Genomic DNA, 115,343 nt, shown 5'->3' on the forward strand with positions numbered 1-115,343 from the left:
GGCAACCTTTAATGTGAAAGCAGCTACCGGCGTTGTATACCGTTGGTATACGACTCTCACAGGTGGTACTGCGATCTTTACAGGCGCTTCATTTACCACACCGTCATTAACGGCAACTACAGTATATTATGTTGAGGCTTCCAATACTTCCGGTTGCAGCAACACTACCCGTACAAGAGTAACAGCGAATGTAACCACTCAGCCGCCAGTACCGGTGATCACTCCGGCAGGCACCAGTATTTGCGCAGGTAACAGCACACAACTGGTGGCAACATCTGCTACCCCTGGTCTGATATTCCGCTGGTACACAACAGCAACAGGTGGTACAGCCGTATTTGAAGGTGCAACTTTCAATACACCGGTATTAAACAACACGACTACTTATTATGTGGAAACGGCTACAGGTGCCTGCACCAGCAGTAGCAGAGTCCAGGTAACAGTAACGGTGAATGCCATACCCGCGGCTCCTACAGTGACAACTGTACCTGTAAGCCGTGAGGTGGTTTCCGGACAGAGCGCTACATTAACGGCTTCGTCTGTTACCCCGGGAGTAACCTACAACTGGTATACAACAGCAACAGGGGGCAGCCCGGTATTCACCGGCGCGGTATTCCAGACACCGGTTTTAACCAGCAGTATTACCTACTATGCAGAAGCGGTTGCTCCGGCAGGTGGTTGTCCAGGCACACGTACAGCAGTTACTTTAACAGTAACGGTAGTACCAAATACGGATTGCGACTTTGCAAATGCACAAACCAGCAGTACGACCGCTATCTGTTTACTCTGCACAGTAGAAAATCCGACCAATACAATAGATGTAAACACGGATAACTTCTCTTCTCTTACTATACCGTTGAGCGCAGGCAACGGAAGTGTACAGCAAATGCTGATCTTCCCGCAGGTAGCTGCCGCTGGCGACAGTGTACGGATAGTAATGGAATTACCGGCACAGGTAATTGATGCAAGCCTGCTTGGTGCAGTGGAAGTATCCAGCTTTAACGGCGCAACTGCCAATAACGATGCGATGTTGCTGAATAGTGGCTCCTTAAGTGTAAAAATACTTTCCGGCAGTACTAAGTTCACTGTAGCATTCGCACCAGGTGCAGCATACGACCGTGTACAGGTTCGCCTGAGGGGCGGTGTCATCAGCGCATTGCTGAAACTGAATATTTATTATGCATCACGACAAGTGTCCGCGCCGGTAGTAGCAGTAAGGAATGTAAGTATATGCAGTGGTACATCCGCTGTATTGACTGCTACCGCCAGTTCAGTGGCTAAACTGGAATGGTATGATGCACCGGTAGGTGGTACCAGGGTAGCTGATGGAGCAACTTTCACCACCCCAATATTAACAGCAACGAAGACGTATTATGTACAGAGTGTTCGCAGCAGTAATAATTGCGTAAATGCAAACCGTGTACCTGTTACTGTTAGCGTAGTGCCTTCACTGGTAACTCCAACAGTTAACAATGCAACGATCTGTTCCGGCAATCAGGCTACTTTAACGGCCACGGTTACTGCGCTGAATGTACAGATCAGGTGGTATAGTGCACCAACAGGAGGTACACTGCTGTTTACCGGTCCTACTTATATTACAAATGTGTTGACCGCAGACACTGCATTCTATGTAGAAACCAGCAATGGCACCTGTTCGCTGGGTACCAGGGTAAAGGCAAATGTTACCGTGGGCGCAGGCGCTCCGACACCAACGCTGGAAGCAAATAATGTGAACATCTGTGAAGGTACTGCTGCTACATTCAGGGTAACTTCGAATACAACAGGTATCACTTATAAATGGTATGCAACACTTACTGGTGGAACCGCTCTGTTTACAGGTCCTGTATTCGTTACACCATTGCTTTCTGCCACTACTGTTTACTATGTGGAAGCGTTAAACACCACTTCACAATGTAATGCAGCAACAGCAAGGGTACAGGTAACAGCGAATGTGTCCCTGAACCCGGTCGCTCCGGTAGTGGTAAGTAACAGTGTACAGGTATGTATGGGACAGAATGCAGTACTTGCAGTACAGAGTCCGCAAACAGGATTAACCTACCAATGGTATACTGCGCTTACCGGTGGCACACTGGCGGCTTCAGGATCAACCTTCACTGTGCAGAATGTTACTACAGATGCTGACTACTACGTACAGGCTGTAAACAGCAATGGCTGCGCTAATGCTGGTGGTCGTGTGAAAGTAAGCGTGATTGCCGCTGCGTCACCAGGTACCCCGGCTGTAACTGCGGCTTCGGTAAACGCCTGCCAGGGTAACACTGCTGTACTTTCCGTACAGAACCCTGATGGTACACTCACTTATCGCTGGTATAGTGCTGCAACAGGCGGTACCTCATTAGGCAGTGGAAGCAGCTTTACAACACCGGTAATAAATACGGATACAGATTTCTATGTGGAGGCCAGCAATGGAAACTGCAGTAGTGCAGTAAGGGCAAGGGTAAGTGTGTTGGTAGCAACAGCTGCTCCTGTACCAACACTGGAATCAAACAATGTAAGTACCTGTACCGGCAGCAGCGCCGTATTGAGAGTAACATCCAGTACTGCGGGTATTACATATAACTGGTATACAACCGCGACCGGAGGAACAGCTGTATTTACAGGACCTGAATTCACAACGCCGTTATTAACTTCTACTACTATCTACTATGTAGAAGCTGTAAATACACTTTCACAATGTGGCAGCGCAAGTGCAAGGGCCAGTGCTACTGTAACTGTTGGACAATCACCTGATGCACCAACATTGACAGCAAACAGTGTAAGGGGATGTGCAGGTAAAGATGTAATGCTTGCGATACAAAATCCGCAAACAGGTATCACTTACCAGTGGTTTGATGCAGCAACAGGTGGAACACTCGTATTCACCGGCATTATATTCAATGTGCCAGCGGTTACTGCTAATGTGACTTATTATGTACAGGCAGCAAGAGGAACTACCTGCGTAAGTGCATCCCGCGCTACTGTCAGTATCCTGGTAGATGCGGCAGCACCAACGCCGGACGTTGTTTCTGCTAACCTGGTAACATGTGTAGGTGGTACTGCAACACTGGATGTATTAAATCCGGATGCAACCCTTACCTATCGCTGGTATGATGCGCCTGCAGGCGGTAACCTGTTATCAACAGGTGCAGAATATACAACGGGTCCGTTGAGCGTAAATACCACTTTTTATGTGGAAGCGTTGAACAGCACTGGTTGTAGCAGTCAGGCACGTAAAGGGGTAACTGTAACGATCGTGAATTCAATAGATGCGCCGCTGGCGCCTGGTGCAACTGTTTGTTCCGGCCGGTCCGCCGTGCTTTCCGTGACCAGTCCGCAGGCAGGTATTTCTTACAAATGGTATACGGCCGCAACGGGAGGAACACCTGTATTTACAGGTGCAAACTTTACAACTTCTACACTGACAGCAAATACAACCTACTATGTAGAAGCGGCTACCGGTGGCTGTGTCAGCCAGAGTCGCACGATTGTACCGGTAACGGTTAACAGCACACCAACTGCACCTGTTGTGGCCAATGCATCGGTAACCGCCTGTCTGAGTGGAACTGCCACACTGGAGGTACAAAATCCTGATGCAACACTGACTTACCGCTGGTACGATTCTCCAACCGAAGGTACGTTGGCAGGCACAGGAGCAATCTTCACAACAGGAGCTATCGGTACAAACCGGATGTATTATGTGGAAGCGCTGAATGCTACGGGCTGTTCCAGCATTATACGTACTGCAGTAAGTGTAACCATAGAATCACCATCTGATAATGTAACTGTAACTGGTAATGAAGCAGGTATATGTCCTGGGGAATCAGCTACGCTTACCGCTGCCTCTATTACTGAGGGTGCTGAGTTCCGCTGGTATACAGATGCTACAGGAGGCGCCGCTGTATTTACCGGCTCAACATTCGAAACACCATCGCTGAGTGCAAGCACTACTTATTATGTAGAAGTATCTGCAAAAGGTGGTTGTACCAGTACCAACAGAGTTGCCGTACCGGTAACCGTTCTCGAAGTGCTGGCAACACCGGTAGTAACAGTAGATTCTACCACTGTTAATGCTGTAACGTTCTCATGGGCTCCGATAACAGGCGCAACAGCCTATGAGGTAACGCTGGACGATGGTATCACTTATTCTGCACCAAGTTCAGGCAGCAACGGAACTTCTCATACGGTAGCAGGACTTTCTCCGGACCAGTCTGTGACTATCAGGGTAAGAGCGCTAGGCGGTAGTACATGTGAAACCAGTGCATTGTCTGTTGCGGTAACCGGCAAGGCAAAGAATCCGCAGGGTAACAAAATATTTGTACCGAACGTATTTACACCAAACGGAGACGGATTCAATGATGTACACTACATCTATGGCAATACTATCGCTAGTGTTGTGATCAGGTACTATAACCAGTTCGGTCAGCTGATCTATGAAACCAAGGATCAGCGTAAAGGATGGGATGGTACCGTGAGCGGACGTCCGCAACCGGTTGGTGTATATATCTATGTATTGCGTGCTACGCTCCAGGATGGTTCCGTTGTAAATATGAAGGGCACGATAACTATTGTCCGTTAATAAAAAACACTATAACAAGGGCCGGAATAGCCAGTTAAGCTATTCCGGCCATTAATAGAAAAACGATGAAGAATAATATTACACTCGTTATTGTATTGTTGTTGTTTGGTATGTTCCTGCCCGGTTTAACGAAAGCGCAGGTAGACCCGCATTTTTCACAATATTATGCTTACCCTATGTGGTTAAATCCGGCACTTACAGGTATTGTGGATGGTGACTACCGTGTTAGCGTCAACTATCGTAATCAGTGGGTGAACATTGGTAAACCATTTTCTACTACCGGTGTTTCTTTTGATGCAGCAGGTGCTAATAACATAGGCGTTGGTGTGAATGTTACCAATATGTCTGCCGGTGATGCCGGTTATAATTATCTGAATGCAATGGCCAGTTTCTCGTACAGAGGCGTACGTTTTGGCGAAACAGGTACCAGCCAGCTGGTATTTGGTATTCAGGCTGGTATGATCAACCGTAGAATAGATCCGGCTAAATGGACATTGGGAAGTCAGTATGATCCTGTAATGGGTTTTGATCCTTCCAAACCCAGTGGTGAAAATATTAATACAACCTCTTCAAATGTTTTTGATGCAGCTGCCGGAGCCATGTTCTTTGATGGTAACCCTAATCATCAACTGAACCCATTTGTTGGTTTTTCCGCAGGACATCTTACACGGCCAACAGATCCTTTCGTATCAGGCGACAATAAGCGCCTGCCTGTAAGATATATGGCACATGGAGGTTCCCGTATCAAACTCAATGACGTATTCAGTCTTACTCCGCATGGCTTATATCTGCGACAGGGGAATGCTGAAGAAATCGTAGTTGGTTTATATACTTCAGTATTTATAAATGAAGAATTTGATTTCCTGGCAGGGGGGAATTATCGCATTAATGATTCTGCAATTCCTTTTGCAGGGTTCCACTTCAAAAATTTCATACTGGGACTGAGTTATGATGTGAACACCTCTTCCTTGAGAAGACTTGTAAATGGGAGCAACAGTTTTGAATTGTCCTTATCCTTTATCAGCCGGAAAAGGAGGGTATTATCTGAGGAATACTTCATTTGCCCTCGGTTATAAACATAAAATAAATACGGATGAAAAAAATTGCACGCTACTGGCTGGTTATTGCATCACTATGGATTGTTAACCACGCAAAGGCGCAGTATGTATATGATTATAAACGTACTGGAGATATCTACTATGAAGCCAAAGATTATTATTCCGCATCCCAATACTATACTAAGGCGTTAGGAACTTTTAAGATCAAACCGGAGCAGATATTGCCTTACGCTGTAGAGATGAAAGGCAAAGAGACGGGGAAGATCAAAGACTACGAATCGGTAATTTACCGGTTAGGAGAATCTTATCGTCAGTATAATGATTTCGGGAATGCAGAGAAGTATTATGAACAGGCTGTGAGCTTTAATAATAATACGCTTTTCCCGCAGGCCCGTTTCTGGTACGGCGTATGTTTACGCGCCAACGGAAAGTATACCGAAGCGCTTGAACAGCTCAAACAATTTAAACAACAGTATACCCATACAGATGATATCAGTAACAGGGCAACGCTGGAAATTTCCTGCTGTGAATTTGCCATTGCTGAAACAAGTCGTGTTCCCGGGTTTACAATTGTTAAAATGGGAGGTGATCTGAATGGAGGCGGGGCAAACTATGCACCTGCTACAATAGGAAAGAATACGTTGCTGTATACGTCTTCGAGACCGGACAGTAGTATGATGCAAAATACAAAGAAGGCGAAGAAAGGGAATCCATATATCAACAACCTTTTCATTGCAACGGGTTCAGGTAATTCTTTCAGTAACAGCAAAGAATTTAACATCCCGGAAACAAAAGGAATGGATCAGGGAGCCGCAACTGTCAGCCCGGACGGGAATACTATTTATCTTACACGCTGGACTACACAGAACAATATTAAGCTGGCATCTGTTTATATAAGTACAAGAACAGGAGACAAATGGTCAGAACCGAAGTCATTGGGGCAAAATGTGAACGTAGAGGGTTATTCTTCTATGCAGCCTTTTGTGACCACTGACGGCAAATACCTGATGTTTGCGTCTAATCGCCCTGGTGGTATGGGAAAGAACGATCTTTGGTACTGTATGCTTGAGAACGGTGTTCCGGGTCCTGCACGAAACCTGGGTACTGTTATCAATACCCGGGATGAGGAACAGGCCCCGTTCTATGATGCGGAGAAAAAGGCATTGATCTTTAGCTCGGATGGACGTATAGGTCTTGGTGGGCTGGATTTCTACAGGAGCGAAGGCGATATTGGTAACTGGGGAGCACCCGGTAACTTGGGTATACCATTTAATTCTGCAAAGGATGACCTTTATTATACTGCGGTAGATAAGATGCATCCAATGGCAAAGGGGTATATCAGTTCCGATAGGGAGTCTGTGTGTTGCCTGGAATTATTTGGTGTTAAAAAAATAAATAAGACAATTAATGGGTTAATCCTGGATTGTGATAATAATCTCCCGCTTACCGGTGCTAAGGTAACTTTACTGGATACTATTCAGCAAAAAGTCTTGCAACAGATTACACTGGATGAAACAGGTCATTACAGCTTTGAAGTAGACGCAAAGAAGTATTATAAGATCATGGCTGAAAAGGAAAACTACTTCTCCAAAGCCATCTATGTTAATACAGATGATCTTGTCAGGATTGATTCATTGGTAAATCCTACTATCTGTCTTAAACATTTTGAAATAGGCAAACCGATTATTCTGAAGGACATTTATTATGATTTTGATAAGGCAACACTGCGTCCGCAATCGTTAATAGTGCTGGATACCGTAGTAGCTATCATGCGGGATAATCCGAATATTATTATTGAAATGAGCGCCCATACAGACAGTAAAGGGAAGGATGCATATAATATAAAACTGTCCCAGCGGAGAGCACAGTCATGCGTGGATTACCTGATCAGCAAAGGGATCTTTATTTCACGTATGATTGCTAAGGGATACGGTAAAACAAGGCCTATTGCACCTAATACGCTGCCTGATGGAAAAGATAATCCGGAAGGAAGGCAACTGAACAGAAGGACTGAATTTAAGGTGTTACGTGTAACACAGGTATCAAAATAGTAAACCAAAGATGGTAGTCCGGCTTCTTTCCGAAGCTGGAGCCATATCCTATAAACCGAGACACAAACCGAAGATAATGGCCGGATTTTATTCCGGCCATTATTGTGTTAATTACTTAGCAGATTTAAGGATGTTACCGATAGCGATAACACTATCCTTGGCAGCGCTGAAGCGAACTTTAGCGAAAGCACTGATAGCAAGTGCAGAGTCATATCTGAAGTTACGTACCTGTCCGTTTACGGTAACGGTCTTCAAATTCTTCCAGATATCTACAGATGCACTGGCACCGGTACCTGTGAGATTCCCTTTGAATATTGTATCAGTAAGCGGAGTCGCCGCAACACCATAGATAACATACACTTTGTGTGCAGTATCTTTTGTTGTTTTGCTTAATGTAAGACTCAGGTTAACGCTGCTGTCCAGGTTTTCAGACAGCTTCACGGTGCCTATCTGTGTGGAATCAGTAAGGCTGATAGCTTTGATCAGTTTGAATTCTTTGCTACGCAGTGTTGGAGAAGCAGGTGCATCATCATCTTTACAAGCTGCGAAAGTTACACCCAATAGAATAGCCACCGCTCCTAATTTAGAAGCATAATTTTTAATTGTAAGCATGATTTCCGTTTAAAAAAAATTAGATAACTCGATTAAAATTGGTTCCGTTTATTTAGTACAAAATGGTTACTTCAGCGCTGATGCAATAGTTAAACGGCTACTGTTTTAAAAAGTTACAGGTAAGGCGGGAAAAACATGTGAATTATTTTTACTATTCAACAAGGTGTTTACTGGTGGCTTATTGCAGCCGTTAAGTGTTCCTTACGATAACGGTTAATTATTATTACCTTTGCCCAGTTTTATTACAGCTAAACTCAATAAAAAAAATAAGCATGTCGCTCACTGTTGTAGGTTCTATGGCATTCGATGATATTGAAACGCCATTTGGTAAATCAGGAAGAATTATTGGAGGCTCTGCCACATACATTGCATGGGCCGCTTCTAACTTTATAAAACCTATCAACCAGGTATCTGTGATTGGGGGTGATTTCCCACAGGTAGAACTGGATGCCCTTAAAGCAAAAGGTGTTGCCCTGGAAGGGGTACAGATAAAGAAGGATGAAAAGTCTTTCTATTGGGCCGGAAAGTATCATATGGATATGAATACCCGCGATACATTGGTAACGGAGCTGAATGTACTGGGGGAATTCCAGCCATCTATACCGGACAGCTACCAGGGCAGTGAGTTCCTGATACTGGGTAATCTGACTCCTCAGGTACAACTGGATGTAATAAAACAAATGAAGACCAGGCCTAAGCTGATCGTAATAGATACCATGAACTTCTGGATGGAAGTGGCGCTGGACGATCTGAAAAAGGTACTTAAAGAGGTAGATGTACTAATGGTGAACGACGGAGAAGCCCGTCAGTTGAGTGGCGAGTATTCCCTGGTAAAGGCAGCGCGTAAGATTCTGACAATGGGACCGCGTTACCTGATTATCAAGAAGGGCGAACATGGCGCATTACTGTTCCATGGAAACCATGTGTTCTTTGCACCTGCCCTGCCACTGGATGAAGTGTTTGACCCGACCGGCGCAGGAGATACTTTTGCCGGAGGCTTTATCGGTCACCTGGCAAAAACAAAGGACATCTCTTTTGAGAATATGAAAACGGCCATTATCATAGGTTCTGCAATGGCCTCTTTTTGTGTGGAGAAATTTGGTACGGACCGTTTAAGAGAGATCTCCCAGGATGATATCAACGCCCGCCTGGAACAGTTTGTACAACTTGTAAACTTTGATATAGACCTGGTATAGTCAGGAATAAGATAAAAAAAACCGGCCTCTCTGGGCCGGTTTTTTTATTTATAAATGCTGTTCAGTAGTGCCGCTAATCTCAATCCTCCTTTTAATAACTGTTGATTAAGGTCTTTTATAAACCAGTAATTATAACGGTAACTGAGTTTCTCATTAGGCTGTGTAAGCGCATATACTTTATCTGCGAGCTGACTGGATTCGAACATCCAGTCTTTGATAGTACCGCTTTGTAACTGTCTGATCTCTGTTACGGAGGCTGTATCCAGGGCCTGTGTATATTCTGTATAACTCAACTGCTGGAATTCTATCAGGTGTTCATCCCATACCCTGTGTAAATTGGTGGGCCTGTCGAACCAGATAACATTGATCTTGTTTCCCCCCTGGTCTTCCGGATGCCCCACATGTAATGGCTGGTGCATATCTCCTATCAGGTGAATGAGGAAAGTGAGGGCAAACTGTTTGTCTGCTTTGGACACAGCCGGGTCTTTTAATTGTTTAATAAGTGACGCTGTTTCTACATAAAGGTTTTCCCCTGTTTCTTTTTGTATCAGCCCTTCGAACTGCGGGCGGGAAGAATGAGCGGGGAAGTCCATGTAATGCCAGGAAGAGGTATGGTCATATTTGTGGGTGGTATCCGACTTGATAAAATCGGGCCAGTTGGCCACCATTGCCATACTTTGTTTTCCCAGTAATGCGGTGACAGCTTTACGGGCCTGGGGGGTAAGGTGTCTGCTGGCAATTTCAGCCACTACACGGTGGCCGGTAACGCCCCAGGCGAAAGTGGTAAGCGGGAAGAACGGTAACAGTATGCCCAGTAAAAAAGGGCTGCATTTTTTAAGCATAAGCAGAGTCGGTTATGAGGGCATAAAGGTGAGGTAGATTTTCGAATTGTAAAAGAGGAATTGATAAATTGTACATTTGTTGACGAACCCTGCTGTGGAATCTATAAGCAGGTTTAGTAAATTTGATCTACCTGAAGAACTACACTACATCTTAATTAATTATGCCATTCAAGATACATGCTCCATATGCACCTGCCGGCGATCAGCCGCAGGCGATTGCCAAACTGACGGAAGGAATACAGGACGGTGCTGCTTTTCAGACGCTGCTGGGCGTAACCGGTTCCGGTAAAACATTCACCGTAGCCAATGTGATAGAAAATGTACAACGCCCTACACTTGTACTTACCCATAATAAGACACTGGTGGCCCAACTGTATGGTGAATTGCGCCAGTTTTTCCCGGATAACGCTGTGGAATACTTCGTTTCTTACTACGATTATTATCAGCCGGAGGCATATATGCCAGTGAGCGATACCTATATAGAAAAGGACCTTTCCATTAATGAGGAACTGGATAAGTTACGACTGAGAGCCACTACCAATCTTCTTTCCGGAAGAAGGGATATCATCGTAGTCGCCAGCGTATCCTGCATATATGGTATGGGGAACCCTACGGATTATGAAAACGGGATCATCCGCATTTTTAAAGGACAGACGATTAGTCGTAATACAGTATTGCATGGGCTGGTGAATTCGCTTTATTCCCGTACTACCGGAGACTTTAACAGAGGTAATTTCCGGGTAAAGGGAGATACGGTGGATATCAACCTGCCATATGTGGACTACGCTTACCGCATTACCTTCTTTGGGGACGAAATAGAGGAGATTGAGAGCTTTGACATAGAGACAGGCAAGCGTATAGGAACAATGGAAAATGCGGCTATATTTCCTGCAAATCTCTACCTGGCGCCCAAGGATATGATGCATCAGATCATCTACGAAATACAGGATGAATTATTGGCACAGGTGGAATACTTCCGTTCTGTCGGAAAACACCTGGAAGCGCAGCGGCTTTCAGAAAGAGTGACTTATGATATTGAAATGATCCGCGAGTTGGGATATTGCAGTGGTATTGAGAATTATTCCCGGTTCCTGGACAGGCGTAGCCCTGGTATGCGTCCGTTCTGCCTGCTGGATTATTTCCCGAAAGACTTCCTGCTGGTGATAGATGAAAGCCACGTAACAATTCCCCAGATAGGCGGTATGTATGGTGGTGACCGTTCCCGTAAGCTGACATTAGTTGACTTTGGCTTCCGTCTGCCCTCTGCCCTGGATAACCGTCCGCTGAACTTCTATGAATTTGAGAGCGTAATAAACCAGACGATTTTCGTGAGCGCTACTCCGGGTGATTACGAACTGCGGCAAACGGAAGGTGTAGTGGTAGAACAGGTGGTACGTCCTACCGGATTGCTGGAACCGCCGATTGAGATACGCCCCAGTGCAAATCAGGTGGATGATCTGCTGGATGAAATAGATAAACGTGTACTGAACGGGGGCCGTGTGCTGGTGACTACCCTCACCAAAAGAATGGCAGAGGAGATGGACAAGTACCTGAAACGTATTAACATTAAATCGCGCTACATCCACTCGGAGGTGGATACGCTGGAAAGAATAGAGATCCTGCGGGACCTGCGTCTTGGGAATATTAATGTACTGGTGGGCGTGAACCTGTTGCGTGAGGGACTGGATTTGCCGGAAGTAACCCTGGTGGCTATACTGGATGCCGACAAGGAAGGGTTTCTGAGAGATGAGCGTTCCCTGACCCAAACAGCGGGGCGTGCTGCCCGTAACGTGGAAGGGCTGGTAATCTTTTATGCAGATAAGATTACGGACAGTATGCAGCGTACCATAGATGAAACCAATCGCCGCCGGGAAAAGCAGAAGGCTTATAATATTGCTAACCATATTACGCCAAAGACGGTACTCAAAAGTAAGGAACAGATCATGGGGCAAACATCCGTGCTGCAAATCAAAGAGTTTGATGAGAACTCTCCGCTGGCTATACATGATGAGTTACAGCTGGTTGCGGAAGATGCAGTGGATTATGCCAAACAGGTAGCGTCTGCAAAAACAATCCCGCAGCTGGAGAAAACAATTGGTAAGGTGAAGAAGGATATGGAGAAGGCGGCACGGGACCTGGATTTTATGGAGGCGGCGAGGTTAAGGGACCAAATGTTCGCACTACAACGTGAATTAGACGGAATGAAGCGATAATGCCGCAGTTTAGATCGTTTTTTATGATCGGGATCATAAAAAACACATGTGGTTATATTTAATATATTTGCGGTTATTCAATTTTTAATTGCTATCCACACAATTATTTGTAATGTCTATCTAATTATGTTACATATAATTAGACCATCCGGCTGTTTATTGTAGTAGCACCAGTCAACTCAATGTTAGAAAATTGTTAACGAATGGATAGTCGGACTTCTATCTATCTGATTATTAATTTATTATATCGGATTAGCAACCCCTTTCCCATTATTTATATTAGCTAAAAACATAATTGATATTATCATTTATTATAATATAGTTGATGTTTGACCCATAATACTGATGATTTGTTCAATTAATTCTATTTTTCTCCCACTCTATTTGATGTTTTGATTATGATTCATACTTTTATTGAAGATTTTAAATTTAATAGAACTATGAAGAAAACATCATTTCAAGACTATTTGCCATTTATTTTCCTGGCTTTGGTTGCGATAATTGGAGTATTCGTTCCAAACGGTACTCTTTTTGCCGACCCTGAAGGAAAATATAATTCTGGTGATATTGCCTGGATCCTGGTGGCATCCTGTCTGGTATTCCTTATGACCCCTGGTTTGTCATTCTTTTACGGTGGTATGATCAACCGTAAGAATGTAATTAACACCATGATGCAGAGTTTTATTGCTACAGGTGTGATTAGTGTGTTATGGGTAGTAGTAGGATTTAGTCTTGCATTTGGTACATCTATTCATGGAATAATAGGTGATCCCTCTACTTACTTCTTCTTTAAAGGGGTAGCTTCCGGTACTCCCTGGGCTGGTGGTCCTACCATTCCTTTACTGTTGTTCGCTCTTTTCCAGATGAAATTTGCGATTATTACGCCTGCCCTGGTAGTGGGTGCTACAGCAGAAAGGATCCGCTTTACCTCTTACATCTTATTCATGGTATTATTCAGCCTGTTGGTATATGCACCAATTGCACACTGGACCTGGCATCCTGATGGGATCCTGGCGAAACTGGGTGTACTTGACTTTGCGGGAGGTACAGTAGTACATATTTCTGCGGGATGTGCTGCGTTAGCCGGTGTGCTGGTACTGAAACGTCGTAAAGACCATATTGATAAGAAAGAACTGCAACCAGCTAACATCCCATTCGTATTGCTGGGTACTGGTTTGCTGTGGTTCGGCTGGTTCGGTTTCAATGCCGGTTCTTCCCTGGGAGCAAATGCATTAGCTGCTTCTGCTTTCGCTACCACTAATACTGCTTCTGCTGCTGCGGGTCTTTCATGGGTTTTCTTTGATGTGCTCCGTGGTCGTAAGCCTTCTGCACTGGGCTTCTGTATCGGCGCTGTGGTTGGTCTGGTGGCTATCACTCCTGCTGCAGGTTTTGTTGGTATTCCTCAGAGTATTATGCTCGGCTTTATTGCTGCCATCGTTTCTAACCTGGTTGCGCATTATAAAACAAAGACAGCTATCGATGACACACTGGACGTATTCCCCTGCCATGGTGTAGGTGGTATGGTAGGTATGTTGCTGACAGGTGTATTCGCTACCAAAGCAGTAAACAGCCTGGGTAATGATGGTTTGTTATATGGCAATTTTGAACTGTTAAAACACCAGATACTTGGGTTACTGATCGTGGTAGGTTACAGTTTTACTGTTTCTTACGGCATCTTTAAACTGATAGATTTGATCCATCCGCTTCGTGTATCCGATGAAGATGAATCACTGGGTCTGGACGTTTCACAGCACAACGAAAATTATCATCCTGCCTTATTGACTGTGCACAATAATGGCTCGTTGAAGGAAGAACAAATGATAGACTAATATAACTGGTGTTTTATCAGGTTGATAATTATCAACCTGATAAAACATCTCAATACGATTTAATAATCAGTTTGATACCCAAAAGCAAAGAATAGCTAATAGTCAACAGGAGTAAAGTATTTATCAGTAGCGTTTTATCAACCGAACTAATTCTTTTTATCAACCAATTTCTTATTTCGTTTTAACATGAAATTTTCCTTCCTGGTAAATTATTAGCTATTTTTTTCCAATCCTTCCGGCGATACAAAGAGAACAGCTACCACGAAAAAACAATTGCACACCATTTTATCAACCTAATTCCCATTGCATGAAAACAGTTTTACTGACTGCATTAGCAGTTTGCCAGTTGTTTGTTGCCTATTCTCAATCAAAAGAAGACTCTTTACCAGCCCCCGCAGTAAAGATCTCTGGTTCCGCAGACGTATACTATAAGTACAATTTTAACGGCAACAGTACAGATAACAAGACAAGTTTTACTAATTCCCACAACAGTTTTGAACTGGGCATGATTTCGCTTAAAGCGGAGCATGACTTTAAGAAGGGAAGTATAGTAGCGGACCTTGGATTTGGAAGAAGGGCCGCGGAGTTTTCTTATAACGAAACGTCTGATAAGGTCAACACGATGGAGATGGCTATTAAACAATTATATCTCAGCTACCAGGTGCTGGACAAATTAAAGATCAGTATGGGAAGTTTTGGCACTCATATAGGATATGAGTTGCTGGATGCTTATCTGAACAGGAATTACAGCATGAGCTATATGTTCAGTAATGGGCCTTTTTTCAGTACTGGCGTAAAGGCAGACATCACGTTCAGCAGCGAATGGACTGCAATGATAGGACTGTTTAATCCTACGGATTTTAAGTCGGCCTCCTGGAGTAACCAGAAATATATAGGCGCCCAACTGGGATATGCATCTACAAAAGCGCCTGTTAAGTTGTACCTCAATTATCTGGAAGGAAGAGATACCGTTGGTATACAGAATCACCAGATAGACGTTGTTGCTACTTACCAGGTAAACACGCTGCTGGGCCTGGGGTACAATGGAACTGTAAGTATGTATAACAATACCCGGGATAAGGAAAACGTAGAATCGTCCAAAAAGTGGTGGGGATCTGCAGTGTATGTTAACCTTGATTTCACGCCTAAGTGCGGACTTTCTTTAAGAGGCGAATACTTTGAGGATAAGGATGGCCTGAAAACTTTTACAGGTACGGACGGGGGGCATGTACTGGCCGGCACGCTTTCTCTTAATTATAAAGCGGGGAACTTAACCATTATCCCCGAGTTCCGGCTGGATAAAGCCTCGGTAAATATTTTTAACAAGAGTAATGGAACGCCAGTTGGGACTTCCCCGAATGTATTACTTGCCGCTACGTATCATTTTTAGCGCCGGGACAATAATTTTTTTATTTTGTGGGCAAAAGGTATTGCATGCTACAGCCCCCCACGTTAAAGTTTTTAAAATCACTGAGCAAGAATAATAATAAGCCCTGGTTTGAAGAACATAAGCTGGATTACCAGGAAGCCAAGGCGGATTTTGAAAGTGTGGTACAACAGATATTGGATGGTTTGTTTAAGCAGGACGCTGCATTGATTGGCTTACAGGTAAAAGACTGTACTTTCCGTATTTACAAAGATGTTAGGTTCAGCAAGGACAAAACGCCCTATAAGACAAATATGGGAGCTGCTTTTGCGCCTGGTGGGCGTAAAACGCCCCGGCCTGGTTATTATTTTCACCTGGAACCAGGTGGTAATAGTTTCGCGGGCGGCGGTTTGTGGATGCCTGAAGCAGCTGTGCTGAAGAAGGTAAGGCAGGAGATTGATTATAACTTTGAGGAGTTCCAGCGGATTATATCCAATAAAGAGTTTATCCGATATTTTGGGAAGATAGAAGGGGAATCGCTTAAAACGGTCCCGCAGGGATATTTACCCGATAACCCGGCCATTGCTTATCTGAAGCTGAAGAGTTTTACGGTATGGCATCATCTTACAGATGATGTGGCTATACAGCCGGCATTGGTTAGGGAGATACTGAAGATATTTGCTGTGATGCAGCCTTTTATCAAGTTCCTTGATAGAGCGCTGGATGTAACCGAGTAGAAATGTTTTTCTTCGCGTGTAGGCTGTTCCGGGGCGGAACGGCCTATTCAGCGTGTGCGTTGCTTCTGATTGACAATCCTCTCATCTTAAAGGCTTATACTTCATCTGCCAGCGACTACCGGCAGATGAGTACAGCTCAATAATCTTTACGGGTTAGTTTTTGTGAATTAAAAATTCGAAAGGTCTTGCTTTGCGATTCTTCAAAAGGTTTTCTTTGTCCGTTTTAGTATGCGCAAAACGTTGATTGTACACATTGGCTACCTCTATAATAGGTATGATGCCGTCCAGTGTATCATGTTGATCTACAATGTTCATGATGCGGGATACTTGTGAAGAAAAATTTGTGCTCCACTCTTCAGTAAACTTGTGCATCAGTAACAGCTCACGATTGGCGTTGGTTTTCATAGGACTTAAGGGTGTTTACGGATTTGTAAATTTTAGTTCATTCAGCATCTTACATTCTTAAAATTCACTTTTTTGGAAGAAGTAAGTGGCATAGGATTATTAATAACAAAATTGGATTTTATCTGTCATAAAGCAATACTACTTCTGTGTAATTTTTAGTCGGGTAATACTAATTTCTCTTTAAATCGATACTAAAAGAGCAAGTACCGGTGTACTTGCTCCTAATATCTCAAATTAAATCGTGTATACGTTCGCGGAAAGCTTTTTTTTCCTGTTTCTCTCTCTCATTTTTACAACAAAAAAGGTCTAAATCCATTTTTGCTGATGCAGATATTCAGCAATCTGCACGGCGTTGGTGGCGGCACCTTTACGCAGGTTATCTGCAACTATCCACATATTCAATGTGTTAGGTTGAGTTTCGTCTCTACGTATACGTCCTACGAACACTTCATCCTTTTCATGTGCATCTTTTGGCATCGGATATTTCTGATTTGCAGGGTCATCTACCACTATCACACCAGGCGTGTTTGCAAGTATATTACGTATCTCCTTCAGTTCGAACTCTTTATCAAAAGCGACGTTTACAGATTCACTGTGACCTCCGATAACGGGGATACGTACAGTCGTTGCTGTAACACGAATAGTGTCATCTCCCATGATCTTTGTTGTTTCCTTCACCATCTTCATTTCTTCCTTCGTATAACCATTATCGAGGAAAACATCAATCTGTGGTATAACATTTAAATCGATAGGATAAGGATAAGCCATCTCTCCGTTTATACCTTTCCGTTCGTTCATTAACTGGTTTACCGCTTTTACGCCGGTACCGGTTACCGATTGATAAGTTGATACAACTACTCTGTTGATTTTATATTGCTGATGTAATGGATTCAGCACCAACACCATTTGAATAGTAGAGCAATTTGGATTTGCAATGATCTTATCTTCAGGGGTCAATGTTTTACCATTGATTTCAGGGACTACCAGTTTTTTGGTAGGGTCCATTCTCCAGGCAGAAGAATTATCAATTACTGTAATACCAGCAGCTGCAAATTTAGGAGCCCATTCCAGGGAGGTACTACCACCTGCAGAAAATAATGCAACATCTGGTTTCATGGAAATCGCCGTATCAGCATTTACCACCTTATAAGGCTTGCCCTTAAATGTTACTTCCTTACCAACAGACTTCTCAGAGGCTACGGGAATCAGCTCTGTAACCGGGAAATTCCTTTCCGTCAACACTTGTAACATTTTTGTGCCTACCAGTCCGGTGGCTCCTACTACGGCAACTTTCATTGTTTTACATTTTAAATTTTTGGAAATGCAAATTTAAGGTAACCAATGCGGTTTTCAATGCCATATACAGAATCATAGAAATTCACTAATTTCCGGCCTTAACCGACCAAAATTTTTAAAAAATGCGATTTCCCATTGTTTGTTGCTGCCTGTTGCTGCGGGTAGTTGGCACCTATGCTCAGCTACAGGAGCATTTTAGTTACCCGCACATAGACTCGGCCGTTTCCTGGAAAGGCACTGATACTGCCTGGCAGGTGAAGAATGGCATGCTGCAAAGCCATTTCCGGCAGGCCAGCAGCAGTTTCTATGTTGTCACGCCTTCTTTTGCCACTGCTCCCTATAGCTGGGAATGGTGGATGCGGCTGGACTTTAATACCTCTTCCCTTAATTATGCAGATGTTTATCTGATGGCAGATTCTGCCAACCTCTTATCAACTGCTGTTAAAGGGTATTTTGTGCGTATAGGGAATACCAAAGATGAGGTGTGCCTTTACCGAAAAAGTGTAAATGCGACACCAATAATGATGATTGATGGCAGGGATGGGATCACAGACCATTCATCCAGTGTTTTAAAAGTAAAGGTAATTTGTGATGAAGACTATAAATGGAGCTTATGGGTAGATGATAGCGGTACAGGTATTAATTATATGTTGGAAGGCAGTGTGAAAGATTCCTCTTTGAGAAACGCCCGGTATATGGGGTTTGCTGTGAAACAGTCTACGGCTTCTTTTTTTGAGAAGCATTTCTTTGATGATGTGGTAGCCGGTCGCTTAGTGAAAGATACTGTAGCTCCGGAGTTATTATCACTACAGGTGGTAGGCGACAGGGAGCTGGACCTGTGTTTTTCTGAACCATTAGACAGCAATAGTGTTTATATGGAGGGAGACTTTCTTATAAATGACGTTCAGGCCCCTGCTTCCCTTGTTTTTCAGCATAGCTGTATCAGATTGTTATGGGATAGTCCATTTCCGAATGGAGATAGTTGCCGGTTAACTGTCAGAGGGGTCCGGGATATGACTGGTAACCAGGTAGCACCCGTTAATACCTCCTTCCTTTATTATAAGGTTGGTACCGGTGATGTGGTGATCAATGAGATATTATATGATGGTACACCTGAATTTGTTGAGTTGTATAACCGGGGAGTAAATGCGGTGAACCTGAAAGAGCTGTACTTTTCTAAAGGGAAACCGGGAGATTCGGTCGCGTTGAGCAGTACCGGTTTATTATTATTACCAGGGGCCTATGCGGCTTTCACTTCAGACGAAGAGGCATTATGTATGCGGTATCATTGTAAACAACCGGAGAATATATATAAGATGGCCCTTCCGGCGCTGATCAATAAGGAAGGGACCATCATATTACTGGGACCGGGAGGGGCTATCCTTGATGAATTGCATTATTCTGATGATATGCAGTTTGCTCTTGCTGATAATACCAAAGGCGTTTCACTGGAGCGGCTGGATGCCGGAATGCCAACACAGGACCCTCATAACTGGCATTCCGCCGCCTCTACGGCTGGTTATGCCACACCGGGCAGTGTGAACTCCCAGCAATTGCAGACAGCGGCCTTACCGGGAGAGCTGACTATCACACCGGAAATATTTTCTCCGGATAATGATGGTAAAGATGATGTGGCAGTGATCAGTTATGCACTACCAGCACCTGGTTACGTAACCAATATTACTGTTTATGATGCCGGGGGAAGGCCGGTCCGCTACCTGCAGCATAATACTTTACTGGGGTTGAAGGGACAAATGATATGGGATGGATTGGGTGAGTCCAATAAGATACTGCCCAAAGGTATATACATAGTGTTTACTGAGATGTTTGATCTGAAAGGGCAGGTGAAGCGCTGGAAACTACCAATAGTACTGGCAAAAAGGAGCAACTAGTTGCTCGTGTCAAAGAGATCATTTGTCAGAGTCAATTAATGTAGGTAGATTAATTAAGCGAATCATTTTGAATTAATTATTCATTAAATGCACTTATTCGTCATTATAAGCTAATTAAGGCAAATCATCAATTTGTCGGATGAAAACGATTTTTTATATTTGCCTTCCTAAAAATTTGAACATGCAGTATAGAGAAATAGTTGCAGTAACCGGTTTGGGTGGTTTGTTTCAATTGATCGCCAGCAAACAGGATGGTGCTATCGTAAGATCTCTGGAAGACAAGAGCACCCGGTTTGTGAGTTCCCGCGTCCATAATTTTACCCCGTTGGAAAGTATTGAAGTATTTACCACAGGAGAGAACGTGAATCTGTCAGAGGTTTTTAAAGCCATGCAGGATCAGGAAGCGAAAACGGCCCCACTTGATGCGAAAGCCGATAATAATGCTGTCAAAGCTTACTTCAAAAACGTATTCCCTTCCTTTGATGAGGACAGGGTATATGTGAGCGATATGAAGAAGATGGTTAAATGGTATGTGATCCTTAAAGCGAACGATCTCCTGAGATTCGATGAAGTAGCTGAAGAAGGTCAGGAACCAGTTGCTGAAACTGTTGAGGCAGAAGCGCCGGCAGCAGAAAGTACGGCTAAGAAAACAGCCAAGCCTAAAAAAGCAGCAGCGAAAGAAGAAGACGCTCCTGAAGCCTCCGCTGAGAAAGCTCCGAAGAAAGCCAAAGCTAAAAAGGAAGAGACTCCTGCTGCTGAAGGTGAAGAAGAGCCTAAAAAGAAGGTTGTTAAGAAGAAGAAGACCGAAGAATAGTAGCAATATATTCATTGCCCGATGCCTGGTGCCTTACGCGAATGCGTTTTGCGCCAGGCATTTGCATTTGAACAAGTAGTGGTGGGTAGTGCACCAGTTTCGATTTTCCTCAAAATATATCCCAAATAATTGGAAATCAGTTTATTTTGAAATGGCATATCTGTTTTTTGCCATAATATAATGGCTTCCCTCTCCGTACTATTCAGGACTTATACAAATTAACAGTGTCATCGGAGAGAGTTCGGAGAGAGTCTAGGTCTTGAGCATACGTTGAACATACGTTGGACATAGGTTGAACATACTTTGATGATGCTTCAGAAACGACCAAAGTATGTTCTACCTATGTTCAACGTATGTTCAAGATATAGACTCTCCCAAAACACTTTCCGAACACTCGATGTCTTCCTGATGATACCAGCTTGTCTCCTGGAAGGGGTTAATAAATCAACCAGAAGCACTACCTGGCGGTGTTATTTTAACTAATATTCATAAAAATTGGTAACTTTCTGATAGGATAGTACTCTGAATAGTATAGAGATTCTAAGTTCCTACGTTCATCCTACGTTCTGAACGTAGGATGAACGTAGGAACTTAGAATCTCGGGTATATATCAGTAGTATCTCATCTGTAAGGATTGATTCATAATTTCTTATTTTAGTAAGATGAAGACATTAGACGCAAATATTGAGAAACAGCCCCGGACCCTGTTGCCGGAAAATTTTACAATTACCACCTGGGATGCCTTGCAGCCTTATTTCGAAGAGCTGCAGCAAAGACCACTAGGAAATGTATCTGAGCTGGAACAATGGTTAAAAGATGTCAGTGAGCTGGAAGCTGTAATAAGTGAGGATGCCTGCTGGCGTCAGATCCGCATGACCTGCGATACCACAGATAAGGTGCTGGAAGATGCCTTTACCTACTTCTGCATGGAAATTCAGCCTAAGCTGCAACCTTATGCTGATGCACTGAACAAAAAACTACTGGCCTGCGAATGGGTAAAGGACCTGGACCAGGAATTATATGCTACTTACCTGCGCAGTGTACGGAAACAAGTGAAACTGTTCCGGGAAGAGAATGTGCCACTGCTGGCAGAACTGAGTGTAATGTCTCAGCAATATGGCGCTATTGCCGGTAAGATGACCATCAACGTGAACGGACAGGAATATACCCTGCAACAGGCTGCCAGGTTCCTGGAGAACAGCGACCGTGCACTGAGAGAGGAAGTGTTTGGCAAAACGGCCGCCCGCCGGCTGGAAGACAAAGCTGCTTTCGATACATTGTATACTGCCCTGGTAGAAAAGAGAGACCAGGTAGCTAAGAATGCCGGTTTTGCCAATTACCGCGATTACAAGTTTGAAGAGCTGGGCCGCTTTGATTATACCAAAGAAGATTGTTTCCAGTTTCATGCTGCCATCAAAGAACATATTATACCACTGGTGAAAAACCTGCAGGAAAAGCAACGTGAGAAGCTGCACCTGGATATACTGAAACCCTGGGATACAGAAGCTGAACCGGCAGGTGTCAAACCTCTGGAACCTTTCCATACCGGAGAAGAACTGGTGAATAAAGCCATCGAGACCTTCGACGAACTGGGGCCTTTCTTTGGTAACTGCCTGCGTGTAATGCAGCGGATGGGACGCCTGGACCTGGACAGCCGTAAGGGCAAAGCTCCCGGTGGATATAACTGCCCGCTGGCAGAAACCGGTGTACCATTCATCTTCATGAACGCTGCCGGACAAATGAAAGACCTTACCACTATGGTGCACGAAGGTGGACATGCGGTACATTCTTTCCTGAGCCATCACCTGAAACTGAGTGCGTTCAAGGAATATCCTATGGAGATCGCTGAAGTGGCCAGCATGAGCATGGAGTTGTTTACGATGGACTACTGGGATATCTTCTTCAAGGATGGGGAAGAGTTACGCAGAGCTAAACTGCAACAGCTGGAACGCTCTATCTCCATATTCCCATGGATAGCTACTATCGATAAATTCCAGCATTGGGTATATGAACATCCACATCACACCGTAGAAGAACGTACTGCTAACTGGATTCAGATCCTGAATGATTTTTCTACTTCTGCAGTAGACTGGACTGGCTGGGAAGATTATCGTGCTATCAGCTGGCAGAGGCAACTGCATCTGTTTGAAGTGCCATTCTATTATATTGAATACGGGATTGCTCAATTAGGAGCTATTGCTATGTGGAAGCAGTATAAAGAAAACAAACAACAGGCGTTGGATAATTACGTAAAGGCGCTTAGCCTGGGTAGTACACGTACATTACCTGAGTTGTATAAAGCAGCGGGAATCAGGTTTGATTTCTCTCCTGATTATGTAAAAGAGCTGGCGAATTTTGTACAGCAGGAAATTGATAAGATCAGTTAAACATAATTTTCTCTAAATAGAAAAAGCTCCGTGAGGAGCTTTTTCTATTTACATTCTTTACATACCCCGCTTACTACCACATCAATATTGTGTGCGGCATACCCTTTGGGTAATTGTATCTCAGGCACAGTGGTCTCATCCAGACAGATGGTATTACCACATTCTTCACATTTGAAATGGATATGATGATCATGATGATCATGTTCGGAACAATCCGATTTGCAAAGTGCGTAACGTATAGAGGTATCCGTAGTAGGGATGCTATGAATGATTCCTTTATCAAGGAAAGTTTGTAAGGTGCGGTAAACTGTAACGCGATCAAAACTATGACCGGCCAGTTTTTCAAAACTACTGTGTTCCAGTGCGCCATTGCTGTCTATGAACAGCTCCAGTATCTTCACGCGTGTATCTGTTATGCTGAGATTACTGGCTCTGAGCATATCTGTAATACTTGCTTTAGTCTTGTTGCTCATGATGCATTTATTCTTTTACTATTCTTTCAGAAGGCGGGCTATGTCAGAGATCAGTTTATCTACATCAGGTTTTTTAGTCCCTTCATATAATCCTCTTACTCTTCCTTCCCCATCTACCAGCGCAAACCATTGGGTATGTACAAAGTCGTCCTCACCGGTGTAAGTACCATCATCTACCAGGTATCCCTGACGGGCAAGGTTATACAGTTCTTTTTTGGTGCCGGTAAGGAACCACCAGTTTTTCGGGTCGGCACCATGTAATTCTGCATAGGCCTTCAATACAGGGACACTGTCGTTTTCGGGATCTACGGTATGCGATAATATACGGAAGTCGGGTTCATTTTTGTAAACAGCGTATACTTTCTGCATGTTGGCATTCATCTTAGGACAAATACCGGTACAGGTCGTAAAAAAGTATTCGGCCACATATACCTTTCCCTTCACATCATTATTGGTAATCGTGCGGCCTTCCTGGTTCACAAAAGAGAAGCCCCCGATATAATGCCCGTTTGTTCCCAGCACGGGTAATTTCTCTTTCCCAAAGAAACTTCCCTGCTCTGACTTAATCACATAACCGGAATAGCCAAGAAAAACTATACCAAGCAGGGCAAAGAAAACTATATAAAAAACAATCTTTTTAGACATTCCACCAATCATTAATTCTATACAAAGGTAGTACACAATTAGCTAATTATGTTTATGCAGCAGTGTTGCGTAAATAACTATATTGACAACGGTCCCAATACCGTTTTTCCGGAGAATTACACACTATTATTTAGGCTAGCCTAAATAATAATTATCTATTAGTGAAATAATAAAAATAAGTTTGTAAAAAATATATTTAATGGATAGAACTTCTACTCTCTGGCGGATTCTTTTGCCGGGCTTATTTATACTCCTTATTTCCAGTGAGGCTTTTGGGCAGCAGGGGACCATCCGGGGGAAAGTGACGACTGGTGGTCTGGCGGTCGAATTTGCCAATATTGTCATTCCCAGGCAAAATACCGGGGCCACTTCAAATGCCTCCGGGCAGTTTATTATAAAGGATGTAACTGCCGGTACATATGAGTTGACCATTTCGATGATGGGATACCAGACGGAAAAAGTAAAAGCAACGGTAACTGCCGGGCAAACGGTGGTGCTGAATATCAGTTTGAAAGAGGACTTGTCCAGATTAAATGAAATTGTAGTGACGGGTGTTTCGCGGGCTACCGCCGTGAGAAAGAACCCTATTCCCATTGCGACTATTGGCAAAAGGGAGATGAACATGAATGTGAACAATAACATTATAGATGCTATTATCAAAGGGATTCCGGGGGTAAGCGCAGTTACCACAGGGCCTAATATTTCGAAACCCTTTATAAGGGGCCTGGGATATAACCGGGTATTGACGCTGTATGATGGGGTAAGACAGGAAGGGCAGCAATGGGGAGATGAACATGGCATTGAAGTAGACCAGTATGGAATTGGCCGGGCTGAAGTGGTGAAAGGGCCTGCCAGTCTTACCTATGGATCTGATGCACTGGCGGGGGTAATTAATATGATACCCGATATTCCTGTTGGAGAAGAGGGAAAGCTGAAAGGAAGTTTTCTGATGGATTATCATACCAATAATGGCATGGCGGCTTCTTCCCTGGGATTAGCCTACCGGAAGGGTGATTGGAAATATGCGTTCCGGGCTTCGGGAAAGATGGCGCATAATTACCGGAACAAGGTAGACGGGTTGGTGTACGGAACAGCTTTCCGGGAGTATAATCTTTCTGCGATGGCCAGGGTGGATAAGTCATGGGGATATTCTGTATGGGGCGTTACCGCGTACGATAACCAGCAGGAGATACCGGATGGCAGCCGTGATTCGCTGAGCCGGAAATTCACCCGGCAGATATATGAAGCGCCGGAGGATGATCTCAGGAATCGTCCTATTGTCCCCGATGATCTGCTGAACGCTTATAAAATCAATCCGCTGCATCAACATATACAGCATTACAGGGTGTATAACCGCAGTAAGTTTGGAGATGTATATACTACTATCGGTTTACAAAAGAGTATCCGTCAGGAGTTCAATCACCCTACTTTACCGGCACAACCCGGACTGGATGTAGTATTAAATACACTCAATTATGATGTGCGGTATAATTTTCCGGTGTGGGAGGGCATTGAAACTACAGTAGGCGTGAATGGTATGTACCAGGTGAATAGAAGTAAAAATGCGACTGATTTTCCCATTCCGGATTATAACCTGTTTGATATCGGTGGCTTTTTCTTTGCGAAGAAGTCTTTCGGGAAACTGGATGTTTCAGGTGGATTAAGATATGATAACCGGTATATTCATTGGAATGATTTTTATGTAGGACCGGATGCCGGTAATGGTTTTAACCGGAAGGTCACTTTGCCGGATACGGCAGGAGCCAGTTTACAGTTCCCGTCATTTACACATCATTATAGTGGAGTGTCAGGAAGTTTGGGTGTTACCTATAATATCAGTGAGCGTTTGTTGCTAAAGGCAAATGTTGCCAGGGGATACCGGGCGCCGAATATCACAGAGATAGGTTCCAACGGACTTGATCCGGGAGCGCATATCGTTTATTTGGGGAACAGGGGATTCAGACCTGAGTTCAGTTTACAGGAGGATATTGGTTTCCTGGCTTACCTGGAAGACCTGGATATCAGTGTGGAGATGTTCCATAACCAGATAGAAAATTATATATATCAGTCGCTGTTGTATGATGCCAATGGTCAGCCGGTGGTGATCGTACCTGGGAATGCAACGTATCAGTACCAGCAGTCGAAGGCGCAGTTATATGGAGGGGAAGTGAGTGTAAACCTGCATCCGCGTAGCATTAAATGGCTATCGCTGAATAGCAGTGCAGCCTATACGGAAGGATTGAATAAGAATGATGCATTGATCAAAACGCATGGGGATCAGGCGCGGTACCTGCCTTTTATTCCGCCGCTGCATGTGCGTTCAGAGTTAAGGGCGGTGATGAACAGGAGTTACGGCATCTTCTCAAAGATATATGGAAGAGCAGAGGTGGATGCGTATGCTGATCAGTCGCATTTTTATGGGGTAGACCATACGGAGACTTTTACACCGGGGTATACCTTAATTAATCTGGGGGCTGGTACTACACTGACTGGCAGAGAGGGGAAAACGGTTTGTGAGTTGTTCCTGCAACTGGATAATGTGTTCAACACTGCCTACCAGGCGAATATGAACCGGCTTAAATATTTTGAATATTATACGGCATCGCCGAACGGGCGTTCCGGTATATATAATATGGGAAGAAATTTTAGTGTGAAAGCGATAGTACCTTTCTGATATGCTGCGTCTTTTGGCGCAGCACTACATTTTGAATCCCAGCTTAATGCCTATCTGCAGACTTGGCAGTATGCTTACAAGTCGTCCGTTGTTAACCTGTACAGCTCCATTTTCAAGATTAAAATTCTGGTAGCGGTATATTTTGGTGCGGACACCAATACCGACAAATGGATCGAGGACCAATTTATCTTTCTGAATTTGTCTTCCCAGTAGTAACTGTAATCCGAAAACGTTTTTATCACCGGATTCTTTGTAGAGGGTATTATTGAGTGTTACTTCCTGGTTGGGATAGAATACTTTCTTATAGAAGAGGACGGGTTGAAAATAGGTGCCCATTACGCGGGACAGGCCATCTCTTGTAGAAAAGATATACCAGCGCATACCTGCACGGAAGCCGAGGCCGCGGGCATCAACAAATTGTTCTGTGCTGATATCCGGTTTTTTCTGACCGATGTCTACTTTTTTTGCCAGCACATAATCGGGATAATCTGTATAGATACCACTGATTCCTAATTCAAGGCTTATTTTTTCTGTGAGTTCCTGTTCAAGAGAGATGTCCAGTTCATTAATGAGGGTAGCCGGATTTACCTTCAGATAAGTAGCTCTGCCAATAGATTTAGTTGTCTGGGCAAATGTTGCCAGTCCGCTAAGAATAAAGAGGCATGTAACAAGCAGTGGCTTTTTCATACAATTGTGCGCAGTTTAACAGTAAGGATTTAGCTTGTAAAGAGGATTATTTAAAAGCTTATAACTCATAAGGAAAGCTAAAAATCTGTGCCATTTCAAGTCAATAATCGTTCCACAATTACCGGGTACCACTGGTGTTCCAGCACCAGTACTTTAGCTGCCAGGCTTTCAGGAGTATCGTCTGGAGTGATGGTACAGCGTTCCTGTAAGATAGGTGCGCCATCATCATATTTTTCATTCACATAATGGATGGTGATGCCACTTTCTTTTTCGCCTGCACGGATAACGGCTTCATGAACGAAGTGTCCATACATGCCTTTGCCTCCGTATTTGGGAAGAAGGGCGGGATGGATATTTACGATATGGCCGGGGAATGCCTGTACGAGGTTGGCGGGTATTTTCCAGAGGAAGCCAGCCAGCACGACCATATCAATATTCGCCTGTTGCAGTTGTTGTATATAATGGTCTGTATGAAAGAATAATTCTTTTTCTATGAGGATGGAGGGGATGTGTTCTTTGTCTGCTATCTGTAATACGCCTGCTCCTGGTTTATTACAAACGATCAGCGTGACCCGGGCGATACCTGAGTTCCTGAAATGGTCGATGATCTTTTGTGCGTTACTACCTGTGCCCGAGGCGAAGATGGCTATATTTTTCAAAGTCTCTTTTATTAACAGGCGCAAAATTAATTAATAAAGGGGAGATGTGGAGTGTATGATTAATGAAGGATTTTCATGGGAAGAATGGGAATATACGGTAAAATGATACCAGTAGACAACTTTAAGTGTAGGGGAAGGTTATAAGATACAGGATACTGACATAAAAAAGAATGAAAGAGACATTGTATATGTATTAATATATAAACACATTGCAAACCGAAGGCGCCGACATGACATTTATCATATTTTTTTTCATACAAAATATATTGAGGATTACGTGTTTCCCCGCGATATATATAGGTAAAAGGATTGAGGGAAGCAAGTAAGAAATTTTTATAATTGTTGATAAATTGTCAATATTGTGTCTTATTTTTGTGAGCACTTTTAAGAAACTTAAGGTCAAATCTAAACTAAATAGGCTGTGTATCGTCGTGTTTCCATTCTTATGCGTAAGCATTTTGTGAGTGTTCTTGTCCTATGCGTGGGTATGATTGCGTCCTTCTCTGCAAGGGCAGCAGGAGATCCTACTAAAGGCAAGGCATTATTTCAGCAGAATTGCGCATCCTGCCATAATGTTCATAAGCAACTTACTGGTCCCGCTTTGCAAGGCGTGGAAGAACGTTGGTCTGATAAGAAATTATTACACCAATGGATCCATAATTCTGCATCGGTACTGGCTTCTGGTGACGCGTATGCGAATACGTTGTTCAACCAGTTTAATAAGACCTCTATGACTCCGTTCCCTAATCTTACAGATGGGGATATTGATGATATCTTGTCTTGGATTGCTCAGGAAAGTAAAAATACTCCTACAGACGCTAAAACTACCGGTACTACTACCACTACAAGTGGTGGTGAGGAAGAAGGTGGCAACGGTCTGTTGTTTGGTATCATTACTTTGATACTTGCAGTTGTAGCGCTGATCCTGATGCAGATCAACAGTAATCTGAACAAGCTTGCTTCTGAAAAAGAAGGTGTGGCAACTCCGGAACCTGTTCCATTCTACAAGAACAAGGCTTACATCGCACTGGTAATAGTACTGTTGTTTATCGTTGGTGGTTACTTCACTATAAATGGAGCGATCGGCCTGGGCAGACAGAAAGACTATATGCCACAACAACCTATCTTCTATTCTCATAAAGTACATGCCGGTATCAACCAGATTAACTGTCTGTATTGCCACGCAGGTGCAGAGAAGAGTAAGCATGCGATGATTCCTTCTGAGAATATCTGTATGAACTGTCACAAGGTGATCAGTGATTATAGTGGTCCTCAGTTGTTCACAGCAGAAGGTAAGAAGGTAAATGGCAGTGCAGAGATCCAGAAATTATACGACCATGTTGGTTGGGATAAGACTGCTAAAGAATATACTAAACCAGGAACACCTATTGAGTGGACAAGGATCCACAACCTGCCTGATCACGTTTACTTCAATCACTCTCAGCACGTTGTAGCTGGTAAGCAGCAATGTCAGACCTGTCACGGAGCCATTACTGAAATGGATGAGGTGCATCAGTTTGCTGATCTGTCTATGGGATGGTGTATTAACTGTCACCGTACTACTAAGGTGCAGTTTGCTGACAATAAATACTACAGCATTTTTGAGAAGTTCCACGAACAGGTGAAAGAAGGAAAGATAGACAGTGTTACTGTTGAGATGGTGGGTGGTACTGAATGTCAGAAATGTCACTATTAATAAATAATAGATGAGGGATAAGATGATAAGGAAGCTACTTACATCCACTTCATTGTACAAATTATAATCCGTAACTCGTTAGTATAAACAACATGGAGCAAAAAAAGTATTGGAAAGGCTTGGAGGAGTTGCACAATACCAAGGAACATCAGGAGACTGTGAATAACGAATTTAGAGAGGATCTGCCTTTTGAGGAGAATGAAAGTTTGCTGAATGCTACTACCCCCCGCCGGGATTTCCTGAAATACCTGGGGTTCACAACAGCGGCTGCTACTATTGCTGCCAGTTGTGAAACGCCTATCAGAAAAGCTATACCTTATGTAAATAAGCCGGAAGAAATTACTCCCGGTGTACCTAACTATTACGCTTCCACATACGCTGTAGACGGAGAATTCGTTCCACTGGTTGTTAAGACCCGTGAAGGACGTCCCATCAAATTAGATGGTAATGATCTGTCTTCTGTAACAGGTGGTGCTTCATCTGCAAGGGTACAGGGTGCAGTATTAGGTTTATATGATGCCGCACGTTTACGCTACCCTACTATCAATGGAACGGAAACAACCTGGGCTGAACTGGACAAGCAGGTTGGTGCTGCGCTGTCTGCTGTTGGTAGTTCCCCTGTTGTATTACTGACTTCTACTATTATCAGTCCTTCTACCAAGAAAGTGATTGCTGGTTTCCAGACCAAATATCCAGGCTTCCGTCATGTAACTTATGATGCGGTATCTTATTCCGGTCTGTTACTGGCTAACGAAGCTTCTTACGGAAAGAGAGCATTACCTGCTTACCACTTTGAAAATGCAAAGGTGATCGTAAGTTTAGGAGCTGACTTCCTGGGAACATGGATCAACCCTACAGAATATTCCAAACAATATGGTGTTAACCGTAAGATCGATGAGAAGAAGCCGGAAATGAGCAAACATTTCCACTTCGAGAGCATGATGAGCTTAACGGGTGCCAATGCGGATGAAAGATATACACACAAACCATCAGAAACCGGTGCAGTAGCACTGGCTTTGCTGAATGCACTGGGTGGTGCGGTTAGCGCTCCTGCAATTGCAGACAAGCGTTTAGCGGCAGGTATCCAGAAAGCAGCCCAGGCATTAAAGGCCGGTCAGGGTAAAGCACTGGTAGTAAGTGGTTCCAATGATGTGAATGTACAGATCGTAGTAAATGCTATTAACAACCTGATTGGTGCTAATGGAACAACTATCGACTGGGCATCTACAGTAGGTTACCGTCAGGGTATTGACGGAGACATGGTACAACTGGTGAAAGACCTGAACGCAGGTAGTGTTGGCGCTATCATGGTTTATGGTGTGAACCCTGCTTATGATTACTATGATGCAAAGGCTTTTGCAGAAGGTATCAAGAAGGCTAAACTCAGCGTTACTTTCAACGACCGTAAAGACGAAACATCTGAATTATGTAAATATGCGGCGCCTGCGCATCACTTCCTGGAAAGCTGGGGAGATGCTGAAGCAAGGACCGGATATTACAGTTTTATACAGCCTACCATTGCACCATTGTTCAAAACACGTGCATTTGAAACAACCTTACTGACCTGGAGTGGTTCTACCACTACCTGGGAGGATTTCCTGAAGAACGAATGGCTGACCCAATTGGGCGGACAGGAAGCATGGGATAAGGTGTTACAGGATGGTGTGGTAGAACCGGCTACAGCGCCTGCGCTGGGTGGTGCTACTTTCAGCGGAGATGTAAACAGTGCTGCTGCGAAGATCAACAGTGCTAAAAAAGGTGGTAAGTTAGAACTGGTATTGTACGAAAAGATCGCGATTGGTAATGGTAAGGAAGCCAACAACCCATGGTTGCAGGAAATGCCTGATCCTATTACCCGTTCTACCTGGGATAACTACGCAGTTATTTCCAACACACTGGCGAAGACATTCGACATGCAGTTGGGTGATGACTACGAGATCAACGCTGATAAGAAAGTATTAAAGATCAAAACTAACGGTAAGGAAATCAGCCTGCCATTACTGATACTGCCTGGTATTCATCCGGAAGTGATCGCCATTGCGGTAGGTTACGGTCGTAACATGAACGCTGGTAAAGCAGCAGGTGGTGTAGGTAAGAATGCTTATCCGCTGGTTAGTTTCAATGGTCAGACTTTTGACTACTTCGCTACTGAAGCAACAGCAGAAGCAACCGGAGAGAAATATGATCTGGGTGTAACACAGACGCATAACAGCTACGAAGGTCGTCCTATCGTAAAAGAAACCACGCTGGAAGAGTTCATCAAGAACCCTAAGGAAGTGAATGAAGACCGTGAGGAATTAAAACAATACGGTCCTGATTTCCGCAAAGATGGTACGCTGTATCCTGATGTACATCACTACCCTGGTATTAAATGGGGTATGTCTATCGATCTGAACACCTGTTTTGGTTGTGGTGCATGTACCATTGCCTGCCAGGCTGAAAATAACGTAGCAGTAGTTGGTAAAGAGCAGGTAGTAAAGGCGCATGAAATGCACTGGATCCGTATCGACCGTTATTTCAGCGGTGATGAGAACAATCCGGAAGTAGTGTTCCAGCCTATGTTGTGTCAGCATTGTGATAACGCTCCATGTGAGAACGTTTGTCCGGTAGCTGCTACCAACCACAGTTCTGAAGGTTTAAACCAGATGGCTTACAACCGTTGTATCGGAACCCGTTATTGCGCCAACAACTGTCCTTTCAAAGTTCGTCGCTTTAACTGGAGAGATTTCAATGGAGCTGACAGTTTCGAAGATAACCTGTATGATGTAGGTGGAATGAATGACAGTCTTACCCGTATGGTACTGAACCCTGATGTGGTTGTACGTAGCCGTGGGGTAATGGAAAAATGTTCTTTCTGCGTACAGCGTTTACAGGATGCTAAGCTGACTGCAAAGAAAGCTGGTCGTCCGATGAAAGATGGTGAAGCAAAAACTGCATGTCAAACCGCATGTTCTGCAGGAGCTATCGTATTCGGTAACGTAAACGATAAAGAAAGCCGCATCTCTAAAATCCGTAACGAAGAACAGACTAACAGGATGTACTACGTACTGGAAGAGCTTCACGTGTTACCTTCCATTAACTACCTGGCTAAGATCAGAAACAAAGATGCTGAGCCAAAGGCAGAAGGTAATCATGAAGAACATCATGAGGCAGCAGCAAAGCATGAAGCATAGGCTTTAAGCTGAACTGTAAAGACAAACGAAAGATTAACATAAGAGATAAAGTTTTAGTTTAGAACAATTAAAGCTCCTTATTCTGCATAAAAAGTGCAGGTTAGGGGTAAAAGCTTAACGAACTATGCATTTAAAGTACGAATCCACACTAAGAGAACCATTAGTTGATGGCGTGAAGAATTACCACCAGGTAACAGAGGACATCATCAGCCCTATTGAAGGGAAGCCAGGTAAATTGTGGTACATAGGCTTTTTCATATCATTGTCACTGCTATTGTTCGGAGTTTGTTCCGTAACCTGGGAAGTGTACTATGGTACAGGGGTGTGGAATCTGAATAAAACAATTGGTTGGGGTTGGGACATTACCAACTTCGTATGGTGGGTAGGTATCGGTCATGCCGGTACATTGATCTCTGCGATCCTCCTGCTGTTCCGCCAGGGATGGCGTACCGGGGTAAACCGTGCGGCAGAAGCCATGACCATCTTTGCGGTTATGTGTGCCGGTCAGTTCCCGATCTTCCACATGGGTCGTGTATGGATGGCATTCTTTGTACTGCCTTACCCGAATACACGTGGTCCTTTGTGGGTAAACTTCAACTCGCCCCTGCTCTGGGACGTGTTTGCGATCTCTACTTACTTCACAGTATCTCTCCTTTTCTGGTATTCCGGTTTAATTCCTGACTTCGCCACTGTGCGTGACAGAGCTAAAACCAAACTGCGTAAGCTGTTATATGGTATAGCATCTTTTGGCTGGACCGGTTCTACCAAACACTGGCAACGTCATGAAGCGCTGTCTCTGGTACTGGCAGGTTTATCCACTCCGCTGGTACTGTCTGTACATACGATCGTATCTTTTGACTTTGCTACCTCAGTAATTCCCGGCTGGCATACTACGATCTTCCCTCCCTACTTCGTAGCGGGTGCGATCTTCTCCGGATTTGCGATGGTACAAACACTGCTGATCATTGTACGTAAAGTATTACACCTGGAAGACTACATTACCATTGGCCACATGGAGGCAATGAACAAGGTAATTGTACTGACTGGTTCTGTGGTAGGTTGTGCTTACCTGACAGAGTTGTTCATGGCCTGGTATGCAGCTGTTCCTTATGAATTCGCTACTTTCTATAAATACCGTGCTGCCGGCCCGCTGGGTTGGTCTTACTGGATCATGATGACGTGTAACGTAATCACGCCGCAGGTATTCTGGTTCTCCAAGATGAGAAGAAACGTACTGGTAACATTCGTAATGTCTATCATCGTGAACATCGGTATGTGGTTTGAGCGTTTTGTGATCATCTGTACTTCACTGTACCGTGACTACCTGCCATCAAGCTGGGCTTACTATCGTCCATCCTGGCCAGAAGTTGGTTTCTACATGGGAACCTTCGGTTTGTTCTTTACCTGCTTCTTCCTGTTTGCTAAATACTTCCCTGTTATCGCTGTTGCGGAAATCAAGCATGTGCTGAAAACTTCCGGCGAAAGCTTTAAGAACCAGATGGAGAAATACGAGCAGCAGCCGGCAGATGAATTTGCAAAGGACCAGCATCATGAAGATGAGCATCATCATGATCCGCATGTAGCTCCGGTGCATCAGTCATAATAGCCTGGAAGCATTTATAAAGAGGAATCAGGAATTTGTTTTTTAGAATAAGAATTTTTTAAACATATGGCGGTTAAAAATTTTGTTGTAGCAAGTTTTGATGATGAGGCGGTATTGTTTCCGGCTGTGAAAAAGGTGCGGACTGCAGGCTACAAAATTCACGATGTATATACACCTTTTCCGGTGCACGGTCTTGACCATGCAATGGGTTTGCGGGAAACCAGCCTGCACACCGCCGGGTTTGTTTACGGTATTACCGGTACAACAACAGCATTATCCTGCATGAGTTGGATATTCACAACAGACTGGCCTATGAACATCGGTGGTAAACCGCATTTTCCATTACCGGCGTTCATCCCTATCACGTTTGAGTTAACAGTATTGTTCTCAGCTGTGGGTATGGTACTAACATTCTGTTACCTGTGTCAGCTGGCCCCATTTGTTAAGAAGCATATATTTCATCCCCGTCAGACAGATGATCTGTTTGTAATGGCGATTGAAGTAACTGCCAAAACGAACGCAGAGGAACTGAAAAAATTCCTGGCGGGCATTGGTGGAACGCAGATTAATGAACAGCGTGCTGAAGCCGGCTGGTGGTATGGTCGTTTCGACCGTGAGGACCGCCTGTTTGAGAACAAGCGCCCTGAGCCTGTAAACGCGTAAATGTAGATTTTAAAAGCTTCCTGTCTGACAGGGAGTGAACCAGAACATAAGCTTGAATTATAATATACAGATGAAAAGGACTTCCAACATATTGATCGCAGCTGCTTTGGTAAGTGGAGCTTTGGTATCGGCATGCAACAGGGGAGAGAATAACAGGAATCCCGGCAGACATTACATGCCGGATATGTTTGAATCCCGCGCATACGAGTTCTACAGCGAGCGTGTGTCTACACTGAAACCAGTAGAGGGCACCGTTAAGAGAGGAGAGTTGCTGCCTTACCATCTGAAGGCGGCAGATACTGCTCAGGCCAATTTAGTAAAGAACCCGCTTATTCTTGGAAAAGCGGACCTGGAGGAAGGTAAACGTTTATTCAATATTTATTGTGGCGTTTGTCATGGTACGAAGCTGGATGGTAACGGTCCGTTATACAAAGATGGTACAGGCCCATTCGTAGCAGCACCTGCTAACCTGGTAAGCGGCCCTAAAGCCAGCTATACAGAAGGCAGACTGTTCCACGTAATGACTTATGGCTATCTGAACATGGGTAGTTATGCCAGTCAGTTAGACAGGACACAGCGTTGGAAAATAGCGGCCTATATCCGCACAATGCAGAATGGTGGTGCAAATGTTGCCACTCCTGCTGCCAGCACTGATACCACGAAAGCTGCTGCACCTGCAGTAGTAGCACAGGCTAAATAATGAGTAAAATAGCATTCAATCAAGTATTTTAATATACAGTAATGAAGGACCAATTTGTAGTACCAGCAAGACTAAAAACGACCAGCTTCGTGTTAATGGGGATTGGCTTGCTGACTTTGTTGATCGGATTATTCGCATTTCAGGGAGAGCATGGCTCAACCCGTTTCTGGGCAGGTTTGCTGCAGAACAGCACATTCTTTTTGCTGATCGTATTGGCCAGTACGTTCTTTATTGCTGCCACTACCCTGGCGCATGGTGGATGGCAGATCGGTTTTCGCCGTGTGCCGGAAGCAATTTCTATGGCAGTTCCTGTATTGGGAGGCATTTTGTTCCTGCTGTTGATGATCCTGGTGTTTACCGGTAAAACACATATTTACCACTGGCTGGATGCAGAGCATGTTGCACATGACCCTATCCTTACCTGGAAAGCGCCTTTCCTCAGCAAAGCATTCTTTACTATTGCTGCTGTTCTTACAATCGGTTTGTGGAGTTATTTTACTCTCAGGCTGCGTAAAATGTCAATTGAGCAAGATAGCTGGGATCTTTCAAAAGAAACCGGTAAACGTATAATATGGAGAAACACCGTTTGGTGTGGTGGGTTTCTGGTAATTTATGTATTGAGCGTTGGTTCTACTACCCCATGGATGTGGTTAATGAGTATTGATGCACACTGGTATTCTACCATGTACAGCTGGTACACATTCGCAAGCACCTGGGTATCTGGTCTGGCACTGATCTCTTTATTTGTTATTTACCTGAAACGTAATGGTTACCTGCCAATGGTAAATGAAGAGCATCTGCATGACCTTGGTAAGTTCTGTTTTGCATTCAGTATTTTCTGGGCGTACCTGTGGTTCTCTCAGTATATGCTGATCTGGTACGCAAACATGCCTGAAGAAATAGTATACTTCAAACCCCGCGTATGGGGCGAGTGGAGACCGATCTTCTTCCTGAATCTGGTGATCAACTTTATTACTCCGCTGTTATTCCTGATGAAGCGTGATACTAAACGTAACTACTCTTCCATGGCATTCATTGCTGTAGTGATTATCTTCGGTCACTGGCTGGATTTCTGGCAGATGGTAGGGCCTGGTACTTATCAGCATCTGGTATTCCCGTGGTTTGAATTTGGTATCGGACTTGGTTTTGTGGGACTGATCGTATTCCTGGTATCCAATCAGCTGACCAAAGCGGCATTGGTTCCAAAGACCCATCCTTACCTGAAAGAAAGTATTATACACCATACCTGATCATAGGCGAGCAACGGATATCCCGGTGTAAACAACCGGGGGTGATACAAGTAGAAACGAAAAGCATTAGATAACTTAATTATTTCAAATAGCAATGTCAGGATATTTAGCAGTCTTAGTTGTTGTGCTCATATTCATAGTCATCTTCCAGATTGCGAAGGCGAGCGAATATGTGTCCATATTGAAGGGAGAAAAGAAGTCGCGTCAGCAGTCAAACCGGGTGAATGGTTTCCTGATGATCTCCTTCCTGGTGCTTGGCTTGATAGGTGTATACTACTGTAACGATTTACTGAGAGGTAAGATGGGATCAGGAGCAGCATCAGAGCAGGGTGAAGGGATCGATAGCATGATCATGTGGACACTGGTAATAACCGGAATTGTATTCGTTATTACACAGATCCTCCTGTTCTGGTTCGCATTCAAATACCAGGAAAAGGAAGGGCGTAAAGCTTTTTACTTCCCACACAACAACAAACTGGAGCTGATCTGGACTGTAATTCCTGCTATTGCACTTACTGTTCTTGTTGCTATCGGTTTAAGACATTGGTTCCGCATTACATCAGAAGCTCCAAAGGATGCTATGGTGGTGGAAATTACCGGTAAGCAGTTTAACTGGCTGATCCGTTACCCGGGTAAAGATGGCCAGCTGGGTCGTAAATTCTTCAAGAATATCAATGAAGCAACTAATCCTGTAGGTCAGGACTGGGATGATGAACTGAACAAGGATGATTACATGGCTACTGAGATGCACCTGGTAGTTAACAAACCGGTAAAGCTGATCATCGGTTCCCGTGATGTGATCCATGACGTAGGTTTGTCTCACTTCCGCCTGAAGATGGATGCTGTACCTGGTATTCCTACTACATTGTGGTTTACACCTAAGTATACTACTGCGGAAATGAAGATAAAGAATGATAATCCTGATTTCATGTACGAGATCTCTTGCGATCAGATGTGTGGTGCCGGTCACTATTCTATGAAAGCAAACATCGTAGTGGAAACACAGGCAGAATATGATGCATGGTCTGCTAAGCAGAAAACACAATTCGCTCTTGCTCATGAAAGTGCGGCCCCTGCAGCTCCGGCTACGCCAGTTGCAGACAGCACTCAAAAAGCAGTGGCGGTTAACGTTGTGAAGCATTAATTTTGTAAAAGGCAGTTGAAACTTTAGACGCAGGACATTAAAAAATTTAAAGACAAACTGATGAGGTACTCCCCGAAGTCAGTTTTATATAAACAGAACCGATTATGAGTAACGAAGCAACATTGCACAGTCAACAGGAGGTAATGCATGGCGCAGCAGCGCACGGTCATGGCCATGACGACCATGAGCATCATCATGAAGGCGGCTTCATTTCGAAGTACGTTTTCAGCATGGACCATAAGACCATCGCCAAGCAGTTTCTGATAACCGGTATTCTCTGGGCTATCGTAGGTGCTTTCTTCTCTGTACTGTTTCGTTTGCAACTGGGTTTCCCGGATACTACTTTCCCATGGCTGGAAAGCATCCTGGGCCATTGGGCAAAGGGTGGGCACATTTCACCGGAGGCTTACTATGCACTGGTAACCATGCATGGTACCATATTGGTGTTCTTTGTATTAACAGCCGGTTTGAGCGGTACATTCTCCAATCTGCTGATTCCTTTGCAGGTAGGGGCACGTGATATGGCTTCTCCTTTCATGAATATGCTGAGCTACTGGTTCTTCTTTATGGCTAGTTGCGTGATGATGTGTTCCCTGTTTGTACAGACAGGACCAGCATCCGGTGGATGGACGTCTTATCCCCCACTGAGTGCATTAGGTGATGCTTCTATCGGTTCTAAAATAGGTATGGACTTATGGCTTACCAGTATGGCACTGTTCGTAGTGTCTCAGTTACTGGGCGGTCTGAATTATATTTCTACCATCCTGAACATGCGTACCAAGGGTATGAGCATGACCAAGATGCCGCTGACTATCTGGAGCTTCTTCTTCACTGCGGTATTGGGCGTACTTTCTTTCCCTGTATTGCTGTCTGGTTTTATCCTCTTGCTGTTCGACCGTCATGCCGGCACCAGCTTCTACCTGAGCGAACTGTTCGTAGCCGGTAAAGCATTGTCTAACGAAGGTGGTAGTGCGATCCTTTACCAGCACTTGTTCTGGTTCCTGGGTCACCCTGAGGTGTACATCATTATCCTGCCTGCAATGGGTATGGTATCTGAGGTGATGGCAGTAAATGCCCGTAAGCCGATCTTTGGTTATCTGGCGATGGTAGGTTCTATGTTTGCAATTGCCATCCTGGCCTTCCTGGTATGGGCGCACCATATGTTCGTTACAGGTCTTAATCCTTTCCTTGGTGCATTCTTCGTATTACTGACCTTATTAATTGCGGTACCGTCTGCTATCAAGGTATTTAACTGGATCACCACTATCTGGAGAGGTAACATCAGGTTCACTCCCGGTATGTTGTTCTCTATAGGTTTCGTGAGTACCTTCATCTCTGGTGGATTAACCGGTATCTGGTTAGGTAACTCGTCTATAGATATCCACCTGCATGATACTTATTTTGTAATTGCTCACTTCCATATAGTAATGGGTGTGTCTGCCTTCCTGGGGCTTTTTGCCGGGGTATACCACTGGTTCCCTAAGATGTTTGGACGTTACCTGAACAATACTTTATCATATATTCACTTCTGGATCACGCTGGTAGGTGCATACCTGATATTCTGGCCAATGCACTATGAAGGTATGGCCGGTATGCCAAGAAGGTATTATGATTACTCTAACTGGGAGTCTTTCAAACAATTCGGTGATCTGAACCATTTCATCAGTATTGTGGTAATCATCGTATTTGCAGCGCAGCTCTTGTTTGTATTCAACTTCTTCTACAGCGTATTCAAAGGAAGGAAGTTAACAACTACCAACCCATGGAACGCTACTACACTGGAATGGACCACACCAATCAATCCTGGTCACGGTAACTGGCCTGGTGAGATTCCTGAAGTGTATCGCTGGCCATATGATTACAGCAAAGATGGTGTTGATTTCATCCCGCAGACTGTACCATTGTCTAAAGATGAAGAAGCTGCAGGCGGGCATTAATTAATGCCTCCTGCCTCGAAAAGAATGGATTTCAGAGAAAAGGATATGTACCAGTAATGATAAGAGAAAACTCCATAAAATTGTCGTCATCGTTTGCTGTAGCCAGTAAGGTGAAAGATTACTCTCAGTTAATGAAGTTTAATCTGACCTTCATGGTTGTCTTCTCAAGTGTGGTTGGTTATTTACTGGTACCTGGAGTGGAGTTTTCGTTAATAAAAGTTCTTACTTTATTTGCCGGTGGTTTACTGGTGTCCGGTTCTGCCAATACGATCAATCAGCTGCTGGAAAAGGAAACTGATAAGTTAATGGCACGTACAGCTGTACGTCCTTTACCATCAGGTCGCCTTTCTGAAACAGAAGGAATTATCATAGCGGTAGTAACAGGAATTACCGGTCTGGCTATCCTGGCCTGGGGTTTTAACTGGTTATGTGCCGGCTTGAGCCTTTTATCCCTGGTAGTATATGGTTTTGTGTATACTCCCTGGAAAAAATGGAACTCACTGGCTGTGCTGGTAGGAGCCGTACCCGGAGCGTTGCCTTTATTAATCGGCTGGGCTGCGGGAGAAAACAAGATCAGCGAAGGCGGATGGGCATTATTTGCTATCCAGTTCCTGTGGCAGTTCCCTCACTTCTGGGCGATTGCCTGGATAGGACATAAGGATTACACCAGGGCAGGATTCAAACTGTTGCCTAATTCCGGAGAGCCAAACAGGCAGATCGCATTACAGGCAGTGACGTATACATTGTTATTGATACCTGCGGGGTTAATACCTTACATGTTGGGAATAACAGGTTACATTTCTGCGATCGCAGTGATCCTGGTTTCGTTGTTTTTCCTTTACAGGGCAGTGAACCTGTACCGGAAATGTGATGTACCTGCTGCCCGTAAGCTGATGTTCGGATCTTATATCTATCTGACCATTATGCAACTGGCATTGCTGGCTGATAAAATTTAATAGTCATTCAAATTATAGTGATGCAGGCGATGAGCGTACAACGTAACAAGATACATCCACACAAATATTCCCTATGGATTGCTATGGGTAGCATAACCATGATGTTTATAGGGTTTACAAGTGCATATGTTGTAAAGCGGGCGCAGGCAAACTGGTTTACGTTCCAGTTACCGATGATCTTCTGGATATCTACAGGCATCATACTGAGCAGTAGTTTTACCGTTCAGATGGCCGTAAAGCAGTTCAGGAATCGTCATATGCAGCGTTATAAACAGCTCATTACATTAACGGCGGTATTAGGAGTGGCTTTTGCGGTCTGTCAGTGGATAGGCTTTATGCAGATGAATGCGATGGGGTTACCATTGAACGGACCGGCATCAGTATCTTTTATCTATGTAATCGTAAGTGTACACCTGTTACATGTTCTGGGTGGTGTTGTTGCGCTGCTTATCATGTTTGGCAGGGCATTCCGCACAAGAATACGTACTTACAGCCCGGTGCCCATAGAAGTAGCCGCTACATACTGGCATTTTGTGGACGCATTGTGGATTTACCTGTTAATATTTCTGAGTATTGCCAGATAAAACTTTCTAAAAAATAATTACAAAACAAACAATGGATACAGCAGTTACAGCGCAGAAAAAATGGTGGTCCGGGGGACATTCTCCTTTTAACGTGAGTTACGGAAAGTTGATGATGTGGTACTTCCTGATGTCGGATGCTTTTACTTTTGGAGCATTACTGATCTCTTACGGTACTATCCGTTTCATGAGTACTTCCTGGCCTGACCCTAATGAGGTCTTCCATTCATTTCCGTTCGTTAGTCATACCGCACATTTACCCCTGGTATTTGTGAGTTTGATGACGTTTATCCTGATCATGAGTTCCGTAACCATGGTACTTGCTGTACATGCCGGTCACATGAGAGACAGAAAGGCTGTTGCCAAATGGATGGTATGGACCATCATCGGTGGTATCGCTTTCTTAAGCTGCCAGGCATGGGAGTGGACGCACTTACACGAGTTAGGTGCATGGTGGGGCCGTAATCCTTTTGCTAATGCAGATGGTACTGTTGCTACTACTAACTTCACCAACTTCTTCTTTACTATCACTGGTTTCCACGGTTTACACGTAACCTCTGGTGTGATCCTGAATATTGTGATCCTGTCTAACGTACTGAAAGGTACTTATGATGACAGAGGCCACTATGAAATGGTTGAAAAAGTAGGTCTGTACTGGCACTTTGTAGACCTGGTATGGGTATTCGTATTCACCTGCTTCTACCTGCTGTGATTACAGGTAAAAAGTAAGCTTGAACTGGTATTTGTAATCTGGATTTTTAAAAGTAACACTAATGGAACATACACATACAGCAGTAGTACATGATGAGCATGGCCATGATGCTTCTACTAAAAGCATCTGGAGAACGTTCTGGATATTATTAGCGATCACCATTTTTGAAGTAGGTCTGGCTTTCTCCTTCCTGGAGTGGCACTGGATGCCAAGATTGTTTTTAAACTCAATCTTCGTTGGCCTTACAATTCTGAAAGCGTTCTTTATCGTAGCTGAATTCATGCACTTACGCAATGAGATCAGGAACCTGATAATGACAATATTGATTCCTTTGATGTTGTTCGTATGGTTTATCATCGCCTTCCTGGCAGATGGTGATTCCTGGAAGAACATGCGTAAGGACCTTGCTCCTGGCAAACCTGTTCCTCCTGCCATGCATGTAAATACTGAAGAAGCACATCACTAAGCATATTTCCTACATGTTACGCTTTACTGCTTTCACACCAGTGGGAGTTGTAAAGCGTAAATTTTATATAACAATTTAAAACTACGGCCATTTCACGCAAAGGACTTATAGGAGTAATGCTGGCAATACTGGTGCCGTTGACGGGATACCTGATAGTAGACCATTATGGAAGGAATGTTGTGCCGATACCTCGTTATTATATTCCTGATAGTGTGAATACGGTGGTTAAAGACGGTAAGACACGATACGATACAGTATTTCATACTGTAAAGGATATCACGCTTACCAATCAGATGGGGAATAAGGTACAGTTGAAAGATCTTCCGGGTAAAGTAATCCTGGTGAATTTCTTTTTTACTTCCTGCCCGGGTATCTGTCCAAAACTGATGAGCAACCTGGAGAAAATCCAGCAGGCTTATGTAAAGAATGATACGCTTCTTCAGCTGCTTTCTTTTACCGTAGATCCGGAGAGGGATTCCTCAGAACAATTGAGAGCATACGGTAACAAGCATAATATCAATCCGGATAACTGGTGGTTACTGACCGGCGCCAAGAAAGACATTTATGACTGGGCCCGCAATGAAGTATTTGTAAGTGTAACGCAGGGAGATGGCGGACCAGATGATTTTATTCATACGGAGAAGCTGGTATTGCTGGATAAGGACCATCATATCCGCGGGTATTATGACGGGCTTGATTCCAATGCCATCCGCCAATGCGCGAATGATATTGCAATATTGCATCTGGAGAAAGATAAACACAGGCCGGGATTATTAAAACGGCTTTTTTCAGGAACAGAGGAATAGTTAATTACTGCTATGGATATCAGGAATAAAAGTCTTAATCTGCCCATTGCTATTATTTCGGTTGCTATACCGGTATTGGTAGCAATATTATTTTATTTACCACGCCCGCATATTGAGGCGGGATTCAATGTATACATCCTTCCGTTATTTCATGCGATACTGAATTCTGCAACAGCTGTTCTGCTATTGGGAAGCCTGTATTTCATCAGGAGAGGACAGATCAAAGCACATAAGATCACCAACCTGATAGCAGTAGCTTTATCTGCTATCTTCTTATTGTCTTATGTTACTTATCACTTCTTTACGGAGAGTACGAAATATGGGGATTCCAATCATGATGGAATAGTGGATGCTACTGAGAAGGCATTGGTAAGCGGTTCTGCTTATTTGTATTATTTCATATTGCTGTCTCATATACTACTTGCTATTATCATTGTACCACTGGTATTATTTACTTTGCTGAGAGGTTTCCAGTCGGACTTTGTAAAGCATAAAAAGATCGCGCGTATTACCTGGCCTATCTGGTTTTATGTAGCGGTTACAGGTGTGATCGTATATATAATGATATCACCGTATTATTAATCTGCGTAAATTCGTAGTATGAAAAAGATCCTGCAGATATTAGTGGTAGTGCTATTGGGCAGTCTTCAGACGATGGCTCAGTGTTCTCTCTGCACCAAAACGGCACAGCAGCTCGGTGAAGGGCCGGCAAAGGGATTGAATAACGGGATTTTATACCTGGCGTTAACTCCCCTGCTGATTATCGGCATCCTGGGATTCCGCTACTGGAGAAGTACCAGACAATCATAATTCATCCGAAGATATTGACAATGGCCGCGTTAAACACGTGGCCATTTTTTATTTACTGCATCCTTCCAGTTCATATATATGATAACCCTGTTGCAGGATGTTTTTTTCCCATACCGGAATTACTTCCTGCATATGACAAAAACGACAATCCCTTGAGGATACGGATTGCATATTCAGCGATTTGGATTTGAGGTAATCATTGCCGAAAGTAAGTACGCTTTCATAATTTGTATCAGCAGATACGATAATATCAAAGTGCATGTACCCGCCTTCACGTCTTTTTACGTAGGTATCAAAAATGGCAACTTCCATCGTTTGGTGTTCCGGTCTCATGGTTATAGAATGATGGTCAAATAATGAGAATAATGAGTATATGGGTTGATTTACAAATATTAGGTATGTGTGCAGAGAATGGAAATATTTAACATCTTGTTTGCGAAAGGAGATTAACCAGAGTTATATCTATAAATGAAGATTAAATTTATTAATTTCCAGTATTAAACAGATTATAACAATAGTCTATTTAATAATGAAAGCCCTTTTAATTAACTTCCGGTTAACATAGTTGAAGTAATAATTACACCGGCAAGAAGCCCACTGATACTCAGATTTGGAAGATACTTAGAGTTTTATAAGATTGCATTTTTATTATACAAATAGTAACGAATGAAGTCCACTTATCAGTCGTTTAACCGTGGAGCTATCCCGGTATCCTATCCTGTGAATACTATCTCAGAGGATGAATATACGGACCCGCCAGTTGAGCATTTAAATACTTCGCGTGTATTGTGTCTATCCTTGCTGGCAGCAGCTAATGCTGCTGTACTTGCGCAATGTCTGTTGCTGTTGATAAATGGACTGATGAACGTATCTTTTTTAGGGCGGTTCTCTCTGGAAGAAGCGGATCCGGCCGATACCGGACTGGGGATATTTGTAATAGGTATTCCTGTGTTGGGTGCGTTGCTGGCCATATTGCTGATCCGTTATTGTATAAGGGCGTTACAGAGAGGCAAACAATGTCACCTGGTAGGACCCCTCTGTACAGGCATCTATATTGGGACCGGCATACCATTGGGTATAGAGGGAGCGGTGATTGCCAGCAGTTATGTCTTTTCGAATTTCACCAAAAATAAATGGCGTACTACTTATCCGGAGAGAAGGGTACTGGCAGCGGCTGGTATCGTATCAGGGATTGCCTATTTGTTTGGAAGTCCGATTGCTGCCGTAGCGCTGGCACTGGAATTACTGCTGGTAGAGTTTACACTTGGCAGTATACTGCCGCTGATATTGGCGGGGGCTGTGGGCGCATCCTTTCATTTCCTGTACAGAGGGCTGGAACCGGTGTTCGCTATACCGGAAATACCTGTTGCTTCTGTCCCCGCATTACTGGGTTATGTGGCTACAGGGGGGATAGTAGGCGTTGTATCTGTGCTTGTTACCAGGACAGTGTCCGGTATTTCCTGGGTATTTGGAAAGTTACCGGTGCCGCAGTTATGGCGTCCATTGGTTGGCGCTGTTATAATCGGCGTGATGGGATATTTTGCACCTGATATGCTGGGTATGGGTTACGGACATATCAGTGATCTGTTAATGGGGAAGGTAACATTACAATTGTTGTTTATTGTGGGGATCATAAAGTTCATTGCCTGGGCCGTTGCGCTGGGCAGTGGTACTCCTGGCGGAACAGTGCTTCCATTGATGATTATGGGTGGTGCGTTCGGACTATTTATTACTTTGTTATTACAGTACATAATGCCTGCTGTTCCACTTAACTTTTCGGTAGCGGCGCTGATAGGCATGGCGGCTATGCTGGCTGGTGGTCTCAGGATATTGCCTACAGCGATCTTCTTTGCTATTGAAACTACGCACGAGCGACATGCGATACTTCCGCTGATCTGTGCCTGCACAGCAGCTTACCTGGTATCCTTTCTGTTATCTAAAAAAAGAATTAACCGGGAGGTAGCTATTTAGGAACTAACGTATTCACGAAGCGGTATAAGTTGAATTCACCGCTGGTAAGTTGTTGCTGGATTTGTTGTTGTAAGGCACGACGGTCAATATCTTTCATGCGGCGGTGCTGGATGAGCTGATAGGTTTTTTCCGTGAGCAGATGGGCATGTCTTTCGGTATTGTCCATGATCTGATGCTGGTGTAAAGCGATAGCATCTATGAGTGCCGGTAACCCCTCCTGTTTCGTGGCAACGGTTTTTATTACGGGGATTTCCCAGTTATCTTTCTGACGGGTATGTGCCAGCAGGCGAAGGTTCTTCACGAATTCATCTGCGTTGGAATGATCTGCTTTGTTGACGACGAAGATATTGGCGATTTCCATCAGGCCGGCTTTCATGGTCTGGATTTCGTCTCCTGCTTCGGGGACTACCACTACGATGGTGGTGTCGGCCACACCGGCAACTTCTACTTCACTCTGTCCCACGCCTACTGTTTCTATGAAGAGGTAATCGAATCCTGCGGCTTTAATGAGATCGCTCACTTCAATGATCTTAGGACTGAGACCTCCCAATGCGCCACGGCTGGCCATGGAGCGGATAAATACGTTGTGGTTATTAAAGTGCTGACTCATGCGGATGCGGTCGCCTAACAAAGCGCCATAGTTGAACGGAGAGGAAGGGTCGATTGCAATGATGGCTATACGCTTTCCCTGTTCCAGCAGGAGCTGTATCAGCTCATTTACCAGGGTGCTCTTGCCGGCACCGGGAGGGCCGGTGATGCCTATTACACGGGTATGGCCGCCTGCCGGAAGGTTTTCCAGCAATTGTTCATAGCCTGCGGCCTCGTTTTCTACGAGGGAGATGCAACGTGCCAGGGCTTTTGAATCACCATTCATTAATAAGGGCAAAAGGGGAAAGTGCATGACCGAAATTACGAATTACGAATGATCAATTGATTTTCTATCTTCGTAACCAATATATCTTTTATATGAAAGTATCCGGGTTCACTTTTGTGAGGAATGCAGTGAAGTATGATTATCCTGTTGTGGCATCAATCAACTCTATTCTTCCTTTATGCGATGAAGTGATCGTGAGTGTTGGTAATTCTGATGATGATACACTTGCGCTTATTCAATCTATACGATCTCCTAAAATAAAGATCACACATTCTGTATGGGATGATTCTTTAAAAGAAGGCGGACGTATACTGGCGGTAGAAACAGATAAAGCCTTTGCGCATGTGAGTAAAGACAGTACCTGGGCTTTTTATATACAGGCGGATGAAATAGTGCATGAGAAAGATTATGATACTATCCGTGCTGCTATGAATCAGTATAAGTATGATCTGAAAGTAGAGGGATTGTTATTCAACTATACACATTTCTTTGGCAGTTATGATTATATAGGCGATTCGAGGATGTGGTATAAAAATGAAATCCGTATTATCCGTAATGATAAAACAATTTCTTCTTACCGTGATGCACAGGGATTCCGTAAGAATGATCAGAAGCTGTTTGTAAAGCCAATTGATGCCAGCATCTATCATTACGGATGGGTGAAGGATCCGGAAGCACAGGCCCGCAAGCTGAATAATTCATTCCAGTTATATCATGGCAAGGATGAGGACAGGATCAGAAATCGTGTGGTACTTGAACAGTTTGATTATGGGGAAGTAGAGTCTCTGGCCCCTTTTACCGGTACACATCCGGCAGTGATGCAGGAGCGTATCAATAAGAAGAACTGGAAATTTGAACATGATATCAGTCGTAAGAAATTCTCTTTCAAGGGTAAGCTGTTGTATTGGATAGAAAAGAAAACGGGGAAACGATTATTCGATTATCAGAATTATAAAATTATCAGATAAATAGAGAGATGTATTCTACGAGGAGACATTAAAGAGGCTCCGTCAGGGGCCTCTTTAATTTTGCAGGAAACATATTGAGGGAGATCCGTTACTTTTGAGACACACTCTTTTTATCAGTACATGGACCTGTATAATTTCATATATTCTTTTGCGTTAGTATCCCAGCTGAATAATTTTGCATGTTGCTGCACAGCCGCTACTGGTTTGTATTGTTCGAAGTGATTGATACCTTCTTCAAATACTTTCCGCATTTCTGTTTTATCGAAGCTGCGGAAATAATAAGCAGCATCTCCGCCTATTTCGGGTAAGCTGGTTTTATCGGATAAGAATACCGGTTTACCAAAATGCATGGCTTCTACTACCGGCGCTCCAAAACCTTCTGCAATGGAAGGGAACATGAAGGCTTTACAATTTTGGTAGTACCAGTATTTTTCTTCGTCCGTAATAGTGCCTAAGAGTTTTACGCGGTTGCTTACACCCAATGCAGCAGCTTCCTCTTCTATCTTTTTGATATAATCTCCCTGTTGTTTACCCGCGATGATCAGTTCATAATCGTTGTGTTCCAGGAGCGCAGGTAATACATGGAAATTCTTTTTAGGGAGTATCATCCCGATAGAGAACAGGAAAGGCTTTGCAGGTCTGTATGCCGGTGCGTCAAACCCCGGGAATTCTTTTACTTCAGATCCCTGGTAAATGATCCTGCATTTATCTTCCGGCACCTGGATATGCTGATGAATCGTTTGTAAAGTGAATGTAGAAATGGCTACTACTACATCTGTTTCATCTACCTGTTGCTGCATTTCTTTCAGTAATCCGTTTTTCTCTGCACTGCTTTTACGATCATCAAAAAGGAAATTGAGATCGTGTATGGTGAGGATCGTTTTCCTTGCTTTCTTGCGGGGCCATACGTTACCTGTCTGGTGTACGGCATGCCATACATCCATCTTTGGCGGATTAAAGAAGTAGCGGTCGTACCATTTATATGGTATCTTTTCAAAATTGCCGTTGAACAGGTTAAAATCCTTTGGAAGGTAGTACAACAGCTTTTCGTCTTCCTGTTTGTATTGCAGGAGCCGTTGCCCCAGTTGAAGGCAGAATGTGTATAATCCGTTGTGCTGGTATTTCAGCTTTTCAAAATCTAATCCGATGAGATGCATTTCCAGTTATTTATGAGCGCAGCATTTGTTGTCTGAAACGTAAGGAGTACCGGGGAGGTGCATTGCGTGCTATCATCCATGCAATTTTTGCATAGAATCCTCCTTTATATACTTTCTTCAATAGCTTGAAGAAGAACCACCATTTTAAGATGGTGTAGTTTAACCAGGAATAATGTTTCGAGAAGAAGTAAATCAAAGAAAAATAATATTCCTGGAGAAAGTCTTTTTTAACGGTTGTGCTGGAGCCAACAAAATGAATGAACTGTGCCTCCGGCACCAGGTAACAGTTCCATCCTTTTTTCCTGAATGTATAAGCAAGGTCTTCTTCTTCACAGTAGAAGAAGTAGTTGGTATCTAATCCGCCTATTGCAGCGAACATACTGTAACGTACAAACATAGAAGCACCGGATACCAGCGGCACCTGCAAAGGTTGCTGATAGGTGGTATCCCGCACCGGGTACCGTGCCGGTTTAAATTTACGCAGTAAGCCCGGGCCTAATAGTTTCAGGGACACTGTAGGGAAATAAGTGAACGTTCTGATGGGTTGCATCTTTCCGTTCATCATCTGTCCGGAACAGAGGGCAGTATCAGGATGTGACTGCATGAAGCTGTACAGGATCCGGAGGCAATCGTTCAGAAAAACAGTATCGTTATTAAGGAAATAGAGATAATCGGCTCTGGCATGTTGTACACCCAGCATATTGCCCCCGGAGAAGCCTGCGTTGAGGATACTTCTGACAAGGGTAATATGTTCCATTCCATCCACGAAGTTCTTTAATTCCAGGTAGGCTTCTGTGGAAGATGCGTTATCCACGACGATGATCTGCCATTTAATCCGTGGGTCTGTATGTTTCATAACAGACCGGATACAATCCCTCGTATAATCCGTGGAGTTGTAGTTGATTAAAATGATAGCAACATCATAGGTTATGTGCATTTTAGATACAATTAAGCCGGAAAATTAGTTATTTGCTGAAAGCTATAAAATTATAAATTATTATTTTGTGTTAGCGGGCTAATTATACAGCTTATTGGCCCGGATTTCGTTGATTAGTACTAATTCTATAATTTAGGCGGTATGACTAATTTCATTCCCATATTCCCTTTAGGCGTTGTGGTTTACCCGGAGGAGCAGCTGAACCTGCATATTTTTGAACCCAGATATAAACAACTGATAGCCGACTGTATAAAAGAAAACAAACCGTTTGGCATACCTGCTGTGATTGAAAAGAAAGTAGTAGAGTATGGAACACTGGTAGAAGTGGTGAGTATTCAGAAAGAATACGAAAACGGAGAGCTGGACGTGGTGACCCGGGGTACCCGGGTATTCAGAGTGCTGGAGATCATTCAGGGTATTCCTGATAAATTATATACCGGAGCGATCGTGAGTTATCCGGATAACCAGTTCCGGACTAACGAACGGTTGCAGGCCCAGGTATTACAGGCTTTACGGGAGCTGCATCACCTGTTACAGGTGAACAAAGGCTTTAAGAAGCCCGATGCAGAGCTAAGTGCGTATGACCTGGCCCATCATGCGGGCCTTTCACTGGACGAAGAGTACGAGGTGTTACATCTGTTTCAGGAATTGCAGCGACTGGAGTACCTGAAACGGCACCTGATGAAGGTACTTCCCTTAATGGCAGAGATGGAAAGGCTAAAGGACCGGGTAAAGTTAAACGGGCATTTCAGGAACCTGACGGCAGGCGATCTTTAAGGAAGCCTTGTTTCTAGCCGGGATTGGTATAAATTTGGGGCCGTATAAATCAGATATGAAGAAGATAATAACGCGTTTAGCGTTCGCTTTGTCACTGTTAGCATTCGTTTCCTGTGAGAATGATATGGAAGCCATCCTGAAGATGGACAAACAGGCTGCGGCAGTAGAGGAAGGGAAAGATATAGAATCCATTTACAGCCAGCTGGGTAAGGTAAAGGCCAAGCTGACCGCCCCGGTAATGCTCCGTCATATGCAATCTCCTGTATATGTGGAGTTTAATAAAGGACTGAAGGCATTATTCTATAATGATACACTGGGAGTAGAGAGTACGTTAACCGCCCGGTACGGTAAGTACTTTGAAAATAATGATAACGTATACCTGCGGGACCATGTAGTGGTTATCAATAAAAAAGGGCAAAGACTGGATTGTGAAGAGTTGAACTGGGATTCCAAGAAAGCAATTTTCTATTCTAATAAAGAAGTTCGTATCAGTACGCTTACAGATACCCTGTATGGAACAGGTCTGGAATCCAACCAGGATTTCAGTGATTATACAATTTTACATCCAAGTGGTCCTTTTGTAATCAAGGATAGTACAAGCAATCAATAAGTTAGTTAATATATTATAACGAAGACGGCCCAACACTGCAATCTGCAATGTTGGGCCGTTTCGCTTTAACCTATTTTTTAACCTAAAATTTTGTCTATTAGAGATTGCAATAATTATGCCATTATAGACGATTATTCTTTCATATGGGGCGATTAGCATATTCGTCTGGTCAAATGGCATTAAAAAACGATTTAAAATTAATTTAATATGATAATAATCAACATATAATGGCTGACCTATCGAAATAGGTTGTTTTACGAACTATTTTATAACGTTCACGGAAAGGGGACCAAAATGCAACTTCCGGTAGTATATCTTTGGTTCAGGTTTTTCATAGGATATGGTTAAAATTATTACAAGGGCGGTATTCTTACCGCCCTTCTATTTTTTTAGAACTGCTACAAACATGAGCCCCCTATCAAGACTATAATTAGCCTTTACTTCCTTCTTAAGCAACTGATAATTAGAAACCCGTTACTCACCAATTAGCCGATAAGGCAATTTTTCCCTGGTTTTTGCAATACGTTTAACTTCTTATTCATTACGTTCCCCAACTAAAATATAGCATTCACTAAAATGGATTATGGCTGTATTCAAAATAACCGCACCTTTGGTACAGGTTTTTCAATAAAGATATGGTTAAAATTTTTCGGGGCCGGTATCCACCAGCCCCGTTTCTTTTTTTATAACCCCCGCTACTCTCCTTTAAATGAAAAGCCCCGTGAGCTTCTCAGCATCACGGGACCTCCCAGATAACATCTCACTTATTCAAATCCATTTGGAAACGGTTGTTCCAGCAGGTATCTATATATGAAACGATACATTTCGTTATCGCTGTGTCTGTTCTTTATACTTGTTCTCCAACCGTGGCGTTCGCCGGGGTATACCATGAACTCAAAGTGTTTACCCAGGTTTTCCAGCTTATCTACAAACTGAATACTGTTCTGGATATGTACGTTGTCGTCCATCGTGCCATGGGTGATCCTTAGCATGCCCTTGTAGCGGTCTGCGTAATAAATGGGACTGGTAATACGGTAACCGTCCGGATTCTCAGCAGGGGTATCCATATAGCGTTCTGTGTAGTGGCTGTCATATAGCTGCCAGTCAGTAACGGAGTAGTTGGCCATACCATGGGTGAATACACCGGCGCCGTAGGTCAATGCCATACAGGTCATATATCCTCCAAAGCTGCCTCCTGTGATGCAGACCTTGCTGGTGTCTGTCCAGGGTTGGGCACGGAGCCAGGTGGCGGCATCCATATAATCTTCGATTTCGTGCCTGCCCAGCTGGCGATGGATGTAGTTCATACCCATCTTGCCCAATTGTCCTGAGCTGCGGTTATCTATCGCTACCTGGATGATGCCTTCTTTTGCCAGCCATTGGGCGGGGAGGGACGATTTCCAGTTATCGTACACGGTGCCTGCATTGGGACCGCCATATATACTGATGAGGATAGGGTATTTTTTACCTTCCTGCATGTGTAAGGGCATGGTGATGGTCATGGGAAGTTCCAGGCCGTCCCTTGTTTTGTAGTACCGGATCTTTGTGCCGGCCAGATTATACTGGTCGAATTGGGGCCCTTTGCTATGGCCGAGCTCTCTTATCACCTTGCCTTTGTTGTTCAACAGGGCCATTACAGGAGGAGTGGCCAGGTTGGAATAGGTGGTGATGAAGAAGGAACCATTGGGGCTTACCATTGTGCTATGGAAGTAATCCCCGAAGGTAAGGCGGGTGATTACACCTGTTTTCATATTTACCTGGTAGAGGTCTGTACGGGTGGAAGCCTCTTTTCTGGCAACGAAGCAGATGAGCAGGTTTTTATTGTCGATGCTGGCGATACTGTTCACTGTCCAGTTTCCGCTGGTTAACTGTTTTTTCAGGGAACCGTCCATGTTATACCAGTAAAGGTGTGCCCAGCCGGTTTTATCGCTTTGCATGATGAAGCCTTTACCATTTTCCAGGAAGGTCATATCGTCTTTCCAGTCTATCCAGGTAGGTTGTTTTTCGTCGTAAACTTCTTTTTTAGACCCGTTTTCCAGATTGACGTCATAGATTTTCAGATTGTCCTGTCCGCGGTTCATCCATTGTAACCAGAGGTGACCGTCTGCTGTCCAGAAGGGAGTCCCGAAGTATTGGTCGTCGTTTTCGTTGAAGTCTGACCATACGGTGTTGCCACCGGTAACCGGAACTATGCCCACTTTTACGGCAGGGTTGGTATCTCCTGCTTCGGGGTAACGGGTGTTTTCCAGGTAGCCATGTTGTCCTGTTGCGCTGTAGATCGGGAATACAGGCACTTTGCTGTCGTTGAAGTGCATGTAGGCGATGTGTTTGCTGTCCGGGCTCCACCAGAAGGCGCGGTATTTTGACGGGCGGCCGAGGATTTCTTCGTAGTATACCCAGGAGGCCCAGCCGTTATAGATAACGTCTGTTCCGTCCGTTGTGTAGCGGGTTTGTTTTTTTGTTGCGATTTCTATGCTGTACAGGTCGTTACCATGAGTGAAGGCCACATATTTACCGTCCGGGGAGAGGGTTGGATTTCTTTCCTGGGTGGTATCGTGTGTTAATTGTGTTTTTATGCCTTCATCAGAAGTGTAGATGATATCGTTTTGTATAACGGCAACACTGGCTCCATCGGGAGCTTTTTCATAAGGAGTAGCGTTGCCGGTCTGGGCGTCTACTTTCCAGGCTTTAGCGTCTGAACGCATTTCGATGTAGTGGGTATCATCGGCCCATCCGCGGATGGCTGGTAAGGGTTGGGATAAGCCGCTGGCCTCTCCTTTGAATATCTGTCCGAAGCTGAGGTCTTTTTTCTCCTGTGCCTGAAGGCCGGAGATGAAAAATCCTGTTGCGGTTAAACAGACTGACAAATAACGTCTTGTACGCATAGTTTGGATGTTGTTGTATATGAAACGAAAATAATAAAATAGAAATGATCAGGTAGTAATTACGGATGAGTGGGTTGGAGAAATTCTGATTGGGGATTGAAGAGGCTGTAAGAATGGCCGAAAGTTTATCAGGGATTGAAGAGATAGAGAGATCAAAGGGGGCGGGCATAAAAAAAGCCCGGTAGTTAGCCGGGCTTTTTTTGTTATATTTTTTCCTGTTTCATTTGCGGGAAGAACAGTACATCCTGTATGGACGGCTGGTTTGTCATGATCATAGTGAGACGATCAATACCGATACCGATACCGGAAGTAGGCGGCATACCGTATTCCAGGGCGCGAAGGAAATCGTAGTCTATGTACATCGCTTCATCATCACCACGCTGCATGAGTTCTACCTGATCTTCGAAACGCTTGCGCTGATCGATCGGGTCATTCAGCTCACTATAGGCATTGGCAAGTTCTTTACCATTTACCATCAGCTCGAAACGTTCTACCAGTCCGGCTTTGCTACGATGCTTTTTGGTAAGCGGACTCATTTCCACGGGATAGTCGATGATGAAAGTAGGCTGTATATAATGATGCTCACTTGTTTCGCCGAAGATTTCATCTATGAGTTTGCCTTTACCTATACTGGGAGGAACGGAGATATTCAACTGTTTGCAGGTAGCGCGCAATTCATCTTCACCCATGTTGGTAACATCGATGTTCGTATGTTCTTTAATAGCGTCATAAAGACTGATACGGCGGAACGGCGCTTTGAAGTCGATCACTTTATCACCTACCTGTACCTGTGTGGTACCATGCAGGGCGATAGCGATCTTTTCCAGCAGCGTTTCTGTGGTACGCATCATCCATTCATAATCTTTATAGGCCGCGTACATTTCCATTACGGTGAACTCAGGGTTGTGGGTACGGTCCATTCCTTCATTACGGAAGTCTTTGGCAAATTCGTATACCCCTTCAAAACCCCCTACGATGAGGCGTTTGAGGTAGAGTTCATTCGCAATACGGAGATACAGCGGCATATCCAGCGCATTGTGATGTGTTTTGAACGGCCTTGCAGCAGCGCCACCCGGAATAGGTTGCAGGATCGGTGTTTCCACTTCCAGGTAACCCATTTCGTTATAGAAATCGCGGATGGTCTGCATGATGCGGGTGCGTTTGATAAACACATCCTTTACTTCCGGATTAATGATAAGGTCAACATAGCGCTGACGGTATTTAAATTCAGGATCAGTAACAGCATCAAAGGATTCGCCTTCTTTTTCTTTTACGATAGGAAGTGGACGTAATGCTTTGGACAGTACCGTGATCTTTGTTGCGTGTATGGAGAGTTCTCCTGTTTTGGTAATAAAGGCATAACCTCTGATACCTATGATATCGCTGATATCCAATAATTTTTTCCAAACGGTATCATACATGGTTTTATCCTCACCATCGCTGATATCATCGCGGCGGATATAAACCTGCATACGGCCGGTATGGTCCTGTATTTGTGCGAAATTAGCCTTACCCATGTCCCGCACGCTCATAATACGGCCCGCCAGGCAAACGTCCTGGAACTGGTCTTTTGTTTCTTCTGAATAAAGTGCCTTGATATTTGCGGCAGTATTATTCACGGGAAATTCTTCTGCAGGATAGGGGTTAATTCCTAACTTTTCCAGTTCCTGCATTTTCTCCCTGCGTATGATCTCTTGCTCAGATAGTGGTGTCATGAGTACTAATTAGAATAATGGAGTGCAAAAATAGCTGATTTAGCGGGGAATTGGCATCAAATTTTCTATTTACAGGTGTTGGCAATTTTTTCAACACTAAACTCTTAAATGGATGAAAACCATTATAGTACCTACAGATTTCTCGGCAACAGCTTACAATGCAGCCCGTTACGCGCTGAAACTGGCAGCGCAACTGGGTACCAGTCGCATTCTGTTGTACCATGCCTATGAGTTAATCATACCGGTACCGGATTTACCTACATCCATACCTGTGGTGGATCCTAAGGAGTTAAAGGAAGCCAGTGAGGCTGGTCTTGCGAAAATGCGGGAGGATTTGTCCGAGCTGGTACCTGCCGGCGCTGTACTGGATGTACGTGCAGATAACAACCTGCTGGCAGTTAATATAGAGGAAGTAGCGAAAGAAGAAATGGCAGATATGATCGTGATGGGGATTACCGGAGGCGGGCAGCTGGAGGAGATCCTGGTAGGCTCTAATACGATAGATGTGGTAAAACATACTACTTTTCCCGTGATGATCGTACCTGGAGAATTGGTTTTCAAACCTATCAACAAAATCCTGTTTGCCTGTGATTTCAAGAAAATAGGCACACATACCCCCATTGCTCCTCTTAAGAACTTATTGGACATCTTCCGTGCGGAACTGCATGTATTGAATATAGACAGAGCAGGAAAGGGCCTGAATGCGGAGATCCCGCTTGAAAGCCTGTTGCTGGATAACTTACTGAAAGGCTATCATCCTGTTTATCATTTTATTGATCATGATGATATTGTAGAAGGAATTATGGAGTATGCAGATAAGATACAGGCAGACCTGATCCTTACTGTTCCCCGCAAGCATGGATTGTTTGAAGGATTGTTCAGAAGGAGTCGCACAGCAAAGCTGGCATTCCATACTCATATTCCTCTGCTTGCTATCCATGAATGAGGATATGTTAAACATTGTTAAACCTTTCCCGTTTTAAATTATTCTAATCTTTAACCGGTTGGTTGTATAAATATTGTTACTAATTTGCATGTAAAACCACAACATCGAACTATATGTATAAGAAACTATCGCTTTTGTTATTATCCGGGATTGGCTTTCTGCCCGCTACCCAGGCGCAGCTGTTAAAAAAGTTAGGTAATGCCGTAAGCTCTGCTACCGGTGGTACAACTGCCAGTGGTGTTACGCAGACCGACGCAGGTAATGCTATTAAAGAAGCATTGTCTAAAGGGGTGACCGCAGGTATTGCTATGTTGAATAAGAAGGACGGATTTTTTGGTAATGAGGCATATAAGATGTTGCTTCCGCCGGATGCTGTGAAAGCAGGGAATACATTACGTGGTATTGGTTTAGGCAGCCAGGTGGATAAAGCGATCCTGTCTATTAACCGTGCTGCGGAAAAAGCGGTAGGTTATGCAGCTCCTATCTTTGTAGATGCCATTAAGGAGATGAGTATCACAGATGCACTGAAGTTGATTCAGGGTGATAAAACTGCGGCTACTGAATACTTTAAAGGTAAAACCACTGATAAACTGAAATCAGCGTTTACGCCTGTTGTTAAAGGTTCACTGGATAGCACCAGCGCTACCAGGTACTATGGTGACATTGTAACTTCTTACAATAAGCTGCCTACTACTTTTAACAAGATCAATCCTGATCTGCAGGATTATGTAACTGGTATGGCAGTGAATGCACTGTTTGATCAGATCGCTAAAGAGGAAGCAAATATCCGTGCTAACCCGGCGGCAAGAACTACCGATCTGCTGAAGAAGGTATTTGGAAAGTAAAAATGCGCGGCTAATATTGGGTGATCCATGCTTCAGACATAAAGGAGCCTGCTAAGATATAAATGGGAAAAGGCCGGCAGTTGCCGGCCTTTTCCCATTTATATCTATTTTACAGACTTCCTGCCAGTAAAACCTGCCAGGCTTCCTGTACTTTCTCTTGTTCCAGCAGTTGCTGTGCATAGCGATGCAGTTCTTTTTCCATTTCCTCCGGTGCGATGCTGTAGTACTGGAAGATGTTTTTCAGATGTACGTCATCAAATGCAGGGTCAATGACTGGTTGCTGTGGTACATTGGCCAGCTGGCCCAGGTTATTGCCAGTAAGAATATTACTGTAACGGATCGTTAACGGAAGGGCATCTACTCCTATTCCCAGCGCTGTATTAGGTTTTGCCACTTCAAATACGGCATTCCCTGATGCCCGGCAGTAGTAATCGGCTCCCATCCGGGCAACAAGGTCTATTTTGTGTGGGTCTATCGCTCCTTTACTATCCAGTATATCATCATTGATATGGATCAAAACCGGTTCGCAGATAACGAGGTTACCTGCTCCCCCTTCCTGCCCTGTCTCTATGACCTCTCTTACTATACATTCCATCTGTACAGGGCTTTCTTTTACGCGAAAGGGTTTTATCTTTTCTGAAGGCAGGGGTGTAAAGCCGGACTTCTCAAATTCGCTGGTACCTCTGGGATATTCACAACTGGACAATGAGGCCTGTTGTACCATGGCATAGCTGACCACATTGATCACTACTTCTTTGGTATCGTAGATATTCTCCAGTGTATGTTTGATGGTATTATCGCGTACCCGGCGTGCCGGGGAAAATATAAGAGTAGGAGGATTACTCCCGAAAAGATTAAAAAAGCTAAAGGGAGACAAATTAGGCTGCCCGTCTTTGTCCATTGTACTGGCAAAACAGATAGGCCTGGGCGCAATAGCGCTTTGCAGCCAGGCATGCAGCTCGGCGGTTTTTACCTGTCCGGGAGTGATTTGCATTTATTTCTTCAGTTTGAGAATGGAGAAATCAGATTCTTCCTTCACTATTGTATTGGTGAGTGTCCCCAGTCCATCGATTTCCATTTCCACTACATCGCCTGGTTGCAGCCATTGTACGGGATAGTTGGGATCATTTAATTTACCGGTACCGTTCAGTTCCAGGAAACATCCGGTCCCTACGGTGCCGCTGCCTATTACGTCGCCGGGCAGGATATTGGCGCCATAGGCACAACGTTCAATGATTTCGGCAAATGTCCAGTTCATATCCCCCATATTCCCTTCGCTCACCTGGATGCCATTTACTTTACATGTCATTTTAAGGTTGTAGTTCCTGCCGGTATGTCCTGGTCTTGCCGGTATCAGCAGGTGTTCCAGTTCATCAGGAGTTACGAGCATGGGGCCTATTACGGTGCTGAAATCTTTTCCTTTGGCAGGGCCGAGGCTGAGTTTCATTTCATCCATCTGTAATACGCGTGCGCTCATATCATTCATGATCATGAACCCTGCTATATAGTCATCTGCTTCAGCAGCTGTGACATTACGTCCGGGCCGGCATATTACAACGGCCGCTTCCAGTTCAAAGTCGAGGTTTTCGAAATGGTCCGGCATGCAGTATACATTGCCGGGGCCTTGTATAGCGTTATGGTTGGTGAAATAAAAGACAGGGAACTGGTCGAATTCCGGGATCATTTCCATTTTGCGGTTACGGCGGGCAGTAGCCACGTGCTGACGGAATGCGTAGCCATCGCGGCAGGAAGAAGGAAAGGGGACCGGAGCGATGACATGTACGCGATCGTATGGGATGCCCATACCTATGCCAACGTGTTTTCCTGCCTTTAATTGGGCATCCGCTTCTTTAGCGATGCCGATGACATCATCCCACATCAATAGAAACATTTGCATATTTCCGGGTAAATCGGGGTGTAAATCCTGGGTATTGTATAACGTGTTGCCAACTAATATTGCCAGCTGATCGCTCTCATCCCGGAGGTAGGTAACTAATTTCATAAAGTCAATGTTCTGGTTGTATGAGTTGTAAATATAGGTAAAATGATATTTTTATCTGTAGGGGTACAACTTTCTGTGAACGTTATTGTTAGTGTGTGCATACGGGTTCATTTATTAGTAAAATAATTATACTTATTGGCAATTGAATCGGCATAATATTAGTGGAGATATTCAGTCGGCAATACATTGTTGAAAGGAAGCACAGAGGCTATTCAACCTATTTTGACTCAAAAAAATTAAAACCGGAGGTCATGAAGTTTGATAAGATTAAGAATAAAGGACAGGCTAGATTATTTGAAAGCAGGTATTTGGAAATGCTCACCAAAACGCATCCCCTTGCGATATGGGGAATGTATCTGCCTATTATCGGGTTCATGCTGTATTACAGTCATGTAACGCTGGGATTTGGATTATTTACAGTAATAACTGTTTTCCTGGGAGCGATGGTTTGCTGGACGCTTTTTGAATATGCGATCCATCGTTACATATTTCATTTTACAACGGAGAACCCAAGGTTGCAACGTATTGTGTATGTGTTACATGGCAACCATCATGAGTTCCCACGTGACAAGCAGCGTCTGTTTATGCCACCGGTACCCAGTCTGATACTGGCATCGGTGATCTTTGGTGCACAGTATTTTTTCATGAATGATATAGCTTTTATGTTCTTCCCCGGCTTTTTGCTTGGGTATCTTATATATGGAAGCATGCATTATGCGATCCATGCCTGGAATCCTCCTATAAAGGCGATGAAGCCTCTCTGGCGTAATCATCATTTGCATCATTATAAAGGGGATGATAAAGGTTATGGCGTAAGTTCTTCTTTCTGGGACTGGGTATTCAGGACCAGCTTTGACCTGGAAAAGGAAAAAGAGGATAAAGAAAAAGTAAGAGAATTAATGTTTAATAAGTAATAGCCCGATCACCACTTCTCTTCCTCATTGTCATCAATTGGTTTTGTAAATTCTTTACGGGAAATGATCTTTTGCTGTTGCCGCTGAATCAGCAGGGCAGCTATTTTGCGGTAGGCATTGGGAGTTATGTCTGCTTCAAGTACTTCACGCACTTTATTTTCGGCTACATCAATCTTGTACAGTAAAAGTACGAACTGCTGAAAGTTGTGACTGATCAGCTCTTCCAGTTTTTGTGCAAGGAGTTCTTCCAGCTGTTCATAAGTAATGCCCGGCCGAATGGCCAGGGCTGCATCTTCTGATAATTGCAAGACTGTTTCCTGAAATATGATGGGATCCATACATTTTATTATAACAAAAAAGCTCTGTGAGGAGCTTTTTTGTTGAGCTATTATTTCATTTGTTTAATCTTGTAAGACGCATTCGTCACAATTTTCACGGGCACTTTAATATCTTTTTTGATACGCTTGGCTTTATTGGCCAGGTAGGTATATGTACCATTCATTTCTGTATTCTGGGCAGCGATGCTGGGCAAACCGGAAGAGCGGTCGATGAGATAGTTGGTCATGATATCACCGTTAATCTCAGCGGTAGCCTGAATACCATCTTCAATGGTAAATGTTTCTACTTTATTGGTATTTACTTTACCGGTACCGTTTATTTTAACGGTTTTAGCGTCCCAGGTCTGCAGGTTCCAGTAAAGGTCTATGCTACCCACGAGGCCAGTACGGAGAGGCACGTTTTCTTCCCAGCGGGTACCTAATTTGATACTGCGTACGGGGTATGTAACCAGCAGTTGTTCCAGCCATGAGCGGAAGGCGTTGGTACCGAACTGGTCTTTCATCAGTTTCTTATAGGCTTCCTGTTCGTTCTCTTTCAGGCTGGTGAAGGTAGCGGAGGCTTTATCCAGCAGTTCATCCAACCCGTTGATTTTGGTAATATAACCGGTAGACTGGAGGGTTACTGTGAAAGGATGGTTCAGTATGCTTTTGAGGGCAGCCTGGAATGGTTCCTTATCATTTGGTGTGTTCGCATCTACCAGGATATTCTGGTTCCTGGTATTGAAGTTGAATTTCAGCTCTTTGTAACGAAATGTGAGGGTAGCGACGCCTGCGATGTTATCATCCACATCGATGGTGATGGTGTTATTAAAATCGCGGGTAACGCGATTTGTTACATCATCTACCGTGGTGTAAGTTTCACTGCGGCTTTCCTGTTTCAGTTCGAATTGCTGTCCTTTCTGGAAATTGTAGCTGAGATCTATAAAGTCCCTTTGTTCCGGTTGTTCCTGGGCGAATGCTGGTATAGCCAGCGCTGCCCCTAATGCCATTGACACGAAAAATCGCTTCATCATTACACTATAGTTTATTATACATATTTTTCAATTACACCCAGGCCGAACAGTGCAAAGTCGTATTTGGCGGGATCTTCCGGATCCAGTTGACGCAGCTGGTCTGTAAGGTCCAGTGCCGTGCGCCAGTCGGACTTTGCTTCCGCTATCAGCCCCAGTCTGGTAGCCACTCTTGCCACATGTACATCTACAGGGCACACGAGCTGGGAAGGTGAAATGTGCTTCCATAGTCCAAAATCCACGCCATTTTCATCATTTCTTACCATCCAGCGCAGATACATGTTCAGCCGTTTACAGGCGGAGTTCTTTTCTGGTGTTGAAATGTGTTTGCGGGTCCTTTCCGGGTGTTCGAGGGAGAAGAATGTTTTATGAAATCCTATCAATCCTTTTTCCACATTCACGTCGCCGGGAGTCATATGACCGCTGAAGGCAAATTCCAGGGAGATGATGTTTTCGTAATAGTGTTGCAGGAATTCTATAAAGTACAGCAGATCTATACCGTTAAATGTACGGTGACAGAACTGCATGAGTTTGAGTCGTTCTTTAGGCTGGTGGTTCCTGATATAATCATATGGCGCATTATCCATATGCTGCATCAGTTCCCTGCACTTGTTGATGATAGTCGTGCGGTTGCCCCATGCCAGTACAGCAGCAAACAGCCCTGCAATTTCAATATCCTGCAGTTCACTAAACTGGTGAGGTATACAAACAGGATCGCCTTCTATAAAGTCGGGATTGTTATAGTATGCCACCTTTGTGTCTAAGAAGGCCTTGAGTTGCTGCACTTTCATAATTTGATATTCGGTTATTTATCAGGACATGCATCTATATGTCAATGATACATATCGCATTGAAAATAAGCAAAGATGCAGAATAAATAAGAAAATCCCGCTGCTATGGCTTATCCTATGGCCTGCTGCAAATCGGCTATCAGGTCTTCAACATCTTCTATACCCACGCTGAGACGGATGAGAGAATCGACGAGACCGTTGCTGATACGTTCTTCGCGGGGAATAGAGGCATGTGTCATGCTGGCAGGATGACCGATGAGAGATTCTACGCCACCCAGTGATTCTGCCAGGGAAAAGAGATGAGTACTACTTAGTACTTTGAAGGCCGCTTCCTGGCTATCGTCTTTGAGCGTAAAAGAGATCATACCTCCGAAATCGCGCATCTGTTTTTTGGCAATATGGTGATTGGGATGGTCTTCGAAACCACACCAGTATACTTTGGCCACTTTAGGATGCTGGCGAAGGAACTTCGCTATTGCAGCGCCGTTCTCGCAATGTCTTTGCATGCGTACGTGCAGTGTTTTGAGCCCGCGAAGGACCAGGAAACAATCCTGCGGCCCGGGAACGGCACCGCAGCTGTTTTGTATGAAGTAGAGTTGTTTGGCCAGGGCTTCCTCTTTCACGATGAGGGCGCCGTGTACCACATCACTGTGACCACCGATGTATTTGGTAGCCGAGTGTACTACAATGTCTGCGCCCAGGTCCAGTGGGTTCTGGAGATAAGGGGAAGCAAAGGTATTATCTACAGCAAGAAGTATATTATGTTGTTTAGCTATCTGCGCAGTGGCTTCTATATCAATGATGTTCAGCAGTGGGTTGGTAGGTGTTTCAATCCATATCAACCGGGTTTTTGCTGTTACATAGTTCTTTATGTTTTGGGCATCCTGCATATTGATGAACTGGAATTTGATACCATAGCGTTCAAAGACCTTTGTGAATATGCGATAGGTACCACCGTAGAGATCATTGGACGCAATGACCTCATCGCCGGGACTCAGGAGTTTCATTACCCCGTCCGTAGCAGCGAGGCCACTTCCGAAGGAGATACCGAATTTACCGTTCTCTATAGCAGCGAGGGCGTTCTGTAATGCGTCGCGGGTAGGATTCTGTGTACGGGCGTATTCATAGCCTTTATGCTGGCCGGGAGCGCTTTGTACATAAGTGGAAGTTTGAAAAATGGGGGTCATGATGGCCCCGGTAGATGGGTCGGGTGCTACGCCTGCGTGTATTAGTTTAGTTCCCAGCTTCATACCTGTAAGTATTTAGTAATGAGTTGATATTTTAAGTAGAATGCGTCAAAGGTACTAATTATGGGATTCAGGCAGCAGCATATTACGCAGAAGGAACCCGGGTGGAATAGTGGAATTTTAATATAAGTATAATTACGTAAGTGATCTGAAACGTAGAAATACGCAAGGGGTACGGGTTTTTTGTCAGAAATGGCTATCAAATGTTACTACACCTAGTAATTCGCATCACTCACGAACTATTTTAATGACTTTGGCCAATAGCGTAGTATTCCCGCAGTTATTCCTGTTACTTTTGAAAAGGTTTTTCATAGGATATGGTTAAAATTCGTGGGCGGTATTCTTACCACCTTTATTATTAAATGTGCTGATGCTGATGATTCACTTTCATTATAGCATCAGCACATTTTTTTATTTCTTACCTGTCACTGTTTTATCGGACCATTTAACCGGCAATGTAATACTTACAATATCCCAGGCGATAATGAGGTTAGCACCATAAGGCGCTTTTTCAAATACCATTGTAAAGGGATCTACCGGTGTATCCAGTGTGGTTAAGGGAAGGTCGGTCCTCACAACATCTTTGCTTTTGTCATATTTAAAAGCCCCCCAGATATCAGTATCACGGTTAATAATGAGGGTCCATTTTTTTTCATCCGGGATGGAATACATGGTATATCTGCCTTTAGGAATGTTTTTGCCCCCGATAGTAACTGCGCGGTAAAACTCAATTTCAGTGGCTTCGTTGGCCCCGAGGCGATAAATTTCACCGTAAGGTTCCAGGTCTCCGAAGATCTTTCTTCCTTTTTTCTGCGGACGGCTGTAGATTACACGGGCCACTAACTGACCGGGTTCGCCTTTTACTTTTACTACGTAAGGATACATTACAGGGTAATACGCCATATCCATGGGACTGGAATCAAGAGGAGGCAACTTCCTGTCTTGTGCGTTTACGAGCATGCCCGTGGTGAGGAGCAGTGCTATTAATACGAGTTTTTTCATGGTTTGCTAACAGTTCTTTGTTCTGGCACAAACCTACAACTTAATGCTTAATGGGGAAATGCCTCTTTCACGTATGTGATTAATTCGGGGAAAAATTTGCGGTAGTGGGCAGCCAGTTCGTCATAATTATCTTCCATTGCGGTAAAAACAGCATCGCCTGTTCCTTCCAGGTATTTAGCGCGGCGTACTATTCCGTTTAGACTTTTTAGTATGCCATCTTTTGTGCTGTAATTATATAACCAGTTCTGTGTACTCATATAATGGAACATCTGTTGAAACCTGAGAGGTAAAATATCATAATGATCATTTAATATCTGATATACCTGTGATGAAAATGTTGCCAGTGAATTTTCTGTGAAGATGGTGTTATCTGTTGCGAGGAAGTGATCGTAAACGACGTCTATAAATACGGCGCTGTATCTGCCGGATGAAGCCTGAAAATATTCTCTTGCAGCGAGTGTTGCAGGGTGCTGATCCGTGAACGTATCTATTGCTCTGTGCATGCGGATGCCTTGCTGAATACCTTCTTCATACTCCTGCCATCGATTGCCTTTTACAAAATCAGCAATCATATTACCAACTGTTAATGCCGGGTTATTAAAAGACAGATATGCGTGAGCGAGGTAATTCATGAACATGAAGTTAACGGCTTTAACAATTAGTTAACGTAAAGAATTGAAACATTTTTGATCCTCATGCAACTTATTAATAACTGTGATGTCTTTGATGTGTAAGGTTTGGATAAAAGATTTGACTTTGCCTGAACTATAGACAAATATTATTGTTATTATAAACAAATTAAAAAGTTTCCGCCATGAAACCTGGTAATTTTTCAATCATGAATTGCATGAAAAAGACAGTGTTATTTTTAACAGCTGCGCTGTTAAGTACACAATTATTATTTGCAGGTACAAAAGAACTGGAAGCTTCCAGTAAATTAAAAACGGCACTTGACAAAGAGTTTGCAGGCGCTTCTGCTATCAAGTGGTACAGCGATGACAACAAAACGTTCATGGCCAGATTTACGCTGCGTGAACATAGTGTAACTGCATACTTTGATGGTGATGGTAACCTGTTGGCTACACGTCGTTACATTCAGGAAGATCAGTTACCATTAGTTGTTGCAAACAAACTGGCTAAACGTTATCCTGAGGAAAAGATCCGCTGGGTAGTAGAATTCCAGTCTGAAGGAAGTCTCGTTTATTATGTAACACTTGAAAATGCCAGCTCCTGGAAAGTCATTAAAGCTACCAGTTCAGGTTCACTGACTGTACACCAGAACATGAAGAAAGCGTAGGTCGTTAAATCCTCTCGCTGTACTGTAGTCCATATTACCACGGGGTATTATGGACTATCTTTTTTTATCAACTTCCTGCAAACGAAGAGAGACAGATCAAATTCCTTACCTTTGGCCCTCTGTTTTGGATTTTAAACTTTTAACGGACATGAATAAAGGGCCTATTTCTCAATTTATCCAGCACCACTACCGCCACTTCAATGCTGCTGCATTGGTGGATGCTGCTAAAGGATATGAGACACATTTACTGGAAGGTGGAAAGATGCTGGTATCTCTTGCCGGTGCTATGAGTACTGCGGAGTTGGGTATTTCTTTCGCGGAAATGATCCGCCAGGGAAAGGTGGACATTATTTCCTGTACAGGTGCTAACCTGGAAGAAGATATAATGAATCTTGTAGCACACACCCATTATAAAAGGGTGCCACATTACCGTGATCTCAGCCCTCAGGAAGAGTGGGACCTGCTGCAGGATGGTTTTAACAGGGTTACAGATACCTGTATCCCGGAAGAAGAAGCATTCCGCCGTATCCAGGAACATATCTATAAGATCTGGAAAGATGCTGACAATAAAGGAGAACGTTATCTTCCTCATGAATATATGTACAAGCTGTTGCTGAGCGGCGCTATGAAGGAACATTATGAAATTGATCCTAAGAATAGCTGGATGATCGCTGCTGCAGAACGTAATATTCCTATTATCGTACCAGGATGGGAAGATAGTACCATGGGTAACATCTTTGCTTCCTACTGTATCAAAGGAGATCTGAAGCCTTCTACCATGAAGAGCGGTATCGAATACATGATATGGCTGGCCGATTGGTACCGTAAGAATTCTGCGGGTAAAGGTGTAGGCTTCTTCCAGATTGGTGGTGGTATTGCAGGTGACTTCCCGATTTGCGTAGTGCCTATGATGTACCAGGACCTGGAATGGCATGATGTGCCTTTCTGGAGCTACTTCTGCCAGATCTCAGATTCTACCACTTCTTACGGTTCTTATTCCGGAGCAGTGCCTAATGAGAAGATCACCTGGGGGAAACTGGATATTACCACACCCAAGTTTATTGTTGAATCAGACGCTACTATCGTAGCTCCATTGATATTTGCTTACCTGCTCGGCTGGTAAGACTTTTAGTTACTTTATCAGGAAGGAGAAAAGGCAACTTTTCTCCTTTTTTCGTTTTCTGTGAAAAGCGTATATTGTACCCTTATAATATTCCAACAAATTATGAAAAATGTCTTTCCACTATTAACAGTGGCGGCCGCTGTAAGTATGAGCGCCTGCCAGTCTGGTACAAAAACCAATAATAATTCCGTAGATAGTATGCGTACCAATCAAGACAGCCTTTCAATAGAGGCACAAATACCAGCTGCAAAGTTCGACAGCACCATTGACGGCAAACCCGTTAAACTGTATTACCTGAAAGGTAAAGGCGGAGTACAGGCTGCTGTTACAAATTACGGCGCCAAAATAGTTGGCCTGCTGGCTCCTGATAAGGAAGGAGTACTGGCAGACGTAGAACTCGGGTATGATAATATTGCAAAATATGTCAGCACCAAAGAAAGATATTATGGCGGTATCGTGGGCCGTTATGGTAACCGTATTGCGAAAGGGAAGTTCAAACTGGACGGTAAAGAATATACACTGGCTGTGAACAACGGGGTTAATCACCTGCATGGCGGTAAAAAAGGGTTCAATGATGTGGTATGGGATGCTGAGCAGCCTAATGATCATACATTGAAATTCCATTACAAATCTGTAGATGGTGAGGAAGGTTATCCGGGCAACCTGGATGTAACCCTTACCTATGAACTGACAGACAGTAACGAGTTTAAGATTGATTATGAGGCGACTACTGATAAAGCGACGGTAATAAATCTCACTAATCACTCTTTCTTTAACTTAAAAGGCGCTGGCAACGGAGATATTAATGATCACATCATGATGATTAATGCAGACCGTTTCACTCCGGTAGACAGTACATTGATCCCAACCGGCAAACTGGAAGCCGTAAAGGGTACACCAATGGACTTTACCACGCCTACAGCTATCGGTCAAAGAGTGGGCGATACCAGCTTCCAGCAGATTAAATTCGGTAATGGTTATGATCATAACTACGTGCTGAATAAAAAAGGTAATGAACTTTCCCTTGCAGCTTCTGTACTGGAACCAGCCAGCGGCCGTACATTGGAAGTATGGACGACCGAACCGGGTGTTCAGTTCTATGGCGGTAACTTCCTGAATGGTACTGATACCGGTAAAGGTGGTAAGACCTATGCTTTCCGTGGAGCGTTCTGTCTGGAAACCCAGCATTTCCCTGATTCTCCAAACGGACATTCTTTCCCTACAGTGGTACTGAAACCAGGAGAAACCTATAAACACACCTGCGTTTACAAGTTTGGTGTTAAGAAATAGTTGTTCGGATAATATTTTAAAGGCCGGTTCGTACAGGACCGGCCTTTTTTATTGATGTTCCTGGACTAAAATCCTATATCCTTTCATCATGGAAAGCCCATTCCTTCAACATTCTTTCATCATTCCTATATCGTTTGGATATAGGAATGCCGGTAGAATGATATAGGAGTGCTATAGGAGTGATGAAGGAATGATGATAACATGAGCCACCAGAAAGCTTTTAAAGCAGGATATGAATAGTTGATTAATCAAAAAAGAGATCCGATGCGATGCCATCTGCGAAAAGCCGGCCTTCTTTTGTCAGGATTAATACATCCTGCTCCTTTTTCATCCAGCCTTTCTCTATAAACTCATTAGCCTTATCAAGCAATTGTTGCCGTTTACCGGTACCGAAACGTTCCTGGATGGTAGAGAGGTTGCAACCGGCGGAAGTGCGGAGAGAGGTCATGATGTATTCGTTGAGCATCATGGCAGGGGTCAGTTCTTCCCTTTCAAAAGGGACAGCACCCTGTTGCAGGCTTTTTATGTACAATGCATTATTGGCCACGTTCCATTGCCGGGAAAGCCCGTTAAAAGAATGGGCAGAGGGCCCCAGGCCGAGATAAGATTGTCCCTGCCAGTAGCTGCTGTTATGCCGGGAATGCCATCCCGGTTTGGCGAGGTTGGATATTTCGTAATGGTCGTAACCGGCCGCAGCCGTCCATTTCATGAGTTGTTCAAAATGCCTGGCCGCTTTTTCGTTATCTACAGCGGCCATTTTCTTCTTTTTGATGAACTGGTCCAGCGCAGTGCCTGGTTCTACGGTAAGCGCATAACAGGAAAGGTGTGTTACCTGTAGGTCGATCGCCTGTTGTACGTTTTGCTGCCAGCCTTCATCGCTGAGGGTGGGGCCGCCGTAGATCAGGTCTATGGAAAGGTTATTGAAACCAGCCGCCTGCGCATCTTTAATACTGGCCAGCGCCTGCCGGCTATCGTGTGCCCGGTGCATCCATTGAAGATCTGCTTCATGAAAGGACTGGATACCTATACTTAGCCTGTTAATGCCTGTAGCGGACAGTTCTTTCAGTTTAGCCGGGGAGAGATCGTCCGGATTGGCTTCGAGGGTAATTTCTGCATTCTCTTCTATTTTGAAGAGGGAATACAGTTTATCCATCAAAAGATTTAATTCTTCTGCTGTTAAAAGACTGGGAGTGCCTCCGCCAAAGTAGATACTGCTGATGGATTGTCCTGCCAGGTAGCCCTGTTGCAGGACCATTTCCTGCAGCAATTGCTGCACCAGCAGGGATTGTTGTCCTCTCGTGGTGGAAAAATGGAAGTTACAGTAGTAACAAGCCTGTTTACAAAAAGGAATATGAAGATAAATACCTGCCATTGTTGTTAAGTAGTCGATAGTCAAAGACTGTGGACTATTTTTATATCTTTGCAAACATCGAAATTACAGCATTAAAAAATATTCCTGGTGCGAAGGTGGTTATTGTTCCTGTTCATTTTACCCTGTTTACGTTTGGCTGCACAAACGGATAGTGGCGTACAGTCGCTGCCGGTAACGCAAACGGCTATTCACCGGGACTCTGTTCCGGTAAAGAAAAAGGCCCAGGTTGTTCGTAAGGATACCCAGTCACATGCCACTCCGGCTATTCGTAAAGACAGCGTATTACATACGGCGGCCCCGGCTATTGCTGTTCATAAGGACAGTTTATTGCAAACGCCGGCGGATAGTGTGACGGTGGTGGGGCCGAAGGTATCGGAGTATGATGTTTACATGAAGGAGCTGGTGGCGAAGAACGTGTTTTTAAAGGTGAACAAGCCCAGGCGGCTTGATGTGAACCCGTTGCGTCACTATAGGGACCTTGACTGGCTGGTATATACGATGGGTGGTATTGTTTTGTTGCTGGGTATTATACGGCTGAGCTATCTGAAATATTTCACCGACCTGTTCCGGGCATTTTTGAACCCCACTTTAAGTCAGCGTCAGCTGAAGGACCAGTTATCACAATCTCCTTTCCCGAATTTCCTGCTGAATGCTTTTTTTGTGATCAGCCTGGCATTATATATTTACCTGTTGATGTTCCGTCAGCAGTATATTACAAATACAAGTAATGCCTGGATGGTAATTCCGGGATTAATTGTGCTGGTGGCAATCGTCTATAGTGTTAAATATGTGATGTTACGTTTTTGTGGATGGTTGTTTGGAAGTATTGAGCTGGCGGATTCTTATATTTTCATTTTATATCTGATTAACAAGGTGTTAGGTATTCTGCTGGTGCCATTCCTTGTGATATTGGCATTTTGCCAGCCGGATGTAGCACGTGCTTTCCTCTATATTTCGATCTTTTTCATTGTGTTACTGGTTGCGTACAGGTATATCAGGTCTTACTCTGTGGTAAAACAATACTTATCTTTCAGCAGATTACATTTTTTTCTTTACCTTTGCGCATTCGAAGTAGCGCCGGTTTTAATAATAACTAAGGTGTTACTGGTCTGGTTAACTGGTAGTCCTGGTAGTCACTAGCAAACTGCCTATTGTTAACACAAGAGCAAAAAAAGTATGATTAAAGGCGGGCCAAAAAAAGATTTGCAGACAAAACAGATTCAGTCAATTCTAATTTCCCAACCTAAACCTGAAACAGAAAAATCACCTTACTTTGAACTTGCAAAGAAATTCAATGTTAAATTGGATTTTCATCCGTTTATAAGGGTTGAGGGACTGTCCGCAAAAGACTTCAGGAAACAGAAGATTGACATACCAAATTTTACGGCGGTTATTTTTACCAGCCGTAATTCTGTTGACCATTTCTTCAGGATCTGTGAAGAAATGAAGATCAAGGTTTCTCAGGACTGCAAGTACTTTTGTATTACAGAAGCAATTGCATTGTATCTCCAGAAATTTATCCTTTACCGTAAACGTAAGGTATTTTACGGGGCAGATGGTTCTACCAAGAGTCTCCTGGAAGTGATGAATAAACATCGCGACAATGAGAAGTTCCTGTTTCCAAGTTCAGACAGTCAGAAGAAGGACATTGAAGAATGGCTGAAAACTTACAAATGTGAGTATGCCACAGCTACCCTTTACAAGACGGTTTCGAATGATGTAAAGGCGGTAATGGCGGAAAATGTGTATGATATGATCGTGTTTTTCAGTCCTTATGGAGTGAAGTCACTGTTTGAGAACATGCCGGAATTTGAGCAGAACGGAACACGTATAGGTGCTTTTGGCCCTACTACTTCTGCTGCTGTAGAAGACGCCGGTTTACGCCTTGATCTGAAGGCGCCGGTACCTCAGGCTCCTTCTATGCCTGCTGCCCTTGAGCAGTATCTTACCCTGATCAATAAAAAATAACATTAAAAGATATAAATAACTTGTTTAAGGGGGACGGCTTACGCTGTCCCTTTCTTATATTTGGGATACAAAGCGTTACAACAACCTAATCTAAGAAATTGAACAGACTTGCGAATGAAACCAGTCCTTACCTTATGCAGCATGCGCATAACCCGGTAGATTGGTATCCATGGGGGGAAGAAGCACTGCAAAGAGCATTACAGGAAGATAAACCAATATTAGTGAGCATTGGCTATGCTGCCTGCCACTGGTGTCATGTGATGGAGCGTGAGAGTTTTGAGGATATCGAAACCGCCCGGATCATGAACGAACATTTCATTAACATTAAGATAGACAGGGAAGAACGTCCGGACCTCGACCATATTTACATGGATGCAGTGCAGGCGATGACGGGTTCCGGTGGCTGGCCACTGAATGTGTTTCTTACGCCGGGCAAACACCCTTTTTACGGAGGTACTTATTTTCCGCCGGTGAAAGCTTATAACCGTCCTTCCTGGAAGGATGTGTTGCTGGCATTATCCCAGGCGTTTAAGGAACGCAGGGAAGATATTGAAACACAGGCAGATAATATGACGGCGCACCTGATGCAGTCGTCCCGCTTTGGCTCCAATGCTGTCCCTGAGCTGCTGATCCCGCATAACGAACTGTTTTCGCGGATGCAATGTGATACTATGTATCAGAACATTATGCAGCAGGCAGACAAGGAATGGGGTGGATTTGGGAATGCGCCCAAATTTCCCGGTACGTTTATTATACAATATCTCTTACGATATCATCATAGTTTTAAAGTGCAGGGGGCGCTGGACCAGGCATTGTTATCCCTGGACAAGATGCTGCAGGGAGGAATTTATGATCAGCTGGGCGGAGGTTTTTCCCGTTACAGCACGGATGGTCAATGGCTGGCCCCTCATTTTGAGAAGATGCTGTACGATAATGCGTTGCTGGTAGACGTACTGAGTGAAGCCTGTCAACTGACGGGCAACCGTATCTATGCGCAAACCATTGCTGAGACGCTGAATTTTGTGCAGCGGGAGCTGACAGATGCAGGAGGCGCTTTTTATGCAGCGCTGGATGCTGATTCTGAAGGAGTAGAAGGAAAATTTTATACCTGGAGTAAGGACGGGATTGATACCGTGTTGGGAGCAGATGCAGCCATCTTTTGTGAATTTTATGATGTAACCGAAGAAGGTAACTGGGAAGAGCAGAATATTTTGCGGATACTGCAACCTGTAGCGGTATTTGCGGGTGTTAAGGGGTTGGATGAAGGGGAGTTGTACCGTAAACTGGCAGATTGCAGGGAAAAGCTGATGTCTGTGAGGGATGAACGGGTCCGTCCGGCATTGGATGACAAGATATTACTGGGCTGGAATGCGCTGATGATCCATGCGTGTTGTAAAGCATATGCTGCATTGGGTGGCCACCAATATAAGGAGATGGCGATAAATGCGGCAAATTTTTGCATAGATAACATGCAACATGTTGATAAACAGGCTTTTTATCATACATTTAAAGCCGGAAAAGCAAAATATCCGGCATTTCTGGATGATTATGCCTATCTGATAAAGGCGTTTATCGCATTACAGGAAGTGACGGGGGAATTCAGCTGGCTGGAAAAAGCGGGTAACCTGACTGAGTATGTACTCAATAACTTCTCGGATGAAACAAATTTATTTTTTTATTATACTGAAGAAGGCCAGCAGGACGTTATTGTACGAAAGAAAGAGGTGTATGACGGCGCTACGCCTAGTGGGAATGCGGTGATGGCAGCAAACCTCCGTTACCTGTCAATCATTTATGACAAAAAGGAGTGGGCAGACAGGGCATTGAGGATGATTTTTGAGCAGTCTCAGTCGGTGGTAAGATATCCGACTTCTTTTGGTATCTGGGGCGGGTTGATGTTGCAGGAGGTGAAGGGTGTGAAGGAGATAGCGGTGGTAGGGGCTGATTACAGGGTTAAAATGATAGAAATTGGCAGGCGGTATATACCATTCAAAGTATTACTGGGAGCGGAAAAAGATAAAGAGGGGCTGCCGTTACTGGAGCATAGGGAGCAGGCAGGTAAAACGTGGATCTATGTGTGTGAAGATTATCATTGTATTAAGCCGGTAAGTGATATAGAGGAAATTTTTAATTTAATATAATTATTATGTATCTTGCATGACCATATCTGTCTGGCAGAAACATAAAAATGATTCGAAGAAGATATAATAAAATGTTAAAAAACACGTTTATTTTAATTGTCACGGTTCTCCATTGAGAGATGAAAAAGTTGGGTGAAAACTAACTACGGATTAAAATAAATCGTTACATTTGTTATCTAACGTTAAATTAGAGCGGGTGAATGAGGGGAAAGTGCTGACTTGAATTATTAACACCTGACCATAGGGAATGATATTTTTGAGTGAAACCAACGAGTAAAATAACCGGTAATTTCTGAAGTGTACTATCTAAAAGCTTTAGAGCGCTTGTGAATGGCTGGTTGGTGATTCGGCCATTTTTAAGAAAAAAGCGACACCCATAGCATCATTGTGGCCAATGAGTCTATGTCGCCTACGAAATAAATGATTTTCAATGAAAGCTACCCTTATGAAGCTTAATTTATCAAGTGGTCTGTTAGCAGTATTGCTGGTTAGCCTGCTCGCCAGCTGCGGTGGTAGTAAAACCCCCAAAAATGCACAAGGACAACTCATTGGAGTTAGTCCCAGACCGAAGTATTTCCCGCCTGTACCTTATGGAATGGTATACGTACCCTCGGGTACCTTTCACATGGGCCCTAGCGATGAGGATTTGAACTATGCCTACACTGCGCGTAACAAGTCTGTTTCTATTTCCGGCTTCTATATGGATGCTACGGAGATAACGAACAATGAGTACAGGCAGTTTGTTCAATGGGTTACAGATTCTATTGCCCACATTTTACTGGGTGATGTAAAGAGTGATGGTGGCCAGGATGTGATTGACTGGAAGAAGAAGATTAATTATAAGGATAAATCCACCATAGAAAAACTGGATGGTATGACTTATGCTCCGGAAGACCGTTTATACGGAAGGAAGGAATTTGATGTGCATAAGCTGGTGTACCACTCAGAAACTTTTAACTGGGAACAGGCCAAGAGGCGTGAAAATGCCAACAAGCCCCGTTCTAAGTTCATTGTAAAGAAGGATGTAGCGATCTATCCGGACACATTGTGCTGGATCAGGGACTTCTCCTATGCTTATAATGAACCAATGACGAGGATGTACTTCTGGCACCCGGCATTTGACAATTATCCTGTGGTAGGTGTAACCTGGCACCAGGCGAATGCTTTTGCTGAGTGGCGTAGTAAGTTCTGGGAAGACTATCGTATTTCCAAGAACCTGTTCACTGAAGATAAGTTCCAGTTACCTTCTGAAGCACAATGGGAATATGCTGCACGTGGCGGAAGAGAGCAATCTCCTTATCCATGGGGTGGTTATTACCTGAGAAACAAGAAAGGTTGTTTACTGGCTAACTTCAAACCAGGCCGTGGTAATTATCCTGAAGATGGTGGTTTCTACACTGTAAGGGCAGATGCTTACTGGCCTAATGATTATGGCTTGTACAACATGTCTGGTAACGTAGCTGAGTGGACACAGGATATCTTTTATGAAAATGCATACTCCTTCACCTCAGACATGAACCCTTATCTGCGTATGGACATCCCAGATGATGCAGCTCCGAAAATGAAGCGTAAATCAGTGAGAGGCGGATCATGGAAAGACATTGGTTATTTCCTGCAAACAGGTACCAGGTCCTATGAGTATCAGGATAGTGCTAAATCATATATCGGTTTCAGATGTACGATCGCATTCCTGAGCAGGTCTAAGAATGATTTCGGTCATAAGAAATAAATAAGAGGAAGTAAAGAAGCAGCCATTACGGATTAAGATGAGTAAGATAGCCATAAGGATCGAAGAGCCGGGGATAGTTTTCCGGAGTGCCTTTGGGACGGGCATGTGTGGTGTTAAACAATTAAATAATGTTTAGATGAGAAACCGTATGATGATGTGCATTGAGCGTAATCCGCTATTTATCGTTGAGCAAGAACTATTCCATAACAATTTAACCTTTAACACTTTAACTAGTAAATTTTGACCTATGGCTATGAATCCTACTACATCGAAATGGCTGAATTTCTTTGTTTGTATTGCGGCATCTGTAGTAATTATCGGAGCGCTGTTTAAACTTCAACACTGGCCAGGCGCTGATATTGCCCTGATCGTTGGTTTAAGTACTGAAGCTCTTATCTTCTTTGTTTATGCATTCGTACCGGACGGCGGTGGAGACCATGGTGAAGCTCAGGTAATGGTATCTGGTGGAAGCCCTGCATTAGCCGGCCTCGACAAAATGCTGGAACAAGCTGACATTACTCCTGTTAGTCTGCAACGCTTAAGCGAAAACTTTCAGAAATTAGGTACTACAGTAGACAAAATGAGAGATATCAGTGATGTTGTTGCTGCAACCGGCGACTACACACAGAAAACAAGAGAAGCTGCGAGCGCTATCGGTAATGTAGCTCATGCTTACACTACTGCAGCAGCTGCTGTATCTTCCTTCAGTAACGCTTCTGAATCAACCAGAAGTTTCCACGAGCAGATGCAGGGTATGACCAAAAATCTGGCTTCCCTGAATGCTATCTATGAGTTAGAGCTGCAGGACACTAATAATCACCTGAAAGCGATGAACAATTTCTACGGAAATCTGTTGACTGTTTCTCAGGCTATGACCGGCAGCGTCGATGATGCGCGCAAAACACAGGATCAAATTTCTAAACTGGCACAAAACCTGACAAGCCTGAACACTGTTTACGGAAACATGCTCAGCGCTATGCACAGCGCCAGATAAGGTAACGCTGATAGTTTTTGATGTAACAACAGACAATCATTCAAATCTGAGAACAAACTATGGCACTACCAAAGGATCCCAGGCAGAAGATGATCAATATCATGTACCTGGTCTTGACGGCCATGCTGGCATTGAACGTCTCTGCTGAAATACTGAACGCATTTAATATCGTAAATAACTCAATTATAACTTCGAACGGTTCTATTACTGATAAAAACAATATCACCTACGCACAGTTTGACAATCAAATGAAGACTGATGCGGAAAAAACAAAGCCTTTCAGAGATAAGGCCGAGGAGGTGAAAAAGCTTTCCGCTGAAATGTTCGTCTACCTCGATACACTGAAGGAGACTATCATCAGAGAAAGTGGTGGACGTAATGAATATGGTGATGTAAAAAGTAAGGATAACCTGGATGCTCCTACCCGTGTAATGGAGAACCGCAAACAGGGTCCTGAACTGGAAAAACGTCTGACAGAACTTCGCGCTAAGTTGTTGACTTTCGTTGATCCTAAGCAAAAAGCGAGCTTCGAAAAAACATTGCCACTGCACGTTGAAATCGGTAAATCAAATGGTAGCGAACATGGTCCTAAGAACAAGACCTGGACTCAATACCACTTTAACATGGTTCCAACCATTGCAGCGGTAACCATTCTGAGTAAATTCCAGAATGATATCAAAAACTCCGAGTCTTTAATCATTGATGACCTGTTATCACAGATCAGCAAAAATGATTTCAAATTCGACAAGATCAGACCATTCGTTTCTTTGAACTCAAAGAACCTGATGGAAGGCCAGACTTTAACAGCTCAGATAGCAGTAGGTGCGTACAGCAGCACTGTTAATCCTGAGATCGTTGTAAACGGTTCATCCGTTACAGCTTCTGAAGGTCTGGGTACTTTTACAATGCCTGTTAGCGGTATTGGTGAAAAAACGATCTCTGGTACAGTAACATTGAAAAAACCAAGCGGTGAAGCTGAAACTTATCCTTTCAGTGAAACATACAGTGTAGGAGCTTCAACAACTTCTATCTCTGCAGATAAGATGAACGTATTGTACATCGGTTTGCAGAACCCGATCTCTGTATCAGCAGGTGGTGTTCCGTCTGAAAAAGTATCCGCCAGCATTTCCGGTGGTAACCTCAGCAGAACAGGTACCGGTCAGTACATGGCAACTGTAAATGCTCCTGGTAAAGCTACTGTAGTTGTAAGTGCTGAGATCGATGGTAAGGTAAAGACACTGGGATCAAAAGAATTCCGTATCAAGTATGTACCAGATCCGGTATTGAAGGTAGGTATGAGCAAAGGTCCTTCTATGAAGGCCGCAGAATTTAAAGTGCAGGGTGGTTTACGTGCAGACCTGGAAGACTTCGTTTTTGAAAACGTGAAGTATGAGATCATTAGCTATCGTGTCGGTATCGAAGGAAAAGGTAAAGATTACGTAGAAGCTGATGCTAACTCTGCATATTTCCCAAGTAGTATATTAGGTGCTGTCCGTTCACTGAGACCTGGAGATGTTGTATACTTTGATAACGTACGTGTGAAAGGGCCAGATGGCAAAGTGAGAGATATGAGTAATGTCAACTTCAAGATTAACTAAATTATTTTTTATGCGAGCAGTCATCCTCAACAGAATTGGTTGGTGTTCCCTGATGCTGGTATTATTACTGGCTACCCAGTCATATGCACAACGGAACCGTACAACGCGCCGGAACTCTGCAAAAGCAGCAGATGCTCCTGCGACTCAGGACGCTTCGCTTGTGAATCCTGCGACGGGTAACAGCGTTACACCACCTCCCCCACCACCAGCACAGTCACAGCGCCCAGATGGTGTAGGTATACCTGTAGACACGCCTCGCAAGTCGATGCGTACAGACGGAATATCTGAAAAGAATTTCATCAGAGACCGTATTCCTATTGCTTACGATCACATCCGCTCAGACGATGAGTTCTGGGAGAAGAAGATTTGGCAGGTAATAGATATCCGTGAAAAGATGAACCTTCCTTTCCAGTATAACGTTGAGGATGAATCTGGTACAAACCAGCTGTTCATTAATATCCTGATCAATGCAGTTAAGAATAAGGAAGTAGAAGCGTTCAGTCCTATCGACGACCGGTTCACCACTCCCCTTTCTTACGCTGAGATACAAACTAAAATAAGCGGAGAGGAGAAGACAGTACGTAGTATTGACCCTGTAACCGGTGAGGAGAAAATGGTAAGCACCCGTGATGAATTTGACCCGCGTACTGTTGTTCAGTACAAGATCAAAGAAGTTTGGGTGTTCGATAAAGAAGCATCTGCTCTGAAGGTACGTATCCTGGGTATTGCACCTATGGTATCACGTATGAACGAAGATGGTTCTTTCCGTGCCGCTATCCCATTGTTCTGGGTATATTATCCTGATATGCGTCCTATCCTGGCCAAGTACGATGTGTACAACCAGAATAACGATGCTGCTACTATGAGCTGGGAAGACCTTTTCGAAATGCGCTTTTTCTCCAGTTTCGTTATCAAGGAGAACAACACGTATAACCGTGAGATCAAGGATTACATTAAAGATGGTACTATGCGTCTCCTGGAAGGTCAGGCGATCAAAGACAAGATCTTTAATAAAGAACAAGATATGTGGCAGTACTAATCTGCTCGTAAATAAGCTAAAAAGCCGTGTAGATAACATCTGCACGGCTTTTTACTTTATGATCTGTTATGGAAATAATCGAAGACCAGTTTTGCTTTTGCATTGCCTATCTCTTTTACAAGGTCTTCTTCCGAGAGCTGTTTGATCTTATTTACGGAACGGAATGTTTTTAATAGCTGTGTAGCGGTGTTTTCTCCAATCCCCTTTATATTCTCCAGTTCATTTTTAAAAGTGCCCTTACTGCGTTTCTGCCGGTGGAAGGTGATACCGAAACGGTGTACCTCATCTCTTACCCGGCGGATCAGTTTCAGACTTTCACTATCGTAGGGTAATTTGATACTGTCTTTATCCCCCGGGAAGAATATCTCTTCTTCATTCTTTGCAAGTCCTACGACGGTCATACTCCCTACAAGGTCCAGCTCCCGGATGCTCTCCATGGCTGATCCCAGTTGCCCTTTACCTCCATCAATGATCACCAGCTGAGGTAATGGCTGGTTTTCTTCCAGCAGCCTTCTGTAGCGCCTGAAAACCACTTCCTTCATGGAAGCGAAGTCGTTAATACCTTCTACTGTCTTAATATTGAAATGACGGTAATCTTTCTTTGAGGCGATACCATCTTTAAAGACCACACAGGCGGAAACGGGATAACTTCCCTGGAAGTTGGAGTTATCGAAACATTCGATATGAACAGGTAACTGCTGCAGTTCAAGATCGGCCTGTAACTGATACAGTACTTTCTTCTTTTCCATATCGCTTTTACCTTCCAGGTGGAGGATCTTTCTTCTGTATAGTTCTTCCCTGAAGTAGTTCACATTTTTCTCTGAGAGTTCCAGCAGCTTCTTTTTGTCGCCGGTTTTAGGAACGGTAACGGTTATATGTTCTTCAGGATATTCCATGTCAAAAGGCACGATAATTTCCGGTGCTAAACTATGGAAAGCATCACGTAAATATCCCACGGCATAGGTCAGTACCTCCTCATTTTCCTCTTCCAGTTTCTTCTCCAGCGTTACTGTTTTTGTATCTGCAATAGTACCGTTGAGTACGCGCAGATAGTTTACGTATGCGTGGTTGCCTTCGCTGATAATAGAGAAGACATCTACGTTGCCTATACGGGAATTGACGATAGCAGATTTAGACTGGTAGGCGTTCAGGCTCTCTATCTTTTTACGCAATATTTCTGCTTTCTCAAATTCCATATTGAGGGCGTGTTCCTGCATCTGTGCACGGAATTCCTGTAATACGGGGGTGAGATTTCCTTTTAAAATATTCTTTACCTGTTGTAATCCTGCACGATATTCTTCTTCTGTTTCCAGTCCTTCGCAAGGCCCCTTGCAGTTACCAAGATGATATTCCAGGCATACTTTATACTTGCCTTTGCTGATATTCTGCTGTGAAAGATTGAGGTTGCAGGTACGCAAAGGGATGTTGTAACGGATCATATCCAGCAGTTCTCTTACACGTCCTACAGAGGTAAAAGGGCCGAGATATTCCGAGCCGTCTTTTATGATATTGCGGGTAAGGAATACGCGGGGAAAGGCTTCGTGTTTGATGACCATATAAGGATACGTTTTATCATCCTTCAGGTCTATATTGAACTTTGGCTGGAATTGTTTGATGAGTGAGTTTTCCAGTAAAAAGGCATCCTGTTCAGAGTCTACGATGGTGAACTCTATATGATGGATACATTCAACGAGTTTACGTGTTTTATAGTTATCATGATTCTTTACAAAATAGGAACTCACTCTTTTGCGCAGGCTTTTGGCCTTACCTACGTATAAGATCTCATTACTTTCATTGTAGTATTTATAAATCCCGGCCTGTAAGGGGATGGTATGTGATATTTGTTGAAATTCTGCTGCTGTCATTGTTTACAATCAATTATGCGCCCTGAGCAAAATCTTTACATCCAGTTCTTTTGATGGCAGGAATGCTATTTTCTGCCAGGTGGTGATACGGATGTGTTTGTTGTGCTGGTATTCCAGGTGTTGCTGGTATTCGTATACCAGGTTCTGAACATGTTTGTTCATCTGTACATTTTCTATATGCTGGCTACTGTCTACGTTCAGGATCACTTCCTGCGGAAGTGTAGCTTTATTCCTGGCTTTGTACAGGAGAGAGCGTTTACCGGTGAACTGGTCCGGCAGAACTATTGTATCGTAGGCATCCCTGAGCGAAGGTTTGTTGAGGTCTACTTCCAGGAACGGTTGCAACAGGTTTTGCAGTTGAGCCGAATCGGGAGTATTGATGGTAACGCTGTCCCGCTGATTATTAAGCGTGACCGTTTTATAGAGGGCAGGTTTCTGCTGACTGATATCCACCAATTCCTGCTTAAAGTATCCTTTTAAATCTCTGTAGCCATTAGCCTGGGGCTGCTGATTAACACCGGTGCCGCAGGAAACGAAGAGAAGGGTTGCAGACAGAAATGTCCAGGAGAAACGATAATCCATTCGGCAAAGTTAGGGAAGAATGAGTTATGCAGCTTGTGATAAAAAAAATGCGCCGTGAAAACGGCGCATCTGATGCATGAGCAAATCTGTCGAGAGCACTAAAAAACATTTAAACGTTGGAGCTATGGTAATAGTTACAGTGACAAAAAAAAAGCTGTCGCGGGTATCCGCGACAGCTCCAGGGTATAATTTATAGTTTTGTTAAATCAGCACGGTACCTGTCATCTCTTTAGGGATGGGAAGGCCCATGATCTGAAGGATGGTTGGAGACACGTCGCCCAGTTTACCTGGTTTTAATTCTCCTTTGAAGTCATTGCTGATCACAAAGTAAGGAACGAGGTTGAGTGAGTGGGCGGTGTTGGGAGTACCGTCATTGTTGATCATGTAATCTGCGTTACCATGGTCGGCAGTGAGGAAGACGGTGTAATCGTTTTTCAGGGCAGCGGTGACTACTCTTTCCACGCAGGCGTCTACTGTTTCTACTGCTTTGATAACGGCCGGCCAAACGCCGGTATGTCCTACCATGTCTGCATTGGCAAAGTTGAGACAGATAAAGTCGGCCGATTTACTTTCAATTTCCGGTACGATAGCATCTGTGATTTCATTTGCGCTCATTTCCGGTTGCAGATCGTAGGTAGCTACTTTAGGAGAAGCTATGATCAGTCTGCGTTCGCCTTCATATTCTTTTTCACGTCCGCCGGAGAAGAAGAAGGTTACATGCGGGTACTTTTCTGTTTCTGCGATACGTATCTGGGTACGGTTGTTATCTTCCAGTACTGCTCCTATTGTATTATTGAGGTTATCGTTCTCAAATATTACATGTATGCCTTTGTATGTTTTATCATACTCGGTCATAGTGGTATAGTTGAGTTGCAGCGGGTGCATACCAAAGTCGGGGAATTCCTGTTGGGTAAGGACCTGTGTGATTTCGCGGCAACGGTCTGTACGGAAGTTGAAGCAGAGCACTGCATCACCGTTCTGGATGGTAGCAATTGGTTTCTGCTGTGCATCGGTAACGATGATAGGTTTGATAAATTCGTCGGTCACACCATCTGCATAGGAAGCTTTGATAGCGGTGAGTATATCCTGAGTAGGAGTACCAATACCGTTTACCAGCCCATCGTAGGCCAGTTTCACGCGTTCCCAGCGCTTGTCGCGATCCATTGCATAATAACGGCCTGTAACGCTGGCAACCTGACCGGTAGTTTGTTTCAGGTGTGCTACGAGGTCGGTCATGTATTCCAGTCCGCCTTTAGGATCTGTATCGCGTCCATCTGTAAAGGCGTGGATGAATACCCTGGTAAGGCCTTTATCTTTAGCGATCTGTGTGAGCGCTTTCAGATGGTTGATGTGAGAGTGAACACCACCGTCACTGACAAGACCTATCAGGTGAAGGGCTTTGTCGTTGTCTTTAGCGTAGTTGAATGAGTTCTGTAATATGGGATTGGAAGCCAGTTCTCCTGTACGGACAGCTACATTAATACGTTGTAGTTCCTGGTACACGATACGGCCCGCGCCCAGATTGAGGTGGCCCACTTCGGAGTTACCCATCTGTCCCTCAGGTAAGCCTACCTCTTCTCCGCATGTAACGAGAGTACTATGCGGGTATTTCCCATAAAGACTGCTAACAAAAGGTGTCTTTGCATGTGCTATTGCGTCAGCGGCAGGAACCTGTCCCTGTCCCCATCCATCCATAATAACGAGAATGGCTCTTTTCTTTTCCATATATACGGTGAGATTTTTTTTAAGTGATACTTCAGGCATCAAACTTATTGAAATGAGAGCAAAAAACATACTGGATTAAAAGATAAGGCGGAAGTTTATTGCAGTTAAGGGTAATTGTAAAATTATATATTAATATATTTGCATCAATTAATGCTTGTGCAATACAACGATGATTGTATTTTAAATGCTAGTCTGCACTTTGGCATAGTTTTAGCCCACTTCATACCAGATGATGAAAACTTTACTACTTAATAAAATACTGACGATGAAAAAGTTAATGTATGTGCTAGGGGTGGTGTTGTTTGGAGGCATTATAACTGCATTTACACTGTCAGCTGCTACGTTGAAACCTACGGCCGCAGGGCCTTTTGAAGATGTGGTCAGCTCGATCAAACAAGGGGATGTTAGCGGATTATCCCGTTATCTTGATAATACAGTTGAAATAAATATTTCCGGCAAGTCCAATTCTTACAGCAAATCACAGGCTGAAATAATACTGAAGGATTTTTTTGCAAAGAACCAGGTGAAATCATTTGAACTGATTCACCAGGGTGAAGGTGGAGGCGGGTCCCGTTTCGGTATTGGTAATATGGGAACTTCAGGAGGCACTTTCCGTACCTCGTTCTTTCTGCAGAAGAAAGGTGGTTCTATGGTGCTGAACGAGTTACGTTTCGAGAATAAATAAGCAGTTTATTGCAGACAGATATATTTTAAAAAGTCCGGGAGTTCCGGACTTTTTTTATTTCGTTACTTTCGTTGTTCTAAACCGGTATTATGTTAGAAGAATCAGCACTCAGGAATCTTATACAAAATGCACTGGCGGAAGATATTGGTAGCGGGGACCATTCCACGCTAGCCTGTATCCCGGCTGCGGCAACGGGCAAAGCTATATTGAAAATAAAGGAGGATGGGATACTGGCGGGGATGGAAGTAGCGAAGACGATATTCCAGCAGCTGGACCCCAATGTTGTTTTTATTCCTTTTAAGGAAGATGGTGAGGTGATGAAGAAAGGTGAAACAGCTTTTGAAGTGAGTGCATTAGTACATACGTTGCTGATGGGAGAAAGGCTGGTACTGAACTGTATGCAACGCATGAGTGGTATCGCGACGCTTACTCATCAGTACGTGGAAAAACTGAAAGGATATCATACCCGTTTATTGGATACGCGTAAGACAACACCTAATTTCCGTTTGCTGGAAAAAGAGGCAGTCAGGATTGGTGGTGGTGTTAATCACAGGATGGGATTATATGATATGGTGATGTTGAAGGATAATCATATTGATTTTGCCGGAGGCATTACTGCTGCTGTGAATAAAACAGTGGCTTATTTAAAGGAAAAGGGGCTGTCGTTGCAGATAGAGGTGGAGACCCGGAATCTTGAAGATGTGAAGGAGGCGCTTGCCGTAGGACAGATACACAGGATTATGCTGGACAATTTCACTCCGCAGCTTGTAAGTGAAGCGCTTGTACTGATTAACGGGCGGTTTGAAACGGAAGCATCCGGTGGGATTAACCTGGATACGCTGGAAGCATATGCAAAAACAGGTGTGGATTATGTGTCGGCAGGAGCCGTTATTCATCACGCTGTGAGCCTGGACCTTAGTCTTAAAGCTCTTTAGTACTTAACAAAGAAACATCCCTAACGTTGAGAAAGATATTATTCATCATCAACCGGAAAGCCGGTACGGACAGAGAGAAACGCCTGGAGGGAGTTATCAGGAGATATCTGACACCGAAAGCATTCTCTGTGGAGATTACGCACCTGGCATACCTGGGTCATGGAACTGTGCTTGCACGGGAAGCAGTGGAAGCTGGTGTAGATACGGTAGTTGCTGTTGGAGGTGACGGGTCTATAAACGAGATAGCACAGGGGCTGGTAGGCTCCGGTACCGCACTGGCCATTATACCGTTGGGTAGTGGTAACGGACTGGCAAGGGCACTTAAAATACCCATGAAGGTGCCACATGCACTTGAGCTGATCGCGGATGGCCGCCGCCGGCCTATGGATGTTGGTTATGCCAATGAACATATGTTCCTGAGTAATGCAGGTGTTGGATTTGATGCATTGATAGCGGATAAGTTTCGCCATGTGCAAAAAAGAGGATTATTGGGGTATGCGAAGCTGGTGTTTGGAAGTTTTAATAAGTATAAGGGGCCGTTGTACGAAATCAATATTGATGGGAAGATTCAGGAGCAGCGTGCTTTCCTTTTTACAGTAGCAAATGGCAACCAGTTTGGCTATGAGTTTAAGCTGGCGCCCAAGGCAAGTGTTTTTGACGGAGAGCTGGATATATGCCTGGTACCGCCGGTGCCTTTTTACGGATTAATACCTATCGGGTTTTACTCTCTTAGAGGAACCATTGATAAGACGAAGTATATGCAGCATTATACGGGCAGGTACATTACTATTAAAAGTCCGGAGCTGGCGCATTTACAGGTGGATGGAGATGCTGTTCCCCTGAGTGAAGGAGAAAAAGTAATTTTCCGTATTGAGCCTGCTGCCCTGCAGGTGATTGTTAATCGATTTTAAAGTAATTTCTATGTCCAAGAAAAAAGGTTCCGGTGGCATTGTGTATTCAACAGACCCTCAGTTTACGCCTGATAACGATGAACCGGAAGAAACAGACACTTTAGGTAATGCTCATCAGCAGCTGAGGGTAAAACTGGATACGAAGAAGCGTGCGGGTAAAGTGGTGACACTGATAGACGGGTTTGTAGGAAAGACAGATGATCTGGAAGAACTGGGTAAGAAACTGAAGACGAAGTGCGGGGCGGGTGGAAGTGCGAAGGATGGTCAGATACTGATCCAGGGGGATTACAGGGAGAAAATTGTAAAGTGGTTGCAGGAATGGGGGTATAAAGCGAAGTAATTTTATTTTTTGAAAAAGAGGCAGTCTTCTATTATAAGGCTGCCTCTTTTTTATTTAGAGTGTGCGGAAGATATGAGGAGAGTGACTGGTCTGGCTTTTGAAGAAGTGCGTGAAATTAGCGGGTTCTTCAAAACCGAGGCACCAGGCGATAGCAGAGATGTGCCAGTCGGTATGTCTTAAAAGGAGTTTTGCTTCGAGCAGGATCCTTTGGCGGATATGTTCGCTGGTGGTATGTCCGGTAACGCGTTTTACGGTAGCGTTCAGGTGATTTGGATGCACATTGAGCATCTGAGCGAACTCTCCGGCAGTTTTCAGCTGTACCTGTTCCTGTTCGGAAGCGATGGGGAACTGTTTTTCCAGTGTTTCTGTAAAACGTTCTGCCAGTAATTGTGCGGTTGTCAGCGTACGCTGATGATCGCTTGCAGGCGTTCCCATCCGTTTGGCTTCCAGTAAGAGCAGCTGAAGATAGATAACGATAGCCTCCTGCTTATAGGCGGCGCAATCTTTATGTTCTCTCATCAGTTGTTTGAAGATCTGCTGGAGATAGATGCTTTGCTCTTCTGTTAATTTCAGTACGGCGTTGGCTCCTATCTGGAAAAGCGGATAATGGAGGATTTCATCCCTGTAATTCCGTTGCATTTCGAACAGGTGTTCTGTGAACATGCAGTAGTAACCATCCTGTGGACCTACCGGCGACCATGTTTTGACTTCAACCTGATTAATGAAGAGGAGGCTGGGCGCTTTTATTTTATATACGCGGTCTCCCAGGGTAAATGTACCGCTGCCTTCGGTGATAAGAGATATCTTATAATAGTCACGTCTGCTGGCAGAGATATATTCTTTACAGGGATTTGTAGCGCGTGAATGCACGGCAAAGCTGCTTCTGGCTGGTACTTTTGGTGTGGCAGGTGTTTCTACGGCTACCTGCAGGAGGTTGCTACCAATTTGTTTCAGCCCTACACGTTGAATACTTCTGCGATTGTTACTGGTGGCCATATCATTAAAGTTAGTAAAAAGATGCGCTAATCGGTTATTGAAAGCACCAGTTATTGATATGTGGATGTATGAATATGCAGATGGTAAGGACGGACAAAAGAGGAATAATTCCTGCCAATACGCCATTTGTATCCATGTTGCATTTTTAAATTTGATAAATTAACAAAGATTTCACAAATTGAGTTCACCTTTATCAACCAAAATCTTGTTTTCATCATGTGCCTTTTGATGGAACTGCTTATTACTATTACAACCAACTATCTGCAGCAGCGCACAAGATTATATACGGATTACATGTTAGTCTTACCGGACCTATATTTAGTGTAATAACAACATGTAATCCGTTTTCTCTATTCCTTCCTTTATTGAATACCCGGTCTGTCCTTTCTACTGATAAGTCCTTACTATCGAAATAGGTACGGAAACATCTGTTCGGATATTCTAAAACCGGACAGATGTTCTACTTTGTAAGGACGAATTCGATCTCTCCGAAGTTCAGCTCGATGATATTTTTATCTTTTTCGAGGCAGAGACGGCCGTCTGGCAATACGTTGCGGATGATGCCTTCAAAGTATTCATCATTCATGCGGTAAAGACCGGCCTGGTTCAGGCGGAACAGCCTGCTGATATATTCGGTGAGAAGGCTGTCATAAGTAGAAGGGTGTAATGCCTGAATCCGCTCTTGCAGGCAGGTGCATAGTTCTTTAGCCAGAGCGATGGCATCCCAGGCTTTACCGGTGATCTGGCGCAGGGATACGGGGTTGGGCAAATGCTCCGGAAAGGTGGTTTGATTGATGTTCAAACCGATTCCTATAATGGCATATTGCCATGTATTGCCACGCAGTACATTTTCGATGAGAATGCCCCCTGCCTTTCTGTCACGCCAGTAAATGTCATTGCTCCACTTGATTCCGGTCTCATCTCCGGCATGCCGGCTAAAGAAATCGGCGGCTCCAAGAGCTACTGTAATGCTCAGCATAAATTGCCTGGAAAGTGGCAGCATTCCGGGTTGCAGGGCTATGGTAAGCATGATGTTTTCGCCTGGAGGTGAGAGCCATTGCTTACCACGTTGCCCTTTTCCTGCAGTTTGTTCAAGTGCAAACCAGGCAGTTCCGGAGTTTATGGTCCCATTATTGACCTGCTCCATGGCATAGTTATTGGTGCTGTCTACTTTGTCTAAAATGTAAAATGGCTGTCCGATCACAAGAGATTCTTTTCTGAATTATTTTGAAAAAGCAAAGTAACTCATTTTATCATTTTCTTAACAAAAGAGAGGATCCGGTATTACAATAAACGAGTAGTCTCAAACGTCTGCATACCAGGTATCAATAGCAATATTGGAAGCATATTGGAATGCGTGGTGACAATATCATATTCCGGTGTTTATTTGCCGCTTGTTTAGTAATTTTGACAATTAAAGTTTATTTTTAACCAAAAGAGATTTTATTGGCACCCTTAACCGTTCTGAGTACGAGAAAAAAGGCGTTAACGCGTCTGAGTAGAGAAAGCGAGATTTTTTCCATCATCATCAAGGCTATCCAGGATAAAAAGGGAGAAAATATTGTTTCCCTGGATCTACGCCAGATTCCTGAAGCTGTGGCTGACTTCTTTGTTATATGTGAGGCCAATTCCAATACACAGGTTAGGGCTATAGCAGACTATGTTGAACATCAGATACAGGAGCATCTGGGAGAAGAGCCCTACAAACACGAAGGATTTACCGCACAACAATGGATACTTGTAGATTATGTGAATGTTGTAGTGCATGTATTCCAACCTGAAACCAGGCAGTTTTACAGTCTGGAAGACATGTGGAGCGATGCAGGACGAATGGAGCATAACGAGAATAACTTATAACTTTTAACTAATAACGACATCCGTAAGGAGCGTAAGATTATGGAAAGAGGCAACAACTTCACCAAGGGGTCAGACAAATCGCCAAAGAAAGGACCAAAGTTCAATATATACTGGGTGTACGCCTTTATAGGTGTCGCTTTGCTGGCTATGAACTTTTTTAATTTCGGAGCCCAGCCTAAAGAGCTTAGTTTTCAGGAATTTCAACTCGATTACCTGAAGCCAGGAGATGTAGACAAGCTAGTGGTGGTGAACAAAAAGTCTGTAGAGGTTTACATTAAAAAAGAGCGGCTGAACGAGCCCAAATTTGATAAAGTGGCAAAAGGCCGTTTCGGCGCACCAAATGCCGGTCCACATTTCCGTTTTAGTATAGGTAGTGAGGAAAGCTTTAAAGCAGATATGGATAAAGCTCAGGCCAACACACCATTGGAAGATCAGGTAAAGGTGATTTACGAGGACAGACAGGGATGGTTTGAACCATTCATTCAACTGCTGTTACCGTTGGTATTACTGATTGGTCTGTGGGTATTACTGATGCGTAAAATGGGCGGTCCTGCCGGTGGCAGTGGCGGTCCGGGAGGCATCTTTAACATTGGCAAGTCCAAAGCAACCCTGTTCGACAAGGGGACCCGTGTAAATATCACTTTCAGTGATGTGGCCGGATTGGACGAAGCTAAGGTCGAGGTCATGGAAATCGTGGATTTCCTGAAGAACCCGAAGAAATACACTGCACTGGGGGGTAAAATCCCTAAGGGAGCTTTGCTGGTGGGCCCTCCGGGTACCGGTAAAACCCTGCTGGCCAAAGCAATGGCCGGAGAAGCACAGGTACCATTCTTCTCTATGTCAGGTTCTGACTTTGTTGAACTATTCGTAGGTGTGGGTGCAAGCCGTGTACGTGACCTGTTTAAACAGGCCCGTGAAAAGGCTCCCTGTATCATATTTATTGATGAAATAGATGCGATTGGCCGTGCAAGGGGTAAGAACGTGATGATGAGCAATGATGAACGTGAAAATACCCTGAACCAGTTGCTGGTTGAGATGGATGGTTTCGGTACTGATAGCGGTATCATCATTCTGGCTGCTACCAACCGTCCGGATGTGCTGGATAGTGCGTTACTGCGTCCGGGACGTTTTGACCGTCAGATCTCTATCGATAAGCCGGACCTGGCTGGCAGAGAGACCATTTTTGAAGTGCATCTGAAGCCTATTAAGACTTCTCCTATCCTGGACGTTAAGAAGCTTGCTTCCATGACACCCGGATTTGCAGGAGCCGATATTGCCAATGTATGTAACGAGGCTGCGCTGATTGCTGCCCGTAAAGGCAAAACGGAAGTGGAAATGGATGACTTCAATGATGCGATTGATCGCGTAATTGGTGGTTTAGAGAAGAAGAACAAGATCATTTCTCCTGAAGAGAAAGAAGTGATTGCTTATCATGAAGCTGGTCATGCTATCTGCGGATGGCACCTGGAACATGCTAACCCGCTGGTAAAAGTTACCATTGTACCACGTGGTGTTGCTGCTCTCGGATATGCACAATATCTTCCAAAAGAACAATACCTCTATAATACTGAACAGTTGCTGGACGATATATGTATGACCCTTGGCGGCCGTGCTGTAGAAGACCTGGTGTTTGGTAAAATATCTACCGGTGCGCAAAATGACCTTCAGGTTATTACCCGTATGGCTTATGCGATGGTAACTGTGTATGGTATGAATGAAAAAGTGGGTAATGTATCTTTCTATGATCCTAACAGTGATCAGGCATTTACAAAACCTTACTCTGAGGAAACTTCCAAGATGATAGATGAAGAAGTTCGTCAGCTGATCAACAAGGCTTATATAAGGACCAAGAACCTGCTTACAGAAAAGCTGGACCAGGTAAAAACCCTTGCACAGGAACTGTTGAAGAAAGAAGTATTGTATCAGGCAGATCTGGAAAGACTGATCGGTAAACGTCCATGGGACGTTCACAGAGAACATCAGAGGGCTAACGAAAGCCTCGGCACTGATGGTGTACATCCTTCGGATATCATCAATCCTTCGCCTTCACCTGCTAATGCGTAAGCTATTATGAAGATATCTCCTGCCAAGGAAAATATTCTTAAAAAAGTACGAAATGCATTGAGTCAATCGGTACAGTTGCCCTTCCCAAATGCGGAGGGCAACAGTTCCGTTTTTATAAAGGAACACGACGGATTGGAAATGAAGTTTGCAGAGGAGTTTGCCCGTTTACAGGGGAAGTTCATTTTCTGCACGAGTAAAAATGAGGTCGTGGATAACCTGGTTGCCCTTGTAACCAGTAAGGAATGGGATGATGTGCATTGCCAGACACCTTCCCTGATGCAGCAGTTTCAGTTAAAGCAGTTCCCATTCATGAACAATGGGGATATGCATACCGCACAGGCAGCGATTACAGACTGCGAATGTCTGGTGGCACGTACCGGTACCATGGTACTGAGTGCAGCACAGGCTTCCGGCAGGGCATTACCTGTATATACGCCTGTTCATATTGTGATTGCTTATACGCATCAGCTGGTATTTGATCTGAAAGATGCCATTGCCCGGTTGAAAGACAAATACCAGGGAGAATTACCTTCTTCCATTCATTTTGCTTCCGGCCCAAGCCGTACGGCAGATATTGAAAAGACACTGGTAGTAGGCATACACGGTCCTAAGGAGGTGTATGTATTCCTGGTAGATCAATAAAACGTTTATTAGTTTAACTATATTTGAGCAGCGCATGATAGTAATCATGCGCTGTTCTTTTAAATGATTGTTATGAAGAGGTTGTTCCTTTTTATTTTTACAGCACTTGTATTGGCATCCTGCGGGCAGGCTCCGTCCAGTGGTAATGCTGCTGCCAACAGTGATGAACTGGTTATAAAAGATACGTGTGCTGTCATCTTTGTACCGTCAGGAGATAAATTAGCATCCCTGAAAAGCGCTTTCGGGGAGAAGAGTTTTCCTGGTATCTTGCAATTTAACAGCACCACTGTTACTGCCGACAGCCTGTTCCTGGCATCCAAAGGAGTGAAGATCATCCGTACCTCTGCTACGCAATTACATTTTATCAGGAAGAACGGAGAATCTCTCTATATCAATCTCAATCATCCTAAATACGCCTGGGAGATATTTTTATTTACCGGCTTAGGAGATCCTGTGAAGGCTGATCTTGGGGATATTGAAACTGCTTATGAAGAAGCAGGATTTAAATAGTATTAATTAGTATATGCAGCATCACATTCATCTTCCGGAAGGCAAAAAGGTTTATTTCGCATCGGATTTTCACCTGGGTGCGCCCAATGCCACTGTCAGCAGAGAAAGAGAAAAACGGATCGTACAATGGCTGAACGAGGTATCTAATGACGCCGGGCATATTTTTCTTGTAGGAGATATTTTTGATTTCTGGTTTGAGTATAAGGAAGTAATTCCTAAAGGATATACCCGCTTGCTGGGAAAACTGGCAGAACTGCGGGACAAAGGGATTGGTATTTCGGTGTTTATTGGGAACCATGATATGTGGATGAACGGATATTTTGAAGAAGAGCTGGATATCCCTGTTTATTATGAGCCACAGACTTATGATATCGGGGGTAAATTATTTTATATAGGCCATGGAGACGGGCTGGGGCCTGGTGATCATGGTTATAAGTTATTAAAGAAAGTATTCCGCAACCCTGTTTGCCGCTGGTTATTTTCGGTGATACATCCTTCCTGGGGTATTGCGTTAGCCAATTATTTTAGTCGTAAAAGCCGTGCTGCTACCGGGATGGAACTGGAAAAGTTTCTCGGGGAAGAGAATGAATGGCTGGCTATCTACAGTAAAGAAGTGTTGCAACACACTCATTATGATTATTTCATTTACGGACACCGGCATTTGCCACTGGATTTACAGGTAGGCCCTGATAGCAGGTATATTAACCTGGGCGACTGGATGAATTATTTCAGTTATGCAGTATTTGATGGGATCAATACGGAACTGAAGTACTCAGGCGTCAAGGATCTCGTGTAATATTGGCGGAGATTGAAGCTCTGTGAAATCGGGCAGATGCAGTTTGAAGAAGTCCAGATAGGCATACAGCAGTTTCCTGCGTTTGTCTTTATTCATCGTAATATTTCCCAGACTTTCCCATTCATAACATTGGAATAAGCGATCTGTCAGTTCGCTGTTTTCTGCATCCAGGTAGTTACTGTGGTGAGGGGGTAAATCTGTGAATGAACCTTCCTGCAAATCCAGGTAAGAAGCATATTCCGAATAACGGCCGTTGAGACGGAATCCTAAATGTTCTGCCAGTTTGAGCGTGAAGTATAAGGGGATGTTTGCGGCTATTGATAAGGGCGTTTTATCGAGCGCTTCCAGTGCCTGTTCTGTAAAATAGTAGAGTTCCAGGTGTTCTTCCGGTTCTCTCAGGCTTTTCTGCAATAATTCTATCATGTAGAGGGCTACGGTATTCTTTACTACATTGAAGTGCAGGGAAGTGAAGATGTAACCCAGTTTGAATTCGGAGATACGCTGGATACTTTTTTGTTCGTGATGATAAACGATGAGGTCCAGTATATTTCCCGGTTGCAGCAGATTGCCTTTTGCATTGGGTTTGGAAGATCTTACTCCGTTTACCATGTATGCCTGTATGCCGAACAGTTCTGTGAAGATGTTCACGATGGCACTTGTATCGCCATACTTAACTGTCCTTAATACTATCCCGCGCGTTTTATGTAACATCAGCTTCGAAATTACTGATATCTAGTTTATAAATACGATTTTAGTGACGAGATGTTCCCCTGTTTCTTCACTGGTGGCAAATACGAGGTATACACCACTCTGAGGCCGGTGTCCTGTATAATCGGTGCCATTCCAGATGGCTTGTCCGCCTAAGGCCCGTGTCTGAAATACTAACCGTCCACTGATATCTGTAATCTTTAGCAGCGCATTTTGTGCCAGTCCGCGGATAGCGATGGTGCCGCCATATGTGTGTGGGACAGGGTTCGGGAATACCAGTACGGAGTCTTTTTGCATGATGGTACCTTCTGTAGCAGTACCATGCCAGGACATCAATCCTTTTTCCGTTGCGAAGTATACTTCTCCCGTGAGAGGGTCTATGGTTATTTTGTAGATGTGATTGCCAGGAAGAGGGCTGTTGGTAGTGTTGAAGTGTTCAATGATCGTTTCACCATCTTCACTCACCAGCCATACGCCGTTCAGAGAGCCTATCCATTTCCTGTCAGCGCCGTCTATGGCGATGGTAGTCACTTGTTCGTCCTGAAAAAGGTAACCGGCAAAGTTGCCCTGTTGTATGATGGGGAGGTATGCACTACAGTTCCCTGTCGCTGCCTGATCAGCGCAGTTCATAATAGCGACGCCGCGGCCTGTGCCTACCCATATAGCGCCGTTTTTATCTTTGGCCATACAGTATACGTCATTGGAAGGAAGGTTGCCTGATTGAGTTCCCATGCGGAACTGGTACCATTGATTGCTGGTGTAATTGAATACGAAGAGGCCGTTTCCCTGTGGGGAAACCATCCATATCTGTCCATAATCATCCGTGAGCAGCTGGCTGATGGCGTTTCCAGTTTGTGCATAGGGACTGCGGAAGAATGACCAGGAATTATCGGGCTTCTTTAGGAGCAGATTGGCATTCGCCCCATAATCAGCCACCCAGAGATTACCGGCAGCATCTGTTGCCAGTCCGCTTACATTGGTCGCTTCTTTAAAAATCTTGTCCCGGTATAACAGTCCGCCCCCAAAGGAACCAATGTACACGCCGTTGGCATCCGCAGCCAGTGTAATGAGGTCTTTTATGCCATTGGTTTTGTGTTGCAGCCACTCCCCTTTGTTGAACGTATAATACCCGTTGGAGTTGCCGGTAGGGGCCCATGCATCTGTTACGCCGCCTGCTGCAGCAAACAAGGTGTTATTTACAAAAAGCATATCGCCGGTGATGATGCTGGAAGGACCATTGGGCGCAATGGGAGTGAATAGTCCGGTGCTATAGCGGATAAGTCCATGCAGGGAATCAGCGATCCAGGTATCCTGTCCGTAACCAACTGCTGACAGGGGGGCCTGAATCAACTGGTCCTGTAAGGTCGTAGCGACAGTGCCATCTGTTTGTAATGCTATGATGCGGCTATTTTCACAAACCAGTAGGTGCTGGTCATTCACAGAGAGGCTGGTGATTGCATTCCCATCGGTATACCAGGGCGACCAAATATCATTTTGCAGCTGGAAGAGTTGTTTCCCCTGCCGGCAAATAAGTTTATTTCCCAGTTGGATAACCTGTTGTACGGTATCCTGTTGCAGGCCCTGTTGTACAGGAGTCCAGTTCCTGAAATCTGCCAGGTTTGTACCGGTGAGGGGGCCTTTCTTTATACCTTCAGCGGTAGCTGCATAGAGGTAGTTATTCAATAAGGCAAGGGCATATACGGGTGTGTATAAGCCGGTAGAACCAGTAATATAGGTGTCTGAGATCTCTGTTTTAGTCGTGTTTACGACTACGATGCCTAATCCTGTACAGAGGTAGGCGTTGTCGTTATTAAAAAAGATGCGGAAGATGGATTTATCAGCCGATACCTGTTTGCGCAGGAGATCGGGGATGTTATAGATGTTATTGCCCTGTAAGAAATCCAGGTTGCTGTTCCGGTAGGCCACCATTACCCCGTTATTATTGCTACCGATGGCGCTGATACCAATGTCGTGGAGGCCATTCACTTTACTATAGCGGGTAATGTCCTGTTCCTCTCCTGTATTTACGGAGAAGAGACCTGTTGATGAGGCGCAATACACTTTGTCTGTGTTCACAGTGACCGATATGGCCGGTAGCCAGGGAAGGTATTCCTGCCACTGACCGATAGGTGTTTGTGCCAGGGATGGGATACTAATAAGACATAGTAATGTAAGGAAACGGTACATGCATCAAAAATAGTTATATGTTATTACTTTATGACACTTACTGTTCTATAAGCAAATCGCCCAGTTTTTTAGGCAACTTTGATTACCTTTACGGCCTTACTAAACTACAACGACGCTTATGTGGCAACGCCTAGCAGGTTTCGTCCTGAAATTCCGGCTACCGTTACTGGTATTATTACTTGCCGGCACTGCCGTGATGGCTTATTATGCCAGCAAGGTGGAATTATCCTATGAAGCCAACAAATCTATTCCTCTTGATAATCTGAAGTACAAGGATTATCAGCAATTCAAGAAGCTGTTTGGAGAAGATGGAAACCTTATGGTGATAGGGGTACAAACAGATGATTTTTTTAAAGTAGATTTTTTTGATGACTATGTACAGCTGAACAAGGACCTGAAAAAGGTAGAATTTGTTGAGAATGTGCTGAGTGTACCGTTTGCCATTAACCTGGTAAAAAACGACAGTACGCATAAGCTGACAGCCGGACCTCTTTTTAAAGGAGATCTGAAGCAACAGGCAGTACTGGACAGTCTGGACCGTTTATTCAATACACTGCCTTTTTATAAAGGGCTGTTGTACAATCCGGATACGCATGCTTATATGATGCTGGTGAACATCAACAAAGAAGTGATGAATACAGCCAGGCGTATAGAAGTGGTGAAGAACATCATGACACTGGGGAATGCGTTTGGTAAAAAGCATCACGTAGAGGTAAGAATGAGCGGTTTGCCGCTGATCCGCACCATCATGGCTACCAAAGTAGCTGATGAGCTGAAGTTGTTCCTGAAATTATCCTTTATATTAACTGCACTGATCCTTTTCTTTTTCTTCCGTTCTTTTGGTTCAGTGTTGATGTCTATGATCGTTGTTGCGATCGGCGTGATATGGTCTGTAGCTACGATTGTATTACTGGGGTATAAGATCACTTTATTAACCGGCCTGATACCACCATTGATCGTAGTAATCGGTATTCCGAACTGCGTATACTTTCTCAATAAGTATCATATTGAATATGCCAAGGATGGCAACAAGACACGTGCGCTGGTACATATGATCCAGAAAATGGGTATTGTTACCCTCTTCACGAATCTGACAGCGGCCATTGGTTTTGGCGTATTCTGTTTTACCAAGAGTTCTATTTTACGTGAATTTGGAGTAGTTGCAGGATTGAACATCATGTTCATCTTCCTGATCTCCTTTATATTCCTGCCTTCTGTACTTAGTTACCTGCCGGCACCAAAGACCAAGCATACCAGTTACCTGGATAACCGTCTTTTCCGTGCATTACTGAACGGGCTTACAGCGTTGGTATTCCAGTACAGGGCATGGGTATATGCTATTACTGCCTTAATGGTAGTGGTAGCTGTAACAGGTATGTTACGTTTGAGGTCTGAAGCATTTATGCTGGACGATATTCCGAAAAGTGACAAGCTATATACTGATCTGAAATTCTTTGAGCATAATTTCAAAGGGGTCATGCCGCTGGAGATTTCTGTGGATACGAAGAAAAAGAACGGGGTTGTCAATCTGAAGACGCTGGAGAAGCTGGATGAGTTGTCTAAACTGATTACGGCGCAGCCATCTTTTGCCCGTCCGCTTTCCGTAGCAGAAGGTATCAAGTTTGCCAAGCAGGCTTATTATAATGGAGATACATCTAATTACAGTATTCCTAATCAGTTTGATATTGGTTTTCTGGCGCCTTATCTGCGTATGAAAGGTGGTGATGCGAATGCGAGTAAAGAAGCCGCTACATTCACCAGACTGGTAGCTTCCTTTATGGACAGTACCCGGCAGGTGGCACGTGTAAGTGTGAATATGGCGGACGTAGGTTCCCGTGAATTGCCTATTCTGCTGGATTCGTTGCGTCCGCAGGTGAATGCCATCTTTGATACTGCGCAGTATAAAGTGACCTTTACAGGTACGAGTGTGATATTCCTGGAAGGCAGCCGTTTTATTATCAATGGTTTAACAGAAAGTATCCTGCTGGCATTTGTGCTGATCATATTCTGTATGTTGTATCTTTTCCGTTCCTGGAGAATGCTGATCATATCTATCATTCCAAACATGATACCGCTGGCGGTAACCGCAGGTGTAATGGGCTGGGCCGGTATAGCGCTCAAACCATCTACAGTACTGGTATTTAGTGTGGCACTAGGCATAGCGATAGATGTAACGATCCGGTTCCTGGTGAACTTTAAGCAGGAATTACCTCATAACAATCTGGATATTTCAGCCACTGTGAAGCAAACGATCCATGAAACGGGGCTTAGTATCATATATACATCTATGATCCTGTTTGCCGGATTTATGATATTCAGTTTTTCAGAGTTTGGTGGCACCAAGGCATTAGGCTGGCTGACTTCGCTTACGCTGGTACTGGCGATGATCACTAACCTTACAATATTGCCAGCATTATTGTTGTGGATGGAAAAATCGTTGCTTAAGAAAGCACAAAAGAAGCAATGGACCAGTCCGGCTGATGAAGAAGAAGATGTTGATATAGCCAAGCTGGGACTCGACGACAAAGAATAATAGTAGTACTACATAATGCAGAAGGCTCAATACAATTTATTGTATTGAGCCTTCTGCATTTATCCCAAATAATCTAGTGGCCCGCATTCATACTCCCCTTTTAGCCGTTTGTATAAAAGGCCCCTGCATACCCGTTAAAAAGTGAGAGGTTTATCATGCCATTTTAACCTCTTTTAGTTCATTAGTTCATGAAAAACAAATACTTAAAGGGCGCTCACTTATCTGAGCGTAAATTTAAGGAGATACTGAGGCTGTTTGCCGAAGATCTTACTGCCACCCAGATTGCCAGCATTAGTGGAGTAAGCAGAGTAACTGTAAATAGTTACCTGAAGAAAATTCGCCAGCAGATAGCCCGTCATTGTGAATCCTTATTGCCCGCAGATTACAAAGGCCGGCCACAGGTCATAGATCAAACCGTTCATCACCCGCAAGACACTTCCGTTTCTGTAAAGACAGACGTTAGCCGAAACATAAAACCGGTGGTATTCGGAATTTACAGGTCATCTAACAGGTTGCATACCGAGATTCTCCCGGATGTGAGCCGTTCTATGATACATTCCGCTGTGAGAAGCAGCCGTTCCATACTGGAAACACAGAATGTAGCAGAGAAGATGCGCCGTTTCAGCAACGTAGCAGATCTTGGCCAGTACCGCCTGTACAACCTGGAAAATGAAGGAACCATTGCCAGGGCAGATGATATTGATGCTTTCTGGGGACTTACAAAACACCGGCTTGCCAAGTTCAAAGGACTTAACCGCAGTACCGTTTACCTGCATCTGAAAGAATGCGAATTCCGGTATAATAACCGGAACGAGGATATTTATGAAACGTTACTGGAGTTGTTGCAGTCCCAGCCACTAAGCCTTTCCTGAGTATTAAAGATTTTATTTAGATCTGGATATACCGGATTTAGATTTTGGTTGATGAGCGCGCAGGCGGTAATCCTACCGCTTGCCTTATAATTTTGTACCCCCAATTCCGGCAGTTCCCAGCTGCAGAAATCCCTGATATTCACTTTATCAATATCTTAATCCTTCTAACCATATCCATATCTTTTTAATATTTTTTATATATTGCGTGAGCATTTTTCGATATATCAATCAAAATAATTTAAGGACACGGGGGAAATGTAGTTGCATATGAGGTACTGTATGCAAATTCAGCCATTCAAAAGATCACAAGCCACGACCTGCTGTAAAAGATAAAAAATCATTGATGAAAAAAGGTGTATTCCTCTGTCTGCTGCTGCCAGTTATTTATATATTGCCTGCTATTGCCCAAATCAGAACGCTTACAGGCAAGGTAACTTCCGATAGCAGCGGGGCTCCGTTACCTGGTGTAACGATTTGCATTAAAGGTTCCACTTACCGTATTGCCACCGGAGAGGATGGCACATTCTCTCTTCCTGTAGGCGGGACGCAGGAGTTGATTTTCTCTATGGTAGGGTATGCTGGTAAACAACTGAAAGCAGATGCTGCTACCACCCGGCTGGATGTACGGTTGAAACCTGATCAGTCCAGGCTTTCCGAGGTAGTAGTGGTTGGTTACGGGCAACAAACACAACGTTATACAACAGAGGCGGTATCCGTGCTGAAATCCAATGTAGTGGAGAATGTGCCGGCCATTACTCCGCAACAGTTATTACAAGGGCAGGTAGCAGGTGTACAGATGACGAATTCTTCCGGTTTACTGGGTGGAGCGTCTTTACTACGGATACGTGGAGCAGCGTCCGTTACAGCAGGTGGACAACCGTTATTTGTAGTCGATGGAGTGCCGTTGAGTGATGGTCAGTATAATACGCCATACAGTGGTGGGGCTGCATTGAACCCGCTGCTGGAGCTGAATCCTGATGATTTCGAGTCCATTACTATATTAAAGGATGCGGCTGCTGCTGCTATTTATGGTTCAAGAGGTTCCAATGGTGTCGTACTTATTAAGACCAAAAGAGGAACTACCAACAGCAAAACAAAGGTACAACTGGACTATTATACCGGCTGGTCAAAACCTACGAATACACTGAAGGTATTGAATGCAGATGAGTACCGTACTTACTATAATGATTATATCACCAAGGTGACAGGTAATCCAACCGTTGATTTCCCTGCAAAAGGATTTGACTGGGCAGATGCAGTAAAAAGGACTGGCAAAACGAATAACTATTCGCTTTCTGCCAGTGGCGGAAATGATAAAACGAAGTTTTACCTGGGAGGCAGTTACCTGAATCAGGAAAGTTTTGTTATCGGGAATGACCTGAAGAAACTGACCGGCCGTCTGAATCTGGAACATAGCTTGAGTAAACGGGTACATTTTGGAGTGAACTTCACTACTGCCTATACTGATATGGACCGTATTCTTGTTGAAAGTGATCTGACGGCACCTTTCACTGCCGGATACCTGAATACACCTTTTACACCTGCGTATACCGATAACGGACAGTTTGCTGATCCTGCTAATAATGCACTGGCCGTAGTGGGATTAAACAGGAATAAATACTATACCCGCCGTAATACCGGTAACGCCTATGCGACAATTAATATCACAGATCATTTGTGGATAAAAAGTGACTGGGGCATTGATCAGTTGCAAACAGAAGAGCGTTACCGCAAATCTGAAAAGATAACTCCCGGTGGTGTTGGCGGACGTACTATCTGGCAGGATAATAAATGGTTAACAACTAACAGTCTGAATTACGAAAAGGACCTTACGCAGGACCATCACATTGAATTGCTGGCAGCGCATAGTTTTGAAACAGCCCGTTATGATGATATAAAAGTAAGTGGTAGCGGATTTACCAGTGATAAGTTGCTGAATGTGGGATCTGCTTCTGTACCTCTCACTACTTCCGCAACAGGAAAAGAATGGGCGCTGGAATCCTATATTTTCCGCGCAGGTTACCGGTACAAGGATAAATATATGGCAGAAGCCTCTTTCAGAAGAGATGGATCTTCCCGTTTTGGCAGTAATAAAAAGTATGGTGATTTCTGGGCTGTTTCTGCAGGCTGGGTAATATCGCAGGAACAGTTTATGCACTCCGTGGAATTTATCAATTATCTGAAACTGACAGCCAGTTATGGTGTTACTGGTAATGACCGCATTGGTTATTACGATTACCTGGCATTATATTCAGCAGGCACAGATGCCAACTACGCCGGACAACCGGGATTAAGACCTACACAGGCGAGCAATCCTAACCTGGGATGGGAATCTACAGGACAGCTAAACATTGGATTAGCGGCGAATGCATTGGATAACAGACTGCAATTGAATATTGATTATTACCGCAAGAATTCGAAGGATGTACTGTTATATGTAGCATTCCCTTCTACTACAGGTTTTGGCTATGGCACCAGGAATTCCGGGAAGATGCAGAATAATGGGGTGGACCTGCAAATAACAGGTGTAGCGGTGAAGAACAAAGATTTTGAATGGACAACCTCTTTGAATGCAGGCTATCTGAAAAATATAGTCACACAGTTGCCATCTGATACGAGAGATGAAGAAGGCCGGAATTTTATTATAGGTTCTTATAATGGACAACGCGCGATACAGGGTTATTCACTGAATTCATTTTACCTGATAAGATATAAAGGGATTAATGCAGAGACCGGGGACCCTGAGTGGTATACCAAAGACGGTAAGACAACAACAGCTCCAACCAGCAATGACCAGATCATAGCCGGTAGTGCTCTTCCGAAATTCACGGGTGGCTTTAATAATACATTCCGGTATAAACATTTTGATCTGGGGATTAACTTCTATTTCTGTACCGGTAATAAAGTAATGTTATCAGAATTCCAGTACCTGGATAATCCTACTTATGGACTGAATGTAAGCAAGGATCTGCTCAATTACTGGAAGCAACCGGGAGACAAGGCATTTGCACCTTCCGCTACAAGTGCATCCTGGAGCAGTCAGAATAATATTTCACAGTTGTCTACGGCGCAGTTATTTGACGGATCTTATCTGCGTTTAAAGACATTGACACTTGGATATAATCTGCCGGCGGCATTACTGAGCAACACACATATATTAAACAGTGCCCGTGTGTATGTACTGGGGCAGAATTTATGGACAGCCACTAAAAAAGGTTTCCGCGGAGCAGACCCTGAAGTCTCTGAATATGGCTCTAACGGGCAGGTAGCAGGAGAATCATTCTTTTCACTTCCCCAGCCTAAAACAATTACAGTAGGCGTTAACCTGGTATTTTAAAATGTACACAATGAACCGACATAATATATTGATATGGTTCCTGGCAGGAATCACTGTAACGGGTATCTTTTCCTGTAGCGACAAACTGGATCTGGAACCGGAGCAGGCTATTTCTTCCGGAGAAGTATTCACATCCGGCAGCACTGCGTTAAGCGCTTTATATGGCGTATACAGCCGTTCCCAGCGACTGGAAGTATTCGGGGGTGAGCCTCAGGCCATTGCTGAATTTATGGCGGATAACGTCAATTATGTAGGAGTCCTTGGAATAAAGGACATTGGCGCTTTTACAACGGCGCCGGGTAATTCTTATGTGAGTGAGATGTGGCGTTTGCATTATGATGTTATTATGGGCGCGAATGCAGTGGTGGACCGTGTACCGGGAATATCGGATCCTGCATTTTCAGATGTAAACCGGAAGATGTATGTGGCAGAGGCGAAATTTATGCGGGCTATTTTGTATTTCCAGTTACTGAATCTGTATGCACAGCCTTACCAGGTAGGACAGGGAGCGCAGCCTGGTATTCCGCTGGTCATACAGGCATTTGATGGTACTATTACTTATCCATCCAGGGCAACGGTGAACGAGGTGCAGTTGCAGATTGAAAAGGATTTACTGGAAGCCTTGCCAGACCTGAGCGATACTTTCGCTGATGCGGCACTGGCAAGGGGGCGTGCTACCAAGGGGGCAGCTAATGCATTATTGTCCAGATTATATTTATATCGTGAAGAGTGGGATAAGGCAGCTACTTATGCGAAGGCGGTTCTGGATGCACCTTATTATACGCTGGCAGGGAATTACAGTTTTTATGATGCGAATTCTGCGGAGGATGTGTTTTCTATTCAGAATACGGATACTGATAATCCTAATACGGGTAGTGGCAGCTGGTCTACTTATTACCGTCCGGTAAGTGCAGGTGGAAGAGGTGATTGTCCTTTTACGACTGAACTGATCCAGGCATTTGCACAGGAAGCGAACGATCTGCGTTACGCGATGAGTGATGAGGGAACAGCCGCTAACCGTGAGGTGCGCCGGTTTTCACTGAAGTTCCCGAATGTATCTACGAGTAAGGATAATGCACCGCTGATAAGAGTTACTGAAATGTACCTGAACCGTGCGGAGGCACTGGCAACACTAAATGGGGTGAACCAGGAGTCTATAGATCTGATGAATACGCTGCGTACAAGGGCCGGCCTGGCAGGATGGGATATCAATAGTTTTGTGAGCGGAGCCGATCTTGTTAATGCGATCTTAAATGAGAGGCGTAAAGAGCTTTGTTTTGAAGGGCATCGCAGAATGGATTTACTGAGAAGAGGGTATTCTTTACGTACAGCAGATCCGGATAAGAAGGCCGGAGCTGACAGAGTAATTTTGCCTATACCTCAACGGGAAATAGATCTTAGTCCTGCTTTGAAGGGGCATCAGAACCCTGGTTATAATTAAAATAAAGATGACAGTTCATACAGAAAGGGATAGGTCCAGGGTATCCGGAAATGTCCCTTTTTTGTTTTATTAGACACTTTTTCCCATTATAAAAATATTTATTTGAAAAATTTAACACGCCGAAAATCACGCCAGTAGTGACTATTGGAATATTTTTTTATCATGATACTTTAGTTGTATACCGATGTATTGCTACAAATCGTATTTTAGCCTCAGTTTAAGAAAGATTTAACAATTTAATAAGGGTTACAAACTTTAATAAGGGAGACAAAATCTAAAAATAAAATAAAATCTAAACGTAATAATAGGAACCCAAGCCGAAATCTGAATTGCAGTTGAATAGCAAATGACCAATAAGTTATAACAAAGTCTATTTTTTGCATTGTGTAGCAATGTGGAGGTGCCATGAGCATACTTTGATAATTATTTTGATCTGTTACCTGTAAACAAAGATCCCCGGTTTAACAAAGAAGAAGAATTGAACTGAACTGTAGTACTTAAGTGTACTGGAAGCGTGCTTAACAACATAAAATCTAAACTCGATACTGGTGTTAACTGCCCAGATTATCTAAACTATTTATTGTATCTAAAAATTGGTTTTAACTATTTGCTTTGCCCGATTGTTCTTTTGCAAACTGTACTGCTGGTTTACAGAACATAGGGTCCATTGGAGAAAAAATTAAAGATTTTATCAAATTCATGATTTGCTTATGAAAAAAGGTTTACTCATTTGGCTGCTTGCGGTCATTGGTGCGATCCACGTCACAGCCCAAACAAGAAACATAACGGGAAAGGTTACTGACGGCAAGGACAACTCTCCTTTACCAGGAGTGACTGTGGTTATTAAAGGCTCCAACAAGGGAGTACTTACAAAAGGCGATGGTACGTATACCGTATCTGCCCAGGAAGGAGAAACACTTGTATATTCATTCATTGGATATATCAGTAAACAAGCTCCGGTGACTGGAAATAGTGTTATTAACATATCACTTGACGCCGACAACAAACAACTTGGTGAAATAGTAGTTACAGCTATTGGTATCAAGCGCACAGAAGCTTCTCTTGGTTATTCTGTTTCGCAGATTAAACCAGATCAGATCACACAGAAATCTGAACCGGACATCCTGAAAGGTCTGCAGGGTAAAGTAGCCGGTGTGGATATCAGAGCTGGTCAGGGTACACCTGGTGGAGCCACTAAAATTAATATCCGTGGTTTTACTTCATTCTTTGGTAGTAACGAACCTCTTATTGTTGTAGATGGTATTCCATATAATAATGACCAGGTAACAACCTCCAGCCAGACATCCGGTGGTGGTGCTTATTCCAGTGGTCTGTCTTCCCTTGATCCTAATGATATTGCTTCTATCAGCGTACTGAAAGGTGCAGCTGCTGCGGCTTTGTATGGTTCCAGAGCATCTAACGGAGCTTTGATTGTTACTACTAAATCCGGTAGTGCTTCAATTTCCAAACGTAAAACAGAAGTAACCTACAGTTCTTCTGTATCTATAGAAAACATAGCCAGTTTACCTGATTACCAGAACCTGTATGGTGCGGGTAACAAGTTTAACTATGCGAACTCCAACGGTTCATGGGGACCTAAATTTGGCAGCAGGGATTCAATTCCTGCATGGCCTGATTATCTGGCTGCTTTCCCTGACTTATTTCCAGTATCAGGTAATATAAAATATCAGGCACAACCCAATAACGTAAAGGACCTGTTCAGGACCGGTACCGTTATTGAGAATTCAGTATCTGCGAACGGTGGTACCGACAAATCAGCTATCAGTGCAACTGCTTCTTATCTTAATCAGGATGGTTACGTACCTAACTCCTCTTTCAATCGTGGAAGTATGAGTGTAGGTGGTACTACAAAACTGGATAATGGATTACAGGTAGGCGCTAACTTCAGCTATTCCAGAAGCAACCAGTTGGGTAGCGTGTTCGGTGAAAACCAGGTAGATGGAGCTGCTTCCTCTTTCGCACGTACTTTGTTCCTGGCCAGAAACTGGGACCTGAATCTGCCTTATGAAGATGCAAACGGCAAACCTGTTTCTCCATTGACTGCACAATTTGATAACCCACGCTGGGCATGGAAACATAATACTGTAAGTACAAATACAGACCGTTATATCGCAGGTTTAAAGCTGAGTTATAACATCCTGCCATGGATTAACGTGAGTTACCAGCTTGGTACAAACACCAATAGTTTCTTCAGACGTGAAATCACTGATATCGGTTCCCGTGCTGCTGAAGGTAAAGGCCGTATCATAGAACAGAATTATCAGTTCCAGGAAATAGAATCAAACCTGTTGGCTACATTCACTCCTAAGATTGGGGGTGGTGATAAATTCCACTTCCGTGGTATTTTGGGTCATAACGTAAACCAACGTTCAGAGCGTATTCAGACAATGACCGGTAACGAGATCGTGAATGCCGGTATCTATAATATTACGAATACAAAGAGTGTATTAGGCGTATCTGAATTTTACAGACACAGGTTATATGGCGTGTTTGCCAACCTGGAACTGGACTATAAGAATTATCTGTTCTTAACCCTGACCGGTAGAAATGATAAATCTTCTACACTGCCAAAAGATAATAATAGTTACTTCTATCCAAGTGCTTCTGCTGCATTCGTATTTACTGAAGCCCTGGGCATAGGTGGGAATGTGCTGAACTTTGGTAAGGTACGCACAAGCTGGGCTAAGGTTGGTCGTGATGCAGATCCTTACAGTCTGACAAACACTTTCAATATCAATACTGCATTTCTTGGACAGGCAGGCGCAATACAGACTCCTACTGCAGCAAATCCTTTGTTGAAACCTGAGTTTACGCAAGACTTTGAAATAGGTACTGTACTGGAATTCCTGGACAGACGTATTACTTTTGACGGAGCTGTTTACCAGCGTACTTCTACGAACCAGATTGCTACTTTACCTATTCCTGCATCGTCCGGTTTTACCAGAGTGTATGACAACTTTGGTAAAATAACCAACAAAGGTATAGAACTGGATCTGGGTCTTACTCCTGTAAGAACAAAAGATTTCACCTGGACATTGCATGGTATTTTCACCAAGAACAAAAGCAAGGTTGTTAGTCTTACAAAAGGTGTTGACCGCATTGAGTTGAGTGGTATCTTAAGTGACATCTCTCCTTACCTGGAAGCAGGGAAGCCTTATGGTTACCTGCGTGGATCAGTAAATGCACGTGATAGTAAGGGTAACCTGTTGATTAACCCAACTACCGGTTTACTGATCAGATCTACAGAACAACAGATGGTAGGTGATCCTAATCCTGATTTCAAAGCAGGTATTAATACTACTTTGACTTATAAAGGATTTTTCCTGAACGCGCTGTTTGATATGACAAAAGGCGGAGATATTTATTCTGTAACAGTTAGTTCACTGCTTGGACGTGGTGTAACCCTGGACACAAAAGATCGTGAAGGCGGTTTTGTAATTCCTGGTGTTTATGGTGATGCTAATACCGGTAAACCATTGGTTGATGCAAAAGGTGCTGAGATACCTAACCACACAATTATAAGTAAGAATGAAATGTTCTTTGGTGAATCATTCGCCATCAACGCAGCTACTGAATGGAACGTATATGATGCAACATTGTACACCTTCCGTGAAGCTACTTTAGGATATACTTTCCCGAAAGAAATGTTTACTAAAACACCAATTGGTGGTTTAACAATCACCTTCACAGGACGTAACCTTTGGTACCTGGCACCTAACATGCCTAAGTATACAAACTTCAATCCTGAGGCAGGTAGTTTTGGTAATACAAACGTTCAGGGTATAGAACTCTCCGGTGCACCGACTACCCGTCGCTTTGGTGTGAATCTTAAAGTATCATTCTAATTTTCAAAACAAAAAAAGAAGCGATGAAAAGGAAACTATATATATGCCTGGGAATGTTGGTAATATTCACCAGTTGTACAAAGAACTTTCTTGATATTAATACAGACCCGAATAAACCGATTAAAGTAGATCTGGCAAAATTACTGCCTTCCACAGAACAGGGTTTATCATATTCACTTGGTTTTACAAATGATAACAGGGGGGCCCGCGGGTTGACTGAAATATTATCTGTATACACGCATCAGATTACTGTACGTGAGTCTCAGGACCAGTATGGTATAGATGGAAGTGATATCAATATTAATGGTGCATGGACCGGTATTTACGCCAGTGCTGGTGCACAGGTTGGAAACGATGTGCTGGGAACTTTAGAGAATGCTGAGGTAATTATCTCACAGGCTACAGCTCAGAAGAATATGATTTATGCAGGGATAGCTAAAATCATAAAAGCTTATGCAATGAGCGAACTGGTAGACGCATTCGGGAACATTCCTTACTCTCAGGCAAATAAGTATGCAACTGAAGGTATCAGATATCCTGTATATGATAAAGGCGCAACTATTTATCCTCAGTTGCTTGCTTTACTGGATGAGGGCATTGCAAACCTGTCAGACGCAACCGCGGCCAATACAAGTAAGCCAGGTAGTGATGATCTGTTCTATGGTGGTAGCGTTGCTAAATGGACTAATGCAGGGAATACCATTAAATTGAAACTGTACAATCAAATCAGACTGGTACAGAATGTTAGTACTGAAGTAACTGCTCTTGTAACCGGTGGCAAACTGATTGGTAGTACTGCCAACAGTCTGATGATGCCTTATGGCGCGAGTTCTTCCCCGGATGATCGTAACCCGGGTTTCAATGAGTATTTTGCTACACAGAAATCGCATTATCAGAGTCCCTGGTTCTATTCAATATTGAAAGGATACAATTCCAGAATATTTACCGGTAATGAAGATCCCCGTATTCCTTATTATTTCTATAATCAGCTTAGTGATGATGAGGCGGCACAAAGTCCGACTGAATACCGTGACGGAGCTTTCCTTTCTATCGTTTTTGGATCTGCAGGACCTAACCGGGATTTCGCACAGGATAACAGTATGACTGTATTCGGTATCTATCCTGTTGGTGGTCGTTATGATGAAGGTGATTCAAAAGCAGTAAAAGCCAGCGACGCTACAGGTGCTGCACCTTTCAGGATGCTGACTTATGCAGATAGACTGTATATTGAAGCAGAACTGATGATCAGCGGTGTACTGGCAGGTGATGCCCGTGCCAGATTATCTGCTGCGATCGATGAGTCTTTTGCCCAGGTTGATTTTGTTGTATCAAAAACCGGTACTTCCCAGGTAGTTCCAAAAATTGCAGGTACTGCAGCAGCAAAAACATATCGTGATAACGTGTTAGCAGAGTATGATGCTGCAACTGCTGCCAAGAAGCTGGAAATTATCATGACTGAGAAATGGATTCAAAGCTTTGGTAACAGTAATGAACAATATACTGATTACCGCAGAACTGGTTACCCTGTGTTATTTAATCCAAATGATAATACACAGGCTCCAAATCATAAATATCAGCCTCCCATCAACGGAGATCCTTTCAAACCTAATGCACAACCGGCAATAACAGTACAGTTGAGCAGAAGTTATCCGTTCTCCTTACCATGGAGTTTTGATGACCTGAACAGAAATCCAAATGCACCGGCACAGAAAGGGCCCGCTGCTGATTCATCCAGGGTATTCTGGGATGTAAACTGATTAATGTATTAAATCTGAAAGTATGAAGAAGTTTCTAAGTATATTGATAATAGCAACAGCAGTCATTGCTGGTTGCCGCAAGAATGACAATCCTAAATTGCCTGATGGCATTCAGAGTACCCCGCTTCCCCTTCTTGTTCAGGATACAGGAAGTACCGTCCTGATCCAGAATGTAGCGGCTTTTACAAGCAAATTTTCCGTACAGCTTTACTTCCCTGATGCAGCAAAGCCTAAGAAGTTTGACATAGTAGTAGCAATGTCCGGCGACTATACCAATGTGAAAACATTGAAAGCGGATGTGACTACATTTCCTACTTCTATAGATGTAACCGGTCCTCAGTTGGCCCAGTTGTTTGGTATTGCCGAAACGGATATAGTACCAGGTGATTATTTTGAAATAAGAGCGAATATCACTACCAGTAACGGCACCTTTTTAGAAGGGTTTACGCCTGCTGCACTTGATCCTGATAGCAACACTGTTGCTATTGCTCCTTATGGCACAGATGCTTCTACCTTTCCGGGTAGTAATCTGACTATCACCTATAGAGCAGTTTGTCCTCTTAATCTGGATGATTTCGTAGGTACTTATACACTTGATGACCCGGAGTTCTGGGGAGCCAGTTACTCTGTGAACATCACAAGGGATGGTACTTCAAACAGATTAAAAGTGGCAGGTTTTGTACAGGATCCCAGCGCTATAATTTACCTGACGGTAAAAGAATCTGCACAAACTATCACAGTACCTAAGCAGACTTATCTTCCGATTTTACCAACTACAACTTATCACAACCCATCTGTAGCAGGTACGGGAGTTGTTGATGCCTGTAATAATAAAATTACCCTGACACTTGATAACACAGTGGATGAAGGTAGTTTTGGTTCTTCAACAGTTAAGATCCACAAATAGTCTATTCAACATTATCACATAAAAAAGGAGAGCCTGTCCACATGGACAGGCTCTCCTTTTTTATGTGATAATGTTGAATACTAGTTTAATAATTCTTTCAGCTTAGCTTCCAGTGCTTCTCCTCTTAACCCAACAGCAACAACCTTACCCTGAGGGTCCAGTAACATATTGGTAGGAATAGAATTAATACCATATAAAGGTACTACTGCTGATTCCCAGAATTGAAGATCACTTACATGGTTCCATGCAAGACCATCTGTTTTGATAGCATCAGCCCATGCTTCTTTTTTCTTATCCAGTGATACACCTAATACGGTAAAGTTCTTGTTCTTGTATTCGTTATATGCTTTTACTACGTTAGGATTTTCCATGCGGCAAGGTTTGCACCAACTGGCCCAGAAATCAACCAATACATATTTACCACGGAAAGAACTAAGGCTTACCTTTTTACCGGAAAGGTCTGGCAAGGAAAAATCGGGCGCTTCCTGACCAATCTTAACACTGGTCATATTTGCATCTTCCTGTTCTGCACCAGCCATCTGCTGTGCGGAATCCTTCTGTTCAATTTCTGTGAGTTTGCTGGTAAGGCTGGCTAACAGTGTATTGGTAGGAAAGCGTTTTTTTGCATCTGCTACTATACTTTTATCTGCCAGGATAGTTTGTGTATTTACCATGCTCAAAGCAAATACAGCTACTGCCGGAGATTTAGTAGTGGTTGCAGCATGCAGTACATATTGTTCCAGTTCTTTTTCTTTAGCCTGCAGCGCTGCTACTTTTGGTTGCAGTATGCTATCAGGTGTTTTTGCCTGATGCAGACTGTCCAGCGTTCTCATATCATCTGTGAGAGACTTGTTCTTAGCACTAGCTTCATTCAGCAGTTGCTGAATTTCTACAGAGGCTTCTGAATTTTCTATTTTCGCCAGTTCCAGGTGATTAAAGTCGCCTTCTATTTCCATCTTTCCTGCATCAAGACCCAGGAGAATGAATTTATTGGTCTCTCCAAAGCGGATACGGTATAGCGCCTGCTCAGGAACGATGCCTTTTAAGGTAAACTTGCCACTGGCATCTTTTAATATGACAGTGTCAACTATTTTGGCTTCCTGTAAGGTCAGTTCTTCCAGGTAAACCGTGCCCAGTGGGGCATTATCGATATGTGCCTTAATCTCAAAATCCCCCTTTTCAGTAGGTTGGGAACAGCCAGCCAGTAAAATACCGATGGCTGCATATAATGCCAGTTTCTTCATATATGATAAATTGTATGTTACTTTAATTTTTCAGCCAGGAGCTGATTCGTGACCTTCGGATCTGCTTTTCCTTTGGAAAGTTTCATGACTTCTCCGACAAACAGTCCCATTAAACCCTTTTTACCGGAACGGAACTCCGCAACTTTGTCCGGGTATTTAGCCAGTACTTCGTCAATAATTGGTGAAATACTGTCTGCATTATTGTCCTGCAGGAGGTTCATACGGGTTGCAATATCCAGCGGACTTGTTTCCGGCTGGAGTAACAGTTCCGGAAAAATGCGGGAGGAAGCTATGGAAAAGCTCACCTTACCATCTTCCACTAACTGGATTAATGCTGCCAGTGCAGCTGCCGGTAAAGGGAATTGAGCCATTGATAATCCCTGTTCATTCAGTGTTGATTTTACAGGGCCGATTAACCAGTTGGCTACTGCTTTATGTTTGGGAATGATCTTCACCACCTGTTCAAAATAATCAGCCGTAGGCTTATCATCACAGACTACACGGGCATCATAATCTGAAAGGCCGTATTTATGTACGTATTGGTGTACAAGTGCATCCGGCAATTCGGGTAAGGCCTGCCTGATGGTATCCAGGTACTCTTCAGTAAGATGAAAGGGGGAGAGATCCGGTTCCGGGAAGTAGCGGTAATCATTCGCTTCTTCTTTGGAACGCATGGAGAAGGACGTACCATTGCCGGCATCAAAGCTACGGGTTTCCTGGACGATCTCGCCTCCGGTTTCTACCAGGGTGATCTGGCGTTTTATTTCTCCCTCTACTGCACGTTTTACGTTGCGTATAGAGTTAAGGTTTTTTACTTCTACTTTAGTGCCCAGTGTTTTTTCTCCTTTCAGGCGAATGGAGATATTGGCGTCACAACGCATGCTGCCTTCTTCCATATTGCCATCGCAGACATCTAACCAGCGTACCAGCCGGCGGAGCGTGGTAAGAAAGGCATATACTTCATCGCTGCTATGCAGGTCCGGTTCCGTAACAATTTCCACAAGAGGCACGCCTGCACGGTTGTAGTCAACCATGGTATTGTATGGGTCCTGATCATGCATGGACTTGCCGGCATCCTCTTCCAGGTGTATACGGTTCAATTGCACGGCTCTTTCACCTGCAGGTGTTGGGATGGTAACGATGCCTCCATTGCAGATGGGGGCTGTATGCTGTGAAATCTGATACCCTTTGGGGAGATCAGGATAAAAATAATTTTTGCGGGCAAAGTAATTATTCTGCTCAATGTCGCATCCGCAGGCAAGCCCGAGACGGACAGCAAATTCAACTGCTTTAGTGTTCAGGCGGGGCAATGACCCGGGATGGCCCAGTGTGATCGGGCTGATATGAGTATTGGGAGCGCCACCGAATGCCGCACTGTCGCCACAGAATAATTTGCTTTCTGTGAGGAGTTGTGCATGCACTTCCAGCCCTATCACTACTTCATATTTATCAAAATCTATGGTTGCGCTCATAATATAAGAATACTAAGTAGCGCAAATATATAAAATGGAAGGTAGAAAGGGGCATCAGGAGTTAAATGACAGCAGGGAACTATCAATAAAAATTCAATAATTTGATCAATGGTATATAAATTTAACAAAAAATTAGTAATCTTGTATATAGATCAAATTGATCTTATGATGTTAACTATCCATAACGGGGACTAAAAAAATCTTGTGCTTATTGAAAAATGCCTTGTTTGTAGTTGAACTATTCAAATCGTAACAATAATTATTATTATCAACCAGATCCATGATCTGATCTTTTTCTAAACCAAATCAAACTTTATGAGAAAAGTTTTGCTTTTTGCAACGGTCATGCTTTTGCTTCTATCCCACTATTCTTATTCGCAGGATAGGATGATAAAAGGTATAATAAAGGATGCAAAAGACAATTCACCATTACCCGGTGTTACCGTAAAGATCAAAGGAACTACTTCGGGTACTGTAAGTGCTGCTGATGGTACATACCAGCTTCCCCTGCCTAATGGCGCAACTACACTTACTTATTCTTTTATAGGTTATGCCGACCAGGAAATTGTTGTTGGCAACCGAACTACCATTGATATAGCGCTGGGTACGGGTAATAAAGATCTTTCTGAAGTAGTGGTAGTAGGCTATGGTACACAGGTGAAGAGAGA

Annotated in this window: 93 protein-coding genes (2 of these 93 running past the window's edge); 61 read left to right on the top strand and 32 right to left on the bottom strand. The window is 43.8% G+C overall.

Going from position 1 to position 115,343, the window contains the following annotated elements:
* The 3 genes from GO495_RS18580 to GO495_RS18590 all read left to right on the top strand — a co-directional run.
* Window positions 1–4,570 carry the 3' portion of a T9SS type B sorting domain-containing protein gene (locus GO495_RS18580; protein ID WP_157301221.1) on the top strand. The gene continues 7,184 nt to the left of window position 1, outside the view, so 4,570 of the gene's 11,754 nt are visible here — the last part of the coding sequence; the start codon falls outside the window, past its left edge; it ends in the stop codon at window positions 4,568–4,570.
* A 65-nt stretch (window positions 4,571–4,635) separates the two neighbouring features.
* The gene (locus tag GO495_RS18585; protein WP_157301222.1) at window positions 4,636–5,646 is read left to right on the top strand and encodes a PorP/SprF family type IX secretion system membrane protein; all 1,011 of its coding nucleotides are present in this window, start codon (window positions 4,636–4,638) and stop codon (window positions 5,644–5,646) included.
* Window positions 5,647–5,663: 17 nt separating this feature from the next.
* Complete coding sequence (locus GO495_RS18590) at window positions 5,664–7,679, top strand: OmpA family protein (protein ID WP_157301223.1); 2,016 nt, start codon at window positions 5,664–5,666, stop codon at window positions 7,677–7,679.
* Window positions 7,680–7,790: 111 nt separating this feature from the next.
* Here the strand turns inward: GO495_RS18590 and GO495_RS18595 are convergent, their stop codons facing one another.
* Complete coding sequence (locus GO495_RS18595; RefSeq protein WP_157301224.1) at window positions 7,791–8,291, bottom strand: hypothetical protein; 501 nt, start codon at window positions 8,289–8,291, stop codon at window positions 7,791–7,793.
* 272 nt (window positions 8,292–8,563) lie between these two features.
* Between GO495_RS18595 and GO495_RS18600 the strand changes: the two genes are divergently transcribed.
* Window positions 8,564–9,487, top strand: coding sequence for a PfkB family carbohydrate kinase (locus tag GO495_RS18600; protein WP_157301225.1), 924 nt, complete (start codon window positions 8,564–8,566; stop codon window positions 9,485–9,487).
* A gap of 44 nt (window positions 9,488–9,531) precedes the next feature.
* On the opposite strand, the gene GO495_RS18605 is transcribed toward GO495_RS18600, so the two are convergent.
* The gene (locus tag GO495_RS18605; protein WP_157301226.1) at window positions 9,532–10,329 is read right to left on the bottom strand and encodes a S1/P1 nuclease; all 798 of its coding nucleotides are present in this window, start codon (window positions 10,327–10,329) and stop codon (window positions 9,532–9,534) included.
* A 161-nt stretch (window positions 10,330–10,490) separates the two neighbouring features.
* On the opposite strand from GO495_RS18605, the gene uvrB reads away from it, so the two are divergent.
* The 4 genes from uvrB (at window position 10,491) to GO495_RS18625 (ending at window position 16,474) form a co-directional block, all read left to right on the top strand.
* Window positions 10,491–12,542 carry an excinuclease ABC subunit UvrB gene (uvrB, locus tag GO495_RS18610; RefSeq protein ID WP_157301227.1) on the top strand — a complete coding sequence of 684 codons (2,052 nt, stop codon included), beginning with the start codon at window positions 10,491–10,493 and terminating at the stop codon, window positions 12,540–12,542.
* 440 nt (window positions 12,543–12,982) lie between these two features.
* A complete protein-coding gene (locus GO495_RS18615) occupies window positions 12,983–14,371 on the top strand; it encodes an ammonium transporter (RefSeq protein ID WP_157301228.1) in 1,389 nt (462 codons plus the stop codon).
* Window positions 14,372–14,678: 307 nt separating this feature from the next.
* Entirely contained in the window at window positions 14,679–15,761 is a 1,083-nt protein-coding gene (locus GO495_RS18620) for a porin (protein ID WP_157301229.1), read from the top strand.
* A gap of 44 nt (window positions 15,762–15,805) precedes the next feature.
* On the top strand, window positions 15,806–16,474 hold the full coding sequence (locus GO495_RS18625; protein ID WP_157301230.1) for a DUF2461 domain-containing protein: 669 nt from the start codon (window positions 15,806–15,808) through the stop codon (window positions 16,472–16,474).
* 153 nt (window positions 16,475–16,627) lie between these two features.
* Here GO495_RS18625 and GO495_RS18630 read toward each other — a convergent pair whose 3' ends face one another.
* Both GO495_RS18630 and GO495_RS18635 read right to left on the bottom strand, forming a co-directional pair.
* Entirely contained in the window at window positions 16,628–16,879 is a 252-nt protein-coding gene (locus GO495_RS18630) for a hypothetical protein (protein WP_012788212.1), read from the bottom strand.
* A 306-nt stretch (window positions 16,880–17,185) separates the two neighbouring features.
* Window positions 17,186–18,175: an aspartate-semialdehyde dehydrogenase gene (locus GO495_RS18635; RefSeq protein ID WP_157301231.1), complete on the bottom strand. Its 990-nt coding sequence runs from the start codon at window positions 18,173–18,175 to the stop codon at window positions 17,186–17,188.
* Between the two features lie 122 nt (window positions 18,176–18,297).
* On the opposite strand from GO495_RS18635, the gene GO495_RS18640 reads away from it, so the two are divergent.
* The 3 genes from GO495_RS18640 (at window position 18,298) to GO495_RS18650 (ending at window position 23,268) form a co-directional block, all read left to right on the top strand.
* Window positions 18,298–20,067 carry a lamin tail domain-containing protein gene (locus tag GO495_RS18640; protein ID WP_157301232.1) on the top strand — a complete coding sequence of 590 codons (1,770 nt, stop codon included), beginning with the start codon at window positions 18,298–18,300 and terminating at the stop codon, window positions 20,065–20,067.
* Between the two features lie 181 nt (window positions 20,068–20,248).
* Window positions 20,249–20,881: a DUF5606 family protein gene (locus GO495_RS18645; protein WP_157301233.1), complete on the top strand. Its 633-nt coding sequence runs from the start codon at window positions 20,249–20,251 to the stop codon at window positions 20,879–20,881.
* A gap of 662 nt (window positions 20,882–21,543) precedes the next feature.
* On the top strand, window positions 21,544–23,268 hold the full coding sequence (locus GO495_RS18650; RefSeq protein ID WP_157301234.1) for a M3 family oligoendopeptidase: 1,725 nt from the start codon (window positions 21,544–21,546) through the stop codon (window positions 23,266–23,268).
* A 44-nt stretch (window positions 23,269–23,312) separates the two neighbouring features.
* Here GO495_RS18650 and GO495_RS18655 read toward each other — a convergent pair whose 3' ends face one another.
* Together GO495_RS18655 and GO495_RS18660 are read right to left on the bottom strand one after the other, a co-directional pair.
* The gene (locus tag GO495_RS18655) at window positions 23,313–23,741 is read right to left on the bottom strand and encodes a Fur family transcriptional regulator (RefSeq protein ID WP_157301235.1); all 429 of its coding nucleotides are present in this window, start codon (window positions 23,739–23,741) and stop codon (window positions 23,313–23,315) included.
* Window positions 23,742–23,759: 18 nt separating this feature from the next.
* Window positions 23,760–24,386, bottom strand: a complete 627-nt coding sequence (locus GO495_RS18660) for an SCO family protein (RefSeq protein ID WP_157301236.1) — start codon at window positions 24,384–24,386, stop codon at window positions 23,760–23,762.
* 199 nt (window positions 24,387–24,585) lie between these two features.
* Here GO495_RS18660 and GO495_RS18665 point away from each other — a divergent pair, with 199 nt between their 5' ends.
* Window positions 24,586–27,060: a TonB-dependent receptor gene (locus tag GO495_RS18665; protein WP_157301237.1), complete on the top strand. Its 2,475-nt coding sequence runs from the start codon at window positions 24,586–24,588 to the stop codon at window positions 27,058–27,060.
* Between the two features lie 24 nt (window positions 27,061–27,084).
* Here GO495_RS18665 and GO495_RS18670 read toward each other — a convergent pair whose 3' ends face one another.
* Both GO495_RS18670 and purN read right to left on the bottom strand, forming a co-directional pair.
* Window positions 27,085–27,747 carry a hypothetical protein gene (locus tag GO495_RS18670; protein ID WP_157301238.1) on the bottom strand — a complete coding sequence of 221 codons (663 nt, stop codon included), beginning with the start codon at window positions 27,745–27,747 and terminating at the stop codon, window positions 27,085–27,087.
* 95 nt (window positions 27,748–27,842) lie between these two features.
* On the bottom strand, window positions 27,843–28,406 hold the full coding sequence (gene purN, locus GO495_RS18675) for a phosphoribosylglycinamide formyltransferase (protein WP_089783622.1): 564 nt from the start codon (window positions 28,404–28,406) through the stop codon (window positions 27,843–27,845).
* A gap of 445 nt (window positions 28,407–28,851) precedes the next feature.
* On the opposite strand from purN, the gene GO495_RS18680 reads away from it, so the two are divergent.
* The 15 genes from GO495_RS18680 (at window position 28,852) to GO495_RS18750 (ending at window position 44,903) form a co-directional block, all read left to right on the top strand.
* Window positions 28,852–30,102: a c-type cytochrome gene (locus GO495_RS18680; RefSeq protein WP_240915259.1), complete on the top strand. Its 1,251-nt coding sequence runs from the start codon at window positions 28,852–28,854 to the stop codon at window positions 30,100–30,102.
* Between the two features lie 92 nt (window positions 30,103–30,194).
* Window positions 30,195–33,275 (top strand): TAT-variant-translocated molybdopterin oxidoreductase, encoded by a 3,081-nt coding sequence (locus GO495_RS18685; protein ID WP_157301239.1) that lies wholly within the window; start codon window positions 30,195–30,197, stop codon window positions 33,273–33,275.
* Window positions 33,276–33,399: 124 nt separating this feature from the next.
* Entirely contained in the window at window positions 33,400–34,878 is a 1,479-nt protein-coding gene (nrfD, locus tag GO495_RS18690) for an NrfD/PsrC family molybdoenzyme membrane anchor subunit (protein ID WP_157301240.1), read from the top strand.
* A 66-nt stretch (window positions 34,879–34,944) separates the two neighbouring features.
* Entirely contained in the window at window positions 34,945–35,541 is a 597-nt protein-coding gene (locus tag GO495_RS18695; protein ID WP_157301241.1) for a DUF3341 domain-containing protein, read from the top strand.
* A gap of 70 nt (window positions 35,542–35,611) precedes the next feature.
* On the top strand, window positions 35,612–36,241 hold the full coding sequence (locus GO495_RS18700; protein ID WP_157301242.1) for a c-type cytochrome: 630 nt from the start codon (window positions 35,612–35,614) through the stop codon (window positions 36,239–36,241).
* A gap of 41 nt (window positions 36,242–36,282) precedes the next feature.
* Window positions 36,283–37,491, top strand: coding sequence for a quinol:cytochrome C oxidoreductase (locus GO495_RS18705; RefSeq protein WP_157301243.1), 1,209 nt, complete (start codon window positions 36,283–36,285; stop codon window positions 37,489–37,491).
* A gap of 94 nt (window positions 37,492–37,585) precedes the next feature.
* Window positions 37,586–38,635, top strand: a complete 1,050-nt coding sequence (locus tag GO495_RS18710) for a cytochrome c oxidase subunit II (RefSeq protein ID WP_157301244.1) — start codon at window positions 37,586–37,588, stop codon at window positions 38,633–38,635.
* 104 nt (window positions 38,636–38,739) lie between these two features.
* A complete protein-coding gene (locus GO495_RS18715; RefSeq protein WP_157301245.1) occupies window positions 38,740–40,572 on the top strand; it encodes a cytochrome c oxidase subunit I in 1,833 nt (610 codons plus the stop codon).
* A gap of 80 nt (window positions 40,573–40,652) precedes the next feature.
* The gene (gene cyoE, locus GO495_RS18720) at window positions 40,653–41,528 is read left to right on the top strand and encodes a heme o synthase (RefSeq protein WP_240915260.1); all 876 of its coding nucleotides are present in this window, start codon (window positions 40,653–40,655) and stop codon (window positions 41,526–41,528) included.
* Between the two features lie 83 nt (window positions 41,529–41,611).
* Window positions 41,612–42,112, top strand: a complete 501-nt coding sequence (locus tag GO495_RS18725; RefSeq protein ID WP_240915261.1) for a cytochrome c oxidase subunit 3 — start codon at window positions 41,612–41,614, stop codon at window positions 42,110–42,112.
* Between the two features lie 31 nt (window positions 42,113–42,143).
* The gene (locus tag GO495_RS18730; protein WP_157301248.1) at window positions 42,144–42,821 is read left to right on the top strand and encodes a cytochrome c oxidase subunit 3; all 678 of its coding nucleotides are present in this window, start codon (window positions 42,144–42,146) and stop codon (window positions 42,819–42,821) included.
* Window positions 42,822–42,882: 61 nt separating this feature from the next.
* Window positions 42,883–43,287 carry a cytochrome C oxidase subunit IV family protein gene (locus GO495_RS18735; RefSeq protein ID WP_157301249.1) on the top strand — a complete coding sequence of 135 codons (405 nt, stop codon included), beginning with the start codon at window positions 42,883–42,885 and terminating at the stop codon, window positions 43,285–43,287.
* Between the two features lie 116 nt (window positions 43,288–43,403).
* A complete protein-coding gene (locus GO495_RS18740) occupies window positions 43,404–44,093 on the top strand; it encodes an SCO family protein (RefSeq protein ID WP_157301250.1) in 690 nt (229 codons plus the stop codon).
* 12 nt (window positions 44,094–44,105) lie between these two features.
* Entirely contained in the window at window positions 44,106–44,675 is a 570-nt protein-coding gene (locus GO495_RS18745; RefSeq protein ID WP_157301251.1) for a DUF420 domain-containing protein, read from the top strand.
* A gap of 18 nt (window positions 44,676–44,693) precedes the next feature.
* Window positions 44,694–44,903, top strand: a complete 210-nt coding sequence (locus GO495_RS18750) for a hypothetical protein (protein ID WP_089781254.1) — start codon at window positions 44,694–44,696, stop codon at window positions 44,901–44,903.
* Between the two features lie 48 nt (window positions 44,904–44,951).
* Here the strand turns inward: GO495_RS18750 and GO495_RS18755 are convergent, their stop codons facing one another.
* Window positions 44,952–45,236 carry a DUF2024 family protein gene (locus GO495_RS18755; protein WP_240915262.1) on the bottom strand — a complete coding sequence of 95 codons (285 nt, stop codon included), beginning with the start codon at window positions 45,234–45,236 and terminating at the stop codon, window positions 44,952–44,954.
* A 333-nt stretch (window positions 45,237–45,569) separates the two neighbouring features.
* Here GO495_RS18755 and GO495_RS18760 point away from each other — a divergent pair, with 333 nt between their 5' ends.
* Complete coding sequence (locus GO495_RS18760) at window positions 45,570–46,874, top strand: chloride channel protein (RefSeq protein WP_157301252.1); 1,305 nt, start codon at window positions 45,570–45,572, stop codon at window positions 46,872–46,874.
* Here GO495_RS18760 and meaB read toward each other — a convergent pair.
* Window positions 46,867–47,775 (bottom strand): methylmalonyl Co-A mutase-associated GTPase MeaB, encoded by a 909-nt coding sequence (gene meaB, locus GO495_RS18765; RefSeq protein ID WP_157301253.1) that lies wholly within the window; start codon window positions 47,773–47,775, stop codon window positions 46,867–46,869. The two genes, GO495_RS18760 and meaB, sit on opposite strands and share 8 nt — an antisense overlap.
* A gap of 65 nt (window positions 47,776–47,840) precedes the next feature.
* On the opposite strand from meaB, the gene GO495_RS18770 reads away from it, so the two are divergent.
* On the top strand, window positions 47,841–48,716 hold the full coding sequence (locus GO495_RS18770; protein ID WP_157301254.1) for a glycosyltransferase family protein: 876 nt from the start codon (window positions 47,841–47,843) through the stop codon (window positions 48,714–48,716).
* A 113-nt stretch (window positions 48,717–48,829) separates the two neighbouring features.
* On the opposite strand, the gene GO495_RS18775 is transcribed toward GO495_RS18770, so the two are convergent.
* Both GO495_RS18775 and GO495_RS18780 read right to left on the bottom strand, forming a co-directional pair.
* Entirely contained in the window at window positions 48,830–49,873 is a 1,044-nt protein-coding gene (locus tag GO495_RS18775; protein WP_157301255.1) for a glycosyltransferase family 4 protein, read from the bottom strand.
* Between the two features lie 10 nt (window positions 49,874–49,883).
* A complete protein-coding gene (locus tag GO495_RS18780; protein WP_157301256.1) occupies window positions 49,884–50,810 on the bottom strand; it encodes a glycosyltransferase family 2 protein in 927 nt (308 codons plus the stop codon).
* A 141-nt stretch (window positions 50,811–50,951) separates the two neighbouring features.
* Here GO495_RS18780 and GO495_RS18785 point away from each other — a divergent pair, with 141 nt between their 5' ends.
* Together GO495_RS18785 and lptC are read left to right on the top strand one after the other, a co-directional pair.
* Window positions 50,952–51,587, top strand: a complete 636-nt coding sequence (locus GO495_RS18785; protein WP_157301257.1) for an LON peptidase substrate-binding domain-containing protein — start codon at window positions 50,952–50,954, stop codon at window positions 51,585–51,587.
* Between the two features lie 55 nt (window positions 51,588–51,642).
* Window positions 51,643–52,197: an LPS export ABC transporter periplasmic protein LptC gene (gene lptC, locus GO495_RS18790; protein WP_157301258.1), complete on the top strand. Its 555-nt coding sequence runs from the start codon at window positions 51,643–51,645 to the stop codon at window positions 52,195–52,197.
* A 764-nt stretch (window positions 52,198–52,961) separates the two neighbouring features.
* On the opposite strand, the gene GO495_RS18795 is transcribed toward lptC, so the two are convergent.
* Together GO495_RS18795 and lysS are read right to left on the bottom strand one after the other, a co-directional pair.
* Entirely contained in the window at window positions 52,962–55,082 is a 2,121-nt protein-coding gene (locus tag GO495_RS18795) for a S9 family peptidase (protein WP_157301259.1), read from the bottom strand.
* A 203-nt stretch (window positions 55,083–55,285) separates the two neighbouring features.
* Entirely contained in the window at window positions 55,286–56,797 is a 1,512-nt protein-coding gene (lysS, locus tag GO495_RS18800) for a lysine--tRNA ligase (protein WP_157301260.1), read from the bottom strand.
* A gap of 112 nt (window positions 56,798–56,909) precedes the next feature.
* On the opposite strand from lysS, the gene GO495_RS18805 reads away from it, so the two are divergent.
* Both GO495_RS18805 and GO495_RS18810 read left to right on the top strand, forming a co-directional pair.
* Window positions 56,910–57,743: a universal stress protein gene (locus GO495_RS18805; RefSeq protein WP_157301261.1), complete on the top strand. Its 834-nt coding sequence runs from the start codon at window positions 56,910–56,912 to the stop codon at window positions 57,741–57,743.
* Window positions 57,744–57,856: 113 nt separating this feature from the next.
* The gene (locus tag GO495_RS18810; protein ID WP_157301262.1) at window positions 57,857–58,588 is read left to right on the top strand and encodes a DUF4197 domain-containing protein; all 732 of its coding nucleotides are present in this window, start codon (window positions 57,857–57,859) and stop codon (window positions 58,586–58,588) included.
* Window positions 58,589–58,697: 109 nt separating this feature from the next.
* Here GO495_RS18810 and GO495_RS18815 read toward each other — a convergent pair whose 3' ends face one another.
* Both GO495_RS18815 and GO495_RS18820 read right to left on the bottom strand, forming a co-directional pair.
* Complete coding sequence (locus GO495_RS18815; protein WP_157301263.1) at window positions 58,698–59,582, bottom strand: flavin reductase family protein; 885 nt, start codon at window positions 59,580–59,582, stop codon at window positions 58,698–58,700.
* Window positions 59,583–60,590: a fumarylacetoacetate hydrolase family protein gene (locus tag GO495_RS18820; RefSeq protein WP_157301264.1), complete on the bottom strand. Its 1,008-nt coding sequence runs from the start codon at window positions 60,588–60,590 to the stop codon at window positions 59,583–59,585. It abuts the gene before it with no gap.
* 251 nt (window positions 60,591–60,841) lie between these two features.
* On the opposite strand from GO495_RS18820, the gene GO495_RS18825 reads away from it, so the two are divergent.
* Complete coding sequence (locus tag GO495_RS18825; RefSeq protein WP_157301265.1) at window positions 60,842–61,504, top strand: sterol desaturase family protein; 663 nt, start codon at window positions 60,842–60,844, stop codon at window positions 61,502–61,504.
* A gap of 8 nt (window positions 61,505–61,512) precedes the next feature.
* On the opposite strand, the gene GO495_RS18830 is transcribed toward GO495_RS18825, so the two are convergent.
* The 6 genes from GO495_RS18830 to GO495_RS18855 all read right to left on the bottom strand — a co-directional run bounded on the left by GO495_RS18830 (window position 61,513) and on the right by GO495_RS18855 (window position 66,524).
* Window positions 61,513–61,842 carry a hypothetical protein gene (locus GO495_RS18830; protein ID WP_157301266.1) on the bottom strand — a complete coding sequence of 110 codons (330 nt, stop codon included), beginning with the start codon at window positions 61,840–61,842 and terminating at the stop codon, window positions 61,513–61,515.
* Window positions 61,843–61,892: 50 nt separating this feature from the next.
* Entirely contained in the window at window positions 61,893–62,855 is a 963-nt protein-coding gene (locus GO495_RS18835; RefSeq protein WP_157301267.1) for a DUF6263 family protein, read from the bottom strand.
* Between the two features lie 14 nt (window positions 62,856–62,869).
* A complete protein-coding gene (locus GO495_RS18840) occupies window positions 62,870–63,643 on the bottom strand; it encodes a TIGR02757 family protein (protein WP_157301268.1) in 774 nt (257 codons plus the stop codon).
* A gap of 110 nt (window positions 63,644–63,753) precedes the next feature.
* Window positions 63,754–64,893 carry a cystathionine gamma-synthase gene (locus GO495_RS18845; RefSeq protein WP_157301269.1) on the bottom strand — a complete coding sequence of 380 codons (1,140 nt, stop codon included), beginning with the start codon at window positions 64,891–64,893 and terminating at the stop codon, window positions 63,754–63,756.
* 408 nt (window positions 64,894–65,301) lie between these two features.
* On the bottom strand, window positions 65,302–65,892 hold the full coding sequence (locus tag GO495_RS18850; protein WP_157301270.1) for a DUF2911 domain-containing protein: 591 nt from the start codon (window positions 65,890–65,892) through the stop codon (window positions 65,302–65,304).
* Between the two features lie 47 nt (window positions 65,893–65,939).
* A complete protein-coding gene (locus tag GO495_RS18855) occupies window positions 65,940–66,524 on the bottom strand; it encodes an acyl carrier protein phosphodiesterase (RefSeq protein ID WP_157301271.1) in 585 nt (194 codons plus the stop codon).
* 215 nt (window positions 66,525–66,739) lie between these two features.
* Here GO495_RS18855 and GO495_RS18860 point away from each other — a divergent pair, with 215 nt between their 5' ends.
* The 3 genes from GO495_RS18860 to GO495_RS18870 all read left to right on the top strand — a co-directional run bounded on the left by GO495_RS18860 (window position 66,740) and on the right by GO495_RS18870 (window position 69,602).
* Window positions 66,740–67,189, top strand: coding sequence for a hypothetical protein (locus tag GO495_RS18860; RefSeq protein ID WP_157301272.1), 450 nt, complete (start codon window positions 66,740–66,742; stop codon window positions 67,187–67,189).
* A gap of 148 nt (window positions 67,190–67,337) precedes the next feature.
* The gene (locus GO495_RS18865) at window positions 67,338–68,312 is read left to right on the top strand and encodes a deoxyhypusine synthase family protein (protein ID WP_157301273.1); all 975 of its coding nucleotides are present in this window, start codon (window positions 67,338–67,340) and stop codon (window positions 68,310–68,312) included.
* 102 nt (window positions 68,313–68,414) lie between these two features.
* Complete coding sequence (locus GO495_RS18870) at window positions 68,415–69,602, top strand: aldose epimerase family protein (RefSeq protein ID WP_157301274.1); 1,188 nt, start codon at window positions 68,415–68,417, stop codon at window positions 69,600–69,602.
* A 244-nt stretch (window positions 69,603–69,846) separates the two neighbouring features.
* Here the strand turns inward: GO495_RS18870 and hemW are convergent, their stop codons facing one another.
* Window positions 69,847–71,028, bottom strand: a complete 1,182-nt coding sequence (gene hemW / locus GO495_RS18875; protein WP_240915263.1) for a radical SAM family heme chaperone HemW — start codon at window positions 71,026–71,028, stop codon at window positions 69,847–69,849.
* A gap of 33 nt (window positions 71,029–71,061) precedes the next feature.
* On the opposite strand from hemW, the gene GO495_RS32535 reads away from it, so the two are divergent.
* The 7 genes from GO495_RS32535 (at window position 71,062) to porN (ending at window position 80,443) form a co-directional block, all read left to right on the top strand.
* Window positions 71,062–72,114 carry a DUF4271 domain-containing protein gene (locus tag GO495_RS32535; RefSeq protein WP_157301275.1) on the top strand — a complete coding sequence of 351 codons (1,053 nt, stop codon included), beginning with the start codon at window positions 71,062–71,064 and terminating at the stop codon, window positions 72,112–72,114.
* 36 nt (window positions 72,115–72,150) lie between these two features.
* Window positions 72,151–72,942: a uroporphyrinogen-III synthase gene (locus tag GO495_RS18885; RefSeq protein WP_157301276.1), complete on the top strand. Its 792-nt coding sequence runs from the start codon at window positions 72,151–72,153 to the stop codon at window positions 72,940–72,942.
* A 98-nt stretch (window positions 72,943–73,040) separates the two neighbouring features.
* On the top strand, window positions 73,041–75,083 hold the full coding sequence (locus GO495_RS18890) for a thioredoxin domain-containing protein (RefSeq protein ID WP_157301277.1): 2,043 nt from the start codon (window positions 73,041–73,043) through the stop codon (window positions 75,081–75,083).
* A 445-nt stretch (window positions 75,084–75,528) separates the two neighbouring features.
* Window positions 75,529–76,812, top strand: coding sequence for a T9SS ring complex lipoprotein PorK/GldK (gene porK, locus GO495_RS18895; RefSeq protein ID WP_157301479.1), 1,284 nt, complete (start codon window positions 75,529–75,531; stop codon window positions 76,810–76,812).
* 247 nt (window positions 76,813–77,059) lie between these two features.
* Window positions 77,060–77,806 (top strand): type IX secretion system motor protein PorL/GldL, encoded by a 747-nt coding sequence (porL, locus tag GO495_RS18900; protein ID WP_157301278.1) that lies wholly within the window; start codon window positions 77,060–77,062, stop codon window positions 77,804–77,806.
* 59 nt (window positions 77,807–77,865) lie between these two features.
* Window positions 77,866–79,404: a type IX secretion system motor protein PorM/GldM gene (porM, locus tag GO495_RS18905; RefSeq protein ID WP_157301279.1), complete on the top strand. Its 1,539-nt coding sequence runs from the start codon at window positions 77,866–77,868 to the stop codon at window positions 79,402–79,404.
* A gap of 10 nt (window positions 79,405–79,414) precedes the next feature.
* Window positions 79,415–80,443 carry a type IX secretion system ring subunit PorN/GldN gene (gene porN / locus GO495_RS18910; protein WP_157301280.1) on the top strand — a complete coding sequence of 343 codons (1,029 nt, stop codon included), beginning with the start codon at window positions 79,415–79,417 and terminating at the stop codon, window positions 80,441–80,443.
* Between the two features lie 56 nt (window positions 80,444–80,499).
* Here porN and uvrC read toward each other — a convergent pair whose 3' ends face one another.
* The 3 genes from uvrC to gpmI form a co-directional block, all read right to left on the bottom strand.
* The gene (uvrC, locus tag GO495_RS18915) at window positions 80,500–82,308 is read right to left on the bottom strand and encodes an excinuclease ABC subunit UvrC (RefSeq protein ID WP_157301281.1); all 1,809 of its coding nucleotides are present in this window, start codon (window positions 82,306–82,308) and stop codon (window positions 80,500–80,502) included.
* Window positions 82,309–82,317: 9 nt separating this feature from the next.
* Complete coding sequence (locus tag GO495_RS18920) at window positions 82,318–82,890, bottom strand: hypothetical protein (protein ID WP_157301282.1); 573 nt, start codon at window positions 82,888–82,890, stop codon at window positions 82,318–82,320.
* Window positions 82,891–83,091: 201 nt separating this feature from the next.
* Entirely contained in the window at window positions 83,092–84,615 is a 1,524-nt protein-coding gene (gene gpmI, locus GO495_RS18925) for a 2,3-bisphosphoglycerate-independent phosphoglycerate mutase (RefSeq protein WP_157301283.1), read from the bottom strand.
* 265 nt (window positions 84,616–84,880) lie between these two features.
* Between gpmI and GO495_RS18930 the strand changes: the two genes are divergently transcribed.
* From GO495_RS18930 to GO495_RS18945, 4 genes are all read left to right on the top strand, one after another.
* On the top strand, window positions 84,881–85,300 hold the full coding sequence (locus GO495_RS18930; protein WP_157301284.1) for a DUF4783 domain-containing protein: 420 nt from the start codon (window positions 84,881–84,883) through the stop codon (window positions 85,298–85,300).
* Between the two features lie 89 nt (window positions 85,301–85,389).
* Window positions 85,390–86,235 (top strand): carboxylating nicotinate-nucleotide diphosphorylase, encoded by an 846-nt coding sequence (nadC, locus tag GO495_RS18935; protein ID WP_157301285.1) that lies wholly within the window; start codon window positions 85,390–85,392, stop codon window positions 86,233–86,235.
* Between the two features lie 26 nt (window positions 86,236–86,261).
* Window positions 86,262–87,146, top strand: a complete 885-nt coding sequence (locus GO495_RS18940) for a diacylglycerol/lipid kinase family protein (RefSeq protein ID WP_157301286.1) — start codon at window positions 86,262–86,264, stop codon at window positions 87,144–87,146.
* A gap of 10 nt (window positions 87,147–87,156) precedes the next feature.
* Window positions 87,157–87,486 carry a translation initiation factor gene (locus GO495_RS18945; protein WP_157301287.1) on the top strand — a complete coding sequence of 110 codons (330 nt, stop codon included), beginning with the start codon at window positions 87,157–87,159 and terminating at the stop codon, window positions 87,484–87,486.
* Between the two features lie 54 nt (window positions 87,487–87,540).
* Here the strand turns inward: GO495_RS18945 and GO495_RS18950 are convergent, their stop codons facing one another.
* Both GO495_RS18950 and GO495_RS18955 read right to left on the bottom strand, forming a co-directional pair.
* Window positions 87,541–88,482, bottom strand: a complete 942-nt coding sequence (locus GO495_RS18950) for an AraC family transcriptional regulator (protein WP_170302691.1) — start codon at window positions 88,480–88,482, stop codon at window positions 87,541–87,543.
* 460 nt (window positions 88,483–88,942) lie between these two features.
* Window positions 88,943–89,686: a biotin--[acetyl-CoA-carboxylase] ligase gene (locus tag GO495_RS18955; RefSeq protein ID WP_338075445.1), complete on the bottom strand. Its 744-nt coding sequence runs from the start codon at window positions 89,684–89,686 to the stop codon at window positions 88,943–88,945.
* A gap of 242 nt (window positions 89,687–89,928) precedes the next feature.
* On the opposite strand from GO495_RS18955, the gene rsfS reads away from it, so the two are divergent.
* The 5 genes from rsfS (at window position 89,929) to GO495_RS18980 (ending at window position 94,351) form a co-directional block, all read left to right on the top strand.
* Complete coding sequence (rsfS, locus tag GO495_RS18960; RefSeq protein WP_157301289.1) at window positions 89,929–90,339, top strand: ribosome silencing factor; 411 nt, start codon at window positions 89,929–89,931, stop codon at window positions 90,337–90,339.
* Between the two features lie 39 nt (window positions 90,340–90,378).
* Complete coding sequence (ftsH, locus tag GO495_RS18965; protein ID WP_157301290.1) at window positions 90,379–92,403, top strand: ATP-dependent zinc metalloprotease FtsH; 2,025 nt, start codon at window positions 90,379–90,381, stop codon at window positions 92,401–92,403.
* 6 nt (window positions 92,404–92,409) lie between these two features.
* Window positions 92,410–93,045, top strand: a complete 636-nt coding sequence (locus GO495_RS18970; protein WP_157301291.1) for a LutC/YkgG family protein — start codon at window positions 92,410–92,412, stop codon at window positions 93,043–93,045.
* Between the two features lie 72 nt (window positions 93,046–93,117).
* A complete protein-coding gene (locus GO495_RS18975; protein WP_157301292.1) occupies window positions 93,118–93,555 on the top strand; it encodes a putative periplasmic lipoprotein in 438 nt (145 codons plus the stop codon).
* Between the two features lie 13 nt (window positions 93,556–93,568).
* The gene (locus GO495_RS18980) at window positions 93,569–94,351 is read left to right on the top strand and encodes a UDP-2,3-diacylglucosamine diphosphatase (RefSeq protein ID WP_157301293.1); all 783 of its coding nucleotides are present in this window, start codon (window positions 93,569–93,571) and stop codon (window positions 94,349–94,351) included.
* Here GO495_RS18980 and recO read toward each other — a convergent pair.
* Both recO and porZ read right to left on the bottom strand, forming a co-directional pair.
* Window positions 94,328–95,062, bottom strand: a complete 735-nt coding sequence (gene recO / locus GO495_RS18985) for a DNA repair protein RecO (protein ID WP_157301294.1) — start codon at window positions 95,060–95,062, stop codon at window positions 94,328–94,330. The two genes, GO495_RS18980 and recO, sit on opposite strands and share 24 nt — an antisense overlap.
* Before the next feature lie 21 nt (window positions 95,063–95,083).
* A complete protein-coding gene (porZ, locus tag GO495_RS18990) occupies window positions 95,084–97,246 on the bottom strand; it encodes a type IX secretion system anionic LPS delivery protein PorZ (RefSeq protein ID WP_157301295.1) in 2,163 nt (720 codons plus the stop codon).
* Between the two features lie 118 nt (window positions 97,247–97,364).
* Between porZ and GO495_RS18995 the strand changes: the two genes are divergently transcribed.
* The 7 genes from GO495_RS18995 to GO495_RS19025 all read left to right on the top strand — a co-directional run bounded on the left by GO495_RS18995 (window position 97,365) and on the right by GO495_RS19025 (window position 111,959).
* Window positions 97,365–99,779 carry an efflux RND transporter permease subunit gene (locus tag GO495_RS18995; RefSeq protein WP_157301296.1) on the top strand — a complete coding sequence of 805 codons (2,415 nt, stop codon included), beginning with the start codon at window positions 97,365–97,367 and terminating at the stop codon, window positions 99,777–99,779.
* Window positions 99,780–99,967: 188 nt separating this feature from the next.
* On the top strand, window positions 99,968–100,651 hold the full coding sequence (locus GO495_RS19000) for a LuxR C-terminal-related transcriptional regulator (protein ID WP_157301297.1): 684 nt from the start codon (window positions 99,968–99,970) through the stop codon (window positions 100,649–100,651).
* A gap of 343 nt (window positions 100,652–100,994) precedes the next feature.
* Entirely contained in the window at window positions 100,995–103,988 is a 2,994-nt protein-coding gene (locus GO495_RS19005) for a SusC/RagA family TonB-linked outer membrane protein (RefSeq protein WP_157301298.1), read from the top strand.
* A gap of 10 nt (window positions 103,989–103,998) precedes the next feature.
* On the top strand, window positions 103,999–105,429 hold the full coding sequence (locus tag GO495_RS19010; RefSeq protein ID WP_157301299.1) for a RagB/SusD family nutrient uptake outer membrane protein: 1,431 nt from the start codon (window positions 103,999–104,001) through the stop codon (window positions 105,427–105,429).
* Between the two features lie 710 nt (window positions 105,430–106,139).
* The gene (locus GO495_RS19015; RefSeq protein WP_157301300.1) at window positions 106,140–109,295 is read left to right on the top strand and encodes a SusC/RagA family TonB-linked outer membrane protein; all 3,156 of its coding nucleotides are present in this window, start codon (window positions 106,140–106,142) and stop codon (window positions 109,293–109,295) included.
* Between the two features lie 23 nt (window positions 109,296–109,318).
* A complete protein-coding gene (locus GO495_RS19020; RefSeq protein WP_157301301.1) occupies window positions 109,319–111,052 on the top strand; it encodes a SusD/RagB family nutrient-binding outer membrane lipoprotein in 1,734 nt (577 codons plus the stop codon).
* Between the two features lie 22 nt (window positions 111,053–111,074).
* The gene (locus tag GO495_RS19025; protein ID WP_157301302.1) at window positions 111,075–111,959 is read left to right on the top strand and encodes a hypothetical protein; all 885 of its coding nucleotides are present in this window, start codon (window positions 111,075–111,077) and stop codon (window positions 111,957–111,959) included.
* An 80-nt stretch (window positions 111,960–112,039) separates the two neighbouring features.
* On the opposite strand, the gene GO495_RS19030 is transcribed toward GO495_RS19025, so the two are convergent.
* Together GO495_RS19030 and gatB are read right to left on the bottom strand one after the other, a co-directional pair.
* The gene (locus GO495_RS19030) at window positions 112,040–113,203 is read right to left on the bottom strand and encodes a TlpA disulfide reductase family protein (RefSeq protein WP_240915264.1); all 1,164 of its coding nucleotides are present in this window, start codon (window positions 113,201–113,203) and stop codon (window positions 112,040–112,042) included.
* 17 nt (window positions 113,204–113,220) lie between these two features.
* Window positions 113,221–114,675 (bottom strand): Asp-tRNA(Asn)/Glu-tRNA(Gln) amidotransferase subunit GatB, encoded by a 1,455-nt coding sequence (gatB, locus tag GO495_RS19035; RefSeq protein WP_157301303.1) that lies wholly within the window; start codon window positions 114,673–114,675, stop codon window positions 113,221–113,223.
* Window positions 114,676–114,990: 315 nt separating this feature from the next.
* Here gatB and GO495_RS19040 point away from each other — a divergent pair, with 315 nt between their 5' ends.
* Window positions 114,991–115,343 carry the start of a SusC/RagA family TonB-linked outer membrane protein gene (locus tag GO495_RS19040; RefSeq protein ID WP_157301304.1) on the top strand. 2,716 nt of this gene lie beyond the right edge of the window, so 353 of the gene's 3,069 nt are visible here — the first part of the coding sequence; the start codon lies at window positions 114,991–114,993; the stop codon falls past the right edge of the window.

It is taken from the genome of Chitinophaga oryziterrae, from assembly GCF_009758125.1.
GTDB classification, from domain to species: domain Bacteria; phylum Bacteroidota; class Bacteroidia; order Chitinophagales; family Chitinophagaceae; genus Chitinophaga; species Chitinophaga oryziterrae.

What these genes read in the sequence shown, in the direction of transcription:
- GO495_RS18585 (WP_157301222.1), top strand. Translation starts at nt 4,636, where the DNA reads ATGAAGAATAATATTACACTCGTTATTGTATTGTTGTTGTTTGGTATG.
- GO495_RS18590 (WP_157301223.1), top strand. Translation starts at nt 5,664, where the DNA reads ATGAAAAAAATTGCACGCTACTGGCTGGTTATTGCATCACTATGGATT.
- GO495_RS18595 (WP_157301224.1), bottom strand. Translation starts at nt 8,291, where the DNA reads ATGCTTACAATTAAAAATTATGCTTCTAAATTAGGAGCGGTGGCTATT.
- GO495_RS18600 (WP_157301225.1), top strand. Translation starts at nt 8,564, where the DNA reads ATGTCGCTCACTGTTGTAGGTTCTATGGCATTCGATGATATTGAAACG.
- GO495_RS18605 (WP_157301226.1), bottom strand. Translation starts at nt 10,329, where the DNA reads ATGCTTAAAAAATGCAGCCCTTTTTTACTGGGCATACTGTTACCGTTC.
- uvrB (WP_157301227.1), top strand. Translation starts at nt 10,491, where the DNA reads ATGCCATTCAAGATACATGCTCCATATGCACCTGCCGGCGATCAGCCG.
- GO495_RS18615 (WP_157301228.1), top strand. Translation starts at nt 12,983, where the DNA reads ATGAAGAAAACATCATTTCAAGACTATTTGCCATTTATTTTCCTGGCT.
- GO495_RS18620 (WP_157301229.1), top strand. Translation starts at nt 14,679, where the DNA reads ATGAAAACAGTTTTACTGACTGCATTAGCAGTTTGCCAGTTGTTTGTT.
- GO495_RS18625 (WP_157301230.1), top strand. Translation starts at nt 15,806, where the DNA reads ATGCTACAGCCCCCCACGTTAAAGTTTTTAAAATCACTGAGCAAGAAT.
- GO495_RS18630 (WP_012788212.1), bottom strand. Translation starts at nt 16,879, where the DNA reads ATGAAAACCAACGCCAATCGTGAGCTGTTACTGATGCACAAGTTTACT.
- GO495_RS18635 (WP_157301231.1), bottom strand. Translation starts at nt 18,175, where the DNA reads ATGAAAGTTGCCGTAGTAGGAGCCACCGGACTGGTAGGCACAAAAATG.
- GO495_RS18640 (WP_157301232.1), top strand. Translation starts at nt 18,298, where the DNA reads ATGCGATTTCCCATTGTTTGTTGCTGCCTGTTGCTGCGGGTAGTTGGC.
- GO495_RS18645 (WP_157301233.1), top strand. Translation starts at nt 20,249, where the DNA reads ATGCAGTATAGAGAAATAGTTGCAGTAACCGGTTTGGGTGGTTTGTTT.
- GO495_RS18650 (WP_157301234.1), top strand. Translation starts at nt 21,544, where the DNA reads ATGAAGACATTAGACGCAAATATTGAGAAACAGCCCCGGACCCTGTTG.
- GO495_RS18655 (WP_157301235.1), bottom strand. Translation starts at nt 23,741, where the DNA reads ATGAGCAACAAGACTAAAGCAAGTATTACAGATATGCTCAGAGCCAGT.
- GO495_RS18660 (WP_157301236.1), bottom strand. Translation starts at nt 24,386, where the DNA reads ATGTCTAAAAAGATTGTTTTTTATATAGTTTTCTTTGCCCTGCTTGGT.
- GO495_RS18665 (WP_157301237.1), top strand. Translation starts at nt 24,586, where the DNA reads ATGGATAGAACTTCTACTCTCTGGCGGATTCTTTTGCCGGGCTTATTT.
- GO495_RS18670 (WP_157301238.1), bottom strand. Translation starts at nt 27,747, where the DNA reads ATGAAAAAGCCACTGCTTGTTACATGCCTCTTTATTCTTAGCGGACTG.
- GO495_RS18680 (WP_240915259.1), top strand. Translation starts at nt 28,852, where the DNA reads ATGCGTAAGCATTTTGTGAGTGTTCTTGTCCTATGCGTGGGTATGATT.
- GO495_RS18685 (WP_157301239.1), top strand. Translation starts at nt 30,195, where the DNA reads ATGGAGCAAAAAAAGTATTGGAAAGGCTTGGAGGAGTTGCACAATACC.
- nrfD (WP_157301240.1), top strand. Translation starts at nt 33,400, where the DNA reads ATGCATTTAAAGTACGAATCCACACTAAGAGAACCATTAGTTGATGGC.
- GO495_RS18695 (WP_157301241.1), top strand. Translation starts at nt 34,945, where the DNA reads ATGGCGGTTAAAAATTTTGTTGTAGCAAGTTTTGATGATGAGGCGGTA.
- GO495_RS18700 (WP_157301242.1), top strand. Translation starts at nt 35,612, where the DNA reads ATGAAAAGGACTTCCAACATATTGATCGCAGCTGCTTTGGTAAGTGGA.
- GO495_RS18705 (WP_157301243.1), top strand. Translation starts at nt 36,283, where the DNA reads ATGAAGGACCAATTTGTAGTACCAGCAAGACTAAAAACGACCAGCTTC.
- GO495_RS18710 (WP_157301244.1), top strand. Translation starts at nt 37,586, where the DNA reads ATGTCAGGATATTTAGCAGTCTTAGTTGTTGTGCTCATATTCATAGTC.
- GO495_RS18715 (WP_157301245.1), top strand. Translation starts at nt 38,740, where the DNA reads ATGAGTAACGAAGCAACATTGCACAGTCAACAGGAGGTAATGCATGGC.
- GO495_RS18725 (WP_240915261.1), top strand. Translation starts at nt 41,612, where the DNA reads ATGGGTAGCATAACCATGATGTTTATAGGGTTTACAAGTGCATATGTT.
- GO495_RS18730 (WP_157301248.1), top strand. Translation starts at nt 42,144, where the DNA reads ATGGATACAGCAGTTACAGCGCAGAAAAAATGGTGGTCCGGGGGACAT.
- GO495_RS18735 (WP_157301249.1), top strand. Translation starts at nt 42,883, where the DNA reads ATGGAACATACACATACAGCAGTAGTACATGATGAGCATGGCCATGAT.
- GO495_RS18740 (WP_157301250.1), top strand. Translation starts at nt 43,404, where the DNA reads ATGCTGGCAATACTGGTGCCGTTGACGGGATACCTGATAGTAGACCAT.
- GO495_RS18745 (WP_157301251.1), top strand. Translation starts at nt 44,106, where the DNA reads ATGGATATCAGGAATAAAAGTCTTAATCTGCCCATTGCTATTATTTCG.
- GO495_RS18750 (WP_089781254.1), top strand. Translation starts at nt 44,694, where the DNA reads ATGAAAAAGATCCTGCAGATATTAGTGGTAGTGCTATTGGGCAGTCTT.
- GO495_RS18755 (WP_240915262.1), bottom strand. Translation starts at nt 45,236, where the DNA reads ATGAGACCGGAACACCAAACGATGGAAGTTGCCATTTTTGATACCTAC.
- GO495_RS18760 (WP_157301252.1), top strand. Translation starts at nt 45,570, where the DNA reads ATGAAGTCCACTTATCAGTCGTTTAACCGTGGAGCTATCCCGGTATCC.
- meaB (WP_157301253.1), bottom strand. Translation starts at nt 47,775, where the DNA reads ATGCACTTTCCCCTTTTGCCCTTATTAATGAATGGTGATTCAAAAGCC.
- GO495_RS18770 (WP_157301254.1), top strand. Translation starts at nt 47,841, where the DNA reads ATGAAAGTATCCGGGTTCACTTTTGTGAGGAATGCAGTGAAGTATGAT.
- GO495_RS18775 (WP_157301255.1), bottom strand. Translation starts at nt 49,873, where the DNA reads ATGCATCTCATCGGATTAGATTTTGAAAAGCTGAAATACCAGCACAAC.
- GO495_RS18780 (WP_157301256.1), bottom strand. Translation starts at nt 50,810, where the DNA reads ATGCACATAACCTATGATGTTGCTATCATTTTAATCAACTACAACTCC.
- GO495_RS18785 (WP_157301257.1), top strand. Translation starts at nt 50,952, where the DNA reads ATGACTAATTTCATTCCCATATTCCCTTTAGGCGTTGTGGTTTACCCG.
- lptC (WP_157301258.1), top strand. Translation starts at nt 51,643, where the DNA reads ATGAAGAAGATAATAACGCGTTTAGCGTTCGCTTTGTCACTGTTAGCA.
- GO495_RS18795 (WP_157301259.1), bottom strand. Translation starts at nt 55,082, where the DNA reads ATGCGTACAAGACGTTATTTGTCAGTCTGTTTAACCGCAACAGGATTT.
- lysS (WP_157301260.1), bottom strand. Translation starts at nt 56,797, where the DNA reads ATGACACCACTATCTGAGCAAGAGATCATACGCAGGGAGAAAATGCAG.
- GO495_RS18805 (WP_157301261.1), top strand. Translation starts at nt 56,910, where the DNA reads ATGAAAACCATTATAGTACCTACAGATTTCTCGGCAACAGCTTACAAT.
- GO495_RS18810 (WP_157301262.1), top strand. Translation starts at nt 57,857, where the DNA reads ATGTATAAGAAACTATCGCTTTTGTTATTATCCGGGATTGGCTTTCTG.
- GO495_RS18815 (WP_157301263.1), bottom strand. Translation starts at nt 59,582, where the DNA reads ATGCAAATCACTCCCGGACAGGTAAAAACCGCCGAGCTGCATGCCTGG.
- GO495_RS18820 (WP_157301264.1), bottom strand. Translation starts at nt 60,590, where the DNA reads ATGAAATTAGTTACCTACCTCCGGGATGAGAGCGATCAGCTGGCAATA.
- GO495_RS18825 (WP_157301265.1), top strand. Translation starts at nt 60,842, where the DNA reads ATGAAGTTTGATAAGATTAAGAATAAAGGACAGGCTAGATTATTTGAA.
- GO495_RS18830 (WP_157301266.1), bottom strand. Translation starts at nt 61,842, where the DNA reads ATGGATCCCATCATATTTCAGGAAACAGTCTTGCAATTATCAGAAGAT.
- GO495_RS18835 (WP_157301267.1), bottom strand. Translation starts at nt 62,855, where the DNA reads ATGATGAAGCGATTTTTCGTGTCAATGGCATTAGGGGCAGCGCTGGCT.
- GO495_RS18840 (WP_157301268.1), bottom strand. Translation starts at nt 63,643, where the DNA reads ATGAAAGTGCAGCAACTCAAGGCCTTCTTAGACACAAAGGTGGCATAC.
- GO495_RS18845 (WP_157301269.1), bottom strand. Translation starts at nt 64,893, where the DNA reads ATGAAGCTGGGAACTAAACTAATACACGCAGGCGTAGCACCCGACCCA.
- GO495_RS18850 (WP_157301270.1), bottom strand. Translation starts at nt 65,892, where the DNA reads ATGAAAAAACTCGTATTAATAGCACTGCTCCTCACCACGGGCATGCTC.
- GO495_RS18855 (WP_157301271.1), bottom strand. Translation starts at nt 66,524, where the DNA reads ATGAATTACCTCGCTCACGCATATCTGTCTTTTAATAACCCGGCATTA.
- GO495_RS18860 (WP_157301272.1), top strand. Translation starts at nt 66,740, where the DNA reads ATGAAAAAGACAGTGTTATTTTTAACAGCTGCGCTGTTAAGTACACAA.
- GO495_RS18865 (WP_157301273.1), top strand. Translation starts at nt 67,338, where the DNA reads ATGAATAAAGGGCCTATTTCTCAATTTATCCAGCACCACTACCGCCAC.
- GO495_RS18870 (WP_157301274.1), top strand. Translation starts at nt 68,415, where the DNA reads ATGAAAAATGTCTTTCCACTATTAACAGTGGCGGCCGCTGTAAGTATG.
- GO495_RS18885 (WP_157301276.1), top strand. Translation starts at nt 72,151, where the DNA reads ATGATTAAAGGCGGGCCAAAAAAAGATTTGCAGACAAAACAGATTCAG.
- porK (WP_157301479.1), top strand. Translation starts at nt 75,529, where the DNA reads ATGAAGCTTAATTTATCAAGTGGTCTGTTAGCAGTATTGCTGGTTAGC.
- porL (WP_157301278.1), top strand. Translation starts at nt 77,060, where the DNA reads ATGGCTATGAATCCTACTACATCGAAATGGCTGAATTTCTTTGTTTGT.
- porM (WP_157301279.1), top strand. Translation starts at nt 77,866, where the DNA reads ATGGCACTACCAAAGGATCCCAGGCAGAAGATGATCAATATCATGTAC.
- porN (WP_157301280.1), top strand. Translation starts at nt 79,415, where the DNA reads ATGCGAGCAGTCATCCTCAACAGAATTGGTTGGTGTTCCCTGATGCTG.
- uvrC (WP_157301281.1), bottom strand. Translation starts at nt 82,308, where the DNA reads ATGACAGCAGCAGAATTTCAACAAATATCACATACCATCCCCTTACAG.
- GO495_RS18920 (WP_157301282.1), bottom strand. Translation starts at nt 82,890, where the DNA reads ATGGATTATCGTTTCTCCTGGACATTTCTGTCTGCAACCCTTCTCTTC.
- gpmI (WP_157301283.1), bottom strand. Translation starts at nt 84,615, where the DNA reads ATGGAAAAGAAAAGAGCCATTCTCGTTATTATGGATGGATGGGGACAG.
- GO495_RS18930 (WP_157301284.1), top strand. Translation starts at nt 84,881, where the DNA reads ATGAAAAAGTTAATGTATGTGCTAGGGGTGGTGTTGTTTGGAGGCATT.
- nadC (WP_157301285.1), top strand. Translation starts at nt 85,390, where the DNA reads ATGTTAGAAGAATCAGCACTCAGGAATCTTATACAAAATGCACTGGCG.
- GO495_RS18945 (WP_157301287.1), top strand. Translation starts at nt 87,157, where the DNA reads ATGTCCAAGAAAAAAGGTTCCGGTGGCATTGTGTATTCAACAGACCCT.
- GO495_RS18950 (WP_170302691.1), bottom strand. Translation starts at nt 88,482, where the DNA reads ATGGCCACCAGTAACAATCGCAGAAGTATTCAACGTGTAGGGCTGAAA.
- ftsH (WP_157301290.1), top strand. Translation starts at nt 90,379, where the DNA reads ATGGAAAGAGGCAACAACTTCACCAAGGGGTCAGACAAATCGCCAAAG.
- GO495_RS18970 (WP_157301291.1), top strand. Translation starts at nt 92,410, where the DNA reads ATGAAGATATCTCCTGCCAAGGAAAATATTCTTAAAAAAGTACGAAAT.
- GO495_RS18975 (WP_157301292.1), top strand. Translation starts at nt 93,118, where the DNA reads ATGAAGAGGTTGTTCCTTTTTATTTTTACAGCACTTGTATTGGCATCC.
- GO495_RS18980 (WP_157301293.1), top strand. Translation starts at nt 93,569, where the DNA reads ATGCAGCATCACATTCATCTTCCGGAAGGCAAAAAGGTTTATTTCGCA.
- recO (WP_157301294.1), bottom strand. Translation starts at nt 95,062, where the DNA reads ATGTTACATAAAACGCGCGGGATAGTATTAAGGACAGTTAAGTATGGC.
- porZ (WP_157301295.1), bottom strand. Translation starts at nt 97,246, where the DNA reads ATGTACCGTTTCCTTACATTACTATGTCTTATTAGTATCCCATCCCTG.
- GO495_RS18995 (WP_157301296.1), top strand. Translation starts at nt 97,365, where the DNA reads ATGTGGCAACGCCTAGCAGGTTTCGTCCTGAAATTCCGGCTACCGTTA.
- GO495_RS19000 (WP_157301297.1), top strand. Translation starts at nt 99,968, where the DNA reads ATGAAAAACAAATACTTAAAGGGCGCTCACTTATCTGAGCGTAAATTT.
- GO495_RS19005 (WP_157301298.1), top strand. Translation starts at nt 100,995, where the DNA reads ATGAAAAAAGGTGTATTCCTCTGTCTGCTGCTGCCAGTTATTTATATA.
- GO495_RS19010 (WP_157301299.1), top strand. Translation starts at nt 103,999, where the DNA reads ATGAACCGACATAATATATTGATATGGTTCCTGGCAGGAATCACTGTA.
- GO495_RS19015 (WP_157301300.1), top strand. Translation starts at nt 106,140, where the DNA reads ATGAAAAAAGGTTTACTCATTTGGCTGCTTGCGGTCATTGGTGCGATC.
- GO495_RS19020 (WP_157301301.1), top strand. Translation starts at nt 109,319, where the DNA reads ATGAAAAGGAAACTATATATATGCCTGGGAATGTTGGTAATATTCACC.
- GO495_RS19025 (WP_157301302.1), top strand. Translation starts at nt 111,075, where the DNA reads ATGAAGAAGTTTCTAAGTATATTGATAATAGCAACAGCAGTCATTGCT.
- GO495_RS19030 (WP_240915264.1), bottom strand. Translation starts at nt 113,203, where the DNA reads ATGAAGAAACTGGCATTATATGCAGCCATCGGTATTTTACTGGCTGGC.
- gatB (WP_157301303.1), bottom strand. Translation starts at nt 114,675, where the DNA reads ATGAGCGCAACCATAGATTTTGATAAATATGAAGTAGTGATAGGGCTG.